The organism is Neopararhizobium haloflavum, from assembly GCF_002750855.1.
GTDB classification, from domain to species: Bacteria; Pseudomonadota; Alphaproteobacteria; order Rhizobiales; family Rhizobiaceae; genus Georhizobium; species Georhizobium haloflavum.
In genome coordinates this window covers 225360-338698 of sequence record NZ_NWUC01000002.1, presented here as the reverse complement: position 1 = coordinate 338698, position 113339 = coordinate 225360, and the positions used below count along the sequence as shown (strand labels likewise).

Here is a 113339-nt window from a genome sequence, read left to right as displayed (position 1 = left end):
AGCCCGACGGTCACGATCACGGACGATCCGCAGATCAGGCGCGGGCCGGCCTCCAGGCCATTCGATGGCGAAGGCGTCAAGGGCAGCCGTCTTGAGATGATCAAGGACGGTGTTCTGCAGCATTGGTTCCTCTCCACCTCCACGGCGCGCGAACTCGGTTTGAAGACGAATGGGCGCGGGGTCAGGGGTGGCAACAATGTCAATCCGGCATCGACCAATCTCGCGCTCGAGCCTGGCGATATCACACCCGAAGCTCTGATCCGCTCCGTCGGCACAGGTTTCTATGTCACCGAGCTCATCGGCCAGGGCGTGGACATGGTGACGGGCGAATACAGCCGCGGCGCCAGCGGGTTCTGGATCGAGAACGGCGAATTGGCTTACCCCGTCTCCGAGGTGACGATCGCCTCCAATCTCAAGGAGATGTTCATGCGGGTGACGCCGGCCGACGACATCGACCGGAAGTTCGGCACCGCCGCGCCGACCATCGCAATCGAGGGCATGACGCTTGCCGGACGCTGATCGACGTCAACGGATCTTGGATGACGATCTCGATCTCATCCTGGCGGCAGGTGTCGAGGCCGGCGACATCGCCATGCGCCATTTTCGCCGTGATCCGGAGGTCTGGTACAAGAACAACGGCACCTCGCCAGTATCGGCCGCCGATGTGGCGGTCGATACGTATCTCAAGGACGTCTTGCTTTCCGCGCGGCCGGAATTCGGCTGGCTGTCGGAGGAGACGTTCGACGCCGCCGATCGCCTGACACACGACAGTGTATTCGTCGTTGACCCGATCGACGGCACGCGGGCCTTCATTCAGGGCGATGAGACCTGGTGCGTCAGCATCGCCGTCGTGCGTGCCGGCGTTCCGGTTGCCGGCGTTCTGGTCGCTCCGGCACTTGGCGAGACTTTCGCCGCTGGCACCTCCGGTTCTGCCACGAAGAACGGTGTTGCCTTGCCCATCGGTCTTCTTGCTCCTCAGGAAACGTTGCGGTTTGCCGCGCCGACGGCGTTGATCGACGGTGTTGCCGATGCGGTCGGCCGTCCGGTGCAGCGCATGCCGCACGTCCCGTCGCTTGCCTACAGGCTCGCGATGATCGCCGACGGACGGCTCGATGCCACGCTGGTGAAGCCGCGCGCGCGCGATTGGGATATCGCCGCTGCGGATCTGATCCTTCGTCGGGTTGGCGGAGGCGTCACGACGCTCGGCGGCGAGGAAATCGTCTATAACCGCCAGCAGACCGATCATGGAATCCTGGTCGCCGGCATCGGAGAATTGATGCCGGGTCTGGCGCGTACGGTCGAACGTCTGCAGGAGCGGGCAACGGGCTGAGCGCGCGCCGCGGCCGCCATTGACCTTTCAGCTGAATTGTCCCAAACCCCGCTTGGTTTCTCACATGAGAGGATTGTGTCGATGGCTGGCGAAGAAAACAGGCAGCTTCTCCATCTCGTTTTCGGTGGCGAGCTCGTCAACCTGAAGGAAGTCCGCTTCCGCGATCTGGAAAATCTTGACGTCGTCGGTATCTTTCCCGACTACCAGTCGGCGCACACTGCCTGGAAAGCCAAGGCGCAACAGACGGTCGACAACGCCCACATGCGCTACTTCATCGTCCACATGCACCGGCTTCTCGATCCCGACACCGAGACGGTGACCGCCGTGAAATCCACAATCTGACCTTCCATTGTCTTTGTCGAAGCACAGGCGCACTGGGATGAAGGCGACAGTTGCGCCCCTGGGAAAGCGCATCTTGCGGTCGGATCTGTTCCAGACAATCGCCGCGCGTGTTCTCTTTTCCTATCTGTGGCTGGCCTTCAGGACGAACCGCCCCGTTGCCGGGTCGCAGGACCTGGCGGAGATCGCGCAGCGGGAAGGACCGTTGATCATCGCGCTCTGGCATGGCCAGCAGATGTTGGTGCAGTTCACGCGCCCTGCTGGCGAGAAGGTTGCAGGTCTCGTCTCTCGCAGCGCCGATGCGGAGATCAACGCCAGGGTGCTCCTCCTGTCCGGCAACGAGGTCGTGCGCGGCTCCGGTGGCCGGGTGCGCGCGGCGACGGAACGCAAGGGCGGCGTCAAGGCTCTCATCGCGCTCAGGAATGCGCTGCGCCGCGGTCGCCATGTCGTGATGATCGCGGACATTTCGAAGGGCGCGCCGCGACAGGCTGGTGAGGGCATCGTGCGTCTTGCCAAAATATCCGGCAGGCCGATCGTGCCACTCGCGCTTGCCACAAGCCGGCACCACATTGTCGAGAAAGCCTGGGACCGGATGACCATAAATCTGCCGTTCGGGCGCCGTTGTGTGAAGATCGGTGCGCCGATTCGCGTCTCGCGCGATGCCGATGAAGCTGCGCTGGAAAGCGCTCGACAGGCGGTGACGGCAGGTCTCGACCAGGTCACGAAGGACGCCTACGAAGCAGTGGAGAGCAAAGGATGAGCGAGCGCTGGGCCCGCACGGCGCTGACCGGCTATCGATGGCTCGGTGGCGCGATCTATCCATTCGTCGGTGGCTATCTGTCGATGCGCGCGGCGAAGGGCAAAGAGGAACATTCGCGAAGGCGTGAGCGATACGGCTACCCGAGCGCCGCGCGGCCGGTCGGCCCGCTCGTCTGGTTTCACGCTGCAAGCGTCGGAGAGACATCGGCCGTCATTCCCCTCATCGAGGAAGTTGCCGCGCGCGGCATCTCGGTGGTGCTGACGACCGGCACCGTAACCTCCGCGACGATTGCAAGAGACCGGTTGGCGCCTGAAATCATTCACCAATACGTGCCGCTCGATCTCAAGACGGCGGTGTGCCGCTTCCTCGATCATTGGCAGCCCGATCTGGCGATCATCGCTGAATCGGAAATCTGGCCGATGACGATCCTTGAACTGGGCGCGCGCCGCATTCCGCAGGTCCTCGTCAATGGCCGTCTGTCGGATCGCTCCTTCGCGCGCTGGAGCCGCCGCTCGAGCATTGCCGAAGCGCTGCTGGAGAACCTGTCCCACGTCGTCGCACAGACCGATGTCGACGCCGAACGGTTTCGCCGGCTCGGCGCGCGGCCGGTGACCGTTTCCGGCAATCTCAAGGTCGACACAAACGCGCCGCCATACGATCCCGCCGAACTGGACGTGTTGAAGAGCCAGATCGGTGCGCGGTTGACCTGGGCCGCGATCTCCACCTTTCAGGGCGAAGAAGAGATCGCCGCCGACGTTCATGAATTCATCCGGCCGCATCACAAGGCCCTGACGATCATCGTGCCGCGCCATCCTGAGCGCGGCGACGACGTGGAAGCGATGCTCACCGCGCGCGACCTGACCGTCGCGCGGCGCTCGCGCGGCGATGTGATCAATTCGCAAACCGACATTTTCCTCGGCGATACGATCGGCGAGATGGGGCTCTATTTGCGTTTGACCGAAGTCGTTTTTGTCGGGCGGTCCATGGCAAGCGAGGGCGGTCAGAATCCGCTCGAACCGGCCATGCTCGGCTGTGCCGTGCTGTCCGGTCGAAACGTGCAGAATTTTCGCGAGACCTATCAGCGCCTTTTGAAGAATGGCGGCGGGCGGATCGTGCGTGACGCCGAAATGCTGCGCAAGGCGGTGCACTATCTGCTGTCCAACCACAAGGTGCGCGGGGAGATGATCAGGGCCGGTGCCGCCACGGTCAATGACATGCGCGGCGCGCTGGCCCTCACGCTCAAGGCGCTTGAGCCCTATATCAACCCCCTGACCGTGAAGGCGCGCCTTCATGCCTATGATCGGGAGAAGCAGCAGGAGTAAGCGGCAATGGTGAGCGAGGCGCCGCCTTTCTGGTGGCAGGAGTCCGACTGGCGTGCGCGGGGCCTGTGGCCCTTTGCCTGGGCCTATGGACAGGTGGCACGCACACGTATGGAGCGCGGCCGCCGCGAACGGCTGCCGGTGCCGGTGATCTGCGTCGGCAATTTCACCGTCGGCGGTGCCGGCAAGACACCGACGACGCTCGCATTGGCTGAAGCTGCCCGCAAGAAGGGCAGGAAGCCCGGCATCCTCTCGCGCGGCTATGGTGGCACGATGGATGGCCCGGTGCGGGTCGACCCATCACATCATCGGGCGAAGGATGTAGGCGACGAGCCCATGCTGTTGGCCGAGCGGGCGCCCACCGTGATCGCAAGCGATCGTGTTCGCGGCGCACGCGCCTTGCTCGGCGAGGGCGTTGACATGATCCTCATGGACGACGGCTTCCAGAGCGCACGGATTGACAGCGACTATGCCCTGCTCGTCATCGACGCGGCTCGTGGCATCGGCAACGGCCACATCATTCCGGCCGGCCCGGTGCGCGCGCCCGTGGCCGACCAGATTCGACACGCCACGGCCCTCTTGACCGTCGGATCAGGCGGCGCGGCAGGAGCGATGGTGCGCAGCGCGGCGCGCGCCGGCAAGCCGGTCCACGAAGCCCACATCGTGCCAAGGGACGGCCAGCGCTTTGCCGGCAAGCGGGTCTTCGCTTTTGCAGGAATCGGCGATCCCGGACGCTTCTACCGAACGCTGACGGATTGCGGCGCGCAGGTCGTCCGGCACCGCAATTTCGGCGACCACCATCCATTCGTGGACGAAGAGATGGTCGAACTGATGAAACTTGCCGATGCTGACGACCTGCAACTGGTCGCGACGGAAAAGGATGTGGTCCGCCTGCGCGGCCTGCATGGCGAGGCTGAAAGGCTCGCCGCTCGCACCTGGCCGCTCGCGATCGAGATGGTCTTCGACCAGCCGGCTGTTCCCGCCTCCATCGTGGACAGGGCGGTCGCACGCTTCAAGGAAAAGCAGTTGAACGGCGAGCGGGGATAGCGTTTGAGGGTGCCCAATGCACGGGTTCAGGCGCGGCGAAAGGTTCCGGCGCGCTCTTCGGCCTCGACGGATGCGACGACGTCGACATAGGCCTCTTGGCGCGCAACGCTCCAATATTTCAGTTCGTCGAGGGGGATCTGCGCGCCGGTCACGGCGCAAACGACATGCGAGCCCGGCACCAGGACCTGGAAATCGCCATCGAGGTAGCGCAGCTTTGCGGGTCTCGCACCCGAGCCTTCGAACCGGTTCATCACGTCGTCATCTCTTTGCTGGCAGTCATCTTGCAACGGGATATAGCAATCCATCCCTAACGGCGACAACAGGCCGGCGCAAGAAGTCTACCGCCGCCCGAACAGGCGTTCGATGTCGGAAAGGCTGAGCTCCACATAGGTCGGTCGCCCATGGTTGCATTGCCCGGATCCGGGCGTCGCCTCCATCTGCCGCAAGAGAGCGTTCATTTCCTCGGGCCGCAAACTGCGTCCCGATCGCACGGAGCCGTAGCACGCCATGGTCGCGGCGACGTGCTCCAGCTTGGCCATCAGTCCCGAGGGATCGTCCCACTCGGCGATCGTGTCGGCGAGATCGCGGACCAGCGCCGATGCATCGATCTCGCCGAGCATCGCAGGGGTCTCTCTAACCGCAATCGCACCTGGCCCGAAGCGCTCCAGAACGAGGCCGAGCCTGGCGAACCCGTCTGCATGCGCCGCGAGCCGATCGCAATCGTCTTCCGGCAGATCCACGATTTCCGGGATCAGCAGCACCTGTGAGGCGAGGCGATCGGTATCAAGCGCCTTGCGCAAGGCTTCGAACACGAGCCTCTCATGCGCCGCATGCTGATCGACGATGACGAGCCCTTCATTGGTCTGCGAAACGATGTAGTTCGCGTGCACCTGCGCCCGCGCCGCGCCCAGCCTGCGGCCGGTGACGGCCGAATCCTCGCAGGGCGGAACCGTGCGCGCCGACGGCGTGAAATGATCAAAGCCGCTTTGTCCCGGTTCGGAAAAGCCGCCTTGGTCTTGATCCAGCGGCCGGGACGGCGAGCGCGTGATGTCGTAATCGCCGGCGCCCTCATGGCGGGGCCGCCAGACCGGCTCTGCGCGGGCATAGGCGTGCAGGGTGGCGGCGGCCGTCGTCGACGCGCGGTCTCCCTCACGCGCCAGCGCCTCGCGGATCGCGCCGACGATGAGGCCGCGCACGAGCCCGGGATCGCGAAAGCGCACATCGGCTTTCGCGGGGTGCACGTTGACGTCGACCAGTGCGGGATCGAGCGTGATGTTCAACACCGCCACCGGGTAGCGCCCGCGTGGCATGGTCTCGGCATACGCGCCGCGCAGGGCCGACCAGATCAGCTTGTCTTGCACCGGGCGGCCGTTGACATAGGCGAACTGGTGCAGCGAGTTGCCGCGATTGAATGTCGGAACGCCGGCGTGGCCATCGAGCGCAACTCCCTCGCGAAGCGCGTCCAGCACAATGGCGTTGTCACGAAAGTCGCGGCCGAGGACCTGGGCGATCCGTGCCAGCCGATCGTCGCCCGTGGCGGGAAGCTCAAGGGTGGATCGGTCGCTCCCGCTGACGACGAAGCGGATATGCGGAAAGGCCAGGGCGATGCGTTTAACCACCTCTGTCAGCGCCGCGGCTTCGGCCTTTTCGCTCTTGAGGAACTTGAGACGGGCCGGCGTGGCGAAAAACAGGTCGCGGACTTCGGCAAGGGTTCCAGGGTTTCCCGCCGCCGGCCGGACCCCGGCAGTGGCACCGCCCTCCACCGCGATTTCGAACCCCGTCTTCTCCCCGCGCAGCCGGCTGACAATGCGCATGCGCGAGACCGACCCGATCGACGGCAACGCCTCTCCGCGAAAACCGAGCGAGCGGATGTCGTCGAGATGATCGACGATCTTGGAGGTGCAGTGGCGCCGCACCGCCAGTTCCAGATCCTCCACTCCCATCCCCTGGCCGTCGTCGGTGACGCGCAACAGGGTCTTGCCGCCGCCCGCGGTGGCAATTTCGATGCGCCGGGCGCCGGCGTCGATGGCATTCTCGATCAACTCTTTCGCGACGCTCGCCGGGCGCTCGATGACTTCACCGGCGGCAATCTGGTTGATCAGCGTTTCTGGCAGGAGGCGGATGGTCATCGGTTCATTCTCCCGGATTCGAGGTCGACGCAAAAGAGGTGCGGCGCAACCATCCTCAGCCGATTGCGATGCTTTTTTGCAATTGCAAATGATTTGCAATTGAAACTAGCGGCGGACTGCTCTATCTGTTGGCCATGATGATGAGAAGCTCGACTGCTAGGCGAGTATGGATGAGCCTGACCGGCTTGGTGCTTCTGGCCGTCGGCACCTTTGCTGCATTCAGCGCAGGTTCGGCTCCGGCGCGCGCCGAAGACAAACCTCTGCAAATCGTTGCCACCGTGTCGATGATCGGGGACGCCGTTTCCCGCGTTGCGGGTGACAGGGCCGAGGTGCGAACCTTGATGGGGGAAGGTGTCGACCCGCATCTTTACCGGCAGACGCAGGCCGATATCGCTGCGATGGTCCGCGCGGACGTGGTGTTCTGGAACGGACTTTATCTTGAAGCGCAGCTCGAGGAATTCCTGGAGCGCCTGGCGCGGCAGAAGCCTGTGATCGCACTGGGTGAGGCGGTGCCGGTCGGCGAACGGATCGCGAGCGTTGCCTATCCCGATCGGTTCGATCCCCACATCTGGATGGACCCGACGTTGTTTCGCCATGTGATCGAGGCGGCTCGCGATGCGTTGATCGACCTCGATCCGGAAGGCGCCTCGATCTATACGGCGAATGCCGATGACTATCTTGGCGAGCTCGACGGCTTGCGCAGCTATGCGAAGGATGCGTTGGCAAGCGTATCCAGGGATCGGCGCGTGCTGGTCACCGCGCATGATGCATTCGGCTATTTCGGTCGTGCCTATGATTTCGAAGTTGTCGGCGTCCAGGGACTGTCCACCGAGAGCGAGGCCGGGCTTCAGCAGATCGACAGGCTGGTCGACCTGATCGTCGAGCGCGAGATCACCTCGATCTTCGTCGAAAGTTCGGTGTCGGAGCGCAATGTCCGCGCCCTGATCGAAGGGGCGGCGGCGCGCGGCCATGAGGTGACGATCGGAGGGCAGCTGTTTTCCGATGCCATGGGGCCGGCGGGCACATACCAGGGGACCTATCTCGGCATGATCGATGCCAATGTGACCACCATCACCCGCGCGCTTGGCGGAATGGCGCCGGAAGGCGGCATGGCGGGCCGTCTGGTGGAAAGCTGAGTTCTTTCGATGTTGAACCGTCTCACCGCAAAGGCTGCAACGACCGACGCGTTGACAATATCCGGGCTTTCCGTCGCCTATGGCGACAAACCGGCGTTGAACGCCGTCGATGCGCGATTTTCCGCTGGTGCGATGAGCGCCATCGTCGGGCCGAATGGGGCTGGGAAATCCACGCTGCTGAAGGCGGCGATGGGCATGATCCCGAGCATCGACGGCACCGTCCGTTTTCTTGGCGAGCCGTTGTCTGCCGTCCGCCGCCGCGTCGCGTATGTCCCGCAGCGCCTGAGTGTCGACTGGGATTTTCCCGCGACCGTGATCGACGTCGTCCTGATGGGGCTCTACGGACGGCTCGGCGCGTTTGCCTGGATCGGCCAAAAGGAGCGGCAGGAAGCGCTGGCCTGCCTTAAGGAGGTCGATCTCGATGATCTGGCCGACCGGCAGATCGGCCAGCTGTCCGGTGGACAGCAGCAGCGGGTTTTCATCGCGCGGGCCCTGGCCCAGAACGCCGACCTCCTGATCCTCGACGAACCGCTCGCCGGCGTCGATGCGGCAACCGAGCGGCTGATCGTGGCTCTCCTGCGACGGCTGGCAGGCGAGGGACGTGCCGTCATTGCCGTCCATCACGATCTGTCGACGGTGCGTGAATATTACGACGACGTGCTGATCCTCAATGGCGCGACGATCGCCAACGGCTCCGTCGAGGCGGCTTTCACCGAGGCCAACCTGGCGCGGGCCTATGGGGGCCGGTTGACAGCTGGTCCGTTGGCACCAACTGGCGCCAGGGCCTGAGATCATGGATGTGACGGCCTTCATCGACGCATTGACGTTTCAGGCCGGCTACAACACCGCGATCGTCGCGATCGGCGCCATATTTCTTGGCTGGGCGGGCGGAACGGTGGGTACCTTCTTGCTGTTGCGGCGTCGCTCGCTCGTCTCAGACGCGCTGAGCCATGCCACACTGCCGGGTGTGGCGATCGCCTTCCTCATCATGGCAGCGGCTGGCGGAACCGGCCGCTACCTCCCTGGCCTTCTGCTGGGTGCCGCAGCGAGCGCGCTTGCCGGTCTGGCCGTCGTCGAGTGGTTGACACGCCGTACCCGCCTTCACGCCGACGCCGCCATAGGGGCGGTGCTTTCCTCCTTTTTCGGTCTCGGCGTCGTGCTCTTGACGGTGATTCAGTCCGCGCAGATCGGCCAACAGGCCGGCATCGGGAGCTTCCTGCTCGGGTCTACGTCGGGAATGCTACGCTCCGAAGCGATCACACTGGCGGCACTGGCCGCGCTCTGCGCGCTGACCGTTGTCTTTCTCCGACGCACCTTGACGCTCGTTGCGTTCGACGAGACCTTCGCCGCAACGACCGGCGTCTCGATCCGCCGTGCCGATCTCGCCTTGATGCTGCTCGTACTGGCGGTCACGGTCACCGGCCTTCGGGTGGTCGGCTTGGTGCTTGTGATCGCGCTCGTCATCATTCCCCCCGTCGCCGCCCGCTTCTGGACCGAGCGCGTGGGGCGAATGATGGTGATCAGCGGTATCATCGGCGCGGCGTCGGGTTTTCTGGGCACGGCGCTGTCTGCTTCCATTCCCGATCTCCCGACCGGACCGATCATCGTTCTCGTTGCCGCCACGGCCTTTCTGGTTTCGATGCTGCTGGCACCGGCACGCGGCGTCTTTGCGAACCTGCGGCGCGCGCGCCGTTATGCCCGCGCATTCCGTGCAGGCCTCGCCAGCGGCGAGGGGGCGTGATGGCGCTCTATCTCGGCTTGACGCTCGTTCCGATCCTCATCGGCAGCCTGGCCGCCGTGTCCTGCGCGCTGCTCGGCAACTTCCTCGTGCTGCGCCGCCAGAGCCTGATGGGCGATGCGATCAGCCACGTCGTCCTCCCAGGAATCGTTGCCGCATTCGTCCTGACAGGCTCCATGTCCGCGATACCCATGTTGCTCGGCGCCGCTGCGGCAGCGCTTCTGGCGGCAGCCATGATCGAGATCGTGCGCGTCTACGGCAAGGTAGAACCGGGCGCTGCCATGGGTGTCGTCTTCACCGCGCTTTTTGCGTTCGGTATCGTGTTGTTGGAGCAGACCGATACCGGATCAATCCATTTCGACGTCGAGCACGCGCTTTATGGCAACCTGGAAAGCCTGGTCTGGCTCGCTGGCATCGAGTGGGCCGCATTGATCGACCCCATCGCCCTTTCCGACATCCCGCCGCAATTGCCGAGGTTGGCGATGGCGTTGGTGGTCGTCGTCGGATTTCTTGCCGTGGCATGGCGCCCGCTCGTCATTTCGACCTTCGATCCGACCTTCGCCGCTGCGGCGGGCGTGCCCGTGCGGCTGGTCAATGCGGGTCTGATCATCCTCGTCGCCATGGTGTCGGTGACCGCATTCGAGGCCGTCGGCGCCATCATTGCCATTGCCATGCTGATCTGTCCGCCCGCTGCTGCGCGCATGATGACGGATCGGCTTCTGCCCCAGATCGCATGGAGCGTGGCTTTCGCAATTCTTGCGGCCGCGGGCGGGTATGTGGCTGCTGGCGCTGGCGTGGCGCTGTTCGTGGAGGGGGTTGCGGTCAGCGCCGCGGGCATGATCGCGACGGTCGCCGGTGTGACACTGTTGCTGGCCGCCGCTTTTGGCCCCAGGCGCAAAGGTGCGAAAGCCTGAAGCTGCTTCAAGCCGCGCCTTGCAACCAGATGGTTCCCATCGTGCAATCGGCGCGATAGGTTGCACCCCGACGTGCCAACCATCATTTCGGAACAAGCCCTTGAACGACGCTCGCAGCCTGTTGATCGACCTTTTTAACGTGGGAGTCGAATCGGCCGATCCTGCCGTGTGCGTTCCACCGCTTCTGCCGGAGCCTCCGACTGGGCGGACCATCGTCGTGGCGGCCGGCAAGGCCGCGGCCTCCATGGCGCGCGCCGTCGAGACCCATTGGGCCGGCCCGCTCGAGGGCATCGCCGTCACGCGTTATGGCCACGGGGTGGATTGCGGACGTATCGAAGTCATCGAGGCGGCGCATCCGGTCCCCGACGATCGCGGCGAGGTTGCCGCTGCAAGGCTCCTGAGAACGGTGTCGGGTCTCGGCGAAGAGGATCTGGTGCTCTGCCTGATCTCCGGCGGAGGGTCGGCGCTTCTCGGCCTTGCGGCCGATGGCCTCAGTCTTGCCGACAAGAAGGCGGTCAACAAGCAGCTCCTGGCCAGCGGTGCGCCGATCGGCGCGATGAATACGGTGCGCAAGCATCTGTCGGCCATCAAGGGCGGACGGCTTGCCGAGGCGGCCCATCCGGCCCGTGTCATCACCATCGGCATTTCCGACGTGCCGGGCGACGATCCCTCGGTCATTGCATCCGGGCCGACCGTGCCCGATGCGACAACGCTGGCCGATGCCCGCGCCATCGTTGAGCGTTACCGCATCGACCTCCCGGACCACGTGCGTGCGCATCTCGACCGGCCTGATGCGGAAACGCCCAAACCGGGCGATCCGGTCTTCGAGCGGACGTCCTTTCACATGGCTTCGCGGCCCGCTGACATGGTGGAGGCCGTTGCCGCCGAGGCGCGGCATCGCGGATTCGAGGTGATATCCCTTGGCGCGGATATAGAGGGCGAAGCACGCGAGGTCGGTGTCGAGCACGCCCGGTATGCAAGGCGGATCGCCGAGGAGCGTCATGCTGGCGCCGTGCCGCTTCTCATCGTCTCCGGAGGAGAAACCACCGTCACGCTCAAGGGAGAAGGCGGACGCGGCGGGCGCAACACAGAGTACCTGCTCGCACTTGGCCTCGCCCTGGATGGTGATCCGCGCATTCATGCTCTGGCGTGCGACACCGATGGCATTGACGGGGTGGAGGACAATGCCGGCGCGGTGCTCGATCCTCAAACCCTTGCCCGTGCCCGCGATAGCGGCCTCGACCCGGCCGAGCGTCTGGAAGCCAACGATGCCTATCGCGTCTTTGAATCGTCGGGCGATCTCATCGTCACCGGCCCGACGCTGACCAACGTCAACGACCTGCGACTGATCCTCATCGCTTGATCTGCCGATGCCTCGGATGCGGTCATCCGCACTAGCCAAATCTTAATAAAGCCCGCGCATGGTGGGTCTTTCAGCCATTGGCATCAGGCAGGCAACAGAGTGTCGATGAGGGAATTTGGCGCGCCTCAAACGCCAGCATCGTTGGAAATGACGCACACCGATGCCCTGACTGGCCTCGGCAATCGCCGGCGCATGAGGGAGAAGGTCGAGAACCTGGCCGACGAGCGCGCCGTCGACCCGGCGCCGTTCACCATCGGGATTGCCAACCTGGATGGCTTCAAGCCGATCAACCATCTCTTCGGGCGCGATGCCGGCGACAATATCCTCAGCCAGGTGGCCCATCGCTTGCGCGCATGCATGCCCAATGGCGCCACGGTCGTGCGGCTCGACAATGACGGATTTGGTTTCGTCCTTCCGCTGATCTTCGACGCGCGCAACGCCGAACGTCTGGCGCGCATGCTGAAGGATGTACTGTCCGCTCCATTCGACCTCGGCGGCCGGACCGTGCGTCTGACAGCCTGCCTCGGCTTCGCCGTCTATCCCTTTGCCGGCGAGACGTTCGATGCGTTGATGGACAGTGCCGACACCGCGCTCTACCGTGCCAAGCGCCGGGGCCGAGGGCAGATACTCGTCTATTCCAAGGAGATCGCCGACGAGTTTCGCCGGGCGACCGAACTGGAACAGGCTTTGCGCCGGGCCATCATGGCGGATGAGATCGACACGCACTTCCAGCCCATCGTAAGGCTGGCGGATGGCGCCATCGTCGGGTTCGAGGCGCTCGCAAGATGGAATGATCCCGACCTCGGTTTCGTGCCACCGAACGTGTTCATAACGCTCGCTGAAGAGCGCGGTTTCATCGACATGCTGAGCGAGGTGCTGCTGAAGAAGGCGGCCGCCGCGGCGATGCAATGGCCGGACGCGCTTTATCTCTCGTTCAATCTGTCTTCCGCCCAGCTGGTCGATCCGACGACGAGCGTCAATATCCTTTCCATCATCAATCGTGTCGGTCTGAATCCGCGCCGTCTGGAGCTTGAGATCACCGAAACGGCGATGATGAGCGACCCGGAAATGGCGCAGCGCATCATCGACGATCTGCGGGTGGTGGGCATCCGCATTTCGCTCGACGATTTCGGGACCGGGCAGTCGAGCCTCGGCCGACTGCGCGATTTTTCGTTCGACAAGGTCAAGGTCGACCGCGCCTTCGTCTCCGAGATCACGCGCGATCGTCCGTCCGAGCATATCGTCAAGGCGATCCTGGCAATGTGCGACGGCCTGGACCTGCACGTCATCGCCGAAGGGATTGAAGGTCGCGAGCAGGCCGCCAAGCTGGTCGAGCTCGGCTGCGCTCTCGGTCAGGGCTATCACTACGGCCGGCCGATGACGGCATCGGCCGCATTGCGTCTGCTGGAGTCGCTGGCACCCGAAGATCAGCAACGCGAACAGCGCGCCTGAGGCGCAACCCCGACGAAAGTGTCGACACCGATCGGTTGATGCCGGGCATGGAGCGGATAAGCTGGCTCACCCTCAAGGATTTGCCATGCCGCTCGCCGTATCACTGACGACAATCGCGATGGTCGCGTTTGCAGCGAACTCGTTGCTGGCACGCCTGGCATTGGTGGATGGCGCGATGGATGCGGCTGGCTTCACCGCTATCCGTCTTGGCTCTGGCGCGCTCGTTCTCGCGCTGCTTTTGCTGCGCCGGAGAAAAATTCGGCCGGTTGGCGTGATGCCGGGCAACTGGCCATCGTCCGTGGCGCTGCTGGTCTATGCGGTTGCCTTTTCCTTTGCCTATCTCGACCTTGGCGCCGGAATGGGAGCCTTGATCCTGTTCACCGCGGTTCAGGCAACGATGATCAGTTGGGGGTTGTATCGCGGCGAGCGGCCGGGCCTTGCGGAGATCGCCGGCATGGTCCTGGCGCTTGCCGGTTTCGTTTACCTGGTGTCGCCGGGTCTCGTCGCACCCGACCCCTTGGCGGCGGTGCTGATGGTGGCGTCGGGGATAGCGTGGGGCATCTACTCGCTGCGCGGGCGCGGCAGCGACGATCCGGCCGGTGACACGGCAGGCAACTTTATTCGCACGGCACCAGTCGCGCTCGTGCTTCTGCTGGGATCTGTCGCCGCAGGCGGCATGACCCTTTCCGGAATTGCCTTGTCCGTAGCCTCCGGCGCGCTCGCGTCCGCTGGCGGCTACATCATATGGTATCGCGCCTTGCCGATGCTCGCGGCGACGAAGGCGGCGATCGTTCAGCTGACCGTGCCGGTCGTCACGGCGGTTGGCGGGCTTGTCTTCATCGGGGAGCAACCCTCCATGCAACTGGCGGTAGCCGGCTGCGTCATTCTCGGTGGCGTGGCTTTGGCGATTCTGGCAAAGGATCGGCGAAAATAGGCTTGTCCGTGTAAAGGTGAAGGGGCTCTACAGCCGCACCCGCGGCGCGTGTTGGCCTTCGACGGGATGGTCCAGAAGGAATGTCCGGCCCGCTCCCGGTTCGCCCTGCAATGCCTTGGCGTCGAGACCTTGCATTGCGGAGGTGACAATCAGCCGATCTGCGTCTCTTCCCACGAACGCAGGGCATGACGGCTGGCTCGCCGGGACGGGCAGAGAGGCCAGGTGCCGGCCATGCGGATCGTAGGCGCTGATGCAATGTCCGCCCCAGCGTGCGCACCATAATGCACCGTACCGGTCCACAACCGCACCATCGGGCGCGCCGGCATCATGTCCGGGTTTCAGAAAGACCTGTGGTGCCCCGAGAGGCAGTCCGGTTTCCGGGTCCAGTTCTGCTCGGAAGATCGTGTCGATCTGCGTATCGGCGAAGTAGCCGATCCGGCCGTCGGGCGAGAAACAGATGGCGTTGGGAATCCCGATCTCGGGAAACAGAAGCCGTATCTCACCGTCCCGATACCAATAGATGGCGCCGGCCTTTTTTTCGGCGCGCTTGCCCATGGTGCCGATCCAGAGCGCGCCTGACGGATGGACGCGACCATCGTTGGAGCGGGTCGTATGGTTGTCCGCTTCGAGGGCGATGTGAAGCGTCAGGCGGCCGCTCTCGCGATCGCGAAGATAAAGGCCATCTTCCGCCGCCAGCAATTGCCGTTTGTCGTCGACGCTCGCCAGGACGCTGGCCATGAAGGGCAGATCGTGGGTTCGCTGGCGATTGTCGGCAAAGCTGTGCTCGATCAGCTTCTTCCCGACGATGTCGAACCAGTAGGCCGTATCGGTGTCCGGATCGTATGTCGGGCCTTCGCCGAGGACATGGCGGTCCCCGGCAAGCGCCACGGCGCTCATGTCGTCTGCCTGCATCGCTCAAGCAGCCTCGAACCGATAGGCTTTCAGTTGCTCTCTCAGCGTCGTCTTCTGGATCTTTCCGGTTGCCGTGTGCGGAATTTCGTCGACGAAGACGACATCGTCCGGCAGCCACCACTTCGCCACCTTGTCCTCCATGAAGGCGAGGATGGACTCCTTCGTCGGCTCCCGGCCATCCTTGCGGACGATGACGAGAAGGGGGCGTTCGTCCCATTTGGGATGCGCGATTCCGATCACGGCTGCTTCCGCGACGTCTGGGTGGCCGACGGCTAGGTTTTCAAGGTCGATCGTCGAAATCCATTCGCCGCCGGACTTGATGACGTCCTTGGCCCGGTCGGTGATCTGCAGATAGCCATGGGCGTCCACATGCCCGACATCGCCGGTGTCGAACCAGAGCTCCTCGTCGAATTGCTCGGCGCCGCGGCCCTTGTAATAGGCGGATGAAACTGCCGGTCCGCGCACCTTGAGGCGGCCGAAGGTCTTTCCGTCCCACGGCAGTTCGTGCTCTTCGTCATCAACGATCTTCATCTCGACGGTGAAGGGCGGGTGTCCTTGCTTGACCTGGATATCCAGCTTTTCCTCACCGGCAAGATGCGCGTATTCGGGCTTGATCGAGCAGACGGTTCCAAGTGGGCTCATCTCCGTCATGCCCCAGGCGTGCATCACCGTCACATCGTACTTTTCCTGAAATGCCTTCGTAATCGCACGCGGGCAGGCCGAACCGCCGATGACCACGCGCTCAAGGTCGGGGAGGGCGCCGTTTTCCTTGTCGAGGTGCTGCAGCAGCATCAGCCAGACCGTCGGCACGGCTGCGGTGATCGTCACCCTTTCACCCGTCAGCATCTCGAAGATCGATTTTCCGTCCATTCCGGCGCCCGGCATGATCATCGACGTACCGGCCATCGGGGCCGAGAAGGCGGTCGACCAGGCGTTGGCGTGGAACATCGGCACCACGGGCATCAACCGGTCGCGCGCAGCAAGGCCCAGCATGTCGGGTTGCAGCGCCATCATCGCATGCAGGACGTTGGAACGATGGGAATAGACGACGCCCTTCGGATCGCCGGTCGTGCCGGACGTGTAGCACATGCCGGCGGCCGTCTTCTCGTCGAACGTCTTCCAGGCGAAATCGTCGTCGGCTTCGGCAAGCCAGTCCTCGTAGGCAACGACATTTGCCGGCAGGTCGTCCGGCATGTGTGCCGCGTCGGTCAGCACGATGATCTTTTCCAGACTTGCCACCTTCGGCGCAATCGCCTTGACGATCGGCAGGAACGTCAGGTCAACGAACAGGATCTTGTCTTCCGCATCGTTCATGATCCAGGCGATCTGGTCGGGAAAGAGACGCGGGTTGAGCGTGTGGTAGACCGCGCCGATTCCGAGAATCCCGTACCAGACCTCCAGGTGGCGCCAGGTGTTCCAGGCCATCGTGGCGACGCGGTCGCCAAGCACGGCGCCGTCCATTTCGAGCCGCTTCGAAAGCCTGAGCGCGCGATTGCGCACATCCCTGTAGTTTGTCCGGTGAATGCCGCCCTCGACCGATCGCGATACCACCTCGCGCGCGCCATGGTATTGCGCCGCGTGGTCGATGACCTTGTGGCAAAGAAGCGGCCAGTCCTGCATCAGTCCAAGCATAGTCGTCCTCCTCCTGCGCGTGGCAATCCCCTCCAGAACGCCACGCTTGTTCTGGTGGCGAGTATGATCACAGCGAACAAGCCAGGAAAAGGCCTGCGTTCTTCGACCAAGGTTGTTGTTGCCCGCCTCATCCCCTCCACAAGTCTGACGCGAAGCTGCTTGTGGCGCCGGGAATGCTCGGATAGAAGCGAAGAAGGGCGCGAAAGCGCCGGTTTAGCGGGGTATTTCCTGCCCGGCGCCGACGCGATCGCAGAAAGACCAGCAAGGGATACGCCGTCTATTGGCCGAAATTGAAACACTGAACTCGCAGTTTGAAGTGTTTCGGTACCTGAAAGCAGCAGCGGAACGCTTCGGCTACCGCAGTTTCCTCGTGCTGCGCCTGCCTTCGCCCACCTCTTTTGACCTGAATGAAAACTCAGTTATCACCAATTGGGCTGCCGAGTTTCTGGCAGCCTATGACCGGATGCAATTGTTCAGGGACTGCCCGGCCGTCGGTCGCATGCGCCATTCCATCGTCCCGTTCGACTTCACGTTCGCCTCGATCGCCGAGGGCCAGACGCCGGGGCGGGTCGAACCGGCACGAGCACTCTTTGCCGAGTATGGCTTCGTCACCGGCGCATGCTTTCCCGTCAGCGATGCCAAAGGCGTGCGCGGCGCGCTGATCCTGGCGGGCGATCGACCTGCGCTCGATCCGCGGGAACTGGCCGAACTGACGCTGCTTTCCGTCAGGATTTATCAGCGCCTCGTCGAGGTGACCGCGACGGAACGTCGGCAGGAACAGCCTTTGACCGAACGGGAGCTCGACTGCCTGACATGGACGGCCGCGGGCAAGACCAGTGCCGACATCGCGGCGATCCTCTCGCTGTCGGAGCACACCGTGAACCACTATCTCAACCGCGCCGCACGAAAACTCGATACGGTCAATCGCACCCAGGCTGTCGCCAAGGCCTTGCGTCAGGGGCTGATCACCTGAGGCGCGTCTCCGCGGTTCCCGCGGCGGGCTGAGACGGCCTAATCGGCCGAGCCGGCGGAAGCCGTGCGGGCGGTGGCGCGGATCGATTGCATGAAGATGGCGAGCGGAAGGGGTTGCTCGCTGCCGGCGCGGGTGGTCAGTCCGACCGAGCCAACGGTCTCGGACGTGTCGATCGGCAGGATGTTCACGCGCCCGTCGCGAATGTCGTTGGCCACCGCGCCTTCGGAAATGATCCAGATGCCGTCATGGGCCCGGATATAGGCGCGGCCGAAAGCGTCCGAGACCGTCTCGATCTGGATTGGAAGCTCGGCGATGCCATTGGAGACCAGGAAGCGGTCGACGAAGGGGCGGATGACGGCGGATGGCGTCGGCATCAAGATCGTGTAGTCGCGCAACTCGTCGAGCGAGAAATGCGGCTTCTTCAGCAGCGGATGCCCGGACCTGACCGCGAAGACGACATTCTCGGAATAAAGCGGCTCGAAGGACAGGCCCATCATCGCTTCTGGCGGTGCCAGACGACCGACGACGAGATCGAGTTCTCCGAGCCGCAACTGTTCGAGAAGCACGCTGTTGTCGCCGGTCACCACTTTGATCGGGCTACCGGTGCCCTCCTTGAGAAACTGGGCGACCGCTTCGGGCATGATCCGCGCGGAGACGGTTGGCAGCGCGCCGATGCGTATTGGCGGCCCCTCCGATCGCAAGGCCTGCTGGATTGAGTCGACCCCCTGGCGCAGGGACGTGACCGATGCGCCCGCATGGCGCAGAAAGACTTCGCCGAACCGCGAGATGCGAATCCCGCGACCGTCCTTTTCGAACAGGCGCACGCCGAGCGCCGTTTCCAGTTCACGAATGGTCCGCGTGACCGCCGGCTGAGAGAGCGACAGCACCTCCGCCGCCTTGCTGACGCTGCGCTGGCGGGCTACCTCAAGAAAGGTCTGAAGATGCCGAAACTTGATCGCTTGATCCATCGCATACCAAAACAGTTATGAGTTCGCGCGAGAATATCATTTTACCATAGCCGCACAATTTGCTTTTTGGCGCCCAGGGAGTTGGTGAGCATGCAATTCGAGAAAATCAACGGCGTAACGCTGCACTATCAGCTGATCGGTGCGCCGGAGGGCAAGCCGGTCGTCGTCTTTGCCAATTCGCTGGGGACGGACTTCCGGATCTGGCGCGATGTCATCGTGCGCCTGGTCGGAGAGTTTGCCGTCATTCTCTACGACAAGCGGGGCCACGGGCTTTCCGATACCGGCGCGACGCCCTATTCGATCGACGACCATGTCGATGACCTTGCAGGCCTGCTCGATCATCTGCGCGTGCGCAACGCGGTCGTCTGCGGCCTGTCCATCGGCGGCCTCATCGCTCAGGGGCTCTACCACAAGCGTCCTGAGCTGGTGCGCGCGCTCGTCCTTTGCGACACCGCCCACAAGATCGGCACGGCAGAGATGTGGGACGCCCGCATTCGCGCGATCTATGAGGAAGGCATCGAGTCGATCGCCGACATGATCCTCGAACGCTGGTTCACCGTGGACTATCGCAAGCCGGACAATCCCGAGTTCGTTGGCTACCGCAACATGCTGATCCGCTCGCCGCGCGACGGCTATACCGCGACCTGCGCTGCGATTCGTGACGCCGACTTCACCGAATCGGCGAAATTGATCGACGTACCGACGATGTGCGTCGTGGGAACGGAGGATGGATCGACCCCGCCGGAACTGGTGGGAGAGCTGTCGCGCCTCATACCGGGCGCGCTCTATCAGGAAATTCCAGGCTCCGGCCATTTGCCGTGCATCGAGCAGCCTGTCGTCCTGACGGATGCGATCAAGCTGTTCATCGAGAAGCTGAAGTCGGAAGGCAAGTGATGACCGGTTCAACGCGCCACGAACAGGGTAGCCAGCAGCAGGGCTGTCACGGGCAGGGCCGTCATGAGCAGGGAATGACCACGCGGCGCGCGGTTCTGGGCGATGCCCATGTCGATCGTGCTGAAGCGGCCAAGACTGATTTCGACGTTCCGTTTCAGGAGATGATCACCGAGGCGGCGTGGGGCCATGTCTGGTCGCGGCCGGATTGGACGAAGCGCGAGCGCTCGATCGTCACGATCGCGCTGCTGGCGGCGCTCGGCCATGACGACGAGGTTGCCATGCACGTGCGGGCCACGGCAAACACCGGCGCCACGCCCGACGATATCCGGGAGGCGCTGATGCATGTGGCGATCTATGCCGGGGTTCCCGCCGCCAATCACGCGATCAAGATCGCCAAGAAGACCCTCGAGGAGATGGCCGCCGAAAGGTCGGCCTGAGGAGCCAAGACATGTCGAACCGCAAACCCGAGACCGGCGCATTCTTCCAGCGCGACCGCGCCTGGCAGCCGGATGCCTATACGCCATGGTACAAGACGAGCGTCCTGCGCTCGCCGGAAAAGGCGCTGCTTTCGCTCGGCAATACACTTTCGGAAATGACTGGTCCCGTGTTCGGCCATGATCTTCTAGGGGAGCTCGACGACGATCTCATCCACAATTTCGCAAAGCCTGGCGAAAGCGCCATCGGGCCGCGCATCATCGTCCATGGCCGCATTCTGGACGAGCGCGGCAAGGGGGTTGCGGGCGCATTGCTGGAATTCTGGCAGGCCAATGCGGGTGGCCGGTATCGCCACAAGAAGGAAGGTTACGTCGCCGCGCTCGACCCCAATTTCGGCGGCTGCGGACGCACCATCACCGATGAGGACGGCTATTATTCCTTCCGCACCATCAGGCCGGGGCCGTATCCCTGGCCGAATGGCGTCAATGACTGGCGCCCGGCCCATATCCACTTCTCGGTCTTCGGGCATGGCTTCGCCCAGCGCCTGATCACGCAGATGTATTTCGAGGGCGATCCGCTCATCCCGCTCTGTCCGATCATCAAGACGATCAGCGATCCGGCGGCGATCGATCAGCTGATCGCGCCGCTCGACATGGCGAACACCATTCCGATGGATGCCAGCGCCTACAAGTTCGACATCGTCCTGCGCGGCCGTCGCTCCACGATGTTCGAGAACCGGATGGAGGGAAACTGATGCCGCAGCAGCTGATCCAATTCAAGGAATCCGCCTCGCAGACCGCCGGCCCTTACGTCCACATCGGTTGCACGCCGAATTTCGCCGAGATCTCCGGGGTCTACGAGGAGGACCTGGGAACGCGCATGCTGATCGGCGACGCCAAGGGTGAGCGTCTGACCATCAAGGGCCGTATCCTTGATGGCACGGGGACGCCGCTCAAGGATGCGCTGGTCGAGATCTGGCAGGCCGACAGCAAAGGGCTCTATAATTCGCCATCGGAGATGCGCGGTTCGTCCGACCCGCATTTCACGGGCTTCGGGCGCTGTGCCACCGACATGGCAAGCGGTGAATTCAGCTTCGAGACCGTCAAGCCGGGAAGGGTGCCTTTTCCCGATGGCCGCCTCATGGCGCCGCACGTGACCTTCTGGATTGTCGCGCGCGGCATCAATATCGGGCTGCACACCCGGATGTATTTCTCCGACGAGGCAGGCGCGAACGGTGAGGACCCGGTTCTCGCCCGCATCGAGCACCGCCACCGCGTCGACACCCTGATCGGCAAGCGCGAGGGCGATGTCGTGACATTCGACATCCACCTTCAGGGCGACAACGAAACCGTCTTTTTCGATATCTGACAGACGAAAGCAGGAAGAACGATCCATGGCGAAGTTCCAGGATTTGAAAACCGCCGTCGCCGAAAATCTGCATGACGGCGATACGGTTGCATTCGAGGGGTTCACCCATCTGATCCCCCACGCCGCGGCGCATGAGGCGATCCGCCAGGGCCGCCGTGACCTGACGCTGATCCGCATGACGCCTGACGTCGTCTATGATCAGATGATCGGCATGGGCATGGCGAAGAAACTGGTCTTCTCCTACGCCGGCAATCCGGGTGTTGGTCTTCTGCGCCGTCTGCGCGACGCCGTTGAGAACGGATGGCCGAACCGGCCGGAGGTCGAGGAGCACAGCCATGCCGCAATGGCCAATGCCTATGGAGCCGGCGCGGCGGGACTGCCCTGCGCCATCTTCCGCGGCTATCTTGGCGCCGGTCTTGAGGCGGTGAACGCGAATATCAAGCGCGTGGCCTGTCCCTTCACCGGCGAGATGCTCGCCGCGGTTCCGTCCGTGCGTCCCGATGTCAGCTTCGTTCACGCACAAAAGGCCGATCGCAAGGGCAACGTGCTTGTCGAGGGGATCATCGGGATCCAGAAGGAAGCCGTACTGGCCGCCAAACGGGCCGTCGTGACGGTCGAGGAAATCGTCGACGATTTCGACGACGTTCACGCCAACGCCTGCATTCTGCCGCGCTGGACCATCACGGCGGTGTGCGAGGTGCCGGGCGGCGCCCATCCGTCCTATGCCCATGGCTACTACGAACGCGACAACAAGAGTTACCTCGAGTGGGACAAGGTCGCTGCCGATCGCGAGACGTTCAAGGCCTGGATGAAGGAGCACGTGCTTGATGCGAAGCCGGAAGATTTCGCCGATCGCGTTGCACATCTGAGGAGCGTGGCATGAGTGAGCTTGGCTTCACCCCCAACGAGATGATGACGATCGCTGCCGCCCGCGCGCTGAAGAACGACGACGTCTGCTTCGTCGGCATCGGCGCGCCGTCGGCGGCCTGCAATGTGGCACGGCTCACGCATGCGCCCGACATCACCCTCATCTACGAATCCGGCACGATCGGCACGGCGCCTGACGTGTTGCCGTTGTCGATCGGTGACGGCGAATTGTGCGACACGGCGGTCACCACCGTTTCGGTTCCCGAGATGTTTCGCTACTGGCTGCAGGGCGGTCGCGTGACCATCGGCTTTCTCGGCGCGGCCCAGCTTGACCGTTTTGGCAACATCAACACCACCGTGATCGGCGACTATGATGCGCCGAAGACACGCTTGCCGGGCGGCGGCGGCGCCCCGGAGATCGCGTCGTCATCCGGTGAAGTCTATATCACCATGAAGCAGTCCAAGCGCGGCATGGTCGACAAGATCGACTTCTTCACCTCGTTCGGACACGGAAACGGCGGCAGTGACCGGCAGGATCTCGGGATCACGACAAAGGGTCCGACCCTTCTGATCACCGACCTGGCCATCTGGCGGCCGGATCAGGAGACGAAGGAATTCACCGTCGTCTCGATGCATCCGGGCGTCACGCGCGATGACGTTCAGGAGACCTGTGGCTGGCCGGTGAAGTTCGCCGAGATGGTCGAGCAAACGCCGGCGCCGAGCGACGAGGAACTGACCACGCTGCGCGATCTGCAGGCCCGCACCAAGGCGGCCCACGAAGGCAGTGGTCGCGGCAAGAACCAATTCGGGAGTCAGCGTGATGGCTGAAGCTTATATCTGCGACTACATTCGAACACCAATCGGACGCTTCGCCGGCGCTCTGTCGTCCGTCAGGGCCGATGATCTGGGCGCGATTCCCCTGAAGGCGCTGATGGAGCGCAACGCCTCCGTCGACTGGGCGGCCGTCGAAGAAGTCATTTTCGGCTGTGCCAATCAGGCCGGCGAAGACAACCGCAACGTGGCGCGCATGTCGTCGCTGCTCGCCGGGTTGCCTGTTTCCGTTCCCGGCACCACGATGAACCGCCTTTGCGGCTCCGGCATGGACGCCGTCATCACCGCGGCGCGCGCCATCAGGGCGGGCGAAGCCGACCTGGCGATAGCCGGTGGCGTTGAATCCATGTCGCGCGCGCCGTTCGTCATGCCCAAGGCAGAAACGGCGTTCTCTCGCAACAATGCGGTCTACGACACCACCATCGGCTGGCGCTTCGTCAATCCGCTGATGAAGAAGCAGTATGGCGTCGATTCCATGCCGGAGACCGGCGAGAATGTGGCCGAAGACTGGAAGGTCTCGCGCGAAGACCAGGACCTCTTCGCCGTCCGCTCCCAGCAGAAGGCCGGCCGCGCCATGGACAGCGGGCGTCTCGCCAAGGAGATCACGCCGGTCACGATCCCCCAGCGCAAGAAGGACCCGCTGGTTGTCGATCGGGACGAGCATCCGCGTCCGCAAACGACGCTTGAGGCACTCGCCAAGCTGCCGACGCCGTTCCGTGAGGGTGGCACGGTGACCGCCGGAAATGCGTCAGGCGTCAACGACGGCGCCGCCGCGCTGATCGTCGCTTCCGAAGCGGCGGCCAAGAAGCATGGTCTGACGCCGATCGCCCGCATCCTGGGCGGCGCTACGGCCGGCGTCGAGCCACGCGTCATGGGTTTCGGCCCGGCGCCTGCCGCCAAGCGGCTTTTTTCCCGCCTCGGGCTTTCCGCTGCGGATTTCGACGTGATCGAACTCAATGAAGCCTTTGCCTCCCAAGGGCTGGCCACGATGCGCGACCTCGGCATTGCCGATGACGATGACCGGGTGAACGTGAATGGCGGTGCCATTGCGCTCGGCCATCCGCTCGGCATGTCCGGGGCGCGCATCACCGGCACGGCCGCACTGGAGCTTGCCGAGCGGCAGGCAAGGCGTGCACTATCGATGATGTGCATCGGCGTCGGTCAGGGAATCGCGATCGCCCTGGAGCGCGTCTGATCGGGGAAGAAGGGTAGGGCATGTCGGTATCGCTGTTCGAGCATCCAGTCCTTGCCGCCCATTTCGGCGATGAGGCGATCGCGGCTCATTTCCGGATCGAGGCCGAGATATCGACGATGCTCACCTTCGAGATGGCGCTGGCCGAGGCCGAGGCGCATGAAGGGCTGATCGCGCCGGAAGCGGCCGTCGCGATCGTCAAGGCGTGCGAAACCTTCGAACCGGATTTTTCGGCACTGCGAGAGGGCGCCGCGCGCGACGGTCTCATCGTGCCCGAATTGATCCGCGAGCTGCGCAAGACCGTTCCCGCTCCACATGCCGACCACCTGCATTTCGGCGCCACCAGTCAGGACGTCATCGATACCAGCCTGGTGCTTCGCCTCAAGATGGTGATTCCGATGCTGACGGCACGGCTGGAAAACCTGATCGCCTCGCTGCAGGATCTCGATGAGCGGTTCTCCGACAACGAACTTGTCGGCCGCACACGTATGCAGGCGGCCATGCCCATCCCGGTAGGCGCACGCCTGCGCGCCTGGCTCCTGCCGATCTCCCGCGCGCTCGACGAACTGGAAGACGTCGGGCCGGAACTGCTGCAGCTCCAGTTCGGCGGCGGCGCCGGCACGCTCGACAAACTCGGAGAGAACGCCACCGGCGTCGCAATGCGGCTTGGCTTCTTGCTCGATCTGGAGGTCCCCCGGTCCAACTGGCACAGCCAGCGCGATGGCGTTGCCAGGTTCGCCAACTGGCTTTCGCTCGTCACCGGTGCTCTCGGCAAGATCGGCCAGGACATCGCGCTGATGGCGCAGAACGAGATCGGCGAGATCGCCATGACCGGCGGCGGTGGCTCATCGGCCATGCCGCACAAGCAGAACCCCGTTCGAGCCGAAACGCTGGTCGCGCTCGCCCGCTTCAACGCCACGCAGCTGTCCGGTATGCACCAGGCGTTGATCCACGAGCAGGAGCGTTCCGGTGCGGCATGGGCGCTGGAGTGGATGATCCTTCCCCAGATGGTTGTCGCCACCGGCGCAGCGACCCGCCTGGCGATCGAGCTTCTGGACAGTGTCGAGAGCATCGGCGTGACGCAATGACGGTCCTGCCGCTTCTCTAGTCGAGGATAGCGATCATGAGTGGGCAAGCGTCCAGCGATACGGACATCCGCGAGGGCGAGGTCGCCGCGCAGTTGCCGCCTGCATTCGATGCGTCCGTCTATTTCATCGGCCGCATTCGCACACCGTTCGCGACCCGCGCCGATTGTCCCAGGCGCGGCGACCCTGAGGGCGGGCCGGAATGCCGGATCGAGGTCGATCCGCGCTTTGCCGATGCGTTGACCGGTCTTGATCGCTACGACGATATCGCGGTGCTTTACTGGATGAACGAGGCGCGGCGTGACCTTCTGCTTCAAAATCCGAAGCATGACGGTCGGCTGGCCGGCACCTTCGCACTGCGCTCACCCGTTCGACCCAACCCGATCGCCCTGTCCATCGTGCGCATGCTCGGCATTGACGGCCCGGTTCTGCGCGTGCGCGGCCTCGATTGCGTCGACGGCACGCCACTGATCGACATCAAGCCGGAATTCACCGGCGGCCGCAAGCCGTGCGACCAATAGCTACGGGCCTTGCGGCATCAAAGACCGTTTGACCGCTCGAAGCATCGGCACTATCGCTCGGCCACCAACTGACCGAGGGAACCGATGAGCACGAACGGGTTCGATGAAGACGCTCTGGCAGAAGCCTATAACCGCGGGCTGGAGCTGGAGAAGGCCGGCAGAAACGAGGAGGCCGCTGTCTGCTATCGTCAGGCGCTGAAACTCGATCCGGCCGACCATGGCGGCGCTGCCGTCCGATTGGCCGCGATGGGGCTCGGCGAGGTGCCGGACAAGGCGCCCGATGCCTACGTCATGACGCTGTTCGATCAGCATGCGGAGGTCTTCGACAGCGTGCTCGTCGACCAGCTCGGCTATTCGGTCCCGGCGATGCTGGCTGAACTGTTGCCTGCGCTGCTGCCGGAGGGGGTTCAGCGCCTGCTTGATCTCGGCTGCGGCACGGGCCTTGTGGGCGAAGCACTCTATGAGATGGTCGATCATGCAACCGGCGTCGACCTGGCGGAGAAAATGATCGAGCTCGCCGACGAGCGCGAGGCTTACGACGAGCTCTATGTTGCGGAGGTCGTGCATTTCCTTGAGGAAAACGAGGAGCTTGCGTTTGATCTCATCGTGGCTGCGGACGTTCTGCCCTACATGGGCCGGCTCGAGTCGTTTTTTGCCGGCGTCGCGAAGAATGCCTCCGCCGGTGCGCTGACCGCGTTTTCAAGCGAGACGCTGCCGGGCGCTGTTCTCGGCGGCCGCGACTTCATGGTCGGCCCGAACCAACGATTTGCCCATGCGCTCGACTACATCGACCGGCTGCTGGTCGAGAACGGCTTCGAGCGGCTGATTGCCGAGCCGATAACGGTGCGCCGCGAGCAGGACCAGCCGGTGCCCGGCCACCTTGTGGTTGCGCGCAAGCTGTAAAGACCGGCGCTATTCGGCGAGCGCCGCCGCTTCGTCTTCGGCAGAGAGCGGCTGGCCGGCCCCGATCGAAGTGAGATAGCTGTCCAGCGTCTCGAGCGATGAGGCGGGCGCATAGCCCCCCTCGGCTATCGGTGCGTCGACGGCGAAGGCAAGCGACCAGTCCCCGGCCTCGCGGCAAGCGACGGCCACATAGCCGGATCCATCGCCGGCAAGTTCGAATTCCCGGCAAAACCGATCGGTCTCATCGCGAAACGAGGATATGGCGCGAAAGGCGCCGCCGGCGGTCAGTTCCATCTCGCCGCCCGAAGCTACGTTGGAGAGCGCTTCGTCGACCCCCGGCGCATCGATCAGAGCGATCCGGGAGGGGGAAGCCGATTGTGTGCCGCCGCCAGCGATATAGCCGACAACACCTGACGCGATCATCGCGACGCAGGCAGCCGCGAGGGCCAATCGTGAAAACGCCGGACGGTTCTCGTTGGCCGCGGGCGGCACGGCAGGCTTTCGCTGCCTGAAGGCGATGATGTCTGCCTCGCGTGCGGCCGTGTCCTCGCTCTTCGCCCGGGCGATCGCCGCTTCGACTGCTGCGAGAAGAGACGCGGGTACGGGCGCGTCCAGTCTCGGCTCGAGGGCATCGCGGGCCAGAGCCCGGCTTTCGGCGAAGAGAGCCACACGCTCGGCCACGGTCTCGTCGGCGTTGATCGCCTCCTCGACCTTTTTAGCGGTCGCCTCGTCGAGTTCGCCATCGGCGAATGCCATCAATGTCTCGTCGTCTATCGGATGCCGGTTCATTGCCCTTGCCCATCATTTCTGCCGACAGAACGTCCAGCTCGCGGCTTTATTCCGGCGACCTCGGCAAGTTTTTTGCGTGCGCGGGCCAGCCGGCTCATCACGGTGCCGATCGGGATGTCGAGGAGGCTCGCGACGTCCTTGTACGCCATGTCCTCACCGCATACGAGCACGAGGATTTCCCGCTGCTCCTGCGGCAGGTCCACGATCGCCCTGGCAACCTCCGCCAGTTCCATGCGTGCATGCACCTCGCGTTCACCCTCGGCGCCGACGAGATCGGCTTGTGCGTCGATGTCGTCCTGAGGTCCGGCGGTGCGGTTTCGCCTGATCTGATCGATCCACAGGTTGCGCATGATCCGGAAGATCCATGCGTCGAACCTTGTGCCGGGCTCGAAGCCGTCGGCGCGTGACAACGCCCGCTCACACGCTGCCTGCACCAGGTCGTCCGCCTTGTCCTGCGACCGTGTCAGCGAAAAGCCGAAGCGGCGCATGTTCGGCAGAAAGGCGATGAGCTGCTTGCCGATCTCTACTTTGGTATCGGTCACGGGCCGGCGCGCGCCTCCTCGACGTCATTCGGGCCGCGACGGGAATAAGCCGCGGGCGAGACCGTTATGCAGCATATAGACCGGCGGGCGGCAACCGATTTGTTGTGGCGGTCCGTGGGGAAGGTTACGTTGAATGCCGCCGCAAAACATGGAGCGCCATCTTCATGCGGGGCAGGGGAGACAGAACGATGCAACGCGTCACCAGGACCGCATCCGTTTGGGCATTGGGCGTTGCGCTGGCCGTCCAGCCGGCATGGCCGGACTTTGATTCATTTCTGGAAGGTCCGGCCGGTCTGGCGCATGCCCAGGAGGGCGACAGCGAGGGCGATGGTGACAGCGACAGCGACGGTGATGGCGACGATGGCGATGACGGCGGCGGTTTTGGCGGCTTTGGTGGCAGCGGTGGTGGGGAACGCAGCGGCGCCGTTCAGCGCGGCAGCGGCCCGGCCCCGGAAATCCTTCGCCGCCCGCTCAGAACATTGCGCTCCCTTTTCGATCGCGGCGAACGCCCCGATCCGCCGCGTCGGACAGTCCGTCGCCCGGCACCGCAGCCCGAGCCTTTGCCGGAGCGGGCAGAACGCGAACTCACAGCACTTGGTCTCGACGATGCGGAAATCGCCACTTTGGAAGGTCAGGGCTACGCCGTCGACGCGCGCACGCTGATCGAGATGCTGGACAGCGAACTGGTCCGCCTCATCGTGCCGGATGGGGTCTCGCTCGACGAGGCACGAGCTGCGGTTGTGGCACTTGATGCCGGTTCCGCCGTGGATTTCAATCATTACTACAGGCCTGAAGAGCGGCCGGCGGCCCCGTGCGAAGGCATGCATTGCGAGGCGATGGAGCTTATCGACTGGCATTTCTCCGACGAAGCGGAAACCTGCGTCGCGCCTTCGCTGATCGGACTGATCGACACCGGCATCAATCCCGACCATGAGACATTCACCAATGGGTCGTTGCGGATCGTCGAGCGGTTCGGTGAAGGGGACCAGCTGTCGGACCTGAAGCATGGCACGGCTGTCGCGGCGCTGCTCGTTGGCTCCGGCGAAGGCCGCACCTCGGGCCTGCTGCCAGGCGCCGAACTGCTCGCTGTCGATGCCTTCCTCGATGCCGGGACCGACACGCGCGCCACTGCCTACGATCTTGTCCGGGCGATCGACATGCTGGCGAGCGAGGAGGTTGCGGTGCTCAACCTCAGTCTCGCCGGTCCCGCCAACGAACTTTTGGAGCGGGCGGTGGCTCAGGCCGCGCAGGAGGGCGTCATCCTCGTGGCGGCTGCCGGGAACAATGGGCCGAACGCCGATCCTGCCTATCCGGCAGCCTATGACGGGGTCATCGCCGTAACCGCCGTTGATCGGAATATGCGACCCTACCGGCGAGCCGGCCAGGGCGCTCATGTCGATGTCGCCGCGCCCGGCGTCGATGTCTGGACGGCGGCATCGATCTCCGGCGCCCGCCCGAAGACCGGAACATCCTTTGCCGCGCCCTTCGTGACGGCCGCGGCGGCGCTCGCCACCGCGATGGATTCATCGCTGAACGGTGATCAGATGCAACGCTTCCTCGCCGAAACGGCGCGCGATCTGGGTGAGCCGGGCAAGGACTCCGTTTTCGGCTGGGGCTTGCTGGACGCAGCGAAACTCTGCGCGACGGTTGAGGCTGCACTTGCGCGGGAACCTGAGAGCTCCGTCGCCGATACAGATACCGAAGCGGAAACGGAGACCGCCGGCACCGAGGCGGAGGGCGATGTGCTGATTGAGCCGGCCGAGGCCGGCACCTTGTCGCTCACGCCGGGCGAGTGATCCATCGCATGGCCGTCACGCGGATGGAAACCAGTGGCGGGTCCGGTTGGCGAAGGCAACGAGTGAGAGCATGACAGGGACCTCGACCAGCACGCCGACGACCGTCGCCAGCGCCGCGCCCGAACCCAGCCCGAAGAGGCTGATGGCAACGGCGACGGCGAGTTCGAAGAAATTCGATGTCCCGATCAGTGCGCAGGGCGCTGCGACATTGAACGGAATGCGCCAGGCCTTCGCCGCGAAATAGGCGGCGAAGAAGATGCCATAGGACTGGATCAGCAGCGGCACCGCGATGAGAACGATCACAAGCGGCCTGTTCACGATGACTTCCGCCTGAAAGCCGAAAAGCAGGACGACCGTCGTCAGGAGCCCGACGATCGAAGCGGGCTTTACCCGTGCATTGAAGCGATCGAGGGCGATCTGCGATCGATGCGGGTTCTCGGCCTTTCTCGTCAGCACGGATCGGGTCGCGATCCCGGCGGCGAGCGGTATCACGACATAAAGACCGACCGACAGCAGCAGCGTCGTCCACGGCACGGTGATGTCCGTGACGCCGAGGAGGACCGCGACGATCGGCGCGAAGGCGAATATCATGATCACGTCGTTCACCGATACCTGCACCAGCGTGTAGGTCGGATCGCCGCGTGTGAGGTGGCTCCAGACGAACACCATGGCGGTGCACGGCGCGGCGCCGAGCAGGATCAGACCCGCGAGATATTGCTCCGCATCGGCTGGCGAGATCAGGCCCGCAAAGACATACTCGAAGAACATGATCCCGAGCAGTGCCATGGTGAACGGCTTGATCAGCCAGTTGATGACGATCGTCAGCACCAGGCCCTTGGGCTTGTCGCCGATGTGGCGCAGGCTGGCGAAATCGACGCCGACCATCATCGGATAGACCATGGCCCAGATCAGCACGGCCACGACCAGATTGACCGAGGCGAATTCGAGATCGGCCAGAAACGAGAAGACGGCCGGCGCGACATTGCCGAGGATCAGCCCCACCAGGATGGCGCCGCCGACCCAGACTGAAAGCCATTTCTCAAACGTGCCGATTCCAACGGCTGGCGCGTCTTGGTCGGCCAGATATTGATCTGTCATGTCTTGCGTCTCTTTCAGGCGGATTTGCTGTGATGGCGGCCGATCGACTCGATCTGCGATTGCAGCGCGAGCCGATCGAGCGAAGCGATGGGCAGTGCGGTGAAGACGGAAATGCGGTTGGACAGCATCCGGAATGCTTCCGCGAAGGCGTAGCGCTTTTCCGCTTCCGTTCCGCTCGCGCGCGCCGGATCAGGCACGCCCCAGTGCGCCGTCATGGGATGGCCGGGCCAGACGGGGCAGGATTCCTCTGCCGCGTCGTCGCAGACCGTGAAGACAAAATCCATGACGGGCGCGTCGGGACCGGCGAATTCGTCCCAGCTTTTGGAGCGGGCAAAGGCGGTGTCGAAGCCAGAGTGTTCCAGAAGTTCGAGCGCATGAGGATGAACGCTGCCGCGCGGAGCGGATCCCGCCGAGAACGCTTGAAATCGACCCTGGCCGACGCGGTTCAGTATCGCTTCGGCGAGAATGGAGCGCGCGGAGTTGGCCGTGCAGAGAAAGAGAACGGTGTAGGGTCTGCTCATCTCATCCCTTCCTTTCAGCATTTGCAGGTAATGGCGTCGATAACGGGCTGGCACAATTCCGGCGCACCGTTGCAGCAATCCTCCATAAGGAAGGCGAGCAGGTCGCGAACGCCGGTGTAGTCCGCGAAATAGCGGATGCTGCGCCCGTGTCGTTCGGCGCGTACGAGCCCGGCGTGATCAAGGATCTTCAGGTGAGCGGACATTGTGTTCTGCACCGTGCCCAGATGCAGCGCGATGTCGCCTGCGGCCATCCCGTCCGATCCGGCCTTGACGAGCAGCCGAAACGTTTCAAGGCGCGTTTCTTGGCCAAGAGCGGAAAGAGCATCGAGAGCAGCAAGTTTATCCATATATCCAGCTTTCTAGATTTATTATGATCGATCTACCACGGTCGCCATGCCGCGGCAAGTTGCCTACGCTTGCCATCGCCGCGTATTCGACCATGTGCAACTGTCGACGCGGGAGCGGCGAAAAAGAGCCGGTCAGCGCAAAATGCCAAAGGTTCCGATGCTGAAGATTGATCGCGTTACCAAGACCTATCCGACAGCCCAGGGGCCGCTGACGGTGCTGCGCGACGTCTCGTTCGAACTTGCGCGCGGACAAACCTTGGCGCTGACCGGGGAATCCGGAAGCGGCAAGAGCACCCTCATGCATCTTGCCGCGGCGCTCGACAGCCCAGATGAGGGTGAGGTCGTTTTCGATGGTCAGCCGCTGTCCGGTGCATCCGATCGCGAGCGGGCACGGCTGCGGCGTGGTCGCCTCGGCCTCGTTTTTCAGCAGTTCAATCTGGTGCCAAGCCTCAAGGTCGGCGACAATCTGGCGTTCCAGGCCCGTCTGGCCGGGCGGCTCGAACCGCAATGGCAGGACGAACTGATCGAAAGGCTGGGACTGTCCGGCCTGCTCGATCGCTATCCCGAGCAACTCTCCGGCGGCCAGCAGCAACGCGTGGCGATAGGGCGCACGCTTGCTGCACGGCCAGACCTCATCCTGGCCGACGAACCGACGGGCAACCTTGATGAAGCGACGGGTGACGATGTGCTGACCCTTTGCCTCGATCTGGTGGCGCGCACCGGCAGCGCGTTCCTGATGGTGACGCACAGCCCCCGGCTGGCCGCCCGTCTCGAACGCAAACTGACCCTCAAGGCAGGAAGACTGGTGTGATGCGCGTGGTCTGGGTGTTCCTCACCTTGGTCAGCCACTGGCGACGCCGGCCGTTTCAACTGTTGACGCTGGTTCTGGGTCTCGCGATCGCGACGGCGCTTTGGAGCGGCGTCCAGGCACTCAACGCGGAGGCAAGGGCCAGCTACGACGAAGCGGCTGCCGTCATCGGTGGCGAGACGCGCCCCTATCTTGTCGCCGAGGACAATTCGGAGATCGGCACTAAGGCCTATGTCGCGCTGCGGCGCGCCGGCTGGCACGTATCGCCGATCCTGGAATCCGACATCGTCATCGAGGGCCGGTCCTATCGCGTGGTCGGGGTGGACCCGGTGACCCTGCCCATCGACGTCGGCATTCTGCCTCGAGAGGGCAACGACGACGAGGCCGGCGATCTTGCCGCCATGCTGGTCGATCCCTCGCGCGCCTTTGCGTCGCGCGAAACCTTGACGATGCTTGATGCAGAAGAAGGCGAACCCGTGGAGGCCGGCGATACGAGCCTGCCTCCGATTACCGTGGCCGACACAGTGCCGCCGATGACGCTCATCACAGATATCGCCGTTGCGAGCGTGCTGACCGAGCGCACGGCGCTGTCGCGCCTCGTCGTGACCGAAGATCCTCCAGGCACGATCGACGATGCGCGCGCTCTCACGGGGCTGCCGCTCGATCGCATCGATCCTGAAACGAGCGGCGATCTGGATCGTCTTACGGAAAGCTTTCACCTCAATCTCACCGCCTTCGGCTTCCTCGCCTTTCTCGTCGGCCTGTTCATCGTTAACGCTGCCACCGGACTGGCCTTTGAGCAGCGCCGACCGATGCTGCGCACCATGCGCGCCTGCGGGGTCTCCGCTCGCGCGCTGGCAGCGGTCATGCTGATCGAGATGGTCGCGCTGGCCCTCGTCGCAGGATTGCTGGGAGTGGCGGCCGGCTATGGCGTGGCCTCCGCCCTGCTGCCCGACGTCGCGGCAAGCCTTCGCGGCCTCTACGGCGCGAATGTCGCTGGCGAACTGTCTCTTTCGCCGTTGTGGTGGGTCGCGGGCATCGCCATCAGCGTCGTCGGCGCGCTCGCGGCGACGGGCAGCAGTCTCTTCAAGGCCTATCGGCTGCCCCTGTTCGCGACAGCCGCCCCGCATGCCTGGGCGCTTGCCCAAAGGCGCGTCTTGAGGGTTCAAACCGCGACTGCGATCATCCTCGCACTCGCCGGAGCGGTGCTTTACTTCGTCGGACATGGCCTCGTTGCCGGCTTCGCCCTCATGGGCTGCGTTCTTCTTGCTGCCGCGCTCAGCCTGCCGCCCGCCCTGGCTGCCATTCTGGCGGGCGCCGAACGATTGGCGAGGGGGCCTCTCGTCGGCTGGTTTCTGGCCGATGCACGTCAGCAGCTGTCCGGCCTGTCGCTGGCCCTCATGGCCTTGTTGCTCGCACTGGGCGTCAACATCGGCGTCGGCACCATGGTCGACAGCTTTCGCCTGACCTTCACCGGCTGGCTCGACCAGCGCCTGGCCGCGGAGCTTTACGTCGGCGGCGAGACCGCCGACGAAGCCGATCGCATCGCCGCATTCCTCGATGCCCGCGATGACGTCGATGCCGTCCTGCCTGTCTGGAATGCGACGACGCGCTATCGCGATTGGCCGGTCGAGGTTTACGGCTTCCGCGATCACCCGACCTATACGCAGAACTGGCCGCTGCTGGCGTCGGCCGAAAATGCCTGGGCGGACGTGGCGGCAGGCGGCGACATAATGGTCAGCGAACAGCTCGCCCGGCGGTTCGACCTTGGAATCGGAGACGAGATTACCATTCCCGCCGGTCGCGGCGACTGGACCGTCAATGTCGCCGGCATCTATTCCGACTACGGCAATCCGCGTGGTCAGATCATGATTGCCCTCGACCAGTTGCTGGCGCGCTTTTCCGATATCGAGCGCGATCGCTTCGCTGTGCGGGTGGAGCCGGGCCGGGTCGATGCCGTCATGGCTGCGCTGCGCGATGCGTTCGCTCTCACCAGCGGGCAACTCGTCAATCAGCAGGCGTTGAAAGCGTTTTCGCAATCGGTGTTCGAGCGGACTTTCGCGGTCACGCTGGCGCTCAATGCCCTGACGCTGATCGTCGCAGGAATTGCCCTGCTCGCCAGCCAGTTGACGCTTGCCGGCATGCGCCTTCCACAGCTTGCGCCACTTTGGGCGATGGGGCTGACGCGGCGCCGGCTGGCATTGATGGAGCTGGCGAAGGCCCTGGCACTGGCGGCGCTGACAGCGCTGCTTGCCGTGCCGCTCGGCCTCGCAGTGGCCTGGATATTGATGAGCGTCGTCAATGTCGAAGCCTTCGGCTGGCGGCTACCAGTGCACCTTTTCCCGATGCAATGGGTGCAACTCGTTGCGATGGCGCTTCTCACCGCGATCGTCGCCACCGCATGGCCGGCGATGCGCTTGCGGGTGATGGCGCCGAGCGCGCTTCTCAAGGTGTTCGCCGATGAGCGTTGAACGTTTTCTCCTATGGGCGGCACTGGCGGCAGTGTCGTTCGCTGCTCCTGCCATGGCGCAAGGCTTTGCCGGCCTTGGCACCGATGCCGAGGGCTACAGCCGGGTCGAACCCGGCCATCCTTTCGCCTTTCCCCTCGACCATGGAGCCCACCCCGGATACCGCATCGAATGGTGGTACCTGACGGCCAATCTTGAAGACCGCTCCGGGCAATCGCTCGGCATCCAATGGACGTTGTTCAGAAACGCCCTGGCGCCTTTGCCGGAGCGTGAGGGCTGGCAGAACAGACAGTTGTGGATGGCGCACGCCGCCGTCACGACGGAGGATGTGCATTTGAGCGCGGAAGCCTTCGCCCGCGGCGGCATAGGCCAGGCAGGCGTTCGCGCCGCGCCGTTCTCGGCCTGGCTCGACGATTGGATGTTGGCCGAGACGCAAGAAACCACCATGGGTCTGGGCCGATTGCAGGCGACGGCTTCTGGCGATCGGTTCTCCTACGACTTGCAGATGACCACCACGGCCGCGCCCGTGCTTCACGGCGATCAGGGCTATTCCGTCAAGTCCGAAGAAGGCCAGGCGTCCTTCTATTACAGCCAGCCCTTCTTTCGTATCGAAGGGGAGGTGACGATCGACGGAGAAAGCCGGTCCGTTGCGGGCGAAGCCTGGCTCGACCGCGAATGGAGCAGCCAGCCGCTGGCTGCCGATCAGGAAGGCTGGGACTGGTTCTCCCTGCATCTCGCCTCGGGAGAAAAGGTTATGCTGTTCGGCCTGCGAGGCAGAAACGACAAGGTCTTCAACGCCGGCACATGGATCGAGGCGGACGGCACCGCGACGGCGTTGGCATCGTCCGATATTGCGCTCCAACCGCTGGCAACCAGTGCCGTGGCCGGCCGGGACGTGCCGACGAGGTGGCGCGTGCAGATCAGGTCCAGGGGCCTCGATCTCGTCGCGACGGCCCTCAACGCGCAAAGCTGGATGGATACGGCCTTTTCCTACTGGGAAGGACCGATCCATCTTGACGGCAGTCATGACGGTGTCGGCTATCTCGAAATGACGGGCTATCGCTAAGCGCCGGCAAATCGAGCCGCTCTCACCTGTTCAGGTTATGGCAGACAGTCCTCGGCCATGCTTCGATGCGGAAGGTGAGGGGTACTGCAAGCCGGGTTTGTAATGCGTCGGCGGCAGAAGGAGTGGGCGATGAAGATGCCGCGGGGGACATTCCGCACATTGTTCGTGTGGCTGTTGCTGGTGCTCTTCATCGCCACGCCGCTCGCACTCGCCTTGCCCAAGTCTTGATCCTATTATTCGACTGGAACCGGCGACGTCGGTCAGTAGAAAATCGCCAAGACTTGCCGGAAAAACGGTTGAGGCCGTCGTCGGCTTGTTCTACTCTCGACATACAGTGGCATTTTAGGGGGCGGCCCTGAACGGGGCCGGGATCGGGTGACGCTTATTCAGCGTTTTTCCCTGGGGCTGGCCTTGATTGCGTTGGCGGTCGTCGTGACGACGATTGTCGCCATACATGCGCCTTCGCTTGGGCTGTCGCTCGTGCCCGATCGCGGCGGCGATCGCGTTCTGGTGGCCGGCGCACCGGCCGGAGGCCCGGCCAAGGGATCGGCAATTTTGTCCATAGCGCCGGCAGATGCGCCCCTGTCGGCCGTCGAGCTCGGGGCGGTCGATCTGATCGATGAACCCGACACGCTCGGCTATGAGGCATACGACGCTTTCATTGCGCGTCAGGGCGAACTTCATGCCCTTCTGCAATCAAACGCGGTCGAGGTCACATATGAATCGGGCGGCGAGCGTGCTTCCACCATTCTCCAAACGCGCGCCTATCGCTGGGTGCAGGATCTGCCCTTCGCCTATTGGTATCTGATCGCCTGCGGCACCGTTATCTCCGTGATAGGAATCTGGGTGCAAAGTGTCCGGCCGCGCGACACGAAGGTGAGGCTCTTCGCCGTCGCCGGATATTGCGTCGCGCTTTCGGGCTTTCCCGCTGCCATTTACTCGACACGCGAACTGGCACTCGAAGAGACGCTCTTTCGGACTCTGACCATCGTGAACAACATCGGCGCGATCGGCTTCGGTGTCGCGATGATCGCCCTTTTCGCGCGGTACCCGAAGGATCTGGGCATCCAGCGCCCGGTCGCTCTTGCGTCCATTGGCTTCGCCTGCTGGCTGGCAGCCACCCATCTCCGCTTCTTCCCCGAGGTCGGTCTGGGCGTGATGAGCTATGCCGGCATTCTGGCGGCGATGGTCGCGATTCTTTGCCTTATCGCAGCCCAGTACGTTGCAACGAAGCGCGATCCGGCGGCACGCCGCGCTCTCTCCTGGCTCGGCATGAGCGTGATGGTTGGGGCGGGCAGCTTCGTCCTGCTTGTCGCTGTTCCCTCGCTGATCGGCATCGATGTCGCGTTGCCGCAGGGCTACGCCTTCGGCTTTTTCGTCGTCATCTACCTCGGTGTCGCGCTCGGGCTCACGCGCTTCCGGCTGTTCGAACTCGACCGCTGGGCCTTAAGCGTACTCAGCTACGTTCTGGCTGCGCTGGTTTTCGCGGCGGTCGATTTCACGCTCGTCGCCATGCTGGCGCTGACGCCGTCCCTGTCGCTCGGAATCACCGCGGCACTGGTCGGCCTGGTCTATCTGCCGCTGCGCAACGTCGTCGTTCGACGCCGCGAGGCGACACGCGATCTCGATCCTTATGCGCTCTTCCGCGCCTCGACCGAGATCGCGCTTCAGACGAGCACGGACATGCGCGCGCAGCGCTGGCGGCAGGCCCTGGAGGCGCATTTCCAGCCGCTTCATGTCGACAGGCCGGAGGTCGCGCCGCAGGCTGGCGAGATTGAAGGCGACGGCACCGCCCTGATCCTCCCGGCATATGATTGGTCGCCCGCCCTGCGGCTCACGCACTACCGGGGCGGGCGCGCGCTGTTCGGGCCGCCGCATCTCCAGGTCGTCGAAAATTTCGCCGCCCTCGTCATGGAAGCCGAGGAAGCGCGGCGCGCCTATGACCGCGGCGTCAAGGAGGAGCGCAGCCGCATCGGCCGGGATCTGCACGACAGCGTCGGGGCGCGCCTGATATCGAGCCTGCGTGCCCACGATGACCACGATGTACGCCAGATGGTGCGCCATGCGCTCGGCGACATTCGGGAGATTGTCGGCGGCCTGTCGGATCGGCGCGAGACGCTCGCCAATATCGTGGCCGAGCTTCGTGCCGAGACGATGGAGCGTGTCGGCGGCGACCGGGTCGACTGGCCACTGACCGAATGCGACGACAGCACGATCGTCCTGCCCTATCTCATATTCCGGAATTTTGCCTCCGCGCACCGCGAGATCGTCACCAACGCGATAAAGCACGCGCCGGGCAGCGCGCTTCGCGTGGACACGCGCGTGCGCGGCGGCGTGCTGCATCACCGGGTCTCCAATCCGCTGAGCGTCCATCCTTCCACAAGGCCGGGGGCTTTCTCCGGCAACGGTCTCGGCAACATCGCCGAGCGTGCGCGCCAGTGCGGTGGCCGTTTCGCGCATGCAAAGTCGGATGGCTTCTTCATCGTGACGATCGAACTGCCGCTTGAGCCGGCCGAGGCGGCGGCTTGAAGATACAACGTGTTCTTGTCGTCGAGGATAACGAGCGTACGCGCATGTGGCTCTGCGATTGCGTCGCCGCGGCGTTTCCGGCTTGCGACGTGACTGCGGTTTCCACCCTTTCGCAGGCGCGGCGCGCGTTGAGATCGGCGCGCGTCTTCGCCGGCGCACACCAACGCGCCGGTGTCGACGTGGCGCTCATCGATATCGGTCTGCCCGATGGCTCGGGTATCGATCTCATCGGAGAGATCGTCGATGCCGGCAGCGATTGCGTGCCCATCGTCACAACGATCTACGACGATCCCGACCAGATCTTTGCGGCGATCTCTGCCGGTGCCGAGGGTTATCTCCTGAAGTACCACGAGAGCGATCAACTCGTTCGTTTGCTCCAGCGGATTCTCGACGATGAGCCGCCACTGTCGCCGGCTGTTGCGCGCCAGGTCATGGAGGCGCTGCGCGGGCGCAGCCCGCGCCATTCAGAGGAAACAGCGCTGACGGCGCGGGAGGCGGAAGTTCTTTCGCTGCTCGGTCGAGGCTTTCAGCTGAGTGTCGTTGCCAAGACGCTGGCGATCTCCCACAACACCGCTTCGACCCACGTCAAGTCGATCTATCGCAAGCTGAATATCCGCAGCCGCGCCGAGGCCGCCCTGGCCGCCCGCGACCGCGGTCTGTTGTCGCCCGGAAACTGACGAGCGCTGCGGCGCTTTTTCCTCGCCGCCGGCTTGACGGCGGGCAGGTGGCTGCAACTATGGGTGCGTCTGGAGGATCGCCATGCGCATACCCCTTGTGATCGTTTTCTTCGCCGTCAGCGTCGCGCTGCCGGCCCATGCCGATTTTCGCGGTCATGGCGGTCCGGTGCGTGCGCTTGCCATCGCTTCCGATGGCGAGACGATGCTTTCCGGCTCCTTCGATACCACCGCCATCGTCTGGGACAAGGCGGCGGGCGTTGCCGACGATGTGCTGCGTTTCCACGAGGATAGCGTCAACGCGGTGGCGATCCTCGATGACGGCCGCAAGCTGACGGCAGGGCAGGATGGCAGGATCGCCCTATGGGACGGCGACTCACCACCCGTCGAACTCGGGCGCCATGATGCCCCGGTGGTGGCCATGGCGCTCGCCCCTGACGAAAAGGCGGTTGCCACGGCGTCCTGGGACGGGACGGTGCGCGTCACGCCGCTTGAGGGAGACGAGCCGTCGAGAACTCTCGACGGACACGAAGGCAATGTGAACGCGGTTGCCTTCCTGCCCGACGGAACGCTCGTCTCGGCCGGTTACGATCTCACGGTCCGCTTCTGGCCGCCCGACGGGGGCTCAGGCCCGGTCGTCACTCTGCCGGCCCCGCAAAACGCGCTGGTCGCAACGCGCGACGGCGAGGCGATCGCCGCCGGCGCGGACGGCGTCATCCGCATCCTTGCTGCGCGCGGTGACATCGTCGCCGAGATCGAGACCGTGCCCGTCCCGGTGACCGCGCTGGCGATTTCCGAGGATCAGGCGACCGTTGCCTCGGCTGCCGTCGACGGCTCGGTCTGGCTGATCGACCGGATGAGCCAAGGCGTGCGGCTCACCCTTCAGGATGCCGACAGCCCCGTATGGTCGCTGGCCTTCGATCCGGGCGACGGGACGCTCTATGCCGGCGGCGGCGATCGCGTGATCCGGCAGTGGAACCCGCGCACCGGCGAAAGGCTGAATGAGGCCACCGGGAGTGAAGCCGGAACCGGCGAGGACCTGGGCGACAGCCGCGGCGCCGAAGTCTTTGCCGCCTGTTCGGCCTGCCACACGCTGGGCGAGGATGGCGGCAACCGCGCCGGCCCCTCCTTGCACGGTATATTCGGTCGTCCGATCGCCTCGGCGCCCGGCTATGACTATTCGCCGGCCTTCGAGAAGCTCGACATCGTCTGGACGCCGAAAACGGTGTCGGAGTTGTTCGAGGTCGGCCCCAACCACTATACCCCCGGCACCAAGATGCCGGAGCAGCGCATCACCAACCCGGAGGATCGGGCGGCGCTGATCGAATTTCTCAAGCAGCGCACGACGCAATAGTCCTGATCAGTGCTTGCGGGCCTCACGCTCGCGCAGATAGTCGTCGGTCGTGCGAACGCGCCGCGTATCGGCTTCGTGTGGATCGAAGCTTTCCTTGACCACGACGGAGACGCGGCAATCCTCGCACATTTGCAGCACGCGGCGTCGATGCTCGCCCTCCGGCCCTGAAAACATCCAGTGATCGGAAAGCTTCGCCATCACGCGGTCGATGGACGCGCGGGTTCCGAACGCTGCGCCGCATTCGATGCAGTGATGCGGCTCTTCTTCCTTGATGGTCTTTTTCGGCGAGGCCCAGGCATCGAAATCGAGCTGCGGAACAAGGGCGATCGCATCTTCCGGGCAGGTCGCCTCGCATAGTCCGCACTGGACGCACAGGCTCTCTGTGAAGCGCAGCGTCGGTCGCTCGGGATTGTCGCTCAAGGCGTCGGCGGGGCAGGCGGAGACGCATGCGAGGCATAGCGTGCAGGCATCGGTGTCGACGGCAAGGCCGCCAAACGGCGCGCCGCGATCAAGCGCGATCCGCGCGACCGGTGTCGGTGCCACGCGATGCAGCTCGCGAAAGGCGAGCTCCATCAGGCCGCGCTTTCCGGCTGTCGGCAGGAAACCGGAGACATTGCGGCTGGCAACGGGCTTGCCTGTTTCGACGAGGGCCTCGGCAAGGTGATCGGGATCGTCGGCTTCGATCAGTTCGGCGCATCCGGCACCGTATCCCAGCCCGTTAAACACACGATCCATCATCGAAAGCGTCGCCTGAAGGCCGGACAGGTCGTGTCGCGGGCGGGCTCGGGAAAGCAGCCGCACCGAGCGGGCGCCATAGGCGAGGGCGGCAGCAAGCAATTCCGGTCCGACCTGGGTGATTTCGTTGACAGCCAGAGGCAGCACGTCGGCCGGCAGGCCGTCGCCGAAACGCGCAGCGGCGTCGATGAGCGCGGCGCCATGATCGTTGTCATGCAGCAGAAGAACGGGCTGGGTTCCCCCCGCCTCGGCATATGTCCGCAAGAGGACGCGCACGCGCGCGGTCAGGGCATCGGCGGGCGGCAGCGCGTAGGCAGCGGCGCCCGTTGGACAGGCGCCTGCACACTGGCCGCAGCCGGCGCAGATCGCCGCATCGATGCTCACATGGTCTCCGTCCGGTGTGATCGCCCCCGTCGGGCATAGATCGAGACACCGCGTGCAGCCGGTGATGGTCGAGCGCGAATGCGCGCAGATCGCGGGGTCGTAGTCGACATAGCGTGGCTTGTCGAAGGTGCCGACCAGTTGCGCCGCCTCGAAGATCATCTGCGCGACAGCGGCAGGATCACGCGGATCGGCACGAAGATAACCCGCGCGCAAATCCGATGCCGGAAAGAGCGGCCGTCCCCCGGTCAGGTCGATGACGAGGTCGCAGGTCGACGTCGCCCCGTCGCGGGCTGGGCCGAACCGCAGCCGTTCGCGCGAGGATGGGTCGGGCAGGGCGTAGGCGTCGATCGTCAGCTCGAATTGGCCGAGATGCCCAACCGCGTTGCGCACGCTGCCTTGCAGAACCGGAAAGACTGTCTGGCGCGGGGCAAGGACCTCCGCACCCCGTTCGACGAGCACGGTGATGTCGAGGTGATCGGCGAGCCGGCGCCCTGCTTCGATGGCCGCCTCGTCCCGCCCGAGGATCAGTGCCACCCCTTGCGATTCCATCGCAACGGTGGTGATCGGCGGCATGTCGATCGCAGCCGCGGCAAGAAGCGCGGCCGTCTTCGGTCCGGCCTTGCGAGCGTCGCGCGACCAGCCGGCCGTCTCACGCACATTGGCGAACGCGATCTCGCCGGAAAAGCCGGCATCCTCCGCAATTTCCTCGAAAAGCGGCTGCTCCTGCGTGCAGCCCACCGTAATGGGGGCGTTGCCGGTCAGCGCATCACGAAAGAGAGCGATCTGCGCACGGCAGAGTTGGTCGGCCTTGGCGACGGACGCTCCGCTCGCGGCCGCAACCGTGTCGCCATGGTTGGGCATCGTCTTCTCGCAGGAGCAGACGAAAATGCGGCGTGGTGACGGCTTGCGCGCCATTTCGTTCATCGCGTGAATTTCCTTCCGCGCCTGCGATCGAAGACTTGCATTCCGACAGGGGCGCATTCTACTTTTGATTGGTTCTAACCTAGTCGGTCCCGAAAGGTTTGTCACGAATGCTCGCCGACGCCGAAACGTCTGGTCTGCTGCTTCCCCCGCTTTTTGAAGCCGTTGCCGCTCAGCGGCCGGAAACGGTCTTCGATGAAGCCTGTCGTGTCGCATCGCAGGATGGTGCCGGTGCGCTGGTTCATGCAAAGAGCGAATCGCAGCTGGCCCTCGCCGTGACGTTCGAGCCGGACCGGCCTTTGCGTCAGGCGCGATTCATCTTTTTCGCCGGCATGGCCGCGCTCGGCGATGCGCTGGCCGCCCATTGCCCGCCCGAGCGCGGTATTCGCTTTCGATGGCCGGACAGCATCGTTTACGACGGCGCCTTGCTCGGGGGAGGCTGGCTTGCCGCAAGCCCCGTTTCGGTGCCGGAGGAAACGCCGGACTGGATGGTTTTCGGCGCCCAGTTGATCGCCGCCCGTCCCGGCCTCGTGGATACCGGCCAGTATCCGGGGTCGATCTCCCTTCAGGAAGAGGAGATCACCGAGACAAAGGGCGTGCTTGAAAGCTTCGCGCGCCATCTGATGCGCTACGTCGACGCCTGGCAGAACGAAGGTGCGGGAGCGATCACGAAGCCCTATCTCGAGCGGCTGGTCGCGGCGACGGACCACGAGCAGACGATCGACGGGCATGGCGATCTGCTGGAGCGCGATGCGCCATCTGCCGCGCCCACCCGCCAGTCTCTCCTCGGCGGGCTTGATGCCCGCATATGGTTCGACCCGCTGCGCGAGGGGCCGAAATGGTGAAACTGCCGCGCACCATCCGTATGGACCCGTCCGATACCTTCGTGTTCGACAATGCGGCCGAACCGGGAGAATGGGCGGTCGCAGGCACGTTCCTGTTCCATGGCCGCCGCGTCGATGATCTGCCACGAAAGCAGCGCAACGCCTTCCGGTCCGGGTTCGCCGGGATCGAAAGTTTCGGCTTTTCGACTTTGGCCGTGGTCGCTGAGGCGACGGCGGAGGAAGAGGACGCGGCGATAGAGCAATTGGCGGCACGGCTGGTGGACCGGCTGGGCGCACCCGATCGGGAAACCGCCCGCCCGGCGGCCCGAGAAGAAATCGCATTTGCCGCTGAGCTTTGCCGCGATCATGCGGTCGGGACCTTGCTTGCGCTTCATCGCACCGAGGAGGATGGCCAGGTCCGCGAGCGCTTCCGCACGCTCCGGCAGCGCGCCGACACACCCTTTGCCGATCCCTCGATGCGCGGACACGGCAAGGCGTTCTTCATCGTCGAGACCGACGAGGAGGATGAACCGGAAGAGCATCTGGACCTTGCGAGCCTCGGGAGCCGGCGGTGAGAGAATTCTGGGTCGCCAGCGGCCATCACATGACACGCCGACGGGCCGATGGCTGGCTGGCGGTGACCGATGAGCTGCTGCTCACCTATCTCGCTCGGCCGGAAATCGTGCCGCCGCCGGAAGCCTGCGTCGTCGAGCGTGCGCTGCACCAGCGCCTGCTGGCCGACCCGCGCGCGTTTGTCGAAGAGGATACCCTGGCGGCGCTGGCCGATCCCGATGCGCGCGAGAACTGGGAATTCATGCTCGCCTTTCGCGATCTGCTCGTGGTGAACGAGACCATCGAGGGCGCCTATCTTGCCATCGTGCGTCAGCGCATGGCCGTGCCGCCTTTGTTTCTCAATCAGCTCGTTCACCTTGTGATGCGCAATGCATTGGAAGGGTGTGAGGATCCTTTTGTTCTGCGGGCGGCCGAGCTCTTCTATCGCCCTCAGCGGGCATCCGTGCGTGACGGCGCGCTTTTGATGGCGGATGCCGAGCTCGTCGAAACCGTGGAGGCCGAACAGGCCGCATCGCCGCTGACTGCGATGTTCGCCGAATCCGGCGTCGGCGAATTGGACGTGATGGACGAGACGAACGCATGGACCTATTGGAGCCGATCGGACGCCCACACCATGGCGCTCAATTTCGGCGGCAACGCCCACGCGCGCACCGCGCTGGCGACGGCCATCGCCGTCTTTGTGCATCATCTGTTGCAGGTCCAGGTTGCCGTTGAGCCGCTGATCGACGTCAGTGAACCCCAGTTCCGCTGGTTCGTCGGTCTCGACGCCGAGGCAACGGCGATCGGCAACGCGCTGTGGCGGAACGAAGGCGTGGATCCGTCGGCGATGCAGCGGCTGATCGGTCTGTTTCGCCTTCGCTTCATCGACGAGCAGCGGGCCGAGGAGGCGGCGAGGGGCCACCCGACCTATCTTCTCATGGCCATGACCCGCGACAAGGAGATAAGATTGAAGCCGCAGAACCTGGTGACCGGGCTGCCGATCGCCCCGGTCCTCAACTGAGGTCGGAATATGCCGAAAGTTTCAAGACGCGTCGGCGTGATCACGGTATCGCGCAAGCCGGTGACCCGTTGGGCAAAGCGCGGCTTCGCGCCGTCGGCCGCTCTGCCTGATGTCCCCGAGACCGAGCCCGGTACCCGCCTCGGTCCGGCGGGCGACGTCGAGAGCTACTATGCCGGTGCCCACGCCATCACCCTCTATTCGGGGGAAACGGCCCACTACCGCGACAACCTCGTCGCAGGGCCATCGCTCTGGATATCGATGCGTCCCGATAGCGCCACCGGCGTCATGATCGTGACGGCCGATCCCTACGAGGGCGAGGCGCTGGCAGGGGATCCCGGCTTTGTCGTCGAGGCGGTTTCGATGCCGGCAGCGATCAGGGACTGGGTCGCCGACTTTGTCGCCGTTCATCACGTCGAACACGTCTTCGAGAAGCGCAAGCGGCGGCGCGCCGATCCCGATGCGTTGACCCGCGGCGGCAAGCGCGTGCTGGACAAGGACGAGTATCTGCCATGAGCGACGAGCCGCAGGGCGACGACGAAAAGGGGTTCCTCGCGCGCTGGTCGCGCAGGAAGCGCGATGCGCTGCGGCCAGACGAGGTGATCGAGGCGCCGGCCGAAGCGTCAGCGCCGGATCAGGTGTTTGACGAGCAGGCGGGCGATGATGACGACGACGCGATCAGCCAGGAAGAAATCGACGCACTGCCGCCGATCGACAGCGTGACCGATCGCGCCGGGCTCGATCCCTTCTTCCGCAAGGGCGTGCCGGCCGGGCTGCGCAACGCGGCCCGTCGGCGCATGTGGCTGCTCAATCCCAAGATCAACGGCTATCTCGATGTCGCGCGCGACTACGCCTATGACTGGAACACGCCGGGCGGCGTTCCCGGCTCGGGAGGACGCGTCGCCTCGGCTGCCGCCGCCAAGCTCGTCGATGCCATGTTTTCGAGCGGCGACTGGCGGCAGAGCGCCCAAAAGCCCGAGGTTCGGCCACTGCAAGAAGACCAACTGGACGAAGCCGAACTCGTCGCGCGTGACGAGTCCGAGTCGGAAGGCGATGGAGACGCAGCCTTGCCCGATCTTGAGGACACCGCTCCGGATGTGGTTGCCGCCAGGAGCGCATTGTCCACATCTACGACTTTCGTCGTAGATGATGATGGAGAAGAGCCGGAACCGGTTTCGACGGCGAGTGAAGCCAGGTCGGCGAAACGACACGGCGGTGCCAAGCCACGCTGAGGGTGAACTATGCAAAAATATGCATAATACACCTTTTCTCCCGTATGGATCGGATATGGAAAGTCATGCAATCTTCTGCGTATTTGCGATGAGGGCTTCGTCGCCATATCCCCGATCATGGCCAGCCGATCGCTGTGCAATCTCCATGGTTTCTCATAAATATTACTTTTATACTCATGTTTTTCCGTGCGGTAATACTGAATAAATTCAATTGCCACGCGCGCAACTATCGGTAATCATTTGCAACAATAGGAGAGTTGTCGGCGTCCAAGCGGCGTAATCCGATGACCTGGGGAAGGCGACGAGGGAAAGGGGCGTTGTGGACGTGGCTGTTGCCAGCGACAAGTTGACGGTTTCCTCTCGTGACGGGTCGGTCGATGACGTCGACCTTCTGCGTGCTCATGAGTACGGCCTGCTCGGCGAGTTGCTTGCGCGCTGTCCCGGTCCCGACCTGCTTCACAAACTCTCCGGCCTGCGCGGCGACGACACGCCACTTGGCCGTGCGCATACGGCGCTTGCCGATGCCGCACGATCGGCTGATCCGGGCGCGGTTGAGGACGAATTCTTCTCGCTCTTCGTCGGTGTCGGCCGCGGGGAGTTGCTGCCCTACGCATCCTTCTATCTGACCGGCTTCCTCAACGAGCGCCCGCTCGCCGCTGTGCGCCAGGACTTGGTGGTGCTCGGGCTCGAGCGTGAAGCCGGCCTTCACGATCCGGAAGATCACATCGCCATTCTCTGCGACGTCATGGCCGGTCTTGCCGCCGGGCGGTTCGAAGAGGAGGGCGTGACGCAACAGGCGTTCTTTGCTCGCCATATCGAACCGTGGGCGGGACTTTTCTTCAAGGATTTGGCAACTGCGCCGTCCGCAAGGTTCTACCGGGCGGTGGCGGCGGTTGGCGCTGCCTTTGTCGATGTCGAATCCGTCGCGTTTGACATGGCAGCCTGAAATGCCGGCCGGCTGGCCGGAAAACATGAACTGATGCGCATTGGCGCCGAATGGAGGCTCGGATGACGAACAGGGAAGAGCAAAAGGGACTGCGGCGTCGCGGTTTTCTCGGCATGTTCGCCGGCGCGACGGCCGCGACCGCGACAGCCGCGGTCGTCGGAGCGGGAGCTGTCAATGAGGCGCAGGCCCAGGAAACCGAGGATGAGATGCGCAAGGCGCGGTACCAGGAGACCGACCACGTCAAGGCCTTCTACCGCACCAATCGTTACTGAGGGAGGGCGCAATGCTCGTTAAGCGCAAGTCCGGCCAGGCAGGCCGCTCAAGGCTCCAGTCCGCAGTGGCGGGGCTCGCATCCGCAACGCTCGATAGACGTTCCTTCCTCAAGCGCTCGGGTCTGGCCGTCGGTGGTCTCGCCGCGGCCGGCACACTCGGCGCGGGCACCGTCAGGAAAGCCGCCGCCGGCCCGATGATGGAGGGTGTCGAGGTCGACATCCGCAAGAACATCTGCACGCACTGCTCGGTCGGCTGCACGGTGACCGCGGAAGTACAGAACGGCGTGTGGACAGGGCAGGAGCCGTCCTGGAACAGCCCGATCAATCGCGGCACGCATTGCGCCAAGGGCGCATCGGTGCGCGAACTGGTTCATGGCGACCGTCGCCTGAAATATCCGATGAAGCGGCAGAACGGCGAGTGGGTGCGGATCTCTTGGGACGATGCGTTCTCCGAGATTGGCCAGAAGCTGGTCGAGCTTCGCGAGAATTCCGGCGCAGACTCCGTCTATTGGCTCGGATCGGCCAAATTCTCCAACGAGGGCTCCTATCTCTGCCGCAAGCTGGCTGCCTTCTGGGGCACCAATTCGGTCGACCACCAGGCTCGCATCTGCCATTCGACCACGGTCGCAGGTGTCGCGAACACCTGGGGCTACGGCGCGATGACGAACTCCTACAACGACATCCGCAATTCCAAGACGGTCATCTTCATGGGATCGAACGCTGCCGAGGCCCATCCGGTCTCGCTGCAGCATATCCTGTCGGGCAAGGAGCAGCAGCAGGCAAACGTCTTCGTCTTCGATCCGCGCTTCACCCGCACGGCGGCCCACGCGACCGAATATGTCCGGATGCGCTCCGGGACGGACATCGCCGTCATCTGGGGCATCATGCACCACATCTTCGCCAATGGCTGGGAAGATCAGGACTTCATCGACGCGCGCGTTTTCGGCATGGACGAGGTTCGCGCCGAGTGTGAGAAATGGACGCCTGAGCGCGTCGAGAATGTGACCGGAATACCCGGTGAGCAGCTGCGCCGCGTCGCTGAGACCTTCGCGACGCAAAAGCCCGCAACCTTCATCTGGTGCATGGGCGGCACGCAGCACACCGTCGGCACGGCCAATGTGCGCGCCTACTGCAATTTGTTGCTGGCCACCGGCAATGTCGGCAAGGCCGGGACAGGCGCCAACATCTTCCGCGGCCACTGCAACGTCCAGGGCGCGACGGATCTGGGGCTCGATATCTCCAACCTGCCGCTTTATTACGGGCTGACCGAGGGCGGCTGGCGCCACTGGTCCCGCGTCTGGGAGGTCGACTACGACTATTTCGTCTCCCGCTTCGACGAGGTGCCGGCAAAGGCAGGGCGCGAGGCGCGCACCCGCGAGCAGAACATGCAGACGCCGGGCATTCCTTCGACCCGGTGGTTCGATGCAACGCTGCTCGATGCGGAAGAGGTCGACCAGCGCGACAATCTGAAGGCGATGATCGTGCTCGGCCATGGCGGCAACACCGTGCCGCGCCAGCCCGAAGTTAAAGCTGGCCTGGAGGCGCTGGAATTGCTGGTCGTGGTCGACCCGCATCCCACGTCCTTCGCATCGCTCCATGCCCGTCCGGACGGCACCTATCTTCTGCCGGCCGCCACGCAGTTCGAGTGCAACGGTTCGCGGACGTGCTCCAACCGGTCGATCCAGTGGTACGAGAAGATCGTCGACCCGATCTTCGAATCCGCGACCGATTACTGGATCATGTATCGCCTGGCTCAGGAGCTCGGATTCGCCGAGGAGATGTTCAAGAACATCGAGATGGTCGAGGGCAAGTTCGGCCCAGAGCCGTCGGCTGAATCGCTGCTCAGGGAGATCAACCGTGGTGGCTGGTCGACAGGGTATTGCGGCCAATCGCCAGAGCGTCTCAAGGCGCATATGGCGAACCAGGACAAGTTCGACCTGGTGACACTGCGCGCGCCGGCCGATGCGCCGGATGTCGGCGGGGATTTCTACGGGCTGCCTTGGCCGTGCTGGGGAACGCCGGAGGTCCGCCATCCCGGCACCCACATTCTCTACAACAGCGAAGTCCATGTGATGGACGGTGGCGGCAATTTCCGCCCCCGCTTCGGGCTGGAGCGTGACGGCGTTACCCTCTTGGCAGAGGGCACGTCCTCCGTCGGCGCGGAACTCGATGACGGCTATCCCGAATTCACCATGGCAGTGCTGCGCGAACTCGGTTGGGATGGCGATCTGACCGCCGAGGAACTCAGCCAGATCGAGCGCCAGGGCGGAGATGACGTCGATGCCGTATCCTGGTCGACCGACCTGTCGGGTGGCATTCAGCGCGTTGTGATGGAGCACGGCTGCGTGCCGTTCGGCAACGGCAAGGCGCGGGCCGTGGCCTGGAACCTACCCGACCCGGTCCCGCAGCATCGCGAGCCGATATACACGCCGCGGCCCGATCTCGTCGCCGAATTCCCGACGCGGGACGACGCGCGCGAGTTCCGCGTGCCGAACATCGGCCATACGGTGCAGCAGGCTGCCATCGACAAGGGCATTCCCGAATCGTTCCCGATCGTTCTCACCTCAGGCCGTCTCGTCGAATACGAAGGCGGCGGCGAGGAGACCCGTTCCAACCGGTGGCTCGCCGAGCTTCAGCAGGACATGTTCGTGGAGATCAATCCCGCTGACGCTGCCGAGCGTGGCATCACCGACGGCGGTTGGGTTTGGGTGACCGGGCCGGAGAACGACTCCCGTGCCCGCGTCAAGGCACTGGTGACGGAGCGCGTCGGCAAGGGGGCGGCGTTCATGCCGTTCCACTTCGCCGGCTGGTACCAGGGCGAAAGCCAGCGCGGAAACTATCCCGAAGGCACCGATCCGATCGTGCTCGGCGAAATGGTCAACCAGATCACCACCTATGGCTACGATCCGGTGACGGGCATGCATGAAGGCAAGGCGACGCTTTGCCAGATCGAGGCCGCGTAAGGGGAGATGGACTGATGGCACGTATGAAATTCCTGTGCGACGCGGACCGCTGCATCGAATGCAATGCCTGCGTCACGGCCTGCAAGAACGAGCATGAGGTGCCGTGGGGCATCAATCGGCGCCGCGTCGTCACGATCAATGACGGCCTGCCGGGCGAGCGTTCCGTGTCGATGGCCTGCATGCACTGCACCGATGCGCCCTGCGCCTCCGTCTGCCCGGTCGATTGCTTCTATACGACAGCCGACGCCGTGGTCCTGCATTCCAAGGATCTTTGCATCGGCTGCGGCTATTGCTTCTACGCCTGCCCGTTCGGCGCGCCGCAATATCCGAAGGTCGGCAACTTCGGCTCGCGCGGCAAGATGGACAAATGCACCTACTGCGCCGGTGGCCCGGAAGCGGACATGACGATGGCGGAGTACGAGAAATACGGCGCCAACCGTCTCGCCGAGGGCAAGCTGCCGCTGTGCGCCGAGATGTGCTCGACCAAGGCGCTTCTGGCCGGCGACGGCGAGATCATCGCCGAGATCTACCGCGAGCGCGTCACGACACGCGGTTATGGTTCGGGTGCCTGGGGCTGGCAGACGGCCTATCAGGAAACCATCAACGTCTGAGGACGAATGGCGCTCGCGGCTTGCTGCGGGCCCGCTCAAAGGCAAGGCAGGAAAGGACATTTTTATGGTCGCCCAACTGAACTTCGCCCGGCTCGCCTTCGCCCTCGCGATGCTGACGCTGGTGGCCTTCGTCACCGCGCCTGCCATGGCGCAGGAGCCGGTGAACCCTACCGCGCGATCGGTGCAGGAGCAGCAACTTCTTGAAGCGTTGCAGGAAGGCCAGGCCGTATCGGGCCGCGTGTCCATTCCGAACAAGGATGCCGGCCTTTTGATCAAGCCCGAGGGGCGGGACTGGAGCGGAACGCACAACAACACCGTTTATTGGGTCTCCGCGGCGGTCATCCTCGGCACGCTGGCACTGCTGGCCATCTTCTACTTCGTGCGCGGGCGCATCCGCCTTGAGCACGGCTTTGCCGGCCGCACCATCAAGCGCTTCAATTCGTTTGAACGCTTCGCGCACTGGATGACGGCCGTCTGCTTCATTCTCCTTGCGCTGACAGGCCTCAATCTGGTCTTCGGCCGCTACATCCTGCTTCCGCTCTTCGGCGCGGACACGTTCGCCTCGGCCACACAGCTCGGCAAGTTCGTGCATAACTACGTGGCCTGGCCCTTCATGCTCGGCATCGCCATCATGTTCCTGGTCTGGATCAAGGACAACATTCCCGGTCGCATCGATATCGATTGGATCAAGGCGGGCGGCGGCATGCTGCGCAATGGCAAGCATCCGCCGGCCAAGCGCTTCAACGCGGGCCAGAAGATCATTTTCTGGGCGGTCGTTCTCGGCGGCGCCGCGCTCTCGGTCACCGGCGTGCTTCTGATGTTCCCGGAGCTGACCGGCGATCCGACGAACTGGCAGCTCTCGCAGATCATCCATGCCGTTCTTGCCGCCATCATGGTCGCCGTGATCTTCGGCCACATCTATATCGGCACGCTCGGCATGGAAGGCGCGTTCGACGCGATGGGCAAGGGCGAGGTCGACGTCAATTGGGCGCGCGAGCATCACCCGCTGTGGGTTGCCGGCAAGGATGCCACCGTGGAAACGACGTCGCCGCCGCGTGGCACCGTCGCGCCCGCTGAATAACAAGGTAGCCGGCTGTCGGCATGCGCCGGATAGCCCGTCGACAAGAACATTCGGCGTTGCAGCGGTTCGCGCTGGTGGCGGGTTGCAACGGCAGGACGGTTGGGGAGAAGGCGTAAAATGAAAGTGTTCCTCGTGGCTTTGGTGGCGGCTGGCGTATTGGCTTATGGCGCCTCGCTGATCCTCAACCAGACATGGCAGGCGACGTCTTATGCGGCCTATACGACCTCCGGCGCCCGCGTCGACGATCCGGGCGACAACCTGGTCGGTGCCGATTGGCCGGAAGCGGCTGCGGCGGCTGCTGCCGACGAATCCTGATCTTTGCCCGCCGGCTGCTCGCTGAGGTCGCCGAGCGTGGCTGATCGTGGGTTGGCCCTGCCAGCGGCCCAGCGGCAGCTTTTTGATGCGCTGCAGCATTGCGCCATCCTGCAACGACGCTCTACGACGAAAGTCTGATATATACCGACGAGTTTCTGCCGCTCGACCTCTGGTCCGCGACGCGGAATAATGGTGTTGTCCGCCGGTGTGCAAAGAGAATGCATTATTCAGTTTGGTGATGATGGCGTCGCAGGTACGAGGCGCGTCCGCTCATGGCATTGTGCGACCAGAAGACACGGACCTGGACTTTGTGCGACGCAGCAAATTCGAACCAATTCTGAATGGTTTTCGATATAGAATCCCACCAAGCAAGAAATGGCTGTAAAAGGAGTTGATTGAGGAGGGCCGATCGATATGATCGGCGAAAACAACAACGGAATAGCAAGTTCGTTTTAAATGGGAGAGAGATTGATGACATCCAAAGACAACAAGACCGTCTCACGCCGGTCGTTCCTGCGCGGCAGCGCCGTCCTCGGGGGCGCGGCGGCCGGTTCCACGCTCGCAGCACCTGCCGTTCTCGCGCAGTCGCCGCTCGTCGTCCGCATGCAGACATCATGGCCATCCTCGGACGTTTGGCAGGAAATGGCGCAGGATTACGCCGATCGCGTCGAAGCGATGTCCGGCGGCCGCATGACGATCGACCTCCTTCCGGCCGGCGCCGTGGTTGGCGCCTTTCAGGTCATGGACGGTGTGTCGGACGGCGTTATCGATATCGCGCACTCGGTCTGCGCCTATTGGTACGGCAAGCACAAGGGCGCTTCCATGTTCGGCACCGGCCCGGTTCTGGGCGGGAATCCGACAACGCTGCTTTCATGGTTCTATGCCGGCGGCGGCGACGAGCTCTATCGTGAGCTCACGCAGGACATTCTCGGCCTCGACGTCATCGGCTATCTCGGCATGCCGATGCCGGCACAGCCGTTCGGCTGGTTCAAGAACGAGGTCAACACGGTCGCCGACATCGAGGGCTTCAAGTACCGCACGGTCGGCCTCGCCGCCGATCTGCTGCAGGGCATGGGCATGAGTGTCGCCCAGCTGCCTGGCGGTGAAATCGTTCCCGCCATGGAGCGCGGCGTCATCGACGCCTTCGAGTTCAACAACCCGACCTCCGACCGTCGCTTCGGCGCGCAGGACGTGGCCGAGAACTACTACCTCGCGTCCTATCACCAGGCGGCCGAGCAGTTCGAGTTCATCTTCAACCGGCCTTTCCTCGAAGATCTGGACGAAGACCTCAGATCGATCCTGGTCTATGCTGTGGAAGCCTCCGCTACGGCCAACACGGCCAAGGCGCTCGACAATTACTCGCGCGACCTTGCTGAGCTGGAAGCCGGCGGCACGAAGGTTCACAGGACCTCCGACGAGATCCTGCAGGCGCAGCTTGAGGGCTGGGACCGGCTGATCGAAGAACTCGATCAGGATGAGTACATCTCCCGCGTTCTTCAGAGCCAGCGCGACTGGGTCGAGCGCGTGACCTATTACGAACTGATGAACACGCCCGACTATCAGCTGGCCTACGAGCACTATTTCCCGGGTAAGCTGAAACTCTGAGCTTGCTCGAATGTGAGTGAAATGGTGAGCCCGGCAAGAAAACAGCTCTTGCCGGGCTTCTTCAAGCTACCTACCGGGGAATCCCATGGTTCGGTTCATCAACTTTGCTGACGCCCTTTCGGCATGGTTCGGCAAGGCGTTCGCCTGGCTCATCATCATGATGACCTTCGGCATGTCCTACGAAGTTCTCGTGCGTTACCTTTTCAACAACCCGACGCCCTGGGCCTTCGACGTTTCGTTCATTCTTTATGGCTCCCTGTTCATGATGGGTGGAGCCTATACGCTCTCGCGCGGAGGCCATGTCCGCGGCGACTTCATCTATCGGACCTGGAAGCCGCAGACGCAGGCCAAGGTGGAACTGGTTCTCTATTTCCTGTTCTTCTTCCCCGGCGTGCTGGCGCTCATCGTGTCCGGTGCAAAATACGCCTCTCGCTCGTGGAGCTACGGCGAGGTCAGCATCAACAGCCCGGCCGGTATCCCGATCTACCAGTTCAAGACGGTGATCGTCGCGGCGGGGCTTTTGCTCTTCGTACAGGGGATTGCGCAGGTCTGCCGGTGCATCCTGTGCATCAGGGAAGGCTATTGGCGCGATCCGGAGCCGGACGTCATGGAAACGGAAGACCTTCTCTTGCAGGAAGGCAGCAAGATGGAGGGCGGTGTGCCGATTGTCGGCGGTGAACATCCCGCTGGCGAGGGAGACCGCAAATGACCGATCCGCAAATCGCAATCGCAATGCTGGGGATTTTCATATTCCTGGTGTTCCTCGGCTTCCCCATTGCATTCACGCTCATGGCGATGGGCATCGGCTTTGGCTACTACGCCTATTTCGATCCGAGCCGCATGTGGCGCGAATATTTCCGATTGGAAGAAGGCGCGGGCGGGTTCGAATCGGTCCAGTTATGGATCGAAGGGTTCTTCAACAACCGCATCTTCGACCTTTTCGTGAACCAGACTTACACGGTCATGTCGAACGAGGTTCTGACGGCCGTCCCGCTGTTCCTGTTCATGGGCTACATCGTCGAGCGGGCCAACATCGTCGAACGGCTGTTCACCACACTCAACATCGCATCTAAAAACATTCCCGGTTCGCTCGGCGTCGCCGCGCTCATCACCTGCATGTTCTTCGCGACGGCGACCGGCATCGTCGGCGCCGTGGTGACGCTGATGGGGCTTCTGGCCCTCCCGGCCATGCTCCGGGCGCGCTACGATCACAGCTTCGCGTCCGGCATCATCTGCGCCGGCGGGACGCTCGGGATCCTGATCCCGCCATCGATCATGCTGATCGTCTATGCCGCGGCGTCGGGCGTGTCGATCGTCAGGCTTTATGCCGGCGCGCTGCTGCCGGGCCTGCTCCTGACCGGCCTCTATCTGCTCTACGTGGTCGGCCGGGCCATCATGCAACCGAGTGTGGCGCCGAAACCCGCGCCGGGCGACGTCCCGGACGTGCCGGTCGGCAAGCTGATCTTCATGATCGCGACGTCGTTCCTGCCGCTTGCGGTTCTCATTCTCTCGGTGCTCGGCTCGATCCTCTTCGGCTTGGCCACACCGACGGAAGCGGCATCGATCGGCGCGCTCGGTGGTCTGGTGCTGGCGGTGGTCTATCGGGCGCTCACCTGGCAACGCCTGCGTGAGTCGGTCTATCTGACGGTGCGCACCACCGCGATGGTCTGCTGGCTCTTCGTCGGTTCCTACACCTTCTCGTCCGTGTTCTCCTATCTCGGCGGCGAGAACCTGATCGCTCACTTCGTCGAAGGGCTGGATCTCAACACGGTCACCTTCCTCATCCTCGCGCAGATCATCATCTTCCTGCTCGGCTGGCCGCTGGAATGGTCGGAGATCATCATCATCTTCGTACCCATCTTCCTGCCGCTGCTCGATCAGTTCGGTGTCGATCCGCTGTTCTTCGGGATCCTGGTGGCACTCAACCTGCAGACGTCGTTCCTGACCCCGCCAATGGCGATGTCGGCCTACTATCTGAAGGGCATCGCGCCATCGGAGGTCAGGCTGACCTCCATCTTCAAGGGATGTATGCCGTATCTGGCGATGGTGATCATTGCCATGGTGACGGTCTACGTCTTCCCGCAAATCGTCTATTGGCTGCCGAATCTGGTCTATGGTTAAGCGCAAGGAGGCACCCGAGGCGTTGATCGCCCTGGGTGCCGCAACTCTCAAGAAACGCCTTGAAAGCGGAGCACTGCGCGCTGTCGATCTGACAGCCGCGTGCCTGGAGGTCATCGCTCGCCGGGAGCCAGAGGTGAAGGCCTGGGCCTGGCTCGATTCCGACTTCGCCCTGAAACAGGCCGAAGCGCTCGATCTTCGTCGCAAGCATGGCAAGCCCATCGGCCCGCTTCACGGCCTGCCGGTCGGCATCAAGGACATCATCGACACGGCCCGCATTCCAACGGAGAACGGCTCGGCGATGGACAAGGGCCGCGTGCCAAAGACCGATGCGTTCGTCGTCGAGCGCCTCAAGCAGGCCGGCGCCATCGTCATGGGGAAAACCGTGACGACGGAACTCGCCTTTCTCGATTCCGGCAAGACGACCAACCCGCACAACGCAGCGCACACGCCGGGCGGGTCCTCGTCCGGCTCCGCTGCTGCCGTGGCCGCGCACATGGTTCCGCTGGCGATCGGCACGCAGACCGGCGGGTCGATCATCCGCCCGGCCTCCTATTGCGGCGTAACCGGCTTCAAGCCGACTTACGGCGTCATCCCGCGCACTGGCATTCTTCGCTCCGCGCCGACGCTGGATACGGTCGGTGTCTATGGCGCGCGGGCAGAAGATGCCGCACTTCTCGCCGATGTGCTTGCCGGCTACTGCCCGTCCGATCCGGCGACTTCAATGGCACCGGGTCCGAGGCTGATCGAAACCGCGGCCTCCAAGCCGCCGCTCACGCCCGTCCTGGCCTTTATTCGTCCGTTCGGCTGGGAAGAGGCCGAGCCGGCGATGAAGGAAGCGGTTGAGGAACTGGTCACCGTTCTCGGCGATCAGTGCTTCGAGGTCAATTTGCCCCGCGCCTTCGAGGAAGCGCTGGCGCAGCATCGCACGATCTATGCGGCCGAGATGGCCAAATGCTACTATGCCTATGAGAAGAAGGCCGGCGATCAGCTGCCGCCATCCGTCGCTGCCATGATGGGCGAGGGCAAAGCCATACCCGCGCGCGACTATATTGCCGCGCTCGACTGGCGCGGTCTTCTCAACGCGGCGCTTGACGAGGTGTTCGAGCGCTGCGACGCGATCATCATGCCCGCTGCCACGGGGCCGGCGCCCGCCGGGTTCGCGTCGACGGGCAATCCGGTCTTCAACGGGGTGTGGACCTTGTGTGGAACGCCGGCCGTCAGCCTGCCGCTCTTCACCGATGAAGCCGGCATGCCGATGGGTCTTCAGATGATCGGCCCCAGCCATGGCGACGGCCGGTTGCTGCGCACGGCACGATGGCTCGAGGGCTATCTGGCCGAAGAGCAAACGCAATAGACGAGACAAAGGAACGGGACCCATGAACAAGACGATTGCCGTCATCGCCCTTGCCGTTCTGGCAGCATTTCTCGGCATCCTGATCTACGAAGTGCCGCGCCTCGATCTGTCGGTGGTGGTCGGCATCACCATTCTGTTGGCGGCCTACGACTTCCTGAAGCCGAACAACCGGTCCTCTTGAAGCATAGGTTGAGATATGGCTCGTCCCCGTCTTCTGATAACCCGTCGCCTGACGGATGGCGTGCAGACGCGCGCGGCGCGCGACTACGACGTCGAATTCAACGAGGATGACCACGTCTTCTCGCGTGATGAACTGCTTGAGCGTTGCTCCGCCGTCGACGCGGTTCTGCCATGCCACTCCGAGCACTTCTCCGCCGAGGTGATCGGTGCGCTTCCCGCCGGCCTGAAGATCATTGCCAACCATTCGGTCGGGACCGATCATGTCGATCTCGACGCCGCGCGCGCAAAGGGCATTGTCGTCACCAACACGCCCGACGTCCTTTCCGATGCCACGGCCGAGATCGCCATGCTTTGCATGCTCGGTGCGGCAAGGCGCGGTGCGGAGGGGGACCGTCTCGTGCGCGAGGGCAAATGGTCCTTCTGGTCGCCTGCCTTCATGGTCGGACGCCAGGTCACCGGCAAGCGATTCGGCGTGCTCGGCATGGGGCGTGTCGGCCAGGTCGCTGCCGAGCGCGCGCGGGGCTTCGGCATGGAGATCCACTATCACAATCGCCGCCGCCTCGATCCGGCCGAGGAGAAGGGCGCCATCTTCCATGACACGCTCGAGGGGCTCTTGGCGGTCTCCGACGTGCTTTCCCTGCATTGTCCGACGACGCCCGACACGCGTGACCTCATCAACGCCGACCGTCTGGCGCAGCTGCCCGACGGCGCCATCCTGGTGAACACCGCGCGCGGCGCCCTTGTCGATGAAGACGCGCTGATCGGCGCTCTGACGTCGGGGAAGGTTTTTGCCGCCGGTCTCGATGTCTTCAAGGACGAGCCGGGAGGCAACGCCCGTCTCGCCGCGCTCGACAATGTCTTCCTCCTCCCGCACATCGGCTCGGCGACGTTCGAGACCCGCGATGCCATGGGCTTTCGCGCGCTCGACAATCTCGATGCCTATTTTCGTGGTGAGGCGCCAGGCGACCGGGTGGCGTAACGCCTTCGGTCGCTTTTCTGCCGGATTGCGGTGCAAAACGCACGATGTGCAGCCTCAGCTGCGCTCCAGCGGTTGCCCCTTGACGCGCCGATGACCACAATGCGCCCTGTTCAGGGACGCCAGATTTCCAACACGCGGAGAGGATTTCGGACGGGATGAAGGTCGTCATCGATGGCTGGCCTTTGCATCCGCCGCGCAGCGGCGTGGGGGTCTACACGCTCGAACTCATTTCGCGCCTTTCGCGCGACACGCGGATCGAACGCTTCGACGTTCTGATGGACGATCGGCTGATGACGTTCGAGGAAGCGCTGGCGGCCGTCGATGCGCCAAGGCCGCCCCCCTCGCTCATCAAGCGGGCCAAGGATGGTCTCGTCGCCTTGCCGGGCCTCGGCAAACTCGTCCAGTCTGGCATAAACGCCGTGCGCGCGCGCCAGTCTGCAACGCGCCGCGCGGCACTGATGGAGGATATGGGGAGCGGCGGGCCGGTGGTCTGCCATGCGACGAACTTCGTCGCCCCACAGCAGGCCGGCCGGCTGGTGACCACCATTCACGACCTGTCTTTCCTGCGCTATCCGGACATTCATCCCAGGGAGCGCATGGACTGGCTGACGCGCGGGCTGGACGACACCATCGCCCGTGCCGAACGGATCATCGCCGTATCGGAATTCACCCGCCAGGAAATTGTCGAACTTTGCGGGGTCGAACGCGAACGGATCGACGTCATCCATCTTGGGCCTGCGGCCGGATTTCGCCCCATCGGCAGAGAGGAGGCGGCCAGCGAGTTGACCCGATACGGACTTGGCTACGGCGCCTATGCCCTGTTCGTCGGCAATCTGGAGCCGCGCAAGAATCTGGAACGCCTGCTCGATGCCTGGGAAAAGCTGCCGCCCGGTGTGGCGCGAGCCCTGCCGCTCGTCGTCGCTGGTGGTGGCGGCTGGCACAACGAACAACTGATCGCCCGGCTGGATGCGGCAGTCGCTGCCGGCACGGTGAAGCGACTTGGCTACATTCCGTCCGCCGAACTGCCGATCCTTGTCGGTGGTGCGCGGTTCTTCGCCTTTCCCTCGCTCTATGAAGGCTTTGGCTTGCCGATCCTGGAGGCGATGGCCTCGGGTGTGCCGGTGCTGACATCCGATCGAGCCTCGATGCCGGAGGTTTCGGGTGGGGCTGCACTCCTTACCGACCCGGAAGACGCTGAACAGATCGCCTCTGGACTGGAGCGGTTGGCGCACGATGACGCGCTTTGCGCGGATCTTTCCGCGCGTGGCCTAGAAAGGGCCGGTATGTTCAGTTGGCAGCGCTGCGCCGACCAGACGTTTGAAACCTACGAAAGGGCGATGAAGACCCCTTGAGCCATCGGGACAGCCCATCATGAAGAAGGTCCAACTCGAGCACGCGGCCATTGCCGTGTGTTGCGTCGGCTTTGTACTCATCGGCCTGCCAAGCCTCACCATGGGCCTTGGCCTGACGCCGGTGGCGCAAGGAACGCGCGTGTTGTTTGACGCGGCGAGCGAAGCGAACATCTGGACCTGGTACAGCGTCACCGTCCTCACCGGCGCCGGCTATACCCATCTCATTGCAGCCTATACGCGCTGGCACCGACGCAGGAGAGATGTCGGGATATGGCTGACGATGTCCGTCATCATCTTTGCCATGTCTCTCGACGACTTCGCCGGCATTCACGAACGGCTAGAGCCGGTTGGCGAGCAACTTGGAGGGGGTGAGGGCGCGCTGCACTTTGCATGGGTGGTGCCCGGCCTCCTCATCGCTGCCGTCATCACGCTGGCTTTCTTCTTCGCCTGGCGGCGCTTGCCCGCTCTTCCGCGCACCTACCTGGCCCTTGGCATAGGCCTCTTCTTCGCCGGCGCCATCGGCCTCGAACTGATCGGCGGCTATGTTCTCGACACGAGCGGCTACGGCGTTTCTTATGTCCTGCTTTATCACCTCGAAGAGGGGCTGGAGGCGCTGGGGTCCACGCTGCTCTTGGCGGCAGGCATAGCCGATCTGCCGGAAGGCAGGCGGGATATGGCCTGGCTCCTGGAGCGTTCAGCCAAGCGTGGTCCCACCATTGGCGCCGATCCGGCTGCGGATCATGTCATGGATGATGCGCGAGGCAGGTGAGAGATCCCGGTCGCTGCGCATCAGGATTGAATAGGGTGAAACGACCAGGTCCGCTGCCGCTGGCAGAATATCGATGCGGCCGCCAAGCCCCTCGTTGCCGCCGAAGAATTCGGCCACCGACCGTGCGATGGGCGCAATGGCATTCGATTGCGATATCAGCGCCAGCGTCATCAGCGTCGATGACGTACTGATGACACGGGCGGGCAGTGGAAGGCCCCGTTCCAGCAGATAGGTTTCGACGGTGTGCCGCAGCAATCCCCCCGGCGCCTGGAGCACCCAGTCATAGAGAACGCATTGTGCCAGCGTCGGCGCTCCGCCCCGCGTCAGAGGGTGCTGGCGCCGCACGATCAGGCTCACTGGTTCGTGACCGATGAGGTCGGCCCTGAATGCGCTGTGGTCATGATCCTGGGGGATCCGGCCGACATAAAAGTCGAGGCGGTCGCTCATCAGCAATTCGGAGAGCTTGTCGCTGGTGTCGACGACGATGTTGGCCGAGATCCCCGGATGGGTCACACGGCATTGCCGCAGCACCGGCAACACCAGTTCCAGCGCCGGTCCGGTCACCGCGCCGATGCCCACCAGGCCGCGCTGCCCGGCCGCCAGCTCGTCGATCTCGCGGTCGGCGGCGTCGAGATCGCGCAGCACGCGGTGGGCCCACTCCGCCAGCCGGCTGCCCGGTTCGCTAAGGACAATGCCGCGTGGGTGGCGCGTGTGGAGCCTGGTGCCGACGATGCGATCGAGTTCGCCGAGCAGGCGCGAGGCGGCTGGCTGCGAGATGGCGAGCTGGCCCGCCGCCGCGCTGATCTGCCCCGTGTCGGCCAGCGCGGCGATTAAACGAAGATGAATCAGCTTGAGACCGCGACGCATCAACCGGTCCCGGCTGTATTCGCTCCCATTTGCCAAGATGCGTCTCCTCCATCGATATATCAAAAAGATCATATCAAGCAGAAAAAAGCGAATTTGACGGTAATATCGCTGCCCATCTAACACTTGTCGGACCGATGGAGGAGATCGGCCAGGCAGCTTTGCGATGCACGCCATCGGCTGGCGATCCTGTTCAATTCTGGGAGGAAAATCATGAAACGCATCAAAGGCGCGCTTGCCGCGACCGCGCTTACGGCTGTCATGCTGACGGCACCAGCTCACGCACAGGACAAGGGCTATGTCGGCATCGCCATGCCGACCCAGTCGTCTGCCCGTTGGATTTCCGACGGCAATTCGATGGTCGAGCAGTTCCAGGAAGCGGGCTACGAGACTGATCTGCAATATGCCGAGGACGACATCCCCAATCAGCTCTCGCAGATCGAGAACATGATCACCAAGGGCGTCGATGTTCTCGTCATCGCCTCGATCGATGGGACGACGCTGTCCAACGCGCTCGCCAACGCGGATGCGGCCGGCATCGAGGTCATCGCCTATGACCGCCTGATCCGCGACAGCGAGCATGTCGACTATTACGCCACCTTCGACAACTTCCAGGTGGGCGTGCAGCAGGCCGAATCCCTCGTCGCAGGTCTTGAGGAGCGCTTCCCCGACGCCAGCCCATGGAACGTCGAACTGTTCGGTGGCTCGCCGGACGACAACAACGCCTATTTCTTCTACGATGGCGCGATGTCGGTGCTGCAACCGATGATCGATTCCGGCGACATCGTCATCAAGTCCGGCCAGATGGGCATGGACACGGTCGGCACCCTGCGTTGGGACGGCTCGGTGGCCCAGGCCCGCATGGATAACCTTCTTTCCGCCAACTACACCGACGACCAGGTCCACGGCGTTCTCTCGCCCTATGACGGCCTTTCCATCGGCATCCTCTCGTCTCTCAAGGGAGTCGGCTACGGGTCGGGCGACATGGAAATGCCAATCGTCACTGGCCAGGATGCGGAGGTCCAGTCGGTCAAGTCGATCCTGGCGGGCGAGCAATATTCGACGATCTTCAAGGATACGCGCGAACTGGCACGCGTCACGGTCGGCATGGTCGAGGCGGTCCTCAACGATGGTGAGCCGGAGATCAACGACACCGAGACCTATGACAACGGCGTCAAGGTCGTGCCTTCCTATCTTCTTGAGCCGGTCCCGGTGACGGAGGAGAACTGGGAAGAGGTGCTGATCGACAGCGGCTACTACGAAGCCGGCGAGTTCGAATAAGCAACGTCGGCTCCGGGCCTGCCGGTCCGGAGCCTTCCCGGCGGGTCTTGGCGGCGCGATAGCGGGCCGAGCGGCAGGAAGACGGTTCGATGGACACCATTCTGGAAATGCGCGGCATCACCAAGGAGTTTCCCGGGGTGAGGGCGCTGGACAATGTCAGCTTCAAGGTGCGCCGGGGCGAGATTCACGCATTGGTCGGCGAGAACGGCGCCGGAAAATCGACGCTGATGAAGGTGCTGTCCGGCGTCTATCCGCACGGCCAGTACGAGGGCGACATCGTCTATGACGGCGATGTGAAGAGTTTTTCAGGCATTTCCGACAGCGAGCGCGACGGCATCGTCATCATCCATCAGGAACTCGCCCTGGTGCCGCTGCTCTCGATTGCCGAGAACATCTTTCTCGGCAATGAGCGCGCAACGCGCGGTGTCATCGACTGGCACGAGACGAACCGCCGCACGGCGCAGCTTCTCGCCCGGGTCGGCCTGTCGGAACGCCCGGAGACGAAGGTCGCCCATCTCGGCCTCGGCAAGCAGCAACTCGTCGAGATCGCCAAGGCGCTCTCCAAGGAAGTTCGCCTGCTCATCCTCGACGAGCCGACCTCCTCGCTCAACGAAAGGGACAGTGACGCGCTGCTTCAGCTGCTGTCGGAGTTCCGCGATCGTGGCATCTCGTCCATCCTCATTTCCCACAAGCTCAACGAAGTGTCCAAGGTCGCCGACACGATCACCGTGCTGCGCGATGGCGCGGCGGTCTCGACGCTCGATTGTGCGGCAGGCGCCGTCAGTGAGGACCGGGTCATCCGCGACATGGTCGGACGTTCCCTGTCGGACCGCTATCCCTCGCGCACCCCGAACATCGGCGAAGTCGTCATGGAAGTGCGCAACTGGACCGTCCATCATCCAATCGACAGCCAGCGCAAGGTCGTCGACGATGTCAGCTTCAATCTGCGCCGCGGCGAAGTGCTGGGCATCGCCGGCCTGATGGGGGCAGGGCGCACCGAGCTTGCCATGAGCCTGTTCGGTCGCTCCTACGGCACCGGGATCAAGGGCGAGGCCGTCATCAACGGTGAGAAGTCCGATATTTCCAGCGTGCCGAAGGCGATCAAGGCGGGTCTTGCCTATGCCACGGAAGACCGAAAGACCTATGGGCTCGTCCTCGACCAGACGATCCGGCGCAACGTCCCGCTGGCCAATCTGGAAGCGGTGGCGAGAGGCGCCGTCGTCGACAAGCATCTGGAAGGCGAGGTCGCGGAAGAGTATCGCCGCAAGATCAACATCAAGACCCCTTCGATCGAGCAGGCCACCATCAATCTGTCCGGCGGCAACCAGCAGAAGGTGGTGCTGTCGAAGTGGCTGTTCGCCGATCCGGACATCCTCATCCTCGACGAGCCGACGCGCGGCATCGACGTCGGCGCCAAGTTCGAGATCTATACGATCATTCGCGACCTTGCCGCAGCCGGCAAATCGCTCATCGTCATATCCTCCGAAATGCCGGAACTGCTCGGCATCACCGACCGCCTCTACGTCATGGACAAGGGGCGCTTCGTCGGGGAAATGGCGTCCGCCGATGCGACGCAGGAGAAGATCATGTCGACGATCATCAAGGCAGGGGGCTAGCCCATGGATCAGTCCATCGCTCAATCCGAAGTGAAAGCTGCAGAACCCGGCGCGCAGGCCAGCTTCCTGCGCAAGAACATGCGCGAATATGGCATTCTCATCGCGCTCGTCGTCATCATGGCGTTCTTTCAGTTCGCGACGGACGGCATCCTCATGCGTCCGGTCAACCTGACCAACCTCGTCCTGCAGAACAGCTATATCGTCATCATGGCGGTCGGCATGCTCCTGGTCATCGTGTCGGGCCATATCGACCTATCGGTCGGCTCCGTCCTCGGTTTCGTCGGCGCCCTGGCCGCCGTGATGATCGTGCAATGGGACGTGAACTTCGTGTTGGCTGCGATCGTCTGCCTGGCCGTTGGTGCGGCCATCGGCGCTGCCCAGGGCTTTTGGGTCGCCTATTACCGGATTCCGTCCTTCATCGTCACGCTCGCAGGCATGCTGGTCTTCAAGGGGCTGACCTTGTGGCTGCTTGCCGGCCAGTCGGTCGGTCCGTTCCCGCCCACCTTCCAGCTGATCTCCTCCGGCTTCGTGCCGGACCTTTTCGGCGGCGAGAATTTCAATGTCTTCTCGCTGGTCGCCGGCGTTTGCCTCGCCACCTTGCTGCTCTATCTCGCCGCACGGGCCCGTCGCCAGGAGCACCAGCGCGGCCTGGTCGAGGAACCCTTCGCATTCTTCCTCGTCAAGAACGTCATGATCTTCGCGGCGATCGTCTATGTGAGCTTTCTCATGGCGACCTTCCGTGGATTGCCGAACGTGTTCATCGTCATGGCGCTGCTCATCGCGATCTACTCCTTCGTCGCCAACAGAACGACGATCGGCCGGCGCATCTATGCCATCGGCGGCAATGAGAAGGCGGCGAAGCTGTCGGGCATCCGCACCGAGCGGCTGGTGTTCCTGACCTTCGCCAACATGGGCATGCTCGCCGCCCTGGCCGGCCTGGTCTTTGCGGCCCGGCTCAACACGGCAACGCCGAAAGCCGGCCTTGCATTCGAGCTCGACGTCATCGCGGCGGTCTTCATCGGCGGCGCCTCCATGTCCGGCGGTGTCGGCACCATCGTTGGCGCGGTGATCGGCGCGTTCATCATGGGCGTGATGAACAATGGCATGTCGATCCTCGGCATCGGCATCGATTACCAGCAGGTGATCAAGGGTCTGGTGCTGCTCGCAGCCGTGATCTTCGACGTCTACAACAAGAACAAGGGATAGCGCGGATATGGCCATGCTGTTGTCGCAGATCCGAAGGGCCGACGGATCGCTCGCCGTCGTCGCGCGTGAAGGAACCGAGGCCTACGAGGTGCGCGGCGCCGAGAGCGTCCATGCGCTGGCGATGGCGTGCATCGGGGCCGGCGCCAGCCTCTCGGCCTTCGTCGGGCAGCAGGGCTTCGGCGCGGCAGTCGACCTCGAAGAGGCCTATGAGGAGGGCCGCCTGCTTTCACCCGTCCATCATCCCGATCCCGCGCATCTGCATCTCACCGGCACCGGCCTCACCCATCTCGGATCGGCAGCAACACGCGACAGCATGCACCAGAAGGCGGCCGGCGACCCGGACACGCTGACCGATTCCATGAAGATGTTCCGCATGGGGCTGGAGAGCGGCAAGCCGCAGAACGGAGCGGCCGGCGTGCAGCCGGAATGGTTCTACAAGGGAAACGGCAGCGCGGTCGTTGCGCCGGGCGCAGCGCTGGTCTCCCCCGCCTTTGCAGACGATGCGGGCGAGGAACCGGAGATCGCGGGCATCTACGTCATCGCACCCGACGGGACGCCTTTTCGGATCGGCTTTGCATTGTCGAACGAATTCTCCGACCACGTGATGGAGCGGGTCAACTATCTCTATCTCGCCCATTCCAAGCTGCGCCCCGCCGCCTTCGGCCCGGAAATACTGGTCGGCAGGTTGCCCGACGACATTCGTGGGACATCGCGCATTCGTCGCGGCGAAGAGATCGTCTTTGAAAAGCCGTTCCTTTCGGGAGAGGCGAACATGTCCCATTCGATCGCCAATCTGGAGCATCACCACTTCAAGTATGACCTCTTCCGTCAGCCCTGCGATGTCCATGTCCACATGTTCGGCACCGCCACGCTGTCATTTGCCGATGGTGTGCGCACCGCGCCGGGCGACCTCTTCGAAATCGAGGCGCCGGGGTTCGGGCTGCCGCTGCGAAACGTGTTGAGGACGACGCCTGCCTTGCGCGGCGAGGGCATGCAGACCGTCCGCGCCTTGTAGCAAGGCTGGCCCGAAGACGCCGCCGCGCCGGCCAGTATTGGCGCCAGGCCAGGCCAGGCAAGTATCAGTTCGCCGGAATGGTTGCAGGTTGTCCGCCGCGATCCTGGCGTCGTTCGAGAAGGTATCGACCCACATGACGTTCAAGAAGGCATCCTGGCCGCGCAAGCTGCGATCGACCGAATGGTATGGCGGCACGTCCCGTGATCACATCTATCATCGCTCCTGGATGAAGAACCAGGGCTTGCCGGCCGACCTTTTCGACGGCAGGCCGGTGATCGGGATCTGCAACACCTGGTCGGAGCTGACACCGTGCAACGCGCATCTGCGCGATCTGGCACAACGGGTCAAGCACGGCATCTACGAGGCCGGCGGTCTGCCGGTGGAGTTCCCCGTTTTCTCCACGGGTGAAAGCTCACTGCGGCCATCGGCCATGATGTACCGCAATCTTGCCTCCATGGATGTCGAGGAGGCCCTTCGCGCCAACCCGCTTGACGGCGTCGTGCTCATGGTCGGGTGTGACAAGACCACGCCTGCGCTCCTCATGGGGGCGGCAAGCGTCGATATCCCGGCGATCGCCGTCTCCGGCGGACCGATGCTCAACGGCTGGTTCCGGGGCGAGCGGGTCGGCTCTGGCACGGCGCTCTGGCAAATGTCGGAAGACGTCAAGGCCGGCAATATGTCGAGCGACGATTTCCTGGAGGCCGAGCAGGCGATGTCGCGCAGCCCCGGATCGTGCAACACCATGGGCACCGCCTCGACGATGGCCTCGATGGCCGAAGCGCTCGGCATGGCATTGTCCGGCAATGCCGCGATTCCCGCCGTCGACAGCCGTCGCCGCGTCATGGCCCATCTGACGGGCCGGCGGATCGTCGATATGGTCAAGGACGACCTCAAGCCCTCAGATGTCCTGACGCGCGAGGCCTTTGAGAACGCCATTCGCGTCAACGGTGCGATCGGCGGCTCTACCAACGCGGTCATTCACCTTCTGGCGCTTGCCGGGCGCGTCGGCGTCGACCTGACGCTTGATGATTGGGACCGGCTCGGCCGCGACATCCCGACGATCGTCAATCTCATGCCGTCCGGGCGCTATCTGATGGAGGAATTCTTCTATGCAGGCGGGCTGCCGGTGGTGATCCGTCGGCTCGGTGAGGCCGGACTGCTCCACCGCGACGCTCTCACGGTCTCCGGCCGGGGGGTCTGGAACGAAGTCCGCGAGGTAAAAAACTGGAACGAGGATGTCATCCTGCCGGTCGAGCGGGCCTTGACGGGGCAGGGCGGCATCGCCGTCCTGAAGGGCAATCTCGCTCCGCAGGGCGCCGTACTCAAACCCTCGGCCGCCAGCCCGCATCTCCTGACGCATCGCGGCCGCGCCGTCGTCTTCGAGGACATCGACGATTACAAGGCAAGGATCAACGACGATGCGCTCGATGTCGACGAGACCTGCGTCATGGTCATGAAGAATTGCGGGCCGCGCGGCTATCCGGGCATGGCCGAGGTCGGCAATATGGGACTGCCGCCCAAGGTCCTGAAAAAGGGAATCAAGGACATGGTGCGCATCTCCGATGCGCGCATGTCCGGCACGGCCTACGGCACGGTCATCCTCCACACCTCCCCCGAGGCGGCCGTCGGCGGACCGCTGGCGATCGTCAGATCCGGCGACATGATCGAGATCGATGTGCCCGGCCGGCGCCTCCATCTCGACGTTCCCGACGAGGAGATCGCCAGCCGCCTCGCCAGATGGCAGTCACCGGTCAAGGCGCCGGAAAGCGGTTATGCGCGGCTCTTTCACACCCACGTCCAGGGGGCCGATACCGGCGCCGATTTCGATTTTCTGAAGGGCCAGCGGGGGAAGGCGGTGCCGCGTGACAGCCACTGAGACCGAAATCCCCGTTGCCATTGTCGGCGTCGGGAAGATCGCACGCGATCAGCACATGCCGTCGATCGAAAGATCGCCGACGTTCCGGCTCGCGGCCGTCGTCAGCCGCAATGCGCATGTCGATGGCGTGGAGAATTTCTCCACCGTCGGTGCGCTTCTCGAGGCGCGGCCCGACATTCCTGCCCTGGCGCTCTGCATGCCGCCTCAGGTCAGGTTCGAGGCCGCGCATGCGGCGCTTCTGGCTGGCCGGCACGTCATGCTGGAAAAGCCGCCCGGCGCGACGATCGCCGAGGTCAGGGCCTTGCAGTGGCTGGCCACCGACAAGGGATGCACGCTCTTCGCCAGCTGGCATTCGCGCTATGCGCACGCGGTGGACGATGCCCGGCAATGGCTGAAGGAGCGCGCGGTCCGGCACGTCAGCATCGTGTGGAAGGAAGACGTCCGGCGCTGGCATCCGGGTCAGGACTGGGTATGGCAGGCCGGTGGCCTGGGCGTCTTCGATCCCGGCATCAACGCCCTTTCCATCCTGACGGCGATCCTGCCGCATCCCGTCCACGTGACGACGTCGGAATTGTCGTTTCCGCAAGGGCGCGATGCGCCGATCGCCGCACGGGTCGATTTTGCTAACGGGCGCGGCGCAGTTGTCGAGGCGGTGTTCGACTGGCGCCAGGAGGGTCCCCAGACGTGGGACATCGATGTGGTCACCGATGACGGCACCTTGAAGCTTTCCGATGGCGGTGCTCGGCTGGCCATCGACGGGGCAAAGCGGCATGCAGGCGATGATCGTGAATATGATGGTCTCTATGCCCGTTTCGCCAATCTGATCGCTACCGGCACCAGCGATGTTGACCTGTCGCCGCTGGTTCATGTCGCCGATGCCTTCATGCTCGCCCGGCGGGTCAACGTCGCCCCATTTGACGACGACAGCGTTTCCAGCGCCTAGAACCGGCCGCGCCGCAAAGTCCACGCGGCCTTGTCGGGACGGCGCCACATCCCTAAATTGCGTGAGCCGGCTGAAGGGCGCCGGCGTTGTTCCATGCCGCCAGGCATCGCGCCGCCGCCGTCCATCCCAGCACCGGACTTCCGAATTGACCGATCTTGCCGACGACGCTCAACTCGCCGACCTTGCCGCTGCCACCGGCCCGATGCTTCACCTGCGCGGGCAGGTCTCGGAAGGGATCGCGCTTGTCGTCGTGCTCGTTCGTCCGGCGGAGGTCGCCCCACCCCCGCTCAATGTCGCCACCGGTCCCGTCGGCTCGACGCCGCTTCTCATGCGCCACGGCGTCGCCATCCACCAATATGCCCTCGTTCTGCCGATGGAGGCGGCCGCCTGGTACGAGATAGAGGGACGGCGCTATACGATCGACACGCGCCTCGGCGAGGATCTGCGCATTGCGTTCGTTTCCTGCAACGGGCAGGAGCATGGCGATCGCGATCGCTCGCCCGAAGAGCGCAACGTCCTTTGGAGCCGCCTTGCCGAGCGTCACGCCAAGGCCCCGGTCAACCTGATCCTGCATGGCGGCGATCAGATTTATGCCGACGAGATCCTCGACGTCCATCCGGTAACGCGCGAGTGGGGCGAGGAGAACGGCGATCCCGGCAACGATGCTGGTGCTGAGATCACCGCCATCCGCGAGGCGCTGTCGCGCGCGCTTCTTCAGCGCTATCTCGAACTCTACGGACAGCCGCAACTGGCGCACATGCTGGCTCAGGTGCCCTCGCTCGCGATGTGGGATGATCACGACATCTGCGACGGCTGGGGTTCACTGCCCGATCGCAAGCTCGATTCGCCGGTCGGCCGCGCTGTTTTCGAGATCGCGCGCGATTATTTCCTGTTGTTCCAGCTCGGCGGCTCGCCGCATGCGCTGCCCAGCCATCTGATGGACCCGACCGGCGCGGCGCTCGGCTGGCATGTCGCCTTGCCGGATCTGCATATCGTTGCGCCGGACCTGCGCTCGGAGCGCCGTCGCCGGCAGATCATGGGCGAAAATGGTTGGCAAAGTCTCGAGCAGGCCTTGAAGGGCGTAAAGGGCCGCACGCTTCTCGTCAGCAGCGTGCCCGCACTCGGTCCGCGCCTCTCGCTCATCGAAACACTGATGCGCATGACGCCGACCATGGAGAAATACGAGGACGACCTGCGCGACCAGTGGCAAAGTCGCACGCATCGCAGCGAGTGGCGCCGGCTCCTACGTCTGCTGCTCGAAACGCACAGCCGGCCGGGCAACCGCGTCACGGTGGTCTCTGGCGAAATCCATCTGGCGACCCGCGCGACGCTGGACGATCCGAGCGGGCCGCTTCACCAGCTCGTCGCCTCCGGCATCACCCATCCCCCGCCGCCCGAACTTTATGCACGGGCGCTCGGCACGCTTGCCCGACTGGGCGAGACGCCGCTGAAAGGACATCCCATCCGCATTCACCCTCTGCCTGGCAGGGATACGATCTACACGGCACGCCGCAACTTCCTGATGCTGGCGCGTGAGAACGGCAGGTGGCGGAGCTGGTGGGAGCTGGAGGACCCGCAAGGTGTGACGCCCCCGCTGGATCTCGATTGATCTCGCACGCTTCCTTTCAACCGGCTCGCGAAGGACCCCGTCAGTCGGTTTCGGGCTTCTGGCCGTGGTTGGCGTCGAATGTGACGACCCGGTAGATGTAGTAGCCGACCGCGAGGATGACGATCGCATTGGAAACCGGCCCAACATAGGCTTCCACCGTCTCATAGGCCTGACCGAGCAGGAAGCCGGCGAAGGCCAGCGCCGAGGTCCACGCCACCGTGCCGATCGCCGAATAGGCGAGGAACTGGCCGAAAGGCATGCGCGCCAGCCCCGCCGGCACGGAGATCAGCGTTCGCACGGTCGGCACCAGCCGGCCGAAGAGAACGGCGGGCGGGCCGCGATGCTTGAACCAGAGGTTGGCGCGGTGCACGTCGTCGGGCGTCATCGTCAGCCAGCGCCCATGGTCGCGCGCCAGCCGCTTCAATCGGCGCTCCCCCAGTTTCCGGCCAGCCACGTACCAGGGCAAAATGCCCAGCAGCGAACCCACGCTGCCTGCGGCGATGACGAGGAAGATCGAGATGTCGCCCTGCGCCGATCGATAGCCGGCTAGCGGCATGATCAGTTCGGAAGGAATGGGCGGGAAGATGTTTTCCAGAAACATCAGCAGCGCAATGCCGAAGACACCGAACTGCTCGATAAGACCCTGAACGAATGATTCCACGCAAATCCCCTTGCTGATGTCTCCATAACGCAGGGAAGGGCGCGAGGTTCAAGGTGTTTCGGGTGATCCGGCTGGATGGCTGCGGATTACGGATCGATAACACCACGTTGCGCAAGCAGGGCAATGACCCGCTCGGCCAGGCTCTCCACGTCGCTCCGATCCGTCTGCAGCCGCAGCTCCGGATCGGTCGGCGCCTCGTAGGGGCTGCCGATGCCCGTGAAATTGGGGATGCTGCCCGACCGTGCCTTTCGGTAGAGCCCCTTGGGATCTCTTTCTTCGCAGACACGGAGCGGCGCATCCACGAAGATTTCCAGGAAGGTGCCGTCGCCTGCCAGCGAGCGGGCGAGTTCGCGTTCGCTGCGGAAGGGTGAAATGAAGCTGACGAGCGTGATAAGCCCGGCATCGAGCATCAATCGCGCCACTTCGGCGACGCGACGTATATTCTCGACGCGATCCTCGACGGTAAAGCCAAGGTCACGGTTGAGTCCCTGGCGAACATTGTCGCCATCGAGCGACATCGTCCGGCATCCCATGGAAAACAGTCGTTGTTCCACGGCATCGGCGACGGTCGACTTGCCGGCGCCGGACAAGCCGGTGAACCACAGGATGCAGGGACGGTGCCGGTTCTGGGCCGAGCGCGCGGCGCGATCGATGCGCATTGCTTGCCGATGGACATTGCTCGACCGGCGCAGCGAGTGATCGATCATGCCGCATCCCAGCGTCGCGTTGGTCTCCGGATCGATGAAGATGAACCCGCCCGTATCGCGGTTGACGCGATAAGGATCGAACGGAACGGCTTGATCGAGCGACAGATTGCACACGGCGATATCGTTCGATGAAAGCGTCCGGGCGGCGAGCTTTCGCTGGCTCTCCACATCGATGCGGTACTTGATGTCGGTGACCTGGACGTTGACCGTCCTTGCGCCGATGCGCAGCAGATAGCGCCGGCCGGGCAGCATGGGTTGCTCGTCCATCCAGACCATATGGGCGGTGAACTGGTCCGCAACCTCTGGACGCGCCTCGACCGGCGCGAGCACGTCGCCGCGAACGATGTCGATCTCGTCGTCGAGAACCAGCGTCACGGCCCGGCCCGCCGCCGCCACCTCAAGATCACCATCCATCGTTGTGACCCGCGCAATTGATGCCTGGCGTCCCGATGGCAGCGCAATGAGCCGTTGCCCCACGGAAAGGCTGCCGCCTCTCACCGTCCCCTGGAAGCCGCGAAACGAGCTGTCGGGCCGGCAGACCATTTGAACCGGAAACCGCGCCGGCCCTGCCGCGTCGAGGCGGGAGCGTTCAGGCGCTTCCAGAGCGTCCAGAAGCGTCGGGCCATCGAACCAGGGCATCGAGGAGGAGCGGACGACCACGTTGTCGCCCGAAAGGGCGGACACCGGGACGCTTACGAAATCATCGATCCCGCGTTCCTCTGCAAAGGCGGCGAATTGTTGATCGACCGCGCGATAGGCGGCTTCGCTGAAAGCGGCAAGGTCCATCTTGTTGATCGCGAGCACGAGTCTTCTTACGCCGAGAAGCTGGACGATGTGCATGTGCCGCCGTGTCTGCGCGACCAGCCCCTTGCGCACGTCAACCAGAAGCACTGCAAGCTCGGCGGTCGAGGCGGCCGTTGCCATGTTGCGGGTGTACTGCTCATGGCCCGGCGTGTCGGCCACGATGAAGGCGCGCCGCCGCGTCGCGAAATAGCGATAGGCGACGTCGATGGTGATGCCTTGCTGCCTTTCGTCCGCGAGCCCGTCAAGAAGAAGCGCGGGATCGATCCGGTCTTTCCCGGTGGTGCCGTATCGCCGCGATTCGTCGCTGAGACGATGCAGCTGGTCATCGAAAACTGCTCCGCAGTCCAGCAGCATCCGGCCGAGAAGCGTTGACTTGCCGTCGTCGACCGAACCGCACATCATCATGCGAACATGGGACTGCTCGCTGGGCTTGGGAGACGCGGCCATCAGAAATAGCCCGCGCGCTTCTTGGCTTCCATCGATGTGCCGTCCGGACGGTCGATCAGCCGGCCCTGCCTCTCGCTCGTGCGCGAAGCCGCCATCTCCTCGATGATCGCGTCGACGCTCGCCGCCTCGCTTTCGATCGCACCGGTCAGCGGGTAGCAGCCAAGCGTTCGAAAGCGCACCGTACGGTGCTGCACGCGCTCCTCCGGTCTCAGCGGCATGCGTTCGTCATCGACCATGATCAGGGAGCCCTGGCGTTCGACGACGGGCCGCTTGCTGGCGAAATAAAGGGGAACGACGGGGATGTTCTCACGCCTGACATAGCGCCACACGTCCAGTTCGGTCCAGTTCGACAGCGGGAAGACGCGGACGCTCTCGCCCGGATTGACCCGGCCGTTGTAAAGGCTCCACATCTCCGGCCGCTGCTTCTTGACGTCCCATTGGTGCGCGCGCGAGCGGAACGACAGGATCCGTTCCTTGGAGCGGCTGGCCTCTTCATCGCGCCGCGCGCCCCCGAAGGCGGCATCGAACCCGCCCTTGTCCAGAGCCTGAATCAGTGCCTCGGTCTTCATCACCTCGGTGTGCCGGTCGGCGCCGTGAGAAAACGGACCGACGCCGTCGCGCACGCCCTGCTCGTTGACCTGAACGATGAGATCGAGACCCAACTGACGCACGCGCGCATCACGAAAGCGGATCATCTCGGCGAATTTCCAGGTGGTGTCGACATGCAGCAGGGGAAAGCGCGGTCGGTCCGGGTGGAAGGCCTTGAGGGCCAGGTGCAGCATCACGCTGCTGTCCTTGCCGATGGAATAAAGCATCACCGGCCTGGCGGCCTGGGCCGCCACTTCGCGGAAGATGTGGATGCTTTCCGCTTCGAGATGGTCAAGATGATCCATGCGCAGCCCTCGCCAGCATCCGCATTCGCTCGTAGAGCCGCTGCGCACGGTCCTCAAGCACGGGGTCGATCTCATCGGCAGGGTGTGGCGCGGCAATCTGAAATGCCGGCAAGGCGTCGCACTTCAAATCCAGCCGGTGTGTCAGACCGGCCCACACGCCGGGATCGGCGCACAGGTCCTCATAGCAGACGAGCGTCAGCGATGGCCGGTCCGCGTGGTGGCTCAGAAGGTGGTCGTGATAGGCGATCCAGTGTCTCAGCCAGTAGTTCAGTTCCGCCGGATCACCGGTGGTCTGGCCCGCATGGCCGAAGCGGAACGGTCGATGGTCGAGGCCGAACTCGTGGTGGGCAAGCCATGTCATGTAATCGCGGACGAACGGATCGGCCGACTGTATCGCGCAGTGGTGATGGTGTTGTTTGCGAAGCGACAAGGCATGCTGGACCGGCTCGCGGAACGGGACCAGGAAATCTGAACCGGTGAAACGATCCAGCAGCGCGCCCAGTCTGAGGATGTTGTTGTTGTTTTTCGTCAGATAGCGCGAGCGTTGCTCGGCATGAAGGACCAACCCGACATAGGCCGCGAACCTATCCATGGTCTCGTCGTCGACCGCATGCGGGACGAGCGCGTCCCCGCCAATGTAGTCGGTGCCGGCATTGACGCGCCAGAAGACCTCGTCCAGCGCCTCGGGGCTGTCGGTGTCGATCATGATCCTGTCGCCGTGCGCGCGAAGGGTCGGCGCGCTCGAACTGACGAAGCGACGCGAGACGCTCCCCCAGAGCTTGGGCGCAAGCACGAAGGGCATGTGGCGATAGGTGAGGGATGCGAATGCGCCTGTCGTATGAAGCGCACGCATCAGGATCGTCGTTCCTGCTCGCGCCAGGCCCGTCACGAACACATGGCCATTCGGCGATGCGGGCGGAACGTTCCTGCCAACGGCAAGGCGCTCCATGTCGAATGCCGCTTCGGCGATGGCCGGGTTGGCCAGGGCAAGTCGATGCGCCAAACGGGATGTTGACCCGTAGGCCGTCACTGCCAGATCCTTTTCCGGGCAACCAGATAGGCGATCGATCCGAGGCACAGCGCCAGCGCCATTCCCGGATCACGGATCAAGATGCCGACATCGGGCAGTGCCAAGGCGGCGAGAACCCAGGGCGAGGCGTAGAGCGCGAGAAGTGAAAGAATGAAGAGATTGAGCAGGAACAGCATGCGCGAATAGGTCAGCATGCGCCGCTCCTTGTACTCGTCGTTGAGCTGGCGGTCACCGAGCGCGGCAATGATGAGACCCACCAGCTTGCGTGTGCTGCGCAGCCGCTCCAAGAGCGGGGTCGCCAGAATGAGCTCGCAGGTCAGGATAAGCAGCAGCGCTATGACGGTCTGGCTCACTGCTTCTTCTCCGAGTCCCGTTCGGGCTTCGCAGCCCGCCGCTTACGCAACGCGCGCTTGATCGGGTAATAGACGACGGCGAAAACGCCGAGCAGGACCGAACCGACGACCCCAAGCACCGCGGCAACGGCGCCGGCGCCAAGGCCTGGGCCGATATAGGCCTGAGCCGGCAGTGCGCTTGCCAGAAAGATCAGCGCGGCGAGGGCTGGAATGGGTGTCATTGATCGCATGTCGTCTCGTCCATCCATGTCAGGTCAATCTCGTCACGATAGAGGTAGCGCGACCATTGCATGGCGCCGATGCCATCCGCGGTGCGGTTGACATAGTGCCAGCGCGGTCCCTCGGGCGACAACCGCCACAGGATCCCGGATGTGCTTCTCTCCACGAAGACGTCTCCGTTGCGCAGGACGCGATGCGTGCTGGAGGACGCATCGCGAATGTCGAGCGCCTCAAAGACGGCGTCATAGGGCGTTTCGACCACATCACGGGCCATGTCGTAGATATAGACCGTGGAGTGGTCGTGGGGCCATGTCAGGCCGGCCACCGACAGGCTGTTGTCGTTCCCGTAGAGGCTGAAGCGCCCGTCGCCGAGATAGTCCATGTCGTGCTGCGCAAGCCACGGTCCTGCCTTGTACCACACGATCTCGTTGCTTGAGGGACGGTAGAGCAGGACCGCTGAGAGATGCCGCGAACTCAGCATGATGTCGCCGGCACTGACGAACGCATCGCTCGTCTTGATGATTTCCGCGTCGTTGAGATGTATCGGGTCGTCACCGACATTGCGTCCGAGCACGGTATGGAAGCGGCCGTTGGCGTAGAGGATGTCGAGGATCGAGGTTTCGGAGATGATCTTGCCGTCGCGGTCGACGATGGCATAGCCGTCGTCACGAAGGCCGGCCTTGAAGGGGGCAGGCTCCGGGTCGTCAACGATGATGGGGACGATCACACCATCGTTGGCGGTTTCGATGCTGTGATGAAAATGGCGATCATTGGCCCATATTAGGTCGCCGCAGGCCGACCAGCGTGACAGCGACCCTTCGCCGCTCGTCACCACGACACTGCCATCCGCCATAAGCAGAGGCGACTGCGAGCGAAAGAGCTCGCGTGTCTCGATCGGATCCAGCGTTCCCCGTTCCTGCTCCGCCCGAAGCATGGGAGAACTGTCGACCACGGCCTGCGGATCGGGCTTCCATTGCCAAACCACCGAAGAGGCCGAAATGTCGAACAGCTGGACGACATTGATGCGGTCCTCATGGCTGTAGGCCGATATCAGCAGATAGCCCTCATCGGAAAAGTCGGCATCGTTTATGTTGAGGTTGCGCTCGTAGTCGCCCGAAAGGATTTGCGGGTTTCGCTCCACCAGCGTGCCATCCTCACCGATGTCGATCCCGCTTTCGATCAGATGCGCCAGATTGTCGGGCACGGAGGCGAGCGACAGCGCGGCCGCTCCGATCCCCTCGGGCTCCTGCTGCGATTCCAGCTCGTTCTTGAGTGTCCACGAGAAGAAGACCCAGCCGACGAAGACCAGGATGAGAACGAGCAGACCGACCCATAGTTCGATCTTTCGGAACAGCAGTGCTTCCATGAGCGGCGTGGTCTGTTCTTCCGTTTGGCTCCGCCAGAAAGCGGGATTTGGGTCCGTGTCCAGCCACAGCGTGTGCCCGGCGGATATGGATGGAGAGCACTCGGGTAACGGGAGCCTTTGACCACCATCGGACACACAGCGTCAAGACCAGACGGGCTGTGTATAGCGACTATCTCACAAGATTCGTTAGGCGCGGAGATCCTGTATTAGGCAAGTCTAACGAATCGATGATCGCGGCCCGTTCGCGGTGGTTCTTCGCGTTCACCCGTGAGTGGGCGACAAACGGCATGAACGACCGTCGATCAGGAAGATTTTATTCATTAACCAGAGCTTCAACTCTCGGTTGCCGACGGCGCGCACATGCTTAAGAATGCGTTAACAGCCTTTCACGAGTGTGCCATGTTGACCGATCTGGAATGGATTCGCACCTATATTGCCGCTCAGCAACGCCCCGAACCCGCCGCCGGCGTCGCCGTGCGCAGGGTCGCGGTTGATCAGCTGAATGCGCCGGACGCCGGCGCGGTGGCGGAAGTGTTCCTGGAGCGTTACGACCTTTTCGAACGCTCGTTTTTCGAGCACACGGTCGAGCATGATCGTGAGAAGGCGCGCCGCCAGGCATTGGTGGCATTTGACCGTTTCGCCAAGGCCATTCAGCGCTCGCGCAGGCGGGCAGGGTAGTGTGACATCCTGACGTTCAGCCGGTGCGTCGAGGCGTTGGGGTGCGACGGAGCAAGGCGGGAACATGCCTTGGCGCGCAACGTTTCGGTCTCGGATGACGGAGGGTTCCGGCGATGGACCGGGTGCGCGGCGGCTGCCTTTGCGGCAACATAAGGATCACGGCGGAAGGCTCGCCCTTGAGGGTGGGTCTGTGCCACTGCATGGATTGCAGAAAACATCACGGCGCGCTCTTCCATGCGTCCGCCATCTTTCCCGAAGGCGCGGTGAGGGTCACCGGAACAGCGCGCGCCTATGGCGACCGCTACTTCTGCCCCGACTGCGGCTCGTCGGTCTTCTCGCGCAGTCCGGGCGAGATCGAAATTCATCTCGGTTCGCTGGACGCCCCCGATCAGATGGTCCCGACCTACGAGTTATGGACCATCCGCCGCGAATCCTGGCTGCCCCCGTTCACCTTGAAAGATCGCCATACCCGCGACCGCGAAGAGCCTGACACACCTGATCGCAAGGACCGCGTCGACGATCCGCGATCACAGGGCTGAGGGCCAAGCGATGGCGCGTGGACGAAACCAATAGAAGTCATTTGAAGGGCGCGCTAAGCGTTCTAACGCTTGCTGTGCGGTCCTGACGGGTCTGCTACCATCCAGGGCGTCACGGCAGGCTCAAAGGACGGTTTTCTAGACGAGGTTCCGCGGCCTTGCGTGACGACGGGCACGCTTTTGGGTCGAGTGACCGGCCGCAAAATAGCGGATAGAATGACCACATGCTGCGGAACTCTAAAACGTCGTTCGGTTGGATCGCGATCGGCATGCACTGGGGGATTGCGATCCTATTGGTGTGCCAATTCGCGCTTGGCGTGACGATGGTTGACGTTGAAGACCAGCGCCGCGCGTTCGACTTGATCCAGTTGCATAAATCGCTCGGATTTCTGCTGCTATGTCTGATCGTTCTTCGGCTCGGCTGGCGGCTCACAAACAGATTCCCGGTGGAACCGGCCGATCTCGCGGTGGCGTTTTGCCATGCATCAAGGATGTCGCATGGTGCACTCTACGCGATCATGCTTGCGCTGCCGCTAACGGGTTGGGCATTGGTTTCTGCCTCAACGCTTGCCATTCCGACGTTGGTCTTTGGCACACTGATCGTTCCAGATCTTCCGCTGACCAGACTGGAATCGGCCGAAGGTGCTTGGAGGGCAACGCATGAAGCACTCGGTTGGCTTGGTGTCGGTCTGGTTGGGCTTCATGTTGGAGCGTCAATATGGCACGAGTTGACACTTGGTCAGCCATTCCTTCGTCGCATTTGGCGGCCAGGGCATCGCCATTGATTGCGCTGACGGGATTGTGATCACCTGTAGCTGGCCAATTCGTGCTGACAGGCGGACAATTCCGAGCCTTGGCAGGAGCAACGGCGATGCGCAGGCTTGCACTTGTTCTAGCGGTGTTCGTTTTCGCGACTGGCACGACGCATGCGGGGGACCTATCGTCTGCAAGCGGGCACTATGCGATCATCCCCGGTGGATCCACCATCGACTTTGCCCTATCGAATCTGGTCGGCGGTGCCATTCGCGGCCGATTTACGAGGTTTGCGGGCGAGATTGACATTGATGCGACGGATCTGGCGCGGTCCGCCGTATCGATCGTCATCGATCCGGCCAGCGTCGAAGCTGGCGAACCGCGAACCACCGCGTTCTTGAAGTCAAATGCCGTGTTCGACACGACGCGGGAGCGCGCAATCACCTTCCGATCAACGCATGTTTCCCAGACCGGCCCTGTGGCCGCCACCGTCGAAGGTGAGTTGACCGCCCGCGGTGCAAAGGGTCACCAATCGTTCGATGTCACAATGCAGTCCTTCGACGGCAACGGCATCGTCTTTGGAGTGAGCGGTGTGGTTCGGCGCGAGCACTACGGCATTGATGTGGGATTGCCGATCTATTCGAACGACGTGCGGTTCGATATGGTGCTTATGGCGCAGCGGCATTGAAGAAGCGATCTTACGCAGAACATCGTCAGCGTCCCTGCACGTCGAGCCAACTGGTCTGCTTCTTCAAGGACCGAAGCGCCAGATAGACGATGCCGCCGCCGATGAATGCCGCTATCCAGACAGGATCATAGAGGATGTGGCCCTGGAAAAGGACATCGCCGAACGCTTCGATGGCGAAGAACGCGGCAATGATTGCGAAGAAGCCGGAATATTCCCGGCGCAACACGTTTCTGACCGAGAACGGTAATGTCGGCGCCTGCCAGCCGGAGAGCCGTGGAAAGAATGCTGGCACGCGGTCGGCCCACTCTTGGTATGTGGTTCCAAACTTGTCGGAGAGGAAAGCCTCTTCCGTTGCAATGATGCGCTCCAGATAGATGATCAGGAAGAGCGCCATGATGATGACGAAATAGACACCCTGAGTGAAGAGCGCGATCGCCATGTAGATGATTGCGTTGCCGAAATAGAGTGGATTCCTCGTCAGCGAGTACATACCTGTCGTGTTGAGTGTCTCGGCAACTTGGCTCCGTGTGTTCCGCCCTGACGTTCCCTTGGGGGCATGAGCGACCGTCACGGCGCGCAACGCCAGACCGGTAAAGGCCAGGGCGACACAGACGCCTTCATAGATGAAATCCGCCCGATCGCCGAAATAGAGCTCGATCGGCTCTCCTCGACGCAGCGTCATGAAAGCGATGGGGATCGTCGCCAAAAGCACATAGCTGCGCCAGCGGAAGAACCACTGGCCCTGACGGACGATGCTATCACGGATCATGTCGACGCTCCCCTGGCCATAGATTTCAATTGCAGAGCGCCTGAGTTGCGGCGAATTTAAGACAGGTTGTAGAGCGCGGAGGCGCCAATGAAGCCGGGCCAGGAAACCTGCGGCGTGTGCGGCCGGCACGGCAGTGCGGTTCGCCTCTATTCGACAGCCTGGCTTCGACCGACGGTCGCCCAATGGCTCGACCGGGAGTATCCCGGTTGGCGTGATACCGGGTGGTTGTGCATCGAGGATCTTCAGCGCGCGCGGCGTCACGTTCTGGAAGAAACGATCATCAAGGAGCGCGGAGAACTGACGGCGCTCGACAGCACGGTGGTTACCAGTCTGATCCAGGACGAAACTCTATCTGTTGATATCGAACGGGATTATGAGGAGAAGGTCAGTCTGGCCGAACGGTCCGCGGATGCCGTTGCCGCCTATGTTGGCTCATGGCAATTCATCTTCACCTTCATCGCTGTCCTCATCGTCTGGATGTCGGCGAATGCATGGTTGCTGCGGACCGACGCCTTCGATCCCTATCCTTTCATCCTGCTCAACCTCTTTCTCTCGCTGGTCGCAGCGATTCAGGCGCCGCTCATCATGATGAGCCAGAGACGGCAGGAGACGAAAGACCGTCTCCGGTCGCAAAACGACTACCAGGTCAATCTCAAGGCCGAGCTTGAAATCCGCCATCTGCATGAAAAGCTCGACCATCATCTCCTGCGGCAATGGGAGCGCCTGACCGAAATCCAGGAGATGCAGATGGAACTGATCGACGACACTGTTGCAGTCGGCCCGTCCGATCCCGCTACAGCGAAGCGACGATCCAGACTGAAACGACAATCAGCAGCAAGACGAGCAGACTGAGGAGCAAAGCAGTTCCAGGATCAAGCATGATCGGTTTCATGACAGCCTCCAGAGATGGCCATCTTCGGCGCAGCAAAGCGATTTCACCTTAATCCATATCAATTGCAGGCTCCCCTTCTGCTTGAGTGAAGGGCTCCGCGAATTCGGCAAGATTCGAGGGGTGCGGTGGATCGTTGATACGCATCAAGGCCTGCCGGCCTGGCCTCGCCGATAATCGAACGCGTTGAATGGAGGTCAGCATCATGTATGCGAAACATCACTGGCAGAACTGGCTCACCGCGATAGTGGGCATCTGGCTCATGATCTCACCCTGGATCCTGAATTTGGGCATGACGATAAGCGTTGGAAACATCGAGCATTCGCTCGTCACAGGGAATTTGCTCCTTTGTGGAGCCTTCGCGCTGTTCATTGCGCTCGCGAGCGTGCTGGCACATCGACCGTGGGAAGACTGGGTCGAAGCTGCCCTCGGATTGTGGCTCATCTTGTCGCCCCTGGTTCTACGATACTCTGACAACCGCCCGGCGGTGTGGAGCGCGGTACTCAGCGGCGCGTTGATCATGATTGCTGCAGGATCGCATCTTTTTGAAGACCGACCTGCGCACCCTGCGCGGTGACTTTAAGCGATACAAAGCCGCGCCACGCGTACATCCGTCCCTCTGGACGGCGAACAAATCGGTCGGGCATTTCGCGCCCAGCAGTTTGGCGAGCAGAGTGAAGTTCTCCGGATTCTGGCCTGACATCGACATCGATCGGTTATTGTCGAGGTCCCGGAGTAAAAAGCCATCCGTCTGGCGATATCGGCGCGATCTTCCTCTCCCGGCATGCCCTTGGCACGGATGTAGAGGATGGCGGCCTGGGTCTCCTCGTCCGCCAGCGGAATCGCAATATGCTGATCACGGCATCCGGGACGCAGCAGAGCCGGATCAATGGCGAAGCACAGTTGTTCACGACTTCGGTGCAACATTGCGCGCTATGACCGGAGAAACGGGCACGATCGCCAATGGAATCAAACGCATCGATGAAGAGGATGCTGGGCGCGTGATCGCGCGTTTCCGCGAAAGCCTTTCTCGTGGCCTTCAAGAAATCGCCGAGTTGGCCGCTCGACTGGCAACGCGTCACCGAGGCTACAACAAGATGGGCCGAGCAGGTCGTGGCAAGTGCGGCTGCAAAGTGTCGGGCGGCCCGGAGAGAAGCACGCCCAGGTCGATTTCGGACCAGTCGATCCGTCCAGCCTTCCGGTCGGCAAGATCGGCGGAGAGATCGAGCGACCAGTCTGCCGCGTCGCCATTCCATAGCTGGGGAGGCCAGTCGAGAGTCATCGCGGGGGGGATGCTGCCGCATTTCCGTTCCTTGCTCATCGACAAGCTTCGCCTCGACCTTTGCGATGACCGCTGAAATGCTCCCACTGTGCCCTCTTTCCGGGCCGCTAGGATGAGCGAGCCCTGCTGCGGTGTGGGCATCACCATTGGGCGTCAGTTTCGGGCATCAGCTCGCCTGTGACGCCGAAACGGGATCCCGAATTTCCGGAATATTCAATGATTTCAGGGTCTGAAGAAAAGTTGGCTGGGGAACCTGGATTCGAACCAGGACTAACGGAGTCAGAGTCCGTGGGTCTACCGTTAACCTATTCCCCACCGTGCCGTGAGCGTCGCCGCGGCGGTTGCGGGCCTCTATAGCCAAAAAGTCCGGCGGATGCAAACCGGCAATTTCCAAATTTTGTCCTGGCTTTGCGAGTGGAGCGCTGCGCCCGCCCGGCGCGCCGGCAAAAAGGGTTTGGTGATTGAAAAACAGGCTGATAGTCTTGCCGGCAACGACAAACAAGGAGCGTCAGTCGCGCCGAGGTGGCCTTTCGACACGGCAGCCGGGCTTGCGACGCGCCGTAAGGTTGATTGAGTGGAAGACCGCGAAACGGGCGCCAGGGCGCCATCCGCGGGGACGCCGCAGCAGGAGCCGGAAGCCGGGAATGGACCCACTGCCGAAAAAACCCGCCAGGACACCGCATCGCCGCGGGCCCCGGCGCGCGGCGACGTGGGCCATCGGGCAGCGGGCGGCAGTGATGCCGTCGCCGTTGGAACGGCTCTAGATCGTTCGCCACCCGGCGGCGATCGGCGTTCCCATACACCTTCATCGGACCCGTCCGGCGGCGATCTGTCGCCCGGCAAGAACGGCAAGCGACGCCGTCGGCGCCGCCGTGGTGCCAGATCAGCCAGGAATGGGGCGGCTGCGCTGTCCGATGCGTCCCCCCCGGGCCCGGCGCCGCTTGCAGATGCGGCCACGGGCGAGGGCGGCGCACCGGATGCGCCAAGTGACGCCCGTGCGCCCAAACGATCGAAATCGCGCAAGCGGCGACAGCGCGCCAAGCGTGCCCGTGCGCTGCGCAATCCTGCGGTCGACGGTGCCGGCGAGGCCGGCGGCGCCAACGGATGCGCGAGCGACCGGCCGGGGCGATCATCCGGCGGTGCTGCCGCCAGCGCACCACCTCAAGGCACCAACGGGGCGGCTGGAAACCCCGCGTCGCGGCAGGCGCGGGGCGATAGCCCGTTTTACGCCGCGCTCGACCTCGGCACGAACAATTGCCGCCTGCTCGTTGCCGCCCCGACCCGTCCTGGCCAGTTCCGGGTCGTCGACGCGTTTTCGCGCATCGTCCGGCTCGGCGAGGGGCTGGCGGCGACGGGCCGCCTGTCCGAAGCCGCCATGGACAGGGCTGTCGACGCCCTGCGCATCTGCGCCTCGAAGCTTGCCGACAAGCCGATCCGCAAGGCCCGGCTGATCGCCACCGAGGCCTGCCGCGCGGCCGAGAATGGCGGCGCGTTTCTTGAGCGCGTGCGCCGCGAGACCGGACTGGATCTGGAGATCGTCGATCGCGAGACCGAGGCCCGGCTGGCCGTGTCCGGCTGCTCCTCGCTGGTCGAACGCGAGACCGATTCGGTCGTCCTTTTCGATATTGGCGGCGGATCGTCGGAAATCGCCGTCATCGAGCTTCCGCAGAACCGTTCCGGCCGGCTTGCCAACCACATCCGCGCATGGACGTCGCTGCCGGTCGGCGTGGTGACGCTGTCGGAACGCTTCGGCGGCCGCGATGTCACGCGCGACATCTTTGCCGCGATGGTGGCCGATGTCGAAACGATGCTCGAAAGCTTTCTGTGTCCCCAACTGCGCGGTATGGCGGGGGAGGCGGAGACCGGGCGCTTTCATCTCATCGGCACGTCCGGCACCGTGACGACCCTTGCCGGTGTCCATCTCGACCTGCCGCGCTACGACCGCCGGCGCGTCGACGGTCTATGGCTCACCAGCGACGAGGTCGACCGCATGCTCGAGAAGATCCTGTCCTGGGATTTCGACCAACGATCGGCCAATCCGTGCATCGGCGCCGACAGGGCGGATCTGGTACTGGCCGGCTGCGCCATCCTGGAAGGGATCCGCCGCCGCTGGCCCGCCGAGCGCATGCGCGTGGCCGACCGTGGCCTGCGCGAGGGTCTCCTGACGGACATGATGGCGGCAGATGGCGTCTGGCGCCGTCGCCGATCGCGCTTTCCCGCCTCCGACCGTGGCCGCTATCGCCACGAGACGGTGTCGCACTCCAAGGACCGAGGATAACGCGCATGCAGCCACCAACAGGGCGCACCGGCCGCAAGCTCGGCCAGAAGGTCAAGAAGAAGGGCAAGGTCAAGGGCTCGTCCCGGCGCTGGATCGAACGCCACATCAACGACCCCTACGTCCAGCGCGCGCAGTTGGAGGGCTACCGCTCGCGCGCCGTCTTCAAGCTTCTGGAGATCGACGAGAAGCACAAGATTCTGAATGGCGCCAGGCGGATCATCGATCTCGGCGCTGCGCCGGGCGGCTGGTCGCAGATCGCCGCCAAGGTCACAGGATCGACCGACGCTTCGCCGCGCGTGGCTGCGATCGATTTCCTCGAGATGGATCCCATTCCTGGCGTCGCGATCCTTCAGATGGACTTCCTCGACGACGATGCGCCGCAAAGGCTTCTCGAAGCAGCCGGCGGTGCACCCGACGTGGTGGTCTCCGACATGGCGGCGCCGACCACCGGCCACAAGCGCACCGACCATCTGCGCACCATGCACCTTGCCGAGGTCGCCGCGCATTTCGCGGTCGAGGTTCTTCGTCCGGGAGGCCATTTCCTCTCCAAGACGTTCCAGGGCGGCACCGAGCAGGACCTTCTCACCATGCTCAAGCAGAATTTCCGCTCCGTCATCCACATCAAGCCGCCGTCATCGCGGTCCGAATCGGTCGAGATGTTCCTGCTGGCCAAGGATTTCAAAGGCCGTGCGGCTGATGAGGCCGCTCCTGTCGAGGAAGCCGGTTCCGACCGCGAGGCCAGGTCCGACCAGGAAAAATGAAGGGCCAGAGGCTCACGTTCGCGTGATGATGCTGCGGCGGGACATACCCGTGATTGTCATCGCGTCGCACCGCTCCAGATAGCCAGTACAATGCGAAACGGGCTTGCCAGCCTGTCGCAGAACCTGTTCTGGAGGACGATATGACGTTGACCTTTTCCCGTTCGCGCCGCGACGCGTTCAAATTCGCCGCCGTCGGCGCAGCCGGCCTGGCAACGCCGGCCTTGATGGTAAGAGCCGCGCACGCTCAGGAGGAAGGCCAGATGACGCCAGCCGACCACGGACTGTTCAATCGTTTCCAGCTGGGCGATTTTCACGTTGCCACGCTCTCCGATGGGGGCCGCGTGATGGACGAGCCGCACACCACATTCGGCACCGACCAGGCACCGGACGATGTCGCCGCCCTGCTGGAGGAGAATTTCCTTCCGGCCGACCGCATGCGCAACATGTTCACGCCGACGCTGATCGACACCGGCTCCGAGCTTGTCCTTTTCGATACAGGCAACGGCGAGGCCGGGCGCGAGGCCGGCACCGGGATGCTCCTCCAGGCTTTGCAGGCGGCCGGCCATACGGCCGAGGACGTTTCGATCGTTGTGCTGACCCACCTTCATGGGGATCATATCAACGGGCTGATGGAAGGTGGCGCGCCGGCCTTCCCCAATGCGCGCTATGTGACGGGTGAGGCCGAGTACGATTTCTGGACCGACGAGGCCCGCGTCGGCACCGGCGCGGAAGGCAATCACATGGCCGTCATGGAAAAGGTGGCGCCGCTTGCCGAGAAGATGACGTTTCTTGCCGACGGCGATGATGTCGTCACCGGCATCACGGCGATGGAGGCTCTCGGCCACACGCCGGGACACATGATCTACGCGATCGAATCGGGCGAGGGGCGGCTGATCCTGACAGCCGATACCGCCAACCATTTCGTGCTGTCGTTGCAGCGGCCGGACTGGGAAGTCCGCTTCGACATGGACAAGGCGATGGCTGCCGAGACCCGCAAGCGCGTCTTCGACATGATCGCCACCGATCGGCTGCCGTTCATCGGCTATCACATGCCCTATCCGGCCCAGGGCTTCGTTGAAAAGCGCGATCAGGGCTATCGCTATATCCCCGAGAGCTACCAGTTCGACGTGTGAATCTTCGCGGCCGCGCCGGGTCCTTCATCGGCGCGGTACGGCGCAGCGAAGATGCCGGCTTCCCTTCCGTGCCTCGGCATGGTAGCAGCCCTTGCCAATCACATTCTTGCCGTCCGTTCATCGCCTCGCCGGGGCGTTCGGGCGGCTTATTTACACTGAAGGATTGGCTATGGCGAAAATCATCGAGACCTCGACCGGCGCTCAGGCGCTGACCTTCGACGACGTTCTGCTGCAGCCTGGCCATTCCGAAGTGATGCCGGGCCAGACTGACGTTTCGACGACGATCGCCAGCGGCATCGACCTCAATCTGCCGATCCTCTCCTCCGCCATGGACACGGTGACGGAATGGCGCCTCGCCATCGCGATGGCCCAGGCCGGCGGCATCGGCGTCATCCACCGCAATCTTTCTCCCATCGAGCAGGCAGAGCAGGTTCGCCAGGTCAAGAAGTTCGAAAGCGGCATGGTGGTCAATCCCGTCACGATCGGCCCTGAAGCAACGCTCGGCGATGCGCAGGCGCTGATGAAGGCGCACGGAATCTCCGGCATTCCGGTCGTGGAAAACGGTGGCAACGGCGGCCAGCACACCGGCCGTCTCGTCGGTATCCTCACGAACCGCGACGTGCGCTTCGCCTCCGATCCGGCGCAGAAGATCCATGAACTGATGACGCGCGACAATCTCGTGACGGTCAAGGAAAGCGTCAGCCAGGATGAGGCCAAGCGCCTGCTTCACCAGCATCGCATCGAGAAGCTGCTGGTCGTCGACGGCGATGGCCGTTGCGTCGGTCTCATCACGGTGAAGGACATCGAGAAGTCGCAGCTCAATCCCCATGCCTCCAAGGACGGCCAGGGCCGCCTGCGCGTCGCCGCCGCCACGTCGGTCGGCGAAGATGGCTTCGAGCGGGCCGAACGGCTGATCGATGCGGGCGTCGACATGATCGTGGTCGACACCGCGCACGGCCATTCCCAGCGTGTTCTCGACGCCGTCGACCGGGTCAAGCGCCTGTCCAATTCGGTAAGGGTCATGGCGGGCAACATCGCAACGTCCGATGGAACGAAAGCTCTGATCGATGCGGGCGCCGACGCGGTGAAGGTCGGGATCGGGCCGGGCTCCATCTGCACGACGCGCATCGTTGCCGGCGTCGGCGTGCCGCAGCTCTCCGCGATCATGAACGCCGTCGGCGTCGCCCATGATGCCGGCGTGCCCGTCATTGCCGATGGCGGCATCAAATATTCCGGTGATCTTGCAAAAGCCATGGCGGCCGGCGCGGATGCGGTGATGATCGGCTCGCTTCTGGCCGGAACCGACGAAAGCCCGGGTGAGGTCTATTTGCACCACGGCCGTTCCTTCAAGGCCTATCGCGGCATGGGGTCGGTCGGCGCGATGGCGCGCGGCTCAGCCGATCGGTACTTCCAGGCCGAAGTGCGCGACACGCTCAAGCTCGTACCCGAAGGCATCGAGGGCCAGGTGCCCTACAAGGGTCCGGTCTCCGGCGTTCTCCACCAGCTCGCCGGCGGTCTGCGTGCGGCGATGGGCTATGTCGGGGCCAAGGACCTGACGCAGTTCCACGAGCGCTCCACCTTCGTGCGGATTTCCAATGCCGGCCTGCGCGAGAGCCATGCCCATGACGTGACGATCACCCGCGAAAGCCCGAATTATCCTGGCGCGAACTGAGGGGGCGAAATGGGCTCGACAGCAATCTTCTGGCCGGTGATCGTTCAGGTCGCTCTAATCTATGGTGTCTATTTCCTGGCGTCGAAACGGCGTGTCGGCGCGGTCAAACGCGGCGAGGTCGAGGCGCGGGCCTTCCTCGTGCCGAATGTCGAGCCCGAACAGAGCGCGACAGTCATCCGCAATCTGATCAATCAGTTCGAATTGCCGATGCTGTTCATCTTCGCCTGCTTCGGGCTCTACATGATCGCAGCGGCGAATGTCGTGGTCGTCATCCTCGCCTGGCTGTTCGTGGCCTCGCGGGTCGTGCACGCTTATGTCCACGTCACATCGAACGATCTGCGCCGGCGTCGTCCCGCCTTTATCGCCGGCTTCGTGCTCAACGGGCTGTTGTGGCTCTATTTCGCATTCCGCCTGGCGGTCGCCTGATCGGTGCCCGGAAGCAGCAAGGCCTCGCCGCAGGTGCGGGCAGCCTCTGCGAAGGCTTCGAAATCGGCTGACCGGCCGCTGGAATCGCGTGTCAGCAGCCCGATCTGCCGCGATGGCTGCGGCTCGGCGAAAGGCACGATCCGCATGCGGTGACGTCCGCCTTCCGAACGGACGGCGATTTCCGGAATGAGCGTCAATCCAAGGCCGTGGCTGACCATCTGCAAGAGGGTGGCCATCGATGTCGCGCCGTAGTTGACGATCCGTCGGCCCGGCGCGGCCTCGCAGACCGCAAGGGCCTGGTCGCGCATGCAATGCCCTTCTTCCAGAAGCAGAAGACGGCTGACATCGACCTGGTCCTGCGCCATCGGCGACATCAGGATCGTGGTCTCGTCGTCGGCGCAGGCCATCAGGAAGCGGTCTTCGAAGAGGAAACGGCTGGCGACGCCGTCTTCCTCCACCGGCAGCGCTGCGATCACCGCATCGACCTGTCCGTGAAGCAGATCGCTGACCAGCGTCGCCGTCACCGCCTCCTTCAGTTCGATTTCCAGCTTCGGATAGTGTTTGCGCACATGTGGCACGAGCGCCGGGACGAGATAGGGCGCGACCGTTGGGATGATTCCGACGCGCAGGCGCCCGGTCAAAGGGTCCGCGTGGCGCCGCAGTCCGACCTCCAGCGCATCGACATCTGCAAGAATCGCCCTGATCTTCGGCAAAAGCCTGTCGCCGTCAGGTGTCAGCATCGTGGCGCGGCGGCCGCGCTCGACCAGCTTCGTGCCGAGGTGCCGCTCCAGTTCGGCGATCTGGGCCGAAAGCGCCGGTTGGCTGACATGGACGAGTTCAGCGGCCCGGCCGAAGTGTCTCGTCGTCGCCAACGCATCGAAATAGCGCATCTGCTTCAGAGTCGTCATGTCCGTGCCATGATAGGAAAATCCTATTTAGAACCAATAAAAATCCAATTGGAAATTATCAGCCCTGCATGCGATATCAAGGTCACAATCAACAGCTACAAGAACCAAGCTCGAACCAAGGAGGAAGGTCATGTCCAAAGGACCGACATTGACGACATCTGCCGGCGCTCCCGTGCCGGACAACCAGAATTCCCTGACCGCCGGGGAACGCGGTCCGCTCCTGATGCAGGACTACCAGCTGATCGAGAAGCTGGCGCACCAGAACCGCGAGCGCATTCCCGAGCGCACCGTTCACGCCAAGGGGTGGGGTGCGCACGGCACGCTGAAGATCACCGGCGACATCTCCAAATACACCAAGGCGAAATGCCTTCAGCCGGGCGCCGAAACCCCGATGCTGGCGCGCTTTTCCACCGTTGCCGGCGAACTCGGCGCGGCCGATGCCGAGCGCGACGTGCGCGGCTTCGCGCTGAAGTTCTACACGGAGGAAGGCAACTGGGACCTCGTCGGCAACAACACGCCGGTCTTCTTCGTGCGCGATCCCTACAAGTTCGCCGACTTCATCCACACGCAGAAGCGTCACCCGAAGACCAACATGCGCTCGCCGACCGCCATGTGGGATTTCTGGTCGCTGTCACCTGAGTCGCTCCATCAGGTCACCATCCTGATGTCCGACCGTGGCCTGCCGCAGACCCCGATGAACATGAACGGCTACGGCTCGCACACCTTCTCGTTCTGGAATGATGCCGGCGAGCGTTTCTGGGTCAAGTTCCACTTCAAGACCGAGCAGGGCCACAAGCATTACACCAATGCCGAAGCCGAACAGATCATCGGCAAGACCCGCGAGAGCTATCAGGAGCACCTGTTCAACACGATCGAGGACGGCGACTATCCGCGCTGGAAGGTCCAGGTGCAGATCATGCCGGAAATGGATGCGGAGAAGACCTCCTACAATCCGTTCGACCTCACCAAGGTCTGGCCGCACGACGAGTATCCGCCGATCGACATTGGCTACTTCGAGCTGAACCGTAACGCCGACAACTACTTCGCGGAAATCGAGAACGCCGCGTTCTCGCCGTCAAACGTCGTTCCGGGCATTTCGTACTCGCCGGACAAGATGCTGCAGGCGCGTGTCTTCTCCTATGCCGACGCACACCGCTACCGCCTCGGCACGCATTACGAGCAGATCCCGGTCAACCGGCCGAAATGCCCCGTTCATCATTACCACAAGGATGGTGAGATGAATGTCTATGGTGGCATCGCAACGGGCACGCCGAACGCATACTACGAGCCGAATTCCTTCGGTGGGCCGGTCGAGCAGCCGGCAGCCAAGGAGCCGCCGCTCCGCATCTCGGGCGACGCCGACCGCTACAACCACCGTGTCGGCAACGACGACTACAGCCAGGTCCGGGTGCTCTTCGAAAGAGTTCTCGAGGCTGATGAGAAGGAACGTCTGTTCAACAACATCGCTGGCACCTGGGGCGACGTTCCCGAAGTGATCTGCGAGCGGCAGCTTGCCGAGTTCAAGAAGGTCCATCCGGACTATGAGGCAGGCGTGCGCAAGGCTTGGGAAAAGATCAAGGCGGAAGGCGGCTACAAGCCCAATGCCGCGCCCGTCACCGAGCACACGCCGCAGGAAGCGGCCGAGTAGTTTCCTCGTTCCCAAGAGGGAAGGGACTGTCTGAGATGAAGGCCGGGGCCGGCGCGCCCCGGCTTTTCTTTGTCCGTCGGGCAGGCTATTGAGCAGCCGACCCGACACCGTTCCCGATCCAAAGGAAAGCTCCATGCGCCTCGGCGGCAGGCTGGCGGCAGCCATCGACATTCTGTCTGACATCGAGACCCGCCATCGGCCGGTGGCGGATGCGCTCAAGGACTGGGGCCTGAGCCATCGTTTCGCCGGTTCGGGCGATCGCGCCGCCATCGGCAACATTGTCTATGACGCGTTGAGGCTGAAACTCAGCCATCAATGGCTGATGGACAGCGATGCGCCGGCTGCGATGGCATATGCGGTGATTTATCGCCAATGGAAGATCGCGCCGGATGAGGTCGCGCATGCGCTTGAGGGCGATCGTTTCGCGCCGCCTCCACCCGCGCCCGAATGGCTGGCGTCTTGGCAGGAAAAGGACCTCACCAGCGCGCCGCATCACGTTCAGGCCGACATGCCGGAATGGCTGATTTCTTCTCTCATGTCGGCGTTCGGCGAGGATTGGCTGGCCGAAGCCCGCGCGCTCAATGAGCGTCCACCGCTTGATCTGCGCGTCAACACGCTGAAAGCCGACCGCGCGAAGGTGGCAAAGGCCATGGCGCGCACCGGCGCTCACCCGGCACCCACCGCGCCGCATGGCCTGCGCATCGATCCGGTCGCCGGTCCCCAGCGGCATCCCAATGTCACCGCCGAACTGGCCTATCAGAAAGGCTGGTTCGAGGTTCAGGATGAAGGCAGCCAGATCGTCGCCGCACTCTTCGGCGCGGCGGCGGGCGAGAATGTGCTCGATTTCTGTGCCGGCGGCGGTGGCAAGACGCTGGCGATGGCGGCCGCGATGGAGAACAAGGGCCAGGTCCACGCCTACGACGCCGATCGTGGACGCCTCGCGCCGATCATCGAGCGGCTGAAGCGCGCCGGCACCCGCAATGTCCAGGTGCACGATGCCGCCGACGATCTGGCCATGCTGGCCGGGCGCATGGACCGCGTACTCGTCGATGCGCCATGCACCGGCAGCGGAACCTGGCGCCGTCGACCCGACACCAAATGGCGGCTGACGGCGCGAAACGTCGAGGAGCGCTTGGCGCAGCAGGCCGCCGTGCTCTCGTCGGCGAGCCGCTATGTCCGCCCCGGTGGCACCCTGGCCTATGTCACCTGCTCGGTCCTCCCGGAGGAAAACGAGGTACAGGCCCGGCGCTTCCTCGCCGAAAACGTCGATTTTTCTGCTGAGGCCGCCGCCGATCTTTGGCAGACGCATATCGGTGAAACGGGCGCCAGGCCACGCATGACCACGCAGGGCGGGCTTGCCCTGACGCCGGCCCTGAGCGGAACGGACGGGTTCTTTTTCGCCGTCTTCAAGCGCACCGCCTGAAGACGTCTCCCGCCGCCTCGTCCTTCGCGGGGGCTCGCCATCGCCATGCCCGCGCTCCAGATAAGCAGGAAGGCTATTCAGCGGAACAACAGACCATGTCCAATCTGCGATTGTTGCTTCTTTTCCTCATCCTGACCCTTGGCGGAGGCATGGTGATCGGGCTGACCAACACGCCCGGCGAATGGTATCAGGCGCTGGCAAAGCCGCCCTTCAATCCGCCGGACTGGGTCTTCGGCCCGGCCTGGACGATCCTCTACATTCTGGTCGCCATCGCCGGCGCCCGCACATTCGCGCGCGGCGGCGCCGCCAGCGCGCCGATGGTGGCATGGTGGATCCAGCTTGCCCTCAATTTTGCCTGGACGCCGGTTTTCTTCACATTGCAACGGCCCGATCTGGCGCTTCCGGTCATCGCCCCGTTCTTCCTCGCGATCCTGGTGTTCATCGCCCTTTCATGGCGCCGCGACAGGCTGAGCGCGATCCTCTTCGTCCCCTATCTGGCGTGGGTGGGCTTGGCCAGCGTACTCAATTTCGAGATATGGCGCCTTAACTGAGCGCTGGGCGTGATGATCGCGCGACCAACGTCGTGCTTGCGCTTTCTCGGCCCGCCATGTTTATCTCGCAATTGCGAACTGAGATGCGCCGATGAACGCTGAAGACATCAATCCCGAGTTCAAGACACGCGTGCGCGCCAGCTTCGACCGCCAGCAGGCGATGCAGACGATCGGTGCCGAGCTGACCAGGGTGGAACACGGCACCGTCGAGATAGAGCTGCCCTATGACGGGAAACTGACGCAGCAGCATGGTTTTCTCCATGCCGGCATCATCTCCACGGCGCTCGATTCGGCCTGCGGCTACGCGGCCTATTCGATCATGCCGGCCGATTCCGCCGTGCTCACCATCGAGTTCAAGATCAACCTCATGTCGCCCGGCCGCGGCGAGCGTTTCGTCTTTCGCGGCGAGGTGACCAAGCCGGGCTCCACCATCATAGTGTCCGATGGCCGCGCCTATGCGCTGAGCGACACCCAGCCGCCCCGTCTCATCGCTTCGATGACCGGGACGATGATGGTGGTGCGCGGCCGCGAGGGCCTTGCCGGATGATCGTGCGTCCCACGCGCTTTGCCGGCCGTCGGGTGCTGTTCGTGATGGCCGCCACCGCCGAATATGGCCGCAGCCTGCAGGTCCGTTTCGAACCGCTCTTCACTGGCGTCGGTCCCGTCGAAGCGGCGGTGGTCCTGACAGCGGCGCTTTGCCGGCTTTGCTCGGGAAAGGATTGTCCGGACCTGGTCGTGTCGCTGGGATCGGCCGGCTCGCGGCGATTGGGGCAGACGGCCATCTATCAGGCGACGAGCGTCGCCTATCGCGACATGGATGCCTCGCCCCTTGGCTTCGAGAAGGGAAGGACCCCCTTCCTCGATTTGCCGGCGGTGGTTGCGCTGCCGCTGCGCGTGCCGGGCATCGACGAAGCGACGCTTTCCACCGGGGCGAACATCGTTTCGGGCAGCGCTTATGAAGCGATCGATGCCGACATGGTCGATATGGAAACCTTCGCGGTGCTGCGCGCCTGTCAGCATTTTTCCGTTCCGCTGGTGGCGCTGCGCGGGATATCGGATGGCGCGAGCGATCTGCATCACATCGATCATTGGACCGAATATCTCGATGTGATCGATGAAAAGCTCGCCGCCGCGGTCGACCGTCTCGGTGACGCGCTGGAAGACGGCCTCATCGATCTGCCCGCCGCGTCATGAGCGTGTTGCAACGCACGCGCCTTTTCTCTAAAGGCTCGCCATGAGCATCGCCGAACATCCCGACACCGTCCTCATCATCGATTTCGGAAGCCAGGTGACCCAGCTGATCGCGCGCCGCGTGCGCGAGGCGGGCGTCTACTCCGAGATCGTTCCGTTTCAACTGGCCGAAGACGCCTTTCACCGCATCGGCCCAAAGGCGGTGATCCTGTCGGGCGGGCCGGCCTCGTCCATCGAAACCGGCAGCCCCCGCGCACCGCAGATCGTTTTCGAGAGCGGCCTTCCGGTGCTTGGCATCTGCTATGGCGAGCAGATCATGTGTGCCCAGCTTGGCGGCCGGGTCGAGGGCGGCCACCACCGCGAGTTCGGTCGCGCCTTCCTCGATATCCGCAAGGACAGCGCGCTGTTCGAAGGCGTCTGGGAGGAGGGCTCCCGCCACCAGGTCTGGATGAGCCACGGCGACCGCGTCACGGCATTGCCCGATGGCTTTGCGGTGATCGGCACATCGACCGGCGCCCCCTTCGCGGCCATCGCCGACGAAGCCCGCAGGTTCTATGCCGTGCAATTCCACCCCGAAGTGGTTCATACGCCAGACGGTGCGCGCCTTTTGTCGAATTTCGTCCACAAGATCGCCGGCCTTGCCGGCGACTGGACGATGGCTGCCTATCGCGAACAGGCCGTTCAGGCGATCCGCGACCAGGTCGGCGATCGCAAGGTCATCTGCGCGCTGTCCGGCGGTGTCGACAGCTCCGTCGCCGCGCTCTTGATCCACGAGGCCGTCGGTGAACAGCTGACCTGCATCCTGGTCGACCACGGCCTGATGCGGAAGAACGAGGCGGCCGAGGTCGTCGCCATGTTCCGCGAGCACTACAATCTGCCGCTTATCCTCGTGGAGGCGGAGGATCGCTTCATCGGCGCGCTGGAAGGCGAGAGCGACCCGGAGAAAAAGCGCAAGACGATCGGCCGTTTGTTCATTGAGGTGTTTGAGGAAGAGGCGAAGAAGCTCGGCGGCGCCGATTTCCTTGCCCAGGGCACGCTCTATCCCGATGTCATCGAAAGCGTCTCCTTCACCGGCGGCCCGTCGGTCACCATCAAGTCGCATCACAATGTCGGCGGCCTGCCCGAGCGCATGAACATGCAGCTCGTCGAGCCGCTGCGCGAACTCTTCAAGGACGAGGTGCGCATTCTCGGCAAGGAGCTCGGTCTGCCGGACCATTTCATCGGCCGCCACCCGTTTCCCGGCCCCGGCCTCGCCATCCGCTGCCCCGGCGGAATCACCCGCGAGAAGCTGGAAATCCTGAAAGAGGCTGACGCGATCTATCTCGACGAAATCCGCAAGGCCGGCCTCTACGACGCCATCTGGCAGGCCTTCGCTGTCCTGCTCCCCGTCCAGACCGTCGGCGTCATGGGCGACGGCCGCACCTACGAATTCGTCTGCGCCCTCAGAGCGGTGACCTCCGTCGATGGCATGACAGCCGATTTCTACCCCTACGACATGGACTTCCTCGGCCGCACGGCAACCCGCCTCATCAACGAGGTCAAGGGCATCAACCGCGTCGTCTACGACGTGACATCCAAGCCCCCGGGGACGATCGAGTGGGAATGATTCAGTCCTTCCACGAAAAACACCTTCTGCAAAAGAGCCTTGCGCATCCGGCGGCTTGTCTGAAGCGCTGACTGATTGCCGCTTCTCGCAAACCGGCTAGCCGGCCGCGACGATCGCATCAGTCGGCTCGCCGGACCGGTCACCCGCCATGGAGGCTGCCGAATGGACCGGCCGAGAGGGCGGGGGCCCGTTCATGTCAGCAACTGCACCGGCACACCGAGCGCCGGCCCCGCCTCGGCGAGCCGTAGGTCGAGCGTGTGCACCGTGGCACCATGCTCTGAGGCAATGGCGAGGTGCAGCGCGTCTCCAGCGCGAAGCCCCAAGCTATGCTGATCGGCAAACCTCGCCGCCGCCCTGAACTGCCCACCCATCACGGGCAGCGCGGTGAAGCTCTCGGCGACCAGCTTGTTGAACATGGCCAGCGCCGCCGCGCGGTGCTCCAGAGTGATCTGCCCAGTCCGCAGCTTGATTGCCATCGCGGACGACATTTCAGTGACGGTCCAGTCGCTGATCAGAAGCTGCGCCGGGTCCTGTTCCGCCAGCCAGGCCTGAACGCGCGACGTCAGAGCTTCATTGGAGAGCCCCGCGACGATCAGCGACGTATCGAGATAGAGCATCAGTAGCGGTCGCTGTCCCGCATCGACCGCACGAGATCGGCGGCGCTCTGGGATTGGGAGGGAATTGCCGCTGTCAGCGACTGGAGCAGCGCGGCATCGATCGGTTTGCGGGGTCTAGCGACGGCGGTGAGCCGCGCGACGCGCTTGCCGCGGCGGGTGATGTCGATCGAGTCGCCAGCCTCGACCCGGTCGACCAGCTCGCTCAGATGGGCTTTGGCATCCGCCAGCTTGACCGCATCCATGTGACACTCCTGACCATGTAGATAGTCATATAGCGTGTCGTGCTTGAAAATTCCAGCATTGTGCTCTCGGCATCGCCCTTCGACCGAGGACGGCCACAAGCCATTCATATTGCATGTTTGGAAAGGTGCCGTCCCAATCGCCCGCCAGCGTGGTGCTCGCGCCGTCTGATCGACAATTGCTGGAGGTCGCTCGCAACGACGAAACGTCCAGCGCTTTCAGACGCAGTCGCCGCCTATTTGAAATTGCAGGCGCCGGACACGCGAGCCGGTCGGAACGTTGATTTCAATCGAGCCGTGCTCAGAACACGCTCATCAGCATGCGGATGCTGGTGATCGCAAGGAAGGCCGCGAAACAGTAGCGCAGCGCCGCCGGCGAGATCGCGTGCGCGATCTTCGCGCCCAGCGGTGCTGTCAGCATCGAGGCGGGGATGATGGCGAGCACGCCGGCAAGGTTGACATAGCCGAGCGAGAAGGGCGGCAGGTCCTCCACGCCGAGGCCGAACCAGATATAGCCGAGCGTGCCGGGGATCGCGATGATCAGTCCGATCGCGGCAGCCGTACCGACCGCCTTGCGGATCGGATAGGCGAAGAACGACAGGATCGGCACCGAAAGCGTGCCGCCGCCAATGCCCATCATAACGGAGAAGAGGCCGATCACCGTTCCGAGGGCCTCCTTCAGCGGCGTTTTTGGCATGGACCGCTTGGCCGATTTTTCCGATGGTTTCAGCGCCATGTTGATGGCGACGATTCCGGCGACGACGGCGAAGACGAGCGTGAGAACCTCGCCCGAGACGTTACCGCCGAGGATCGTGCCGATGACGACGCCGAAGGCGATTGCCGGTCCCCATCGCTTCAGAAGGTCGGTGTCGACGCTGCCCTTCTTCCAGTGCGAACGCGCGGACATGAAGCCGGTGAATATGATCGTGGCGAGCGATGTGCCGACGGCGACGTGCATGCGCACCTCTTCGTCGATGTCGAGGGCCAGGAACACGAAGAACAGCACCGGCACGATGACGATGCCGCCGCCGACGCCGAGCAGTCCCGAGATGATGCCGCCGATCGCGCCGGTGACGGCGAGGATGGCGATCAGGGTGAGCGCTTCGGCAAGGCCGACGTCAAGCATGGTGATTGTCCGGAACGGTGTGAATCGAGGGTGGCTTGAAACGGCGCCAACCTAAGGAGATGCGCCGGGAAGTCAAAGGCCGAAAGAGGAAAGGGCGACGCTGCGAAAGCGTCGCCCGTGCGCCATCAGGCGCGTTTTCGTGTCGGAAGGGTCAAACCACCTTGACGGTGATCTCGCCGACGCCGGCCACCTTGCCCACCATGGTGTCGCCCTTGCTGATGGCGTTCACGCCCGAGGGGGTGCCGGTCATGATCAGGTCGCCGGGCTGAAGTTCGAAATATTCCGACAGGATGGCGATCATCTCCGGGATTTTCCAGATCAGCTGGTTGAGGTCGCCCGTCTGGCGGCGCTCGCCGTTGACGTCGAGCGTCACCTCGCCCTCCGTCGGATGTCCGATCTTCGCCGCCGGCACGAGGGGTCCGCAGGGTGCGGATTTCTCGAACGACTTTCCGACTTCCCAGGGACGGCCCATCTTCTTGGCTTCGCCCTGAAGGTCGCGCCGCGTCATGTCGAGGCCCACGGCATAGCCATAGACATGGTCCAGCGCCTTATCGACGCTGATGTTTGTGCCTCCCTTTTCGAGCGCGACGACGAGTTCGATCTCATGATGCACGTCCGAGGTCTTGGAAGGATAGGGAAAATCCTCTCCGACCGCGATGTTGGACGGGCTCTTGAAAAAGAAGAAGGGTGGCTCCTTGTCCGGGTCGTGCCCCATTTCCACGGCATGGGCGGCATAGTTGCGGCCGATGCAGAATACGCGGTTGACCGGGAAAAGGTCGTCCGATCCCTCGACCGGCAGCGCGACGATGGCCGGCGGTGCGATGACGTAGCTTTCCTGATTGGTTTTCTTCAATGCACTCTCTGACATCGTCAGCTCCTGACTCCTGCATAATATTCGATGCGTTTTTCGAACCGCGCCACGATTTCCGCAAGCGTCAGCGCGAGGGTGAAGAGCAGCAGAACCAGGGCCCAGAAATGAGCCATGAGGAAGTTCTGCTGGTAAAGCGAGAACAGCGCTCCGACGCCGATGATCGAGACCAGCAACTGGCCGATCACGACGCCCTTGACGCCGCGTATCATGCCGAGCCGGACGCCGGCCAGAATTTCCGGCAGCGCGGCAAGGAAAATGATCTTGAAGCGCTCGCTGCGCCGGGCGCCGAAGGAGTGCGACATCTCAAGCAGCGAAGGCGATATGTGCTGCACGCCGGCGCGGGTGTCGAGCACGATGATCCAGACGGCGAACATGAAGACGGTGACGATCACCGTCGGTGTGCCGAGACCGAAAAGGATCATGAAGATCGGAACCAATGCCGAAAGCGGTGCCGACAGGAAGGTGTTGACCCACATGTTCAGCATCTTGTCGGCCGCCGGCACGAGGCCCATCAGGAACCCCAGCGGTATCCCGACGACAAGCGCCAGTCCCAGTCCGCCGAGATAGGAGAGCGCGGTGATCCGCATCGCCTCTGCGAAGGAGCGCGACGTCACCACGTCGCCGAGCGCCATCACGACCTCGGAGAATGGCGGGAAGAGCATCAGAAGCTCGAACCGTCCGATGATTTCCCAGATGACGACCCACACGAGGAGCGATGCCATCTTGGGCACTTTCACGCCGAAGAACGTCATGGCCTACTCCACATATTTCCGGATCGACTGCCAGATTTCCTCGACCGTATCGAGATAGACGTCGTTGCGCCTGAGGTCGTCCGGGCTGATGCCCTTCGGAATGGCGGGGTCGATGATCTTGGAAAGCCGGCCGGGGCGCGGTGACAGCATGACGATCCGGTCGGAGACATAGACTGCCTCCTCAATCGAGTGCGTGACGAAGAGGAAGGTCTTGTTCTCCACCTCTCGCAGCCGAATCAGGTCTTCCTGGAACTTGCGCCGCGTCTGCTCGTCGACCGCCGAGAAGGGCTCGTCCATCAGCAGCACGTCGGCGTCGACGGCGAGCGCGCGCGCCAGGCCAACGCGCTGGCGCATGCCGCCCGAGAGTTCGTGCGGATATTTGTTCTCGAAGCCGGCAAGGCCGACTTCCTTGACATAATGGCGGGCCTTGTCTTCGCGCTCGGACTTGGCGACGCCCTGCATCTTCAGTCCGAATGCCGCGTTCTGCAGCACCGAGGCCCATGGCATCAGCGCAAAGTCCTGGAAGACGAACGCGCGCTCCGGGCCGGGCCCGCTTATCGGCTTGCCCTTGACCAGGATCTCGCCGGCCGTCGGCTTCAAGAGACCGGCCACGATCTTGAGAAGCGTCGTCTTTCCGCAGCCCGATGGGCCGAGCAGGCTGGTCAGATGACCGCGCTCGAAAGTCAGGTTGATGTCGTCGAGCGCATGAACGTCCGATCCGTAGATCTTGGACACGCCCGTCACTTCGATGATCGGGTCGGCGGTTTGCATGACGGGGGACGGGTCCTCGTAGGGCTTGATGGCGGCGAGGGTCATTTGCTGCTCCGCGTTTCGGGTCTGAAGAGCTTGGTCTCGACCAAGGAAACCGACCGTGACGATCGCGAACAGCACGATGGACACGATGACCGCATACATGTGCGCGAAGTTGGCGACGGAGCGGTGAAAGGTGATGAGGTCGCCGATCCCGGTCGGCGTGATCAGGAGTTCGGCGAGGACGACGCCGGAAAAGCCTTCGGCAACGCCGAGGCGAAGCCCCGCGAACATCATCGGGGCGGAGGCCGGGATGATGATCTGGAAGATCTGCTGGCGGCGCGACCCCATGAAGGAATGGCACATGGAAACGAGGGATGGCGGCACGTTGCGAACAGCCTTGTAGCTGTTCATCGCGATCACCGGCAGCGACAGCATCACGACGGCCAGGACCTTGGCGGTCAGCCCGATCCCGTAGACGAATGTCACGAGCGGGATGAGCGCGGCCATCGGGGCGGCCTGCATGACGATGAAGACCGGCAGCGAGAACCACTCCACATCATGGCGCAGTCCCATCGCGACGCCGGACGAGATGCCGACGATGAGCGAGAAGGCAAGGCCGATGACCAGCGGTTCGAGGGTTCTGAGATAGGCCATGCCCATCGAGCCGTCGGCGACCATTTCGAAAAAGGCGGCAGCCGTTGCGGTGAACGACGGGAAGGAAAAGTTGAAGCCCGTCCTGGCGGTGATCTCCCAGGCGAGGGCGAAAAGGACGACGGAAAGCACCTTCCAGAACAGCGTGATTTCGCTGAGCCGGCTGGCAAGGCTGGGGGCGTCCGCCCGCCGGCCTGCGAAAGGTTTGTCCGCGGTGTGCGTGAGTGACATCGATTTGCCGATCAGTAGATTGCGGGTCTCCCGACGCCGCGGCGTTGCGCTGCCGCGGCGTCGGGGAACTGCGTTTGCCGGGCCGGGATCAGTTCCCCGCCGCTTCGAGCGGGCCGAAGTCCCAGTATTGGCTGACGTCGAAATCGTCCGTCGGCGCGTCGACCTGTCCGGCTGCCGCTAGGAAGTTCAGATCGTCGCGCACATCCTGCTCGGTTGCCGGCTCGGCAGGGAAGACGCCCCCTTCGACCGCTTCCTCGTAGAAGGCCGTGATGTCGGCCACCGCCGCTTCCGGCAGGTCCGGCAGGAGATCGTACTGCTCGCGCAGTTCGGCGACCACGGCCGGGTTCTCGTTGATCTCGGCCCAGGTGTTGTTCAGTTCCTCGACGAACACCGCCACGTCCTCGGCGCGCTCTTCCAGCAAGGTCGTGTTGCCGTAAAGCGCTTCGTCGGTCGCGTTGACGCCGTCGATCGGCAGCCTGTCGAACTTGCCGCCGCCCTCTTCCTGAAGCAGGCGGAAGGACGCCGAATCGACGATCGAGGCGTTGATCGTCCCCTGAAGCATCGCGCCCGCGCGCACTTCCGCACCCGGAACGTAGGAGATGTTGGAAAACTCGATGCCGTGGACCTGTTCCATCAGGCGCATCAGAGCTTCGGTCCCCGAGCCGCGCGAATGGACGGTCACTTCCTCGCCATCGAGATCTTCCCAGGACGAATAGACCTCGGTGTTGATCACAGGAAAGAACAGAAGCGTGCTCATGCGGTAGAACATGCGGATCGGCGCCTGCGAGTTCTGGATGAACGCGTAGGGCGCGCCGACGCCGACGTCGGCCTGTCCGCCGACTACGGCCTGCGTCGCGACGTCCTCGGAATTGAAGAAGGTGAGTTCCATGGGAACGCCGCGTTCCTTGGTGCGCTCCATGGCGATCAGAAGATTGAGGCTTTCGACGCTGGCGATATCGCCCATGGCGACACGGATCGGGTCGCCGTCCTGTGCCGATGCGGCGGTGCTCATCGCCAGGCTCGACGCCCCGAGCGCCAGCGCCATCGAGAAGGCGGTAAAGGTCCTGCGGGTCATGCTCATGATGGTGTTCTCCTCCCAAATCGCCGGCTGCGGCCGGCTTCCATTCGCCGCGGCGCCTCCAAACGCCTTGGCCAATTCACGTATTGGTTAGATCAAATCATAGCATTGGTTTTCGGTCAATAAGCCCGCGCTCGAATTCGGCAATGTGCGAGAGCGATAGACAAGCAATTGATATCGCGCCATTTATTTGGTGAGATTGGCACGTCCTCCCCAGCATCCCAGAAGCAAATAGACCCGTGAAACGTCCCAAACCATCATAATTGACAAGGTGCCCGCGACTTTCTAAGCTTCATTCACAACCAATTCACATTGGTAACGACTGAGGAACCGCGCCGTGCATGGAAAATTCGAGATGGGGGACGAAGAGGGGGCCGTCGCGTCCGATGCCAATGACGCGACATTGGTCCAGCTTCGCGCCTGGTTGACGCGGCACGATTTCCCGCCCGACACGCGCCTGCCTGCGGAGCGCGAGCTTTCGGATATTCTCGGCGTTTCGCGCGGCGACCTGCGAAAGGCGCTGGCGGCGCTGGAGGCCGAAGGCCAGCTGTGGCGCCATGTGGGGAAGGGGACGTTCACCGGCGCGCGCCGGATCGAGGTCATGAGCCTTGCCGACATCGACCGGGAAACCAACCCGGCCGAAGTCATGCGCACGCGCCTTCTGATCGAGCCGATCATCGCGCGCGAGGCCGCGCTCAACGCCACATCGAAACATCTCGAAGCACTGCGTCGGTGCATTCGGCGCACCCATAAGGCCACGACATGGCGGCAGTATGAGACGGCCGACAACGAGTTGCACCGCTGCATCGCGGAGGCTGCGGACAACCGCCTGCTGCTGGCGCTGTTCGATGCCTTGAACGCGGTGCGCCGTGCCGTCGTGTGGGGCCTCTTGCGCAACAGCACGGATCGGCCGTCTGCCGATCATCACTCTTTCGCCGAGCACGACCGTATCGTCGAGGCGATCGAGCGCCGCGACCTCGAAGGTGCGGGCAAGGCGATGTATGTCCATTTGCGCGGCGTCGAGCGAAGCCTGATCGAACCGGACGGCATCGCGGATTGACGAAGTGATGGGGCGCCGGCCATGCGCCCGGCGCCCGTCAGCTCTTTGGTGCCTATCCGCGCTGGAAGGCGATGAGATCTTCGGTCAGCCGGTCCTTGTGCGTCATGAACAGCCCGTGCGGCGCGCCGTCATATTCCTTCAGCGTGGCTGAGGGTATGCGCTTTGCGGCGGCTCGTCCTGCAGTGTCGATCGGCACCGTCTTGTCGTTGGTGCCATGGACGATCAGCGTCGGCAGGTCGAACGCCTTGACGTCGTCCCTGAAATCGGTCCGGCCGAACGCGTCGACACAATCGATCGTCGCCTTGGCGCTCGCCATCATGGCAACCTGGCCGGTCCAGTCCAGCACGGCGTCGCTGACGGCGCCCGGCTTGTCGGAAACGCCGTAGAAATCCCGGTTGAAATCCTTGAGGAATGCCGCGCGGTCCTTGCGAAGCCCGGTCTTGATCGCGTCGAAGACGTCTTGCGGCACGCCGGCTTCGTTGTCCGGCGTTTTCAGCATGTAGGGCACGACCGACGAGATCAGCGCCGCCTTGGCCACGCGCTCCCTGCCGTAGCGGCCGATGTAGCGCGCGACCTCGCCGCCGCCCATGGAAAAGCCGACGAGCGTCGCGTCGTTGACGTCGAACGCGGCCAGCACATCCTGAAGGTCGGACGCGAAGGTGTCGTAGTCATAGCCCGTCCACGGTTGGTTGGACCGGCCGAAACCGCGGCGGTCATAGCTGATCACACGGAAGCCCGCCTCGGCCAGCGGCAAGGCCTGGTAGTCCCACATATCGGCGTTGAGCGGCCAGCCGTGAATCAGCACCATGGCGGGGCCGCTGCCCCAGTCCTTGGCATAAAGATGTGTCCCGTCCTTCGTCGCGACATAAGCCATGATGCGTGCCCTTTCCGATGCGTTCTCGATGCGCGGCCAACGTCGGGTGCCGCTTCATGTTCCTGCCTCGGGTGTTCAACTCTGGTCCAAGGCAAGCCGTTTGCACGATGATGAGGGTTGTGTCCGGCAAGGCGCTGCGGGATCGTCCACGCCATGAGTCGCGCTCCCAATTCGCCCTTCCTCATCGCTTTTGCCGGACTGTTCGCCATGGCGGCGGCGATGGGCATCGGGCGTTTCGCCTATACGCCGATCCTGCCGACGATGATGGACGATCTCGGTCTGGATGCATCGGGCGCCGGGCTCATCGCGTCGGCCAATTACCTTGGCTATCTGCTGGGTGCCGTCCTTGCGGCCTATGGCTGGGCTGCCGGCCTGGAACGGCGGATCGTCATCGTCGGACTGGCGGCGACGACGCTGCTTCTCGCCGCGATGGGCCTCGTCGAGAATGTCTGGACGATGGCGCTCATCCGTCTGGCGGCAGGTTTTGCCAGCGCGTTCGTCATGATCTTCTCTGCCGCGATCGTGCTCAGTCACGGCGCTGCCGCACGCCGTCCTGCGGTCCAGTCCATTCATTTCGGCGGCGTCGGGACGGGCATGGCCCTGTCGTCCCTGCTCGTCGGCGTCATCACCCTGTCGGGGCATTCCTGGCGCGGTGCATGGTTTGCCATGGCCGTCGTGTCGGCGGCGGCCTTGCTGGTGGTGCTCCTGCTCATGCCGCGCCATCCGATCTCGGCCGGCGGGAATGCGCAAGAGCCAGCGCTTCGCTGGACGCCGCAGCTGGTCTGCATCACGCTGGCCTACGGCATCTTCGGCTTCGGCTACATCATCACGGCAACGTTCCTCGTCGCCATCGTCCGGGAGGGCGGCGGCAGCGCATCGTTCGAAATGGTTGTCTGGCTTGTCACCGGCCTGGCCGCCGCCGTCTCGGTCGCTTGCGTGCAGCCCTTGGTCCAGCGCTTCGGCTTGAGACCGGTCTTCGCCATGGGCTGTCTGGTCGAGGCTGCCGGCGTTGCGGCAAGCGTCCTCGTTCCCTCGCCGATCGGCCCGCTTGTCGGCGGGCTGCTGCTCGGTGCCACCTTCGTCATGGTCACCGCCTATGGCCTTCAGCTCGGCCGCGCCATGGCGCCGCTCAATCAGCGGCGCATATTCGCCCTCATGACCGCCGCTTTCGGTATCGGGCAGATCGTTGGCCCGCTTGTCGCCGGCGCCATCACCGACCTGACCGGGACCTATACGCTCGCCAGTCTGGCTGGCGCGGCGGCGCTGCTTTTGTCCGCGGCACTATCACAGCGGATCACGCCCGCTTGAAACGTGGCAACATTGCGTTATTTTCCCGGCGGACTTGGGGAGTGCGAAGGGCCAGGTCACACCGCCCATGTGATGCACAGCATAAGGGACCCTGTGCATCTCTCGCGACAACAGGACGGCTCGATGCGCCGGGACAGCGCAATGCGGAAAGCCCGGATCGGGTGGATGCCCGGCAAGCGCGTCAGCCGCCGACAAAACGAGAAAGCCAATGACAGACACATCAAACAGCGAGGCTACGGTCGAGGATATCGACTATGAAGTCGGCCAGGACAATATCCGCGTCTTCGGGCTCGATATCCACAATCCGGTCTTCATCGTCTCGGCAGGCGTCATCGTCGCCTTCGTCGTTCTGGCGCTGCTGTTTCCGGAACGCTCCGCCAACTTCTTTGAATGGCTGCGGCCGTGGCTCACCGACAATTTCGACTGGCAGTTGATGCTGGCCGGGAACCTCTTCGTCATCTTCAGCCTGATGCTCATCGTTACGCCGCTCGGCAACATTCGTCTTGGCGGAGCCGATGCCAAACCGGATTTCGGCTATCTCGGCTGGTTCGCGATGCTGTTCGCCGCTGGCATGGGCATCGGTCTCATGTTCTTCGGCGTTTCCGAGCCACTATCGCACTATGATGCTTCCTTCGGCGGTGTCGCGATGGAAGGCGGCGAGCGCACCGATTGGGCGCCGCTCGGCGGTGCGGAAGGCGATGTGGCCCAGGCGCGTGCCAATGCCATGGCCGCGACCATCTTCCACTGGGGCCTCCATCCTTGGGCGATCTACGCCGTCGTGGGCCTGTCGCTCGCCTTCTTCGCCTACAATCGGGGCATGCCGCTCACGCTGCGTTCGGTCTTCTACCCGCTGCTTGGAGAGCGCGTTTGGGGCTGGCCCGGTCACGTCATCGACACCCTGGCCGTGTTCGCCACCCTTTTCGGTCTGGCAACGTCCCTCGGCTTCGGCGCCGAGCAGGCCATGGGCGGCATCGAGTTTCTTTTCGGCATCGAAGCGACCGACACGGCAAAGCTCGTGCTGATTGCGCTGATCACCGGCGTCGCGCTCGCCTCCGTGCTGGCCGGGCTCGATGCCGGCGTCAAGCGACTGTCGGAGATCAACATGATCCTGGCACTCGTGCTTCTGGTGTTCATTTTCCTCGTCGGACCGACCGCTCTCATCGCGACCGGCTTCGTCGACAACACCGTGGCCTACGCGACGCAATTCTTCTCGCTTTCCAACCCGTTCGGGCGTGAGGATCTCAACTTCATGCATGGCTGGACGACCTTCTACTGGGCGTGGTGGATTTCCTGGTCGCCCTTCGTCGGCATGTTCATCGCCCGCGTCTCGCGTGGTCGGACCGTGCGCGAGTTCATCATCTGCGTGCTCATCGTGCCCACGGCACTGTCGATCGTGTGGATGTCGACCTTCGGCGGCGCTGCCATCGATCAGGTCGTCACGGCCGGTAACACGGCCGTCAGCGAAGCTGCCGATGAACTCAAGCTGTTCATCATGGCGGAAGCCTATCCGTTGACGCAGATCATATCCTTCATCGGTATCGTGCTGGTGATCGTGTTCTTCGTCACGTCGTCCGACTCCGGTTCGCTGGTCATCGACACCATCACCGCCGGCGGCAAGCTCGATGCGCCGGTGGCCCAGCGGGTCTTCTGGGCGACGTTCGAGGGACTGGTGGCGATCGCGCTGCTGATGGGTGGCGGTCTCGCCGCGCTGCAGGCCGCTGCGGTGGCGACCGGGATACCATTCGCGATCCTGATGATCGTGATGATGTATTCGACCTTCAAGGGCCTCAATGCCGAGCGAAAGCTGCTTGAGGCTTAAGGACCACTGAAGCGACGCGGGCCCGTTTGTGAAGCCGGGCCCGCGCCGTCCTCCAGAGGTCATATTCGCGTGAATGCCACATTGTGGCCGGGAAACTTCTGCCATAGCTTGCCGGCGTAATTCTCACGAGCCTCAAATGCAGGCCGTATGAACCCTTCGAGGCAACTTGTTTCAGTCATTTTTTCCGCAGCCCAAGCTGTTCTTCCTGTCCGCCTTGCTCTGGACGATGGTCGTCGCTGCATTCTGGTACACCGTTGGCGATGATGTTGCCGGAGCGCTTGGCTTTGAGTTCTCGCCTGCCGGCGCCGAGCCGGTCATCGGCCTTGGCTATTTTGTCACCGGCGAGTTCCTCTGGTTCTACGTTGTCTTCGCTGCGGCTGTCGCACTGTTTGCCGGCTTCTGGTATTGGTATGCGCCGCATCCCTGGCAGAACTGGTCGATCCTCGGATCGGCCTTCATCATCTTCACCACCTATTTCTCGGTGCAGATCAGCGTCGCGCTGAACAACTGGCGCCGGCCGTTCTTCGACCTTTTCCAGACGGCGCTTTCCGGCGACGCGCCTGTCGAGGAGGCCGACTTCTACGTCCTGCTGGTTCAGTTCGCGCAGATCGCCTTTCTGTCCATGGCCATCTTCGTCGGCGTACGCTTCTTCGTCAGCCACTACATCTTCCGCTGGCGCACCGCGATGAACGACTTCTACATGTCCTACTGGAAGCGCGTGCGTCATATCGAAGGCGCGTCCCAGCGTGTTCAGGAAGACACCATGCGCTTCGCCGCGATCATGGAAGGCCTCGGCGTCGCTTTCATCGATGCGATCATGACGCTCTTTGCGTTCTTGCCAGTCCTTTGGGTGCTGTCGGATTATGTGACGGAAGTGCCGATAATCGGACAGATCCCCAAGCCGCTCTTCACCGCGCTGTTGATCTGGTCGATCTTCGGCACCGCGCTTCTCGCCCTCGTCGGCATCAAGCTTCCGGGTCTGGAATTCAAGAACCAGCGCGTGGAGGCCGCTTACCGCAAGGAACTCGTCTATGGCGAGGACAACCACGAACGCGCTCAGCCACCCACGGTCCGCCAGTTGTTCTCCAACGTCCGGCGCAATTATTTTCGCCTCTATTTCCACTATATGTATTTCAACATCGCGCGCGGGTTCTACATCCAGGCCGATGCGATCTATCTCAATGTCATCCTGGTTCCGACCGTCGTTGCCGGTGCGATCACGCTCGGCATCTGGCAGCAGATCCTGACCGCCTTCAGCCAGGTTTCCTCCTCGTTCCAGTTCCTGATCAATTCATGGACAACGATCGTGGAACTGCTATCCATCCACAAACGTCTGAAGGCATTCGAATCGGCGATCTTCGGTGGGCCACTGCCGTCGATCGACGAGAAGTATCTGGCCGAACAGGAAGCGCCTGGCACCGACGACACGCCGCCCGCGCTGACCCCGTCGGCATGACAACGATGACGCAAGGGACACCGGCATGCTCATTCTGATCCTCGGGATCGTCCTGTTTCTCGGTGTGCATTCCGTGCGCATCGCAGCGCCGGACTATCGTGCGCGTTTCATTGCCGAGCGCGGCGAAGGCGCGTGGAAGGGGCTCTACACGGTTGTCTCGGTGATCGGGCTGGCACTGATCGTCTGGGGCTTCGGCATGGCGCGCCAGACGGCGCCGATCCTCTATGCCCCGCCGGCCTTCATGGCGCATCTCGCGCTGCTCCTGATGATCCCGGCCATGGTGTTCCTCGCCGCCTCGCAGGTCCCTGCCGGGCGCATCAAGGCCGCGGTCAAGCATCCCATGCTGCTTGCGGTGAAGATCTGGGCGCTTGCCCACCTTCTCGCCAACGGCGACCTTGCCTCCCTGATCCTGTTTCTCAGCTTCCTCGCCTGGGCGGTGGCGGACCGGATTTCCGAAAAGCGCAGGCTGCGTGCCGGCGAGACGCGGGCCGTGGTTGCCGGCCCCGCCCGCAATGACATCATCGCCGTTGGCGTCGGCCTCGTTCTGTACCTGCTGTTCGTCTGGAAACTGCATGCCTGGCTCATCGGCGTGGCGCCGATTGCGTGATCGCGCTGGCCGTCAGCCGCGAAAAGGTGACGCTCCCCCTTACATGAGCCCCAAAATGCTCTAGAAGGCCCGCTTGTGCGAATGATCGCCATCCATTTGAAGGCAGAGGGCCGGCCGCCGGTTGTGTGAATGTCAGACGAAAGCTTCTTTCGTGAGGTGAACGAGGATCTGCGCTCGCAGCGTGCGCGTGATTTCTGGGCGCGTTTCGGCTGGATGATCATCACCGCCGTCGTCGTCATCATCGCCGCCACGGCCGGTTGGCGTGGCTACGAATACTGGCAGGCGCGTCAGGCCTCGCAGTCCGGCGATGCCTTTCTTCAGGCATTGACGCTTGCTGAGGAGGGCCGGTCGGACGAAGCGCTCACCGCGTTGTCCGAGCTGGAGGAAACCGGTGTCGGCGCCTATCCTTTGCTCTCGCGCATGCGGGCCGCCACGCTGAAAGCCGAAAGCGGTGACTTCGAAGCGGCGATCGCCGATTTCACGGAGATCGGATCGACCTCGGGCGGGCCTGAAGCCTTGCGCCAGATCGCCAATCTGCGCGCCGCCTATCTGCTCGTCGACCACGGCACCTACGAAGAGGTTCTGGCGGTCGCCGAACCGATGACGGGCGACGACCATCCCATGCGCCACTCCGCGCGCGAGGCTGCCGGCCTTGCCGCCTGGAAAGCCGGCGACATGGAAGCGGCAACCGACTGGTTCGAGCGCATCGCCGCCGACGAGGCGGCCGTTCGCGGCCCGGCCGAGCGCGCCGAGCTCATGCTCGAACTCATCGCCTCAGCTGGACCGGACGGAACCCTGCCACCAAGCGCTCCGGCCGCGGACGCCCAGCCCGAAGCCGACGCGCCGACGCCCGACGCGCCGATCTCGCTGGAATCGATCGCTCCGGCACTCGCCCCGACAGCGCCCGATACCGGGGATGCAGCCGCGCCAGCGGCCGACCCGGCCGAGGCACCGGCCGAAGACGCCGAACCGGTCGAGGCACCTGCCGAAGATGCCGCGCCGGCGCCAGCCGACGAAGGTGCACCGGCGGGCGGGGGCGCCCCGCAAACAGACACGAACGAGGCGGACCCGTCCTGACGGACCGGACGGACCGACACCCGCTGCGGCGGTAGACAGGACCAGTCAATGAGCTTCACCGTCGCCATCGTCGGACGCCCGAACGTCGGTAAATCGACGCTCTTCAACCGGCTCGTCGGCCGCAAGCTGGCGCTCGTCGACGATACGCCGGGCGTCACGCGCGACCGCCGCCCCGGCGAGGCCAGGCTCGTCGATCTGAAGTTCACCATCGTCGACACCGCCGGCCTTGAGGAAAGCGGTGCCGATACGCTCGAAGGCCGCATGCGTGCGATGACCGAAGCGGCGATCGACGAAGCCGATCTGACGCTGTTCCTCGTTGACGCCAAATCCGGCGTTACGCCGCTCGACGCGACATTCGGCGAAATCCTCAGGCGCAAGGCCAAGCCGGTCGTCGTTGTCGCCAACAAGGCGGAGGCGCGCGGCTCCGATGCGGGCTTCTACGACGCCTATAATCTCGGACTTGGCGAACCCTGCCCGATATCCGCAGAACACGGCGAGGGCATGCTGGACCTGCGCGACGCGATCGTGGCGGCCATTGGCGAGGAACGTGCCTTCGCGCATGAGGATGATGAGGCGGAAACGAATGTCGACATCGTCATCGACCCTGCCGGCGAGGCAGATGAGGTCGAGCCGGAATATGACGACACCAAGCCGCTGCGGGTGGCCATCGTCGGCCGCCCCAACGCCGGCAAGTCGACACTGATCAACCGTTTTGTCGGTTATGAGCGGCTTTTGACGGGGCCGGAAGCTGGGATCACCCGCGATTCCATCTCGGTGGAATGGGAGTGGCGCGAGCGGCGCATCAAGATGTTCGACACGGCCGGGCTGCGCCGCAAGTCGCGCGTCCAGGAAAAGCTGGAAAAGCTGTCCGTGGCCGATGCGCTGCGCGCCATCCGCTTCGCCGAAGTGGTGGTCGTGGTCCTTGATTCCAGCATCCCCTTCGAAAAGCAGGATCTGCAGATCGCCGATCTTGTGGTGCGCGAGGGCAGGGCGCTCGTCATCGCCTTCAACAAATGGGACATGATCGAGGATCGTCAGGCAACGCTCGCCGAACTCAGGGAAAAGACCGAACGGCTGCTGCCGCAGGCGCGCGGCGTGCGCGCCGTTCCCATTTCCGGCCGCACCGGTGACGGGCTCGACAAGCTGATGCAGTCGATCGTCGACACCCACAAGGTCTGGAACCGCCGAATCTCGACCGCCAAGCTCAACAGGTGGCTGGAGATGGTCACGACCCAGCACCCGCCGCCCGCGGTCTCGGGGCGTCGCCTCAAGCTCAAATATATGACGCAGATCAAGGCCCGTCCGCCGGGGTTCATCATCTCCTGCACGCGGCCAGATGCGCTGCCCGATTCCTACACGCGCTATCTCGTCAACGGATTGCGCAACGACTTCGACATGCCGGGCGTTCCGATCCGCATCTCCTACCGCAAGGGCGAAAATCCCTTCGCGCCGCGCAAGAAGCGCCGCATCTACTGACAGGCAAGGTTGTC

General features: G+C 63.5%; 111 protein-coding genes, 1 tRNA gene and 2 pseudogenes (1 of these 114 only partly in view). 81 read left to right on the top strand and 33 right to left on the bottom strand.

Annotated elements, in window-relative coordinates; genetic code table 11:
- The 6 genes from CN673_RS06035 to lpxK form a co-directional block, all read left to right on the top strand.
- Positions 1-519, top strand: partial view of a TldD/PmbA family protein gene (locus tag CN673_RS06035; RefSeq protein ID WP_099865623.1) — the 3' portion only. The gene continues 825 nt to the left of window position 1, outside the view; the window shows 519 of its 1344 coding nt (coding positions 826-1344); its start codon lies beyond the left edge, outside the window; it ends in the stop codon at positions 517-519.
- Positions 520-535: 16 nt separating this feature from the next.
- On the top strand, positions 536-1330 hold the full coding sequence (locus CN673_RS06030; RefSeq protein WP_245409800.1) for a 3'(2'),5'-bisphosphate nucleotidase CysQ: 795 nt from the start codon (positions 536-538) through the stop codon (positions 1328-1330).
- 75 nt (positions 1331-1405) lie between these two features.
- A complete protein-coding gene (locus tag CN673_RS06025; RefSeq protein ID WP_198585913.1) occupies positions 1406-1672 on the top strand; it encodes a DUF4170 domain-containing protein in 267 nt (88 codons plus the stop codon).
- A 37-nt stretch (positions 1673-1709) separates the two neighbouring features.
- Positions 1710-2429 (top strand): lysophospholipid acyltransferase family protein, encoded by a 720-nt coding sequence (locus CN673_RS06020; protein WP_099865336.1) that lies wholly within the window; start codon positions 1710-1712, stop codon positions 2427-2429.
- The gene (gene waaA / locus CN673_RS06015; protein WP_099865335.1) at positions 2426-3751 is read left to right on the top strand and encodes a lipid IV(A) 3-deoxy-D-manno-octulosonic acid transferase; all 1326 of its coding nucleotides are present in this window, start codon (positions 2426-2428) and stop codon (positions 3749-3751) included. Before CN673_RS06020 ends, waaA begins: the two co-directional genes overlap by 4 nt.
- Positions 3752-3757: 6 nt before the next feature.
- Complete coding sequence (gene lpxK, locus CN673_RS06010) at positions 3758-4795, top strand: tetraacyldisaccharide 4'-kinase (protein ID WP_099865334.1); 1038 nt, start codon at positions 3758-3760, stop codon at positions 4793-4795.
- 26 nt (positions 4796-4821) lie between these two features.
- On the opposite strand, the gene CN673_RS06005 is transcribed toward lpxK, so the two are convergent.
- Positions 4822-5046, bottom strand: a complete 225-nt coding sequence (locus tag CN673_RS06005; RefSeq protein ID WP_198585912.1) for a DUF2093 domain-containing protein — start codon at positions 5044-5046, stop codon at positions 4822-4824.
- 87 nt (positions 5047-5133) lie between these two features.
- Complete coding sequence (gene mutL / locus CN673_RS06000) at positions 5134-6924, bottom strand: DNA mismatch repair endonuclease MutL (RefSeq protein WP_099865333.1); 1791 nt, start codon at positions 6922-6924, stop codon at positions 5134-5136.
- Between the two features lie 170 nt (positions 6925-7094).
- On the opposite strand from mutL, the gene CN673_RS05995 reads away from it, so the two are divergent.
- The 7 genes from CN673_RS05995 to CN673_RS05965 all read left to right on the top strand — a co-directional run bounded on the left by CN673_RS05995 (position 7095) and on the right by CN673_RS05965 (position 14461).
- A complete protein-coding gene (locus CN673_RS05995; RefSeq protein ID WP_198585911.1) occupies positions 7095-8060 on the top strand; it encodes a metal ABC transporter solute-binding protein, Zn/Mn family in 966 nt (321 codons plus the stop codon).
- A 9-nt stretch (positions 8061-8069) separates the two neighbouring features.
- Entirely contained in the window at positions 8070-8849 is a 780-nt protein-coding gene (locus tag CN673_RS05990; protein WP_099865331.1) for a metal ABC transporter ATP-binding protein, read from the top strand.
- Between the two features lie 4 nt (positions 8850-8853).
- Entirely contained in the window at positions 8854-9801 is a 948-nt protein-coding gene (locus CN673_RS05985; RefSeq protein WP_099865330.1) for a metal ABC transporter permease, read from the top strand.
- A complete protein-coding gene (locus tag CN673_RS05980) occupies positions 9801-10712 on the top strand; it encodes a metal ABC transporter permease (protein WP_099865329.1) in 912 nt (303 codons plus the stop codon). Before CN673_RS05985 ends, CN673_RS05980 begins: the two co-directional genes overlap by 1 nt.
- Positions 10713-10812: 100 nt before the next feature.
- Positions 10813-12075, top strand: a complete 1263-nt coding sequence (locus CN673_RS05975; protein WP_099865328.1) for a glycerate kinase type-2 family protein — start codon at positions 10813-10815, stop codon at positions 12073-12075.
- Positions 12076-12222: 147 nt separating this feature from the next.
- Positions 12223-13527 carry a putative bifunctional diguanylate cyclase/phosphodiesterase gene (locus CN673_RS05970; RefSeq protein ID WP_099865327.1) on the top strand — a complete coding sequence of 435 codons (1305 nt, stop codon included), beginning with the start codon at positions 12223-12225 and terminating at the stop codon, positions 13525-13527.
- A gap of 85 nt (positions 13528-13612) precedes the next feature.
- Positions 13613-14461: a DMT family transporter gene (locus tag CN673_RS05965; protein ID WP_099865326.1), complete on the top strand. Its 849-nt coding sequence runs from the start codon at positions 13613-13615 to the stop codon at positions 14459-14461.
- A 27-nt stretch (positions 14462-14488) separates the two neighbouring features.
- Here the strand turns inward: CN673_RS05965 and CN673_RS05960 are convergent, their stop codons facing one another.
- Positions 14489-15373, bottom strand: a complete 885-nt coding sequence (locus CN673_RS05960) for an SMP-30/gluconolactonase/LRE family protein (RefSeq protein ID WP_245409799.1) — start codon at positions 15371-15373, stop codon at positions 14489-14491.
- Positions 15374-15376: 3 nt separating this feature from the next.
- A complete protein-coding gene (locus CN673_RS05955) occupies positions 15377-17005 on the bottom strand; it encodes a long-chain-fatty-acid--CoA ligase (RefSeq protein WP_099865325.1) in 1629 nt (542 codons plus the stop codon).
- Between the two features lie 280 nt (positions 17006-17285).
- Between CN673_RS05955 and CN673_RS05950 the strand changes: the two genes are divergently transcribed.
- Positions 17286-17978, top strand: coding sequence for a LuxR family transcriptional regulator (locus tag CN673_RS05950; protein ID WP_245409798.1), 693 nt, complete (start codon positions 17286-17288; stop codon positions 17976-17978).
- Between the two features lie 38 nt (positions 17979-18016).
- Here the strand turns inward: CN673_RS05950 and pcaQ are convergent, their stop codons facing one another.
- Positions 18017-18946, bottom strand: a complete 930-nt coding sequence (gene pcaQ, locus CN673_RS05945; RefSeq protein ID WP_099865323.1) for a pca operon transcription factor PcaQ — start codon at positions 18944-18946, stop codon at positions 18017-18019.
- A gap of 90 nt (positions 18947-19036) precedes the next feature.
- On the opposite strand from pcaQ, the gene pcaD reads away from it, so the two are divergent.
- The 10 genes from pcaD to CN673_RS05895 all read left to right on the top strand — a co-directional run bounded on the left by pcaD (position 19037) and on the right by CN673_RS05895 (position 27042).
- Entirely contained in the window at positions 19037-19840 is an 804-nt protein-coding gene (gene pcaD, locus CN673_RS05940; protein ID WP_099865322.1) for a 3-oxoadipate enol-lactonase, read from the top strand.
- Positions 19840-20277, top strand: coding sequence for a 4-carboxymuconolactone decarboxylase (gene pcaC / locus CN673_RS05935; protein WP_099865321.1), 438 nt, complete (start codon positions 19840-19842; stop codon positions 20275-20277). The genes pcaD and pcaC overlap by 1 nt, the downstream gene beginning before the upstream one ends.
- Before the next feature lie 11 nt (positions 20278-20288).
- Positions 20289-21029, top strand: coding sequence for a protocatechuate 3,4-dioxygenase subunit beta (gene pcaH / locus CN673_RS05930; protein WP_099865320.1), 741 nt, complete (start codon positions 20289-20291; stop codon positions 21027-21029).
- Complete coding sequence (gene pcaG, locus CN673_RS05925) at positions 21029-21643, top strand: protocatechuate 3,4-dioxygenase subunit alpha (protein ID WP_099865319.1); 615 nt, start codon at positions 21029-21031, stop codon at positions 21641-21643. Before pcaH ends, pcaG begins: the two co-directional genes overlap by 1 nt.
- 25 nt (positions 21644-21668) lie before the next feature.
- Positions 21669-22526 carry a CoA transferase subunit A gene (locus tag CN673_RS05920; protein ID WP_099865318.1) on the top strand — a complete coding sequence of 286 codons (858 nt, stop codon included), beginning with the start codon at positions 21669-21671 and terminating at the stop codon, positions 22524-22526.
- Positions 22523-23338 (top strand): CoA-transferase subunit beta, encoded by an 816-nt coding sequence (locus CN673_RS05915; protein ID WP_099865317.1) that lies wholly within the window; start codon positions 22523-22525, stop codon positions 23336-23338. The genes CN673_RS05920 and CN673_RS05915 overlap by 4 nt, the downstream gene beginning before the upstream one ends.
- Positions 23331-24536 carry a 3-oxoadipyl-CoA thiolase gene (gene pcaF, locus CN673_RS05910; RefSeq protein WP_099865316.1) on the top strand — a complete coding sequence of 402 codons (1206 nt, stop codon included), beginning with the start codon at positions 23331-23333 and terminating at the stop codon, positions 24534-24536. Before CN673_RS05915 ends, pcaF begins: the two co-directional genes overlap by 8 nt.
- A 20-nt stretch (positions 24537-24556) precedes the next feature.
- Positions 24557-25621 (top strand): 3-carboxy-cis,cis-muconate cycloisomerase, encoded by a 1065-nt coding sequence (locus CN673_RS05905; RefSeq protein WP_099865315.1) that lies wholly within the window; start codon positions 24557-24559, stop codon positions 25619-25621.
- Positions 25622-25656: 35 nt separating this feature from the next.
- Complete coding sequence (tsaA, locus tag CN673_RS05900; protein WP_099865314.1) at positions 25657-26139, top strand: tRNA (N6-threonylcarbamoyladenosine(37)-N6)-methyltransferase TrmO; 483 nt, start codon at positions 25657-25659, stop codon at positions 26137-26139.
- An 84-nt stretch (positions 26140-26223) separates the two neighbouring features.
- Positions 26224-27042 carry a class I SAM-dependent methyltransferase gene (locus tag CN673_RS05895; RefSeq protein ID WP_099865313.1) on the top strand — a complete coding sequence of 273 codons (819 nt, stop codon included), beginning with the start codon at positions 26224-26226 and terminating at the stop codon, positions 27040-27042.
- Between the two features lie 9 nt (positions 27043-27051).
- On the opposite strand, the gene CN673_RS05890 is transcribed toward CN673_RS05895, so the two are convergent.
- Positions 27052-27831, bottom strand: coding sequence for an anti-sigma factor family protein (locus tag CN673_RS05890; protein WP_099865312.1), 780 nt, complete (start codon positions 27829-27831; stop codon positions 27052-27054).
- Positions 27828-28373 carry an RNA polymerase sigma factor gene (locus CN673_RS05885; protein WP_099865311.1) on the bottom strand — a complete coding sequence of 182 codons (546 nt, stop codon included), beginning with the start codon at positions 28371-28373 and terminating at the stop codon, positions 27828-27830. Before CN673_RS05885 ends, CN673_RS05890 begins: the two co-directional genes overlap by 4 nt.
- Positions 28374-28561: 188 nt before the next feature.
- Between CN673_RS05885 and CN673_RS05880 the strand changes: the two genes are divergently transcribed.
- Positions 28562-30169 carry a S8 family serine peptidase gene (locus tag CN673_RS05880; protein WP_099865310.1) on the top strand — a complete coding sequence of 536 codons (1608 nt, stop codon included), beginning with the start codon at positions 28562-28564 and terminating at the stop codon, positions 30167-30169.
- A 15-nt stretch (positions 30170-30184) separates the two neighbouring features.
- Here the strand turns inward: CN673_RS05880 and arsB are convergent, their stop codons facing one another.
- The 3 genes from arsB to CN673_RS05865 are packed head-to-tail and all read right to left on the bottom strand — an operon-like array spanning position 30185 to position 32135.
- The gene (gene arsB, locus CN673_RS05875) at positions 30185-31267 is read right to left on the bottom strand and encodes an ACR3 family arsenite efflux transporter (protein ID WP_099865309.1); all 1083 of its coding nucleotides are present in this window, start codon (positions 31265-31267) and stop codon (positions 30185-30187) included.
- A gap of 14 nt (positions 31268-31281) precedes the next feature.
- Positions 31282-31788 (bottom strand): arsenate reductase ArsC, encoded by a 507-nt coding sequence (locus CN673_RS05870; protein ID WP_099865619.1) that lies wholly within the window; start codon positions 31786-31788, stop codon positions 31282-31284.
- 14 nt (positions 31789-31802) lie between these two features.
- The gene (locus CN673_RS05865) at positions 31803-32135 is read right to left on the bottom strand and encodes an ArsR/SmtB family transcription factor (RefSeq protein ID WP_099865308.1); all 333 of its coding nucleotides are present in this window, start codon (positions 32133-32135) and stop codon (positions 31803-31805) included.
- Between the two features lie 157 nt (positions 32136-32292).
- On the opposite strand from CN673_RS05865, the gene CN673_RS05860 reads away from it, so the two are divergent.
- From CN673_RS05860 to CN673_RS05835, 6 genes are all read left to right on the top strand, one after another.
- Positions 32293-32946, top strand: a complete 654-nt coding sequence (locus CN673_RS05860) for an ABC transporter ATP-binding protein (RefSeq protein WP_198585909.1) — start codon at positions 32293-32295, stop codon at positions 32944-32946.
- Positions 32946-35414, top strand: coding sequence for an ABC transporter permease (locus CN673_RS05855; protein WP_370853007.1), 2469 nt, complete (start codon positions 32946-32948; stop codon positions 35412-35414). Before CN673_RS05860 ends, CN673_RS05855 begins: the two co-directional genes overlap by 1 nt.
- Complete coding sequence (locus tag CN673_RS05850; protein WP_099865306.1) at positions 35404-36477, top strand: lipocalin-like domain-containing protein; 1074 nt, start codon at positions 35404-35406, stop codon at positions 36475-36477. The genes CN673_RS05855 and CN673_RS05850 overlap by 11 nt, the downstream gene beginning before the upstream one ends.
- 375 nt (positions 36478-36852) lie before the next feature.
- The gene (locus tag CN673_RS05845; RefSeq protein WP_099865305.1) at positions 36853-39006 is read left to right on the top strand and encodes a sensor histidine kinase; all 2154 of its coding nucleotides are present in this window, start codon (positions 36853-36855) and stop codon (positions 39004-39006) included.
- Positions 39003-39683 (top strand): response regulator transcription factor, encoded by a 681-nt coding sequence (locus CN673_RS05840; protein WP_198585908.1) that lies wholly within the window; start codon positions 39003-39005, stop codon positions 39681-39683. Before CN673_RS05845 ends, CN673_RS05840 begins: the two co-directional genes overlap by 4 nt.
- A gap of 82 nt (positions 39684-39765) precedes the next feature.
- Positions 39766-41034 (top strand): c-type cytochrome, encoded by a 1269-nt coding sequence (locus CN673_RS05835; RefSeq protein ID WP_099865304.1) that lies wholly within the window; start codon positions 39766-39768, stop codon positions 41032-41034.
- Between the two features lie 6 nt (positions 41035-41040).
- On the opposite strand, the gene CN673_RS05830 is transcribed toward CN673_RS05835, so the two are convergent.
- Positions 41041-43068, bottom strand: a complete 2028-nt coding sequence (locus tag CN673_RS05830) for a 4Fe-4S binding protein (RefSeq protein WP_099865616.1) — start codon at positions 43066-43068, stop codon at positions 41041-41043.
- A 116-nt stretch (positions 43069-43184) separates the two neighbouring features.
- On the opposite strand from CN673_RS05830, the gene CN673_RS05825 reads away from it, so the two are divergent.
- The 19 genes from CN673_RS05825 to CN673_RS05740 all read left to right on the top strand — a co-directional run bounded on the left by CN673_RS05825 (position 43185) and on the right by CN673_RS05740 (position 61248).
- On the top strand, positions 43185-43919 hold the full coding sequence (locus tag CN673_RS05825; RefSeq protein ID WP_099865303.1) for a biotin/lipoate--protein ligase family protein: 735 nt from the start codon (positions 43185-43187) through the stop codon (positions 43917-43919).
- The gene (locus CN673_RS05820; RefSeq protein ID WP_099865302.1) at positions 43913-44473 is read left to right on the top strand and encodes a DUF6505 family protein; all 561 of its coding nucleotides are present in this window, start codon (positions 43913-43915) and stop codon (positions 44471-44473) included. Before CN673_RS05825 ends, CN673_RS05820 begins: the two co-directional genes overlap by 7 nt.
- Positions 44470-45471 carry a DUF6352 family protein gene (locus CN673_RS05815; protein WP_099865301.1) on the top strand — a complete coding sequence of 334 codons (1002 nt, stop codon included), beginning with the start codon at positions 44470-44472 and terminating at the stop codon, positions 45469-45471. Before CN673_RS05820 ends, CN673_RS05815 begins: the two co-directional genes overlap by 4 nt.
- A gap of 9 nt (positions 45472-45480) precedes the next feature.
- The gene (locus CN673_RS05810) at positions 45481-45984 is read left to right on the top strand and encodes a DUF3305 domain-containing protein (RefSeq protein WP_099865300.1); all 504 of its coding nucleotides are present in this window, start codon (positions 45481-45483) and stop codon (positions 45982-45984) included.
- Complete coding sequence (locus tag CN673_RS05805) at positions 45981-46700, top strand: DUF3306 domain-containing protein (RefSeq protein WP_099865299.1); 720 nt, start codon at positions 45981-45983, stop codon at positions 46698-46700. The genes CN673_RS05810 and CN673_RS05805 overlap by 4 nt, the downstream gene beginning before the upstream one ends.
- 325 nt (positions 46701-47025) lie before the next feature.
- Complete coding sequence (locus CN673_RS05800) at positions 47026-47646, top strand: TorD/DmsD family molecular chaperone (protein ID WP_245409797.1); 621 nt, start codon at positions 47026-47028, stop codon at positions 47644-47646.
- 62 nt (positions 47647-47708) lie between these two features.
- Positions 47709-47918 (top strand): formate dehydrogenase, encoded by a 210-nt coding sequence (locus CN673_RS05795; RefSeq protein ID WP_245409796.1) that lies wholly within the window; start codon positions 47709-47711, stop codon positions 47916-47918.
- 11 nt (positions 47919-47929) lie between these two features.
- On the top strand, positions 47930-50881 hold the full coding sequence (locus CN673_RS05790; RefSeq protein ID WP_099865296.1) for a formate dehydrogenase subunit alpha: 2952 nt from the start codon (positions 47930-47932) through the stop codon (positions 50879-50881).
- 14 nt (positions 50882-50895) lie between these two features.
- The gene (gene fdh3B / locus CN673_RS05785) at positions 50896-51492 is read left to right on the top strand and encodes a formate dehydrogenase FDH3 subunit beta (protein ID WP_099865295.1); all 597 of its coding nucleotides are present in this window, start codon (positions 50896-50898) and stop codon (positions 51490-51492) included.
- Positions 51493-51556: 64 nt separating this feature from the next.
- Positions 51557-52573, top strand: a complete 1017-nt coding sequence (locus CN673_RS05780) for a formate dehydrogenase subunit gamma (protein WP_099865294.1) — start codon at positions 51557-51559, stop codon at positions 52571-52573.
- Positions 52574-52690: 117 nt separating this feature from the next.
- Entirely contained in the window at positions 52691-52888 is a 198-nt protein-coding gene (locus CN673_RS05775) for a hypothetical protein (RefSeq protein WP_099865293.1), read from the top strand.
- 471 nt (positions 52889-53359) lie between these two features.
- Entirely contained in the window at positions 53360-54493 is a 1134-nt protein-coding gene (locus CN673_RS05770) for a TRAP transporter substrate-binding protein (protein WP_099865292.1), read from the top strand.
- A gap of 85 nt (positions 54494-54578) precedes the next feature.
- Positions 54579-55202 carry a TRAP transporter small permease subunit gene (locus CN673_RS05765; protein WP_099865291.1) on the top strand — a complete coding sequence of 208 codons (624 nt, stop codon included), beginning with the start codon at positions 54579-54581 and terminating at the stop codon, positions 55200-55202.
- Positions 55199-56614: a TRAP transporter large permease gene (locus CN673_RS05760; protein WP_099865290.1), complete on the top strand. Its 1416-nt coding sequence runs from the start codon at positions 55199-55201 to the stop codon at positions 56612-56614. The genes CN673_RS05765 and CN673_RS05760 overlap by 4 nt, the downstream gene beginning before the upstream one ends.
- Positions 56607-57968, top strand: coding sequence for an amidase (locus CN673_RS05755; protein ID WP_099865289.1), 1362 nt, complete (start codon positions 56607-56609; stop codon positions 57966-57968). The genes CN673_RS05760 and CN673_RS05755 overlap by 8 nt, the downstream gene beginning before the upstream one ends.
- 22 nt (positions 57969-57990) lie before the next feature.
- Positions 57991-58149, top strand: a complete 159-nt coding sequence (locus CN673_RS21090; RefSeq protein WP_198585907.1) for a hypothetical protein — start codon at positions 57991-57993, stop codon at positions 58147-58149.
- A 15-nt stretch (positions 58150-58164) separates the two neighbouring features.
- Positions 58165-59127, top strand: coding sequence for a 2-hydroxyacid dehydrogenase (locus CN673_RS05750; protein ID WP_099865288.1), 963 nt, complete (start codon positions 58165-58167; stop codon positions 59125-59127).
- A 155-nt stretch (positions 59128-59282) separates the two neighbouring features.
- Positions 59283-60479, top strand: a complete 1197-nt coding sequence (locus CN673_RS05745) for a glycosyltransferase family 4 protein (protein ID WP_099865287.1) — start codon at positions 59283-59285, stop codon at positions 60477-60479.
- A gap of 19 nt (positions 60480-60498) precedes the next feature.
- Positions 60499-61248 carry a DUF8692 domain-containing protein gene (locus CN673_RS05740; protein WP_099865286.1) on the top strand — a complete coding sequence of 250 codons (750 nt, stop codon included), beginning with the start codon at positions 60499-60501 and terminating at the stop codon, positions 61246-61248.
- Here the strand turns inward: CN673_RS05740 and CN673_RS05735 are convergent.
- Positions 61174-62151, bottom strand: a complete 978-nt coding sequence (locus CN673_RS05735; protein WP_198585906.1) for a LysR substrate-binding domain-containing protein — start codon at positions 62149-62151, stop codon at positions 61174-61176. The two genes, CN673_RS05740 and CN673_RS05735, sit on opposite strands and share 75 nt — an antisense overlap.
- A gap of 174 nt (positions 62152-62325) precedes the next feature.
- Between CN673_RS05735 and chvE the strand changes: the two genes are divergently transcribed.
- From chvE to CN673_RS05700, 7 genes are all read left to right on the top strand, one after another.
- Positions 62326-63393, top strand: a complete 1068-nt coding sequence (chvE, locus tag CN673_RS05730) for a multiple monosaccharide ABC transporter substrate-binding protein (protein WP_099865284.1) — start codon at positions 62326-62328, stop codon at positions 63391-63393.
- A gap of 89 nt (positions 63394-63482) precedes the next feature.
- Positions 63483-65009 (top strand): multiple monosaccharide ABC transporter ATP-binding protein, encoded by a 1527-nt coding sequence (gene mmsA / locus CN673_RS05725; protein ID WP_099865283.1) that lies wholly within the window; start codon positions 63483-63485, stop codon positions 65007-65009.
- A gap of 3 nt (positions 65010-65012) precedes the next feature.
- Positions 65013-66215, top strand: a complete 1203-nt coding sequence (mmsB, locus tag CN673_RS05720) for a multiple monosaccharide ABC transporter permease (protein WP_099865282.1) — start codon at positions 65013-65015, stop codon at positions 66213-66215.
- Between the two features lie 13 nt (positions 66216-66228).
- Positions 66229-67230: an AraD1 family protein gene (gene araD1, locus CN673_RS05715; RefSeq protein ID WP_099865615.1), complete on the top strand. Its 1002-nt coding sequence runs from the start codon at positions 66229-66231 to the stop codon at positions 67228-67230.
- A 133-nt stretch (positions 67231-67363) separates the two neighbouring features.
- A complete protein-coding gene (gene araD, locus CN673_RS05710; protein ID WP_099865614.1) occupies positions 67364-69106 on the top strand; it encodes an L-arabinonate dehydratase in 1743 nt (580 codons plus the stop codon).
- Complete coding sequence (locus CN673_RS05705; RefSeq protein WP_198585905.1) at positions 69093-70049, top strand: Gfo/Idh/MocA family protein; 957 nt, start codon at positions 69093-69095, stop codon at positions 70047-70049. Before araD ends, CN673_RS05705 begins: the two co-directional genes overlap by 14 nt.
- A gap of 145 nt (positions 70050-70194) precedes the next feature.
- A complete protein-coding gene (locus CN673_RS05700; protein WP_198585904.1) occupies positions 70195-71658 on the top strand; it encodes an alkaline phosphatase D family protein in 1464 nt (487 codons plus the stop codon).
- A 40-nt stretch (positions 71659-71698) separates the two neighbouring features.
- On the opposite strand, the gene CN673_RS05695 is transcribed toward CN673_RS05700, so the two are convergent.
- The 7 genes from CN673_RS05695 to CN673_RS05665 form a co-directional block, all read right to left on the bottom strand.
- Positions 71699-72319, bottom strand: coding sequence for a DedA family protein (locus CN673_RS05695; RefSeq protein ID WP_099865281.1), 621 nt, complete (start codon positions 72317-72319; stop codon positions 71699-71701).
- A gap of 86 nt (positions 72320-72405) precedes the next feature.
- Complete coding sequence (cysC, locus tag CN673_RS05690) at positions 72406-74277, bottom strand: adenylyl-sulfate kinase (protein WP_099865280.1); 1872 nt, start codon at positions 74275-74277, stop codon at positions 72406-72408.
- Positions 74277-75170, bottom strand: coding sequence for a sulfate adenylyltransferase subunit CysD (gene cysD / locus CN673_RS05685; RefSeq protein WP_099865279.1), 894 nt, complete (start codon positions 75168-75170; stop codon positions 74277-74279). The genes cysC and cysD overlap by 1 nt, the downstream gene beginning before the upstream one ends.
- Positions 75157-76200 (bottom strand): sulfotransferase, encoded by a 1044-nt coding sequence (locus CN673_RS05680; protein WP_099865278.1) that lies wholly within the window; start codon positions 76198-76200, stop codon positions 75157-75159. Before CN673_RS05680 ends, cysD begins: the two co-directional genes overlap by 14 nt.
- Positions 76197-76553: a hypothetical protein gene (locus CN673_RS05675; RefSeq protein WP_099865277.1), complete on the bottom strand. Its 357-nt coding sequence runs from the start codon at positions 76551-76553 to the stop codon at positions 76197-76199. Before CN673_RS05675 ends, CN673_RS05680 begins: the two co-directional genes overlap by 4 nt.
- Positions 76550-76774: a hypothetical protein gene (locus CN673_RS05670; protein WP_099865276.1), complete on the bottom strand. Its 225-nt coding sequence runs from the start codon at positions 76772-76774 to the stop codon at positions 76550-76552. The genes CN673_RS05675 and CN673_RS05670 overlap by 4 nt, the downstream gene beginning before the upstream one ends.
- Positions 76771-78138 (bottom strand): arylsulfotransferase family protein, encoded by a 1368-nt coding sequence (locus CN673_RS05665; protein ID WP_099865275.1) that lies wholly within the window; start codon positions 78136-78138, stop codon positions 76771-76773. Before CN673_RS05665 ends, CN673_RS05670 begins: the two co-directional genes overlap by 4 nt.
- 399 nt (positions 78139-78537) lie before the next feature.
- On the opposite strand from CN673_RS05665, the gene CN673_RS05660 reads away from it, so the two are divergent.
- The 4 genes from CN673_RS05660 (at position 78538) to CN673_RS05645 (ending at position 80793) form a co-directional block, all read left to right on the top strand.
- The gene (locus CN673_RS05660; protein ID WP_099865274.1) at positions 78538-78816 is read left to right on the top strand and encodes a hypothetical protein; all 279 of its coding nucleotides are present in this window, start codon (positions 78538-78540) and stop codon (positions 78814-78816) included.
- Between the two features lie 113 nt (positions 78817-78929).
- Positions 78930-79355: a GFA family protein gene (locus CN673_RS05655; RefSeq protein WP_099865273.1), complete on the top strand. Its 426-nt coding sequence runs from the start codon at positions 78930-78932 to the stop codon at positions 79353-79355.
- Between the two features lie 221 nt (positions 79356-79576).
- Positions 79577-80137, top strand: a complete 561-nt coding sequence (locus CN673_RS05650) for a cytochrome b (protein WP_099865272.1) — start codon at positions 79577-79579, stop codon at positions 80135-80137.
- An 86-nt stretch (positions 80138-80223) separates the two neighbouring features.
- Positions 80224-80793, top strand: a complete 570-nt coding sequence (locus CN673_RS05645; RefSeq protein ID WP_099865271.1) for a YceI family protein — start codon at positions 80224-80226, stop codon at positions 80791-80793.
- Between the two features lie 25 nt (positions 80794-80818).
- Here CN673_RS05645 and CN673_RS05640 read toward each other — a convergent pair whose 3' ends face one another.
- On the bottom strand, positions 80819-81562 hold the full coding sequence (locus CN673_RS05640; protein ID WP_099865270.1) for a methyltransferase family protein: 744 nt from the start codon (positions 81560-81562) through the stop codon (positions 80819-80821).
- 87 nt (positions 81563-81649) lie between these two features.
- On the opposite strand from CN673_RS05640, the gene CN673_RS05635 reads away from it, so the two are divergent.
- Together CN673_RS05635 and CN673_RS05630 are read left to right on the top strand one after the other, a co-directional pair.
- Positions 81650-82414, top strand: coding sequence for a DUF1003 domain-containing protein (locus CN673_RS05635; protein WP_099865269.1), 765 nt, complete (start codon positions 81650-81652; stop codon positions 82412-82414).
- A 242-nt stretch (positions 82415-82656) separates the two neighbouring features.
- Positions 82657-83028 carry an SPW repeat protein gene (locus CN673_RS05630; protein WP_157928812.1) on the top strand — a complete coding sequence of 124 codons (372 nt, stop codon included), beginning with the start codon at positions 82657-82659 and terminating at the stop codon, positions 83026-83028.
- Positions 83029-83167: 139 nt separating this feature from the next.
- Here CN673_RS05630 and CN673_RS21550 read toward each other — a convergent pair whose 3' ends face one another.
- The 3 genes from CN673_RS21550 to CN673_RS05620 form a co-directional block, all read right to left on the bottom strand.
- Positions 83168-83533 carry a P-loop NTPase family protein gene (locus CN673_RS21550; RefSeq protein WP_370853013.1) on the bottom strand — a complete coding sequence of 122 codons (366 nt, stop codon included), beginning with the start codon at positions 83531-83533 and terminating at the stop codon, positions 83168-83170.
- Between the two features lie 5 nt (positions 83534-83538).
- A complete protein-coding gene (locus tag CN673_RS21275) occupies positions 83539-83772 on the bottom strand; it encodes a hypothetical protein (protein ID WP_245409795.1) in 234 nt (77 codons plus the stop codon).
- A 202-nt stretch (positions 83773-83974) separates the two neighbouring features.
- Positions 83975-84048: transfer RNA gene (locus CN673_RS05620), tRNA-Gln, on the bottom strand.
- 259 nt (positions 84049-84307) lie between these two features.
- Here CN673_RS05620 and CN673_RS05610 point away from each other — a divergent pair.
- The 5 genes from CN673_RS05610 (at position 84308) to CN673_RS05590 (ending at position 90003) form a co-directional block, all read left to right on the top strand.
- Entirely contained in the window at positions 84308-86011 is a 1704-nt protein-coding gene (locus CN673_RS05610) for a Ppx/GppA phosphatase family protein (RefSeq protein WP_099865265.1), read from the top strand.
- Between the two features lie 5 nt (positions 86012-86016).
- Positions 86017-86772, top strand: a complete 756-nt coding sequence (locus CN673_RS05605; protein ID WP_099865264.1) for an RlmE family RNA methyltransferase — start codon at positions 86017-86019, stop codon at positions 86770-86772.
- A gap of 140 nt (positions 86773-86912) precedes the next feature.
- Positions 86913-87905 (top strand): MBL fold metallo-hydrolase, encoded by a 993-nt coding sequence (locus tag CN673_RS05600; protein ID WP_099865263.1) that lies wholly within the window; start codon positions 86913-86915, stop codon positions 87903-87905.
- Positions 87906-88074: 169 nt separating this feature from the next.
- Positions 88075-89577 (top strand): IMP dehydrogenase, encoded by a 1503-nt coding sequence (guaB, locus tag CN673_RS05595; protein WP_099865262.1) that lies wholly within the window; start codon positions 88075-88077, stop codon positions 89575-89577.
- A gap of 9 nt (positions 89578-89586) precedes the next feature.
- Complete coding sequence (locus CN673_RS05590; RefSeq protein WP_099865261.1) at positions 89587-90003, top strand: MAPEG family protein; 417 nt, start codon at positions 89587-89589, stop codon at positions 90001-90003.
- Here CN673_RS05590 and CN673_RS05585 read toward each other — a convergent pair.
- Positions 89973-90911 carry a hydrogen peroxide-inducible genes activator gene (locus CN673_RS05585; protein ID WP_099865260.1) on the bottom strand — a complete coding sequence of 313 codons (939 nt, stop codon included), beginning with the start codon at positions 90909-90911 and terminating at the stop codon, positions 89973-89975. The genes CN673_RS05590 and CN673_RS05585 overlap by 31 nt on opposite strands.
- A gap of 130 nt (positions 90912-91041) precedes the next feature.
- Between CN673_RS05585 and CN673_RS05580 the strand changes: the two genes are divergently transcribed.
- The 6 genes from CN673_RS05580 to guaA all read left to right on the top strand — a co-directional run bounded on the left by CN673_RS05580 (position 91042) and on the right by guaA (position 97330).
- Entirely contained in the window at positions 91042-92559 is a 1518-nt protein-coding gene (locus CN673_RS05580) for a catalase (RefSeq protein ID WP_099865259.1), read from the top strand.
- A gap of 133 nt (positions 92560-92692) precedes the next feature.
- Positions 92693-93982 (top strand): RsmB/NOP family class I SAM-dependent RNA methyltransferase, encoded by a 1290-nt coding sequence (locus tag CN673_RS05575; RefSeq protein WP_099865258.1) that lies wholly within the window; start codon positions 92693-92695, stop codon positions 93980-93982.
- Between the two features lie 95 nt (positions 93983-94077).
- Entirely contained in the window at positions 94078-94533 is a 456-nt protein-coding gene (locus CN673_RS05570; RefSeq protein WP_099865257.1) for a TspO/MBR family protein, read from the top strand.
- Between the two features lie 91 nt (positions 94534-94624).
- Positions 94625-95080: a PaaI family thioesterase gene (locus tag CN673_RS05565; RefSeq protein WP_099865256.1), complete on the top strand. Its 456-nt coding sequence runs from the start codon at positions 94625-94627 to the stop codon at positions 95078-95080.
- Positions 95077-95727, top strand: a complete 651-nt coding sequence (locus tag CN673_RS05560) for a 5'-methylthioadenosine/S-adenosylhomocysteine nucleosidase (RefSeq protein WP_099865255.1) — start codon at positions 95077-95079, stop codon at positions 95725-95727. The genes CN673_RS05565 and CN673_RS05560 overlap by 4 nt, the downstream gene beginning before the upstream one ends.
- 40 nt (positions 95728-95767) lie before the next feature.
- On the top strand, positions 95768-97330 hold the full coding sequence (guaA, locus tag CN673_RS05555; protein ID WP_099865254.1) for a glutamine-hydrolyzing GMP synthase: 1563 nt from the start codon (positions 95768-95770) through the stop codon (positions 97328-97330).
- 191 nt (positions 97331-97521) lie between these two features.
- On the opposite strand, the gene CN673_RS05550 is transcribed toward guaA, so the two are convergent.
- The 8 genes and pseudogenes from CN673_RS05550 to CN673_RS05515 form a co-directional block, all read right to left on the bottom strand.
- Entirely contained in the window at positions 97522-97947 is a 426-nt protein-coding gene (locus CN673_RS05550; RefSeq protein ID WP_099865253.1) for a type II toxin-antitoxin system VapC family toxin, read from the bottom strand.
- Positions 97947-98189, bottom strand: a complete 243-nt coding sequence (locus CN673_RS05545; protein WP_099865252.1) for a type II toxin-antitoxin system Phd/YefM family antitoxin — start codon at positions 98187-98189, stop codon at positions 97947-97949. Before CN673_RS05545 ends, CN673_RS05550 begins: the two co-directional genes overlap by 1 nt.
- A 298-nt stretch (positions 98190-98487) precedes the next feature.
- Positions 98488-99312, bottom strand: coding sequence for a sulfite exporter TauE/SafE family protein (locus CN673_RS05540; RefSeq protein WP_099865251.1), 825 nt, complete (start codon positions 99310-99312; stop codon positions 98488-98490).
- 151 nt (positions 99313-99463) lie between these two features.
- Positions 99464-100180: a fumarylacetoacetate hydrolase family protein gene (locus tag CN673_RS05535; RefSeq protein WP_099865250.1), complete on the bottom strand. Its 717-nt coding sequence runs from the start codon at positions 100178-100180 to the stop codon at positions 99464-99466.
- A 2-nt stretch (positions 100181-100182) separates the two neighbouring features.
- Positions 100183-100935, bottom strand: coding sequence for an ABC transporter permease (locus CN673_RS05530; RefSeq protein WP_099865249.1), 753 nt, complete (start codon positions 100933-100935; stop codon positions 100183-100185).
- Positions 100936-100938: 3 nt separating this feature from the next.
- Positions 100939-101751, bottom strand: a complete 813-nt coding sequence (locus tag CN673_RS05525) for an ABC transporter ATP-binding protein (RefSeq protein ID WP_099865248.1) — start codon at positions 101749-101751, stop codon at positions 100939-100941.
- Between the two features lie 111 nt (positions 101752-101862).
- Positions 101863-102261: pseudogene (locus tag CN673_RS21270) on the bottom strand (ABC transporter permease); the annotation flags it as partial.
- 397 nt (positions 102262-102658) lie between these two features.
- Entirely contained in the window at positions 102659-103651 is a 993-nt protein-coding gene (locus CN673_RS05515; protein ID WP_099865611.1) for an ABC transporter substrate-binding protein, read from the bottom strand.
- A gap of 352 nt (positions 103652-104003) precedes the next feature.
- On the opposite strand from CN673_RS05515, the gene CN673_RS05510 reads away from it, so the two are divergent.
- Entirely contained in the window at positions 104004-104708 is a 705-nt protein-coding gene (locus tag CN673_RS05510) for a FadR/GntR family transcriptional regulator (RefSeq protein WP_099865247.1), read from the top strand.
- A gap of 52 nt (positions 104709-104760) precedes the next feature.
- Here CN673_RS05510 and CN673_RS05505 read toward each other — a convergent pair whose 3' ends face one another.
- Entirely contained in the window at positions 104761-105582 is an 822-nt protein-coding gene (locus CN673_RS05505; RefSeq protein WP_099865246.1) for an alpha/beta fold hydrolase, read from the bottom strand.
- A gap of 153 nt (positions 105583-105735) precedes the next feature.
- On the opposite strand from CN673_RS05505, the gene CN673_RS05500 reads away from it, so the two are divergent.
- The 6 genes and pseudogenes from CN673_RS05500 to der all read left to right on the top strand — a co-directional run bounded on the left by CN673_RS05500 (position 105736) and on the right by der (position 113325).
- The gene (locus tag CN673_RS05500; RefSeq protein WP_099865245.1) at positions 105736-106890 is read left to right on the top strand and encodes a YbfB/YjiJ family MFS transporter; all 1155 of its coding nucleotides are present in this window, start codon (positions 105736-105738) and stop codon (positions 106888-106890) included.
- Positions 106891-107098: 208 nt separating this feature from the next.
- On the top strand, positions 107099-108709 hold the full coding sequence (locus CN673_RS05495) for a BCCT family transporter (RefSeq protein ID WP_099865244.1): 1611 nt from the start codon (positions 107099-107101) through the stop codon (positions 108707-108709).
- A 166-nt stretch (positions 108710-108875) separates the two neighbouring features.
- The gene (sbmA, locus tag CN673_RS05490; protein WP_099865243.1) at positions 108876-110165 is read left to right on the top strand and encodes a peptide antibiotic transporter SbmA; all 1290 of its coding nucleotides are present in this window, start codon (positions 108876-108878) and stop codon (positions 110163-110165) included.
- Between the two features lie 25 nt (positions 110166-110190).
- The gene (locus tag CN673_RS05485; protein WP_099865242.1) at positions 110191-110772 is read left to right on the top strand and encodes an NnrU family protein; all 582 of its coding nucleotides are present in this window, start codon (positions 110191-110193) and stop codon (positions 110770-110772) included.
- A gap of 129 nt (positions 110773-110901) precedes the next feature.
- Positions 110902-111555: pseudogene (locus CN673_RS05480) on the top strand (tetratricopeptide repeat protein); the annotation flags it as partial.
- Positions 111556-111897: 342 nt separating this feature from the next.
- Positions 111898-113325, top strand: a complete 1428-nt coding sequence (gene der / locus CN673_RS05475; RefSeq protein ID WP_099865240.1) for a ribosome biogenesis GTPase Der — start codon at positions 111898-111900, stop codon at positions 113323-113325.
- Positions 113326-113339: the final 14 nt, after the last annotated feature.

Excerpts from the sequence above, each read along its gene's own strand:
- CN673_RS05570 (WP_099865257.1), top strand. The coding sequence starts at position 94,078 with ATGTCCAATCTGCGATTGTTGCTTCTTTTCCTCATCCTGACCCTTGGC.
- CN673_RS05485 (WP_099865242.1), top strand. The coding sequence starts at position 110,191 with ATGCTCATTCTGATCCTCGGGATCGTCCTGTTTCTCGGTGTGCATTCC.
- CN673_RS05535 (WP_099865250.1), bottom strand. The coding sequence starts at position 100,180 with ATGTCAGAGAGTGCATTGAAGAAAACCAATCAGGAAAGCTACGTCATC.
- CN673_RS05630 (WP_157928812.1), top strand. The coding sequence starts at position 82,657 with ATGTATGCGAAACATCACTGGCAGAACTGGCTCACCGCGATAGTGGGC.
- CN673_RS05965 (WP_099865326.1), top strand. The coding sequence starts at position 13,613 with ATGCCGCTCGCCGTATCACTGACGACAATCGCGATGGTCGCGTTTGCA.
- CN673_RS05810 (WP_099865300.1), top strand. The coding sequence starts at position 45,481 with ATGCCGAAAGTTTCAAGACGCGTCGGCGTGATCACGGTATCGCGCAAG.
- CN673_RS05565 (WP_099865256.1), top strand. The coding sequence starts at position 94,625 with ATGAACGCTGAAGACATCAATCCCGAGTTCAAGACACGCGTGCGCGCC.
- CN673_RS05510 (WP_099865247.1), top strand. The coding sequence starts at position 104,004 with ATGGGGGACGAAGAGGGGGCCGTCGCGTCCGATGCCAATGACGCGACA.
- CN673_RS05820 (WP_099865302.1), top strand. The coding sequence starts at position 43,913 with ATGGTGAAACTGCCGCGCACCATCCGTATGGACCCGTCCGATACCTTC.
- CN673_RS05765 (WP_099865291.1), top strand. The coding sequence starts at position 54,579 with ATGGTTCGGTTCATCAACTTTGCTGACGCCCTTTCGGCATGGTTCGGC.
- CN673_RS05650 (WP_099865272.1), top strand. The coding sequence starts at position 79,577 with ATGCTGCGGAACTCTAAAACGTCGTTCGGTTGGATCGCGATCGGCATG.
- CN673_RS05905 (WP_099865315.1), top strand. The coding sequence starts at position 24,557 with ATGTCGGTATCGCTGTTCGAGCATCCAGTCCTTGCCGCCCATTTCGGC.
- CN673_RS05560 (WP_099865255.1), top strand. The coding sequence starts at position 95,077 with ATGATCGTGCGTCCCACGCGCTTTGCCGGCCGTCGGGTGCTGTTCGTG.
- CN673_RS05740 (WP_099865286.1), top strand. The coding sequence starts at position 60,499 with ATGAAGAAGGTCCAACTCGAGCACGCGGCCATTGCCGTGTGTTGCGTC.
- CN673_RS21090 (WP_198585907.1), top strand. The coding sequence starts at position 57,991 with ATGAACAAGACGATTGCCGTCATCGCCCTTGCCGTTCTGGCAGCATTT.
- CN673_RS05865 (WP_099865308.1), bottom strand. The coding sequence starts at position 32,135 with ATGGATAAACTTGCTGCTCTCGATGCTCTTTCCGCTCTTGGCCAAGAA.
- CN673_RS05895 (WP_099865313.1), top strand. The coding sequence starts at position 26,224 with ATGAGCACGAACGGGTTCGATGAAGACGCTCTGGCAGAAGCCTATAAC.
- CN673_RS05855 (WP_370853007.1), top strand. The coding sequence starts at position 32,946 with ATGCGCGTGGTCTGGGTGTTCCTCACCTTGGTCAGCCACTGGCGACGC.
- CN673_RS05890 (WP_099865312.1), bottom strand. The coding sequence starts at position 27,831 with ATGAACCGGCATCCGATAGACGACGAGACATTGATGGCATTCGCCGAT.
- der (WP_099865240.1), top strand. The coding sequence starts at position 111,898 with ATGAGCTTCACCGTCGCCATCGTCGGACGCCCGAACGTCGGTAAATCG.
- CN673_RS05750 (WP_099865288.1), top strand. The coding sequence starts at position 58,165 with ATGGCTCGTCCCCGTCTTCTGATAACCCGTCGCCTGACGGATGGCGTG.
- CN673_RS05665 (WP_099865275.1), bottom strand. The coding sequence starts at position 78,138 with ATGGAAGCACTGCTGTTCCGAAAGATCGAACTATGGGTCGGTCTGCTC.
- CN673_RS06005 (WP_198585912.1), bottom strand. The coding sequence starts at position 5,046 with ATGAACCGGTTCGAAGGCTCGGGTGCGAGACCCGCAAAGCTGCGCTAC.
- araD1 (WP_099865615.1), top strand. The coding sequence starts at position 66,229 with ATGCTGTTGTCGCAGATCCGAAGGGCCGACGGATCGCTCGCCGTCGTC.
- CN673_RS05880 (WP_099865310.1), top strand. The coding sequence starts at position 28,562 with ATGCAACGCGTCACCAGGACCGCATCCGTTTGGGCATTGGGCGTTGCG.
- CN673_RS05635 (WP_099865269.1), top strand. The coding sequence starts at position 81,650 with ATGAAGCCGGGCCAGGAAACCTGCGGCGTGTGCGGCCGGCACGGCAGT.
- CN673_RS05830 (WP_099865616.1), bottom strand. The coding sequence starts at position 43,068 with ATGGCGCGCAAGCCGTCACCACGCCGCATTTTCGTCTGCTCCTGCGAG.
- CN673_RS05860 (WP_198585909.1), top strand. The coding sequence starts at position 32,293 with ATGCTGAAGATTGATCGCGTTACCAAGACCTATCCGACAGCCCAGGGG.
- CN673_RS05995 (WP_198585911.1), top strand. The coding sequence starts at position 7,095 with ATGAGCCTGACCGGCTTGGTGCTTCTGGCCGTCGGCACCTTTGCTGCA.
- CN673_RS05645 (WP_099865271.1), top strand. The coding sequence starts at position 80,224 with ATGCGCAGGCTTGCACTTGTTCTAGCGGTGTTCGTTTTCGCGACTGGC.
- CN673_RS05590 (WP_099865261.1), top strand. The coding sequence starts at position 89,587 with ATGGGCTCGACAGCAATCTTCTGGCCGGTGATCGTTCAGGTCGCTCTA.
- CN673_RS05500 (WP_099865245.1), top strand. The coding sequence starts at position 105,736 with ATGAGTCGCGCTCCCAATTCGCCCTTCCTCATCGCTTTTGCCGGACTG.
- CN673_RS05545 (WP_099865252.1), bottom strand. The coding sequence starts at position 98,189 with ATGGATGCGGTCAAGCTGGCGGATGCCAAAGCCCATCTGAGCGAGCTG.
- CN673_RS05970 (WP_099865327.1), top strand. The coding sequence starts at position 12,223 with ATGACGCACACCGATGCCCTGACTGGCCTCGGCAATCGCCGGCGCATG.
- CN673_RS05495 (WP_099865244.1), top strand. The coding sequence starts at position 107,099 with ATGACAGACACATCAAACAGCGAGGCTACGGTCGAGGATATCGACTAT.
- CN673_RS05960 (WP_245409799.1), bottom strand. The coding sequence starts at position 15,373 with ATGCAGGCAGACGACATGAGCGCCGTGGCGCTTGCCGGGGACCGCCAT.
- pcaD (WP_099865322.1), top strand. The coding sequence starts at position 19,037 with ATGCAATTCGAGAAAATCAACGGCGTAACGCTGCACTATCAGCTGATC.
- CN673_RS05660 (WP_099865274.1), top strand. The coding sequence starts at position 78,538 with ATGTTGACCGATCTGGAATGGATTCGCACCTATATTGCCGCTCAGCAA.
- CN673_RS05540 (WP_099865251.1), bottom strand. The coding sequence starts at position 99,312 with ATGCTTGACGTCGGCCTTGCCGAAGCGCTCACCCTGATCGCCATCCTC.
- CN673_RS05990 (WP_099865331.1), top strand. The coding sequence starts at position 8,070 with ATGTTGAACCGTCTCACCGCAAAGGCTGCAACGACCGACGCGTTGACA.
- CN673_RS05745 (WP_099865287.1), top strand. The coding sequence starts at position 59,283 with ATGAAGGTCGTCATCGATGGCTGGCCTTTGCATCCGCCGCGCAGCGGC.
- CN673_RS05835 (WP_099865304.1), top strand. The coding sequence starts at position 39,766 with ATGCGCATACCCCTTGTGATCGTTTTCTTCGCCGTCAGCGTCGCGCTG.
- CN673_RS05770 (WP_099865292.1), top strand. The coding sequence starts at position 53,360 with ATGACATCCAAAGACAACAAGACCGTCTCACGCCGGTCGTTCCTGCGC.
- chvE (WP_099865284.1), top strand. The coding sequence starts at position 62,326 with ATGAAACGCATCAAAGGCGCGCTTGCCGCGACCGCGCTTACGGCTGTC.
- CN673_RS05955 (WP_099865325.1), bottom strand. The coding sequence starts at position 17,005 with ATGCTTGGACTGATGCAGGACTGGCCGCTTCTTTGCCACAAGGTCATC.
- CN673_RS05825 (WP_099865303.1), top strand. The coding sequence starts at position 43,185 with ATGCTCGCCGACGCCGAAACGTCTGGTCTGCTGCTTCCCCCGCTTTTT.
- CN673_RS05605 (WP_099865264.1), top strand. The coding sequence starts at position 86,017 with ATGCAGCCACCAACAGGGCGCACCGGCCGCAAGCTCGGCCAGAAGGTC.
- CN673_RS05850 (WP_099865306.1), top strand. The coding sequence starts at position 35,404 with ATGAGCGTTGAACGTTTTCTCCTATGGGCGGCACTGGCGGCAGTGTCG.
- CN673_RS05805 (WP_099865299.1), top strand. The coding sequence starts at position 45,981 with ATGAGCGACGAGCCGCAGGGCGACGACGAAAAGGGGTTCCTCGCGCGC.
- pcaH (WP_099865320.1), top strand. The coding sequence starts at position 20,289 with ATGTCGAACCGCAAACCCGAGACCGGCGCATTCTTCCAGCGCGACCGC.
- araD (WP_099865614.1), top strand. The coding sequence starts at position 67,364 with ATGACGTTCAAGAAGGCATCCTGGCCGCGCAAGCTGCGATCGACCGAA.
- CN673_RS05985 (WP_099865330.1), top strand. The coding sequence starts at position 8,854 with ATGGATGTGACGGCCTTCATCGACGCATTGACGTTTCAGGCCGGCTAC.
- CN673_RS05980 (WP_099865329.1), top strand. The coding sequence starts at position 9,801 with ATGGCGCTCTATCTCGGCTTGACGCTCGTTCCGATCCTCATCGGCAGC.
- CN673_RS05920 (WP_099865318.1), top strand. The coding sequence starts at position 21,669 with ATGGCGAAGTTCCAGGATTTGAAAACCGCCGTCGCCGAAAATCTGCAT.
- CN673_RS05755 (WP_099865289.1), top strand. The coding sequence starts at position 56,607 with ATGGTTAAGCGCAAGGAGGCACCCGAGGCGTTGATCGCCCTGGGTGCC.
- guaB (WP_099865262.1), top strand. The coding sequence starts at position 88,075 with ATGGCGAAAATCATCGAGACCTCGACCGGCGCTCAGGCGCTGACCTTC.
- mmsA (WP_099865283.1), top strand. The coding sequence starts at position 63,483 with ATGGACACCATTCTGGAAATGCGCGGCATCACCAAGGAGTTTCCCGGG.
- CN673_RS05670 (WP_099865276.1), bottom strand. The coding sequence starts at position 76,774 with ATGACACCCATTCCAGCCCTCGCCGCGCTGATCTTTCTGGCAAGCGCA.
- CN673_RS05600 (WP_099865263.1), top strand. The coding sequence starts at position 86,913 with ATGACGTTGACCTTTTCCCGTTCGCGCCGCGACGCGTTCAAATTCGCC.
- CN673_RS05640 (WP_099865270.1), bottom strand. The coding sequence starts at position 81,562 with ATGATCCGTGATAGCATCGTCCGTCAGGGCCAGTGGTTCTTCCGCTGG.
- pcaC (WP_099865321.1), top strand. The coding sequence starts at position 19,840 with ATGACCGGTTCAACGCGCCACGAACAGGGTAGCCAGCAGCAGGGCTGT.
- lpxK (WP_099865334.1), top strand. The coding sequence starts at position 3,758 with ATGGTGAGCGAGGCGCCGCCTTTCTGGTGGCAGGAGTCCGACTGGCGT.
- pcaQ (WP_099865323.1), bottom strand. The coding sequence starts at position 18,946 with ATGGATCAAGCGATCAAGTTTCGGCATCTTCAGACCTTTCTTGAGGTA.
- mutL (WP_099865333.1), bottom strand. The coding sequence starts at position 6,924 with ATGACCATCCGCCTCCTGCCAGAAACGCTGATCAACCAGATTGCCGCC.
- CN673_RS05915 (WP_099865317.1), top strand. The coding sequence starts at position 22,523 with ATGAGTGAGCTTGGCTTCACCCCCAACGAGATGATGACGATCGCTGCC.
- CN673_RS05530 (WP_099865249.1), bottom strand. The coding sequence starts at position 100,935 with ATGACGTTCTTCGGCGTGAAAGTGCCCAAGATGGCATCGCTCCTCGTG.
- CN673_RS06020 (WP_099865336.1), top strand. The coding sequence starts at position 1,710 with ATGAAGGCGACAGTTGCGCCCCTGGGAAAGCGCATCTTGCGGTCGGAT.
- CN673_RS05515 (WP_099865611.1), bottom strand. The coding sequence starts at position 103,651 with ATGAGCATGACCCGCAGGACCTTTACCGCCTTCTCGATGGCGCTGGCG.
- CN673_RS05550 (WP_099865253.1), bottom strand. The coding sequence starts at position 97,947 with ATGCTCTATCTCGATACGTCGCTGATCGTCGCGGGGCTCTCCAATGAA.
- CN673_RS21275 (WP_245409795.1), bottom strand. The coding sequence starts at position 83,772 with ATGAGCAAGGAACGGAAATGCGGCAGCATCCCCCCCGCGATGACTCTC.
- CN673_RS05870 (WP_099865619.1), bottom strand. The coding sequence starts at position 31,788 with ATGAGCAGACCCTACACCGTTCTCTTTCTCTGCACGGCCAACTCCGCG.
- pcaG (WP_099865319.1), top strand. The coding sequence starts at position 21,029 with ATGCCGCAGCAGCTGATCCAATTCAAGGAATCCGCCTCGCAGACCGCC.
- CN673_RS05790 (WP_099865296.1), top strand. The coding sequence starts at position 47,930 with ATGCTCGTTAAGCGCAAGTCCGGCCAGGCAGGCCGCTCAAGGCTCCAG.
- cysD (WP_099865279.1), bottom strand. The coding sequence starts at position 75,170 with ATGGATCATCTTGACCATCTCGAAGCGGAAAGCATCCACATCTTCCGC.
- tsaA (WP_099865314.1), top strand. The coding sequence starts at position 25,657 with ATGAGTGGGCAAGCGTCCAGCGATACGGACATCCGCGAGGGCGAGGTC.
- CN673_RS05775 (WP_099865293.1), top strand. The coding sequence starts at position 52,691 with ATGAAAGTGTTCCTCGTGGCTTTGGTGGCGGCTGGCGTATTGGCTTAT.
- CN673_RS05575 (WP_099865258.1), top strand. The coding sequence starts at position 92,693 with ATGCGCCTCGGCGGCAGGCTGGCGGCAGCCATCGACATTCTGTCTGAC.
- guaA (WP_099865254.1), top strand. The coding sequence starts at position 95,768 with ATGAGCATCGCCGAACATCCCGACACCGTCCTCATCATCGATTTCGGA.
- fdh3B (WP_099865295.1), top strand. The coding sequence starts at position 50,896 with ATGGCACGTATGAAATTCCTGTGCGACGCGGACCGCTGCATCGAATGC.
- mmsB (WP_099865282.1), top strand. The coding sequence starts at position 65,013 with ATGGATCAGTCCATCGCTCAATCCGAAGTGAAAGCTGCAGAACCCGGC.
- CN673_RS05505 (WP_099865246.1), bottom strand. The coding sequence starts at position 105,582 with ATGGCTTATGTCGCGACGAAGGACGGGACACATCTTTATGCCAAGGAC.
- CN673_RS05580 (WP_099865259.1), top strand. The coding sequence starts at position 91,042 with ATGTCCAAAGGACCGACATTGACGACATCTGCCGGCGCTCCCGTGCCG.
- CN673_RS05780 (WP_099865294.1), top strand. The coding sequence starts at position 51,557 with ATGGTCGCCCAACTGAACTTCGCCCGGCTCGCCTTCGCCCTCGCGATG.
- CN673_RS05795 (WP_245409796.1), top strand. The coding sequence starts at position 47,709 with ATGACGAACAGGGAAGAGCAAAAGGGACTGCGGCGTCGCGGTTTTCTC.
- CN673_RS05585 (WP_099865260.1), bottom strand. The coding sequence starts at position 90,911 with ATGACGACTCTGAAGCAGATGCGCTATTTCGATGCGTTGGCGACGACG.
- CN673_RS05655 (WP_099865273.1), top strand. The coding sequence starts at position 78,930 with ATGGACCGGGTGCGCGGCGGCTGCCTTTGCGGCAACATAAGGATCACG.
- CN673_RS05760 (WP_099865290.1), top strand. The coding sequence starts at position 55,199 with ATGACCGATCCGCAAATCGCAATCGCAATGCTGGGGATTTTCATATTC.
- arsB (WP_099865309.1), bottom strand. The coding sequence starts at position 31,267 with ATGACAGATCAATATCTGGCCGACCAAGACGCGCCAGCCGTTGGAATC.
- CN673_RS05525 (WP_099865248.1), bottom strand. The coding sequence starts at position 101,751 with ATGACCCTCGCCGCCATCAAGCCCTACGAGGACCCGTCCCCCGTCATG.
- cysC (WP_099865280.1), bottom strand. The coding sequence starts at position 74,277 with ATGGCCGCGTCTCCCAAGCCCAGCGAGCAGTCCCATGTTCGCATGATG.
- pcaF (WP_099865316.1), top strand. The coding sequence starts at position 23,331 with ATGGCTGAAGCTTATATCTGCGACTACATTCGAACACCAATCGGACGC.
- waaA (WP_099865335.1), top strand. The coding sequence starts at position 2,426 with ATGAGCGAGCGCTGGGCCCGCACGGCGCTGACCGGCTATCGATGGCTC.